We start from the raw sequence: 95,661 nt of genomic DNA on the forward strand, positions 1-95,661 counted from the left end.
GCGCGGACGCGCGGTCAGGTGTCGGCGAGGAAGGCCAGCGCGCGGGGCCAGAGCGCCGTGGCGGCGTCCGGGGCGTACTCGGTCAGGGCCGGGTCGGTGAACAGGTGACCCACGCCGGGGTAGCGGAACACCGTCAGGTCGGCGCCGGCGGCGGTCATCGCCCGTTGCCACTCGTCGATTTCGTCCGGCGCGTCGTACGGGTCCGGGTCGGCGACGTGCAACTGCACCGGCAACCCGGGCCGCACGACGTCCGGCGCACCGCCGGTGCCGTGCAGCAGGAGGAGGGCGGCGGCGTCGGGGCGTTCGGCGAGCAGCGCCCCGGCCACCCCCGCGCCCATCGAGAAGCCGGCGAGGACCGTCTGCGGCGGCAGGTCGCGCAGCGCGGCGCGGGCCCGGTCGAGCACCAGCTCGTGGCCGATCTTGTCGAGCAGCGCGAAGCCGTCCTCGACGGTGTCGGCGGCGGGCACGCCGTACAGGTCGGGGGTCGTGACCTGGTGCCCGGCGGCGCGCAACCGGTCGGCGGCGGCGCGGACGGCGGGCCGCAGCCCGTACACGGAGTGGAACAGCACGACGTGGCGCATCCGGTCATCCTGCCGCCGCCGGGCCGCCGACCGGCGGGGACACGCGGGGGTGGGCTCAGACCAGCGCCGCCAGCCGGGCGATCAGGGCCGACGGCGGTGGCATCGCGGCGATCTCCTGGCTGACCTGCACGGCGACGGTCCGCAGGGTCTCGTCGGTGAGGAGCCGGGTCAGCGTGCGCGCGGTGATGTCGGCCGGGCGGGACGCGAGACCCGCGCCCCGGCGAGCCACCAGCTCCGCGTTGTGCCGCCGGTCCCCCGGACCGACGGTCGCCAGTTGCGGCAGGCCGGCGGCGAGGGCGCCGAGCGCGCTGCCCGCGCCCCCGTGATGAACCAGCGCCGCGCTCGCCGGCAACGCCTCGTCGAGCGGGATCCAGTCGACGACCCGGACGTTGGCCGGCAACGGACCGGCCGCCGTACGCCGGTCGGGGCGGACCAGCACGATCTCGGCGTCCACGTCGGGCGCGGCCGCGACCACGGCGGGCATCGGGCCCCGGTCGCCGGGGCCGGTCAGCGTGCTGCGGGTGACCAGGATCCGGGGCCGCTCGGCGGGCTCCCGCAGCCAGTCCGGCAGCTCACCGCCGCCCACGTAGGAGGTGTGGCGCAGCGGCCAGCCGTCCTGGGTCGCGACGCTGGGTGGCGCCACGGCGAGGGCGGCGGCCGGGGCGGGCAGCTCGGACAGGCCGTGCCGGCGCAGCGCGGCGCCGAGCCGGACGACGGTGGCGGCGACCAGCTCCCGGCCGTCGAAGAGGCTGTTCTCCTGGCGTACGGCGGGCACGCCCAGCCGTGCGGCGGCGACCGCCCCAGCGACCGCGAACGGCTCGTGCAGCACCAGGTCCGGTCGCCACTGCGTAGCCAGCGTGACGACCGGGTCGGTGAGCTGGTCGTTGAGCGCGCCGAAGAGCAGCCCCGCGCCCCGGGTGTCGGCGGTGCCGGCCATCTCGGCACGGGCGATCAGCGGATGGCGGAGGAAGACCCGCCGGGCGATCCGGCCGAAGTCGAAGCCCGGCGCGATGTCGTGCACGGCCAGTCCGGCGTCGGCGGCGGCCAGGGCGCCGCCGCCGGTGGCCAGCAGCACGTCGTGGCCGGCGTCGCGCAGCGCGACCGCCAGCGGCACCAGGGGGAAGGCGTGCCCGACCAGCGGAGCGGAGACCACCAGCACACGCATGGCGTCGATCCTAGGTCGACACCGGCCGACCCGTTGTCCCGCTGACCGGACGGGGTCAGCTGGCCCGTCGCTGGTCGACGATACGGCGCATCTTGCCCATCGACCGCTCCAGCGCGTCCGGGGCGAGCACGTCCACAGTGACGCTCACCCCGATCGTGTTCTTCACCAGCTCCACCAGGGCGGCACCTGCCCGCTCGGCGGCGTCCACGGCCACGTCGGCGCGTCGCTCAACCCGTACGGTGAGGGTGTCCAGCCGGCCCTGCCGGTCCAGGACGCACTGAAAGTGCGGCGAGAGCTGGGGCGTCCGCAGGATCAGCTCCTCGATCTGGGTGGGGAAGACGTTCACCCCCCGCACGATCATCATGTCGTCCGTCCGGCCGGTGATCTTCTCGATCCGGCGCATGGGGCGCGCGGTGCCGGGCAACAGCCGGGTGAGGTCGCGGGTGCGGTAGCGCACGACCGGCATCGCCTGTTTGGTCAGCGAGGTGAGCACCAGTTCGCCCTGCTCGCCGTCGGGCAGCACCGCGCCGGTGACCGGGTCGATGATCTCCGGGTAGAAGTGGTCCTCCCAGAGGTGCAACCCGTCCTTGGTCTCGACGCACTCGGTGGCCACGCCGGGGCCCATCACCTCGGAGAGCCCGTAGATGTCCAGCGCGTGGATGTCCAGGCGCTGCTCCATCTCACGGCGCATGTCCTCGGTCCACGGCTCCGCGCCGAAGATGCCGACCCGCAGCGAGGTGCTGCGCGGGTCGACGCCCTGACGCCGCATCTCGTCGACGATGGCGAGCATGTAACTGGGCGTCACCATGATGATCTCGGGCTCGAAGTCGCGGATCAGCATGACCTGCCGTTCGGTCATGCCACCGGAGACCGGGATGACCGTGCACCCCAACTCCTCGGCGCCGTAGTGGGCGCCGAGGCCGCCGGTGAAGAGCCCGTAGCCGTACGCGACGTGCACCCGGTCGCCGGGTCGTCCGCCGGAGGCGCGGATGGACCGGGCCATCAGCCGGGCCCAGGTGCGCAGGTCGTCGCGGGTGTAGCCGACCACGGTGGGTCGGCCGGTGGTGCCGGAGGACGCGTGCAGTCGGGCCACCTGCTCCCGGGGTACGGCGAACATGCCGAACGGGTAGTTGTCGCGCAGCTCCGCCTTGCCGGTGAACGGGAAACGGGCCAGGTCGGCGAGGTCCCGGCAGTCGTCGGGGTGCGCTCCGACGGCGTCGAAGGCCCGGCGGTAGTGCGGCACGTTGTCGTACGCGTGCCGCAGCGACCAGCGCAGTCGCTCGCGTTGCAGGGCGCGCAGCTCGTCGACGTCGGCGCGCTCGATCGGCTCCAACTCCTGGAGTGCCGGGGTGCGGTCCTGCATCGCGTGCCTCCCTTGGTGCGGCGATCCCGGGTACCGTACGCCCGCCGTCGTCAGCCTGACCGGGCGGTCAGCGGACGGCCGGCAGCCGGTGCAGGGCGTCGACCAGTGGGGCCAGCTCGGGGGTGGCGTGCGCCTCGGCGAGCGCGTCGGTGAGTACCCGGTCGTGGGTGGGTCGGGCGCGGGCGAGCAGCTCGGACCCGGCCGGGGTCAGCTCGGTGTAGATGCCGCGCCGGTCGTCGGCGCAGAGGATGCGGGTCAACAGTCCGCGCTGCTCCAGCCGGGTGACGAGGCGGGTGGTGGCGCTTCCGGAGAGCGCGGCGGCGCGGGCGAGTTGGCTCATCCGCATGTGCCAGCCGTCCTGCCGCGAGAGCGCGTCGAGCACCGTGTACTCGACGACGGACAGCTCGTGGCCGGCCTGCAGCGCCCGTTCCAGGGACGCCTCGATGAGCCCGTGCAGGGCGGCGAGGGTGCGCCAGCCCTGGGCGCGGATCTCGACCGCGTCATCGGCGATGCCCATCTCGGCCTCCTCGATGTGATCTGACCTGGAGCCCAGGCTACCACGCTTGCGCTTATATAGAGCGTGTGCAAGCATCTCGTTGTTAACGCGTGTAGTTGCACACGCTGCACATCCGACCCCTCCCCGATGGGATGACCATGTCCGCACGCCAACAGTCCCTGCCGCCCGGCCTGATCGCGCTGGCCATCGGCGCCTTCGGTATCGGCCTCACCGAATTCGTGATCATGGGATTGCTGCCCGAGGTGGCCGCCGACTTCGCGGTCACCGAGCCGGTCGCCGGCTGGCTGATCTCCGGCTACGCGCTCAGCGTGGCCGTCGGCGGAGTCGCCCTCACCGCGGCGGTCACCCGACTGCCCCGTAAGCCCGTACTGCTCGGCCTGATGGTGCTCTTCATCGTCGGCAATCTCCTCTCCGCCCTCGCGGGGAACTATTCGGTGATGATGGCCGGTCGCGTCGTCGCCGCGCTCTGCCACGGCGCGTTCTTCGGCATCGGCGCCGTGGTGGCCGCCGGCCTGGTCGCGCCGGCCCGTCGCGCCGGCGCCATCGCCATGATGTTCGCCGGACTGACCATCGCGAACGTGCTCGGCGTACCCTTCGGCACCTTCCTCGGGCAGCACTTCGGCTGGCGCTCCACGTTCTGGGCGATCACCGCCATCGGCGTGGTCGCCCTGATCGGGTTGGCCGTGCTCATCCCGGCCCGCGACACCGCCGACGCCAACCGCCCCGCCGGCGGCCTGCGCGGCGAGCTGGGAGCCTTCACCCACACCCAGGTCTGGCTGTCGCTGGTGATCACCGTCCTCGGCTTCGGCGGGATGTTCGGCGCGTTCACCTACATCGCCTACACCCTCACCGAGGTCAGCGGCTTCGCCAGCGGCACGGTGCCGTGGCTGCTCGTCCTCTTCGGGGTGGGCCTCTTCGCCGGCAACCTGCTCGGTGGCCGGGCGGCCGACCGGTCGCTGTCGCGCACGCTGGTCACCGTCCTGGCGGCGCTCACCGTGGTCCTCGTCGGCTTCGCGCTGACCGCGACGAGCCCGACCCTGACCATCGTCGCGCTGGTGCTGATGGGTGGGTTCGGCTTCGCCACCGTCCCGCCGCTGCAGATGCGGATCATGCACTACGCCCGCCAGGCACCGACCCTGGCGTCCGGCGCGAACATCGCCGCGTTCAACCTCGGCAACGCGCTGGGCGCCTGGATCGGCGGGGTGACCATCGCCGCCGGGTTCGGCTACACCTCGCCGATCTGGGCCGGCGCCGCGCTCACCCTGGCCGGGCTGCTGGTCCTCGTCGGGGCGCTGCGGCTGGCTCGGCGGAGCGAGCCGGCACCGACGGCCGACACGGAGGTGGCGGAGACGGCGGCCTGACCGCCGGGACGACGACGCCGGGTCGGGCGGTTGCCTGACCCGGCGTCACCTCGATCATCGCCCTGCCATCTTCTCGCAGTTGCAAAAGATGTGCAACAAGGTCTGGACAACACTCCGGTGCTGTAACTAGCCTTTTTCTTATGAGTCCTTACATCACCGATCCCTGGGCATGGCAGGAGAGCTGGGACCGCCAGCAGGAGGCGTACCTGCCGGACCGGGAACACCGCTTCACCGCCATGCTCGACACCGTCGACGCGGTCGTCGACGGTCGACCGCCGCGCGTGCTCGACCTGGCGGGTGGCACCGGGACCATCTCGCTGCGCACGCTGGCCCGCTTCCCCGACGCCGAGGTGACCCTGGTCGACCTCGATCCGGCGCTGCTCGCCATCGCCCGCGCCTCGCTCGGCGGACGCGCCACGATCGTCACCGCCGACCTCGGCGCCCCCGACTGGCACGCCGCGCTCCCCCATCGCGACTACGACGCCGTCCTCACCGCCACCGCCCTGCACTGGCTGCCGGCCGACCGGCTCGGGCAGCTCTACGCCGAACTGCGCGACGTGCTGCGCCCGGGCGGCGTCCTCGTCAACGCCGACCACATGCCCGAGGACGCGCTGCCGGCGCTGACCAAGCGACTCCTGGATCGGGCACGTGACCGGCGCGAAGCCCGCTACGCCGCCGGCTCGACGCTGTCCTGGTCGGACTGGTGGGCCCGCGCCGGCGCCGACCCGGCGCTCGCCCCGCTGGTCGCCCAGCGGCAGACGATCTATCCGAGTGGGCACAGCCCCGAGTGGACCCCGCCGGTCTCCTGGCACCTGACCGCCCTCACGGCGGCCGGCTTCGACCAGGTCGGCACCCTCTGGCGAGGCGGCGCGGACGCCGCCGTCGCGGCCGTACGCTGAGGCTGACACGCGCGGCCGCCGGCGTCCGTGAGCCGTACGCGGACACCGCCGGCGGCGGCAGTACGCTGAGAACCCGTGGCAGAGCCGCTGGACCCGCGCACCGACCCAGACGTCGACCTCCGGGTGCCCGCCGACCGGGGTGAGCTGACCGCGCACCCCGCGGCGATCGTCGCCGCCATCGCGGCGGGCGGCGTGCTCGGCGCGCTGGGCCGGGCCGGGCTGCAACACCTCGCTCCGCACGCGTCGACCGGCTTCCCGTGGGCGACGTTCGCCGTCAACACGTCCGGCTGTCTGCTGATCGGCGTGCTGATGGCGGTGCTCGGGCACCTCGGCGGCGGGCACCCCCTCGCGCGCCCGTTCCTCGGGGTCGGGATTCTCGGCGGCTTCACCACGTTCTCCACCTACGCGGTCGACATCCAGCAGGCGCTGGTCGCGGGCGCCGCGGGCACCGCGCTGGCCTACCTGGCCGCGACGCTGCTCGGGGCGCTCGTCGCGGTCGCGCTGGGTGACGCCGTCACCGCCCGACTGCTGAGCGGCGCGGCGGCCCGATGACCGTCCTGCTGATCGCCCTGGGCGCGGCCGTCGGCGCTCCCCTGCGCTACCTCACCGACCGGGCCGTGCAGTCCCGGCACACCTCGGCGTTCCCCTGGGGCACGTTGACCGTCAACGTGGTGGGCTCGCTGCTGCTCGGCGCTCTCGTCGGCGTACCGGCGGGTCCGGCGGTCAGCGCTCTCGTCGGCACCGGATTCTGTGGGGCCCTCACCACCTACTCGACGTTCAGCTACGAGACGCTGCGGCTGGCCAGGGGCGGTCGCCGGCTGTTCGCGCTGGCCAACGTGGCGGGCTGCGTCGCCGCCGGGCTCACCGCGGCCAGCGCCGGCTACGCCCTGGCCCACGCCCTGACGGCCTGACCCGCAAGGAAGGGCCCGTTACTAACGCTATGCGTTAGTAACGGGCCCTTCCTTGCAAACACCCAGCACACCCCCGGGCCAGGAGCGCGACGGCGAGTACCCCGAGGGTATATACGCGAGGTATACCCTCGGTGTAGTCTCCTGGGCATGAGCGTGCCACTGACCCTGCTCGGTCTCCTCGAACGAGAACCCAGCCACGGCTACGACCTGAAGCGCGACTACGACGCCTTCTTCGGCCGGGGCAAGCCACTGCCGTTCGGCCAGGTCTACTCGACCCTCAGCCGGCTCGCCCGGGACGGAAAGGTGGTGATCAGCGACGTCGCACCCGGCGCGGGGCCCGACCGCAAGCGCTACATCATCACCGACGTCGGCGCGACCGAGGTCGAGCAGTGGTTGACCCAGCCCGTCGACCCGGAGCCGCACCTACAGACGGTGCTCTTCGCCAAGGTCGTCCTCGCGCTGATGCTGGACCGGCCGGCCGCCGACTACCTCGACACCCAGCGCAGGGCGCACCTGCACCGGATGCGCGAGCTGACCGAGATCAAGCGCGCCGGCAACCTGGTCGACGCGCTCCTGGCCGACCACGGCCTCTACCACCTGGAGGCCGACCTCCGGTGGATCGAGATGACCGGCGCCCGACTGGACGCCCTGCGCAAGGAGGTGCGGCCATGAGCGTCGTCATCGAAGCCCGTAACGTGACGTTCGCCTTCGGACAGACGCCCGCCCTTCGGGGTGCAACCATCAGCGTCGACACCGGCGAGATCGTCGCGATCATGGGGCCCAGCGGCTCGGGCAAGTCCACCCTGCTGCACTGCCTGGCCGGCATCCTGGTGCCCGACTCCGGCGAGATCCTTTTCGACGGGGCACGCGTCGACGCCATGGACGAAAGCCGGCGCAGCGGTCTGCGCCGGGACCGGTTCGGCTTCGTGTTCCAGTTCGGTCAACTCGTCCCCGAGCTGACCGCCGTGGAGAACGTCGCGCTGCCGTTGCTGCTCGACGGCGTACACCGCAAGCAGGCGCTGCCGAAGGCGAGCGCCTGGTTCACGCGCCTCGGCCTGGACGGCCTGGAGCAGCGCCGCTCCGGCGAGCTCTCCGGCGGGCAGGCGCAACGCGTCGCCCTGGCCCGCGGCCTGGTCGCCGAGCCGCAGGTGCTCTTCGCCGACGAGCCGACCGGCGCGCTCGACTCGCTCACCGGCGAACAGGTGATGGACCTGCTGGTCAGCTCCGCCCGCGAGCAGGGCACCACAGTCATCCTGGTGACCCACGAGGCGCGGATCGCCGCGTACGCCGATCGCGAGGTCATGGTCCGCGACGGGCGCGTGAACGCGCCGGAACGGATCGCCTCATGATCCGCTTCGGCCTCCGCCTCGCCGTGGCCGGTGGCCGGGAGGCACTCACCCGCCTGCTCGTCATCGCCGCCGCCGTCGCGATCGGCAGCGGGCTGCTGCTCACCACCCTGGCCGGGGTCAACGCCGTCAACGCCCAGCTCACCCGGTACGCCTCGATGTATCCCAACGCCTCGGCCGGCGACGTCGACCCGCTGTGGTGGTCGACCCGTCAGGACTACTTCCGTGGCAAGCAGATCATCCGCATCGACGTCGCCGCGACCGGCTCGACGTCGCCCACCCCGGTCGGCGTCCCGACCGTCCCCGGCTCCGGGGAGTTCTACGCCTCGCCCGCGTTCCGCGATCTGCTGGCCGCCCACCCGGCCGCCGAACTGGGCGACCGCTACCCGGGGCGTAACCTCGGCACGGTGGGTCCGGCCGCGCTGACCTCGCCGGACACCCTGCTCATCATCGTGGGCGGCACCCCCGACCAGGTCGCCGCTCTGCCCGCCGCCAAGCAGGTCACCAGCGTCGGCGACACCCCCGCCCTCCCCGAGACCACGGTGGACCTCATCCTGGGCGTGATCGCCGGCGGGTTGCTGTTCCCGGTGCTGATCTTCATCGGCACCGCCACCCGGCTCAGCGCCGCCCGCCGGGAGCAGCGCTTCGCCGCGATGCGCCTGGTCGGCGCGACGCCCCGGCAGATCTCGACGGTCGCCGCCGTGGAGGCGACCGCCGCCGCCCTCGCCGGCACCGCCGTCGGCTTCGGTCTGTTCTACGCCTTCCGCGACCCGCTCGCGGGCATCCCGTTCACCGGCATGCCGTTCTTCCCCAGCGACATGTCCCTGGGCGTGCTGAACATCCTGCTGGTGGCGCTCGGCGTCCCGGCCGGCGCGGCGCTGGCGGCCCAGATCTCGCTGCGCCGGGTCCGGATCTCGCCGCTGGGCGTCACCCGACGGGTCACTCCCCGCGCCCCACGCGCGTACCGGCTGATCCCGATGGTGCTCGGCGTCGCCGTGCTGCTCTTCGCCCTCGGCTTCAAGCCCGCGACGTCCGACGGCCAGACCGCGGTGTTCCTGCCCGGCCTGCTGCTCATCATGGCCGGCCTGGTCCTCGCCGGTCCCTGGCTGACGATGGTCGGCGCGCGGGTGATGGCCCGGTACGCCAACCGTCCCGCCACGCTCATCGCCGCGCGACGTCTCGCCGACAACCCGAAGGCCGGGTTCCGGGCGATCAGCGGCATCATGCTCGCGCTGTTCGTGACGAGCGTGGCCGTCGGCGTGATCACCACGATCGTCGCCAACCGTGGTCCGGCGCCGGTGGGCTCGACCGACGCGGGCACGGTGAACACCGTCTTCGACGAGAAGGCGCAGTCGGTGCCCGACACGCTCTTCGCCGACCTGCACGCGATCAGCGGTGTGCGGTCGGCGACCGCCATCCGGGAGAACCCGGCGCCCACCGGCTCCGGCGAGGTCGGGGTGATCGCGTGCGCCGACCTCCCGAGCGCGTACGGCCGGTGCGCCGAAGGCGCGAGCGTCATCGAGGTGCCGATGGGCCTCAGCCGCTGGCGGGAGTCGGCATCGCCCGCGACGGTCTGGCCCGCCGCCTCGCTCACCCTCGACGACCTCCAACGGCTACCGGTGTTGTCGGTGGTCGTCGGCACGGACGGGTCCGCCACCGCCATCGAGGGCGTCCGCACCGTGCTGGAGGTCGCCTTCCCGACCTTCTGGGTGGGGCCGAACGTGCCCGGCGACTTCGAGTCGGACTTCGCCGACACGCTGCGCGGCTGGGAACAACTGGCCAACGTGATCATCGTGGCCAGCCTCGCGCTCGGCGGGTGCAGCCTCGCGGTCAGTGTGATCGGCGGTCTCACCGAACGCCGTCGACCGTTCAGCCTGCTACGCCTCAGCGGCGCCCCGGTACGGGTCCTGCGCCGGGTGGTGGCGCTGGAGAGCGCCGTACCGATGCTCGCCGTCGCCGCCGTCGCCATCGGGATGGGACTGCTCGCCGGGCACCTGTTCCTGCGGGCGCAGATGCACTACACGCTCGTCGCGCCGCCGCCGCGCTTCGCTCTGATCGTCGTCGTCGGCCTGGCTGCCTGCCTGGGCGTCATCGCCTCGACCATGCCGCTGTTGGAACGCGTCACCGGCCCGGAGACGGCCCGCAGCGAGTGAGCGTCAGGACCCGGTGGCCACCGCGATCGCCCCGTGCCCGTGGTGGTGGTGATGGTGGTGGCCAACCGGGTCGTCGGGGTGGTCGTGCGGTTGCTGCGGGCGGCCCACCTTGTCGGCGAAGCCGGGCATCAGGACCCGGTAGGCGCAGGTGTCGCAGTTCATCCGGATGTCCCCGCCCAGCGCCTCGTCGTAACGTTCGCGCACCAGGTCGGCGAGGGCGTCGCAGTCGCCGATCACGTCGGCGACGCGGACGTCCAGGTTGGGGTGGGCGGCGGCGAACTCGGCCGACTGGGCGACGATCCGGTCGGGCAGCACCCCGGCGAACAGGAAGTACGGCGCGACGACGATCCGCCGCGCGCCGAGCCGGCGCAGCCGTTCCAGCACCGCCGGCACGGACGGTTCGGCGAGGGAGATGAACCCGGGCTCGACGCCCGCGTACCCGCGCCCCTCCCAGAGCAGCCGGGCGACCTTGGCGACCTCGGCGTTGGCGTCCGGGTCGGTGGAGCCGCGCCCGATGAGCGCCACCCAGGTACCGGCCCGGTCGGCGTCCGCCGACGTGGTGCCCGCCAAGGCGGCGTCGATGCGCTCCTCGAGGGCCGTGTGCAGCAACGGGTGAGGGCCGAGCGGACGCCCGTAGCGGTACGTCAACCCGGGGTGCCGCTGCTGTTCACGGGCCATCGCGGCCGGGATGTCGCCCTTGCCGTGCCCGGCGCCGGTGAGCACCAGCGGCAGCGCGACCAGGTTCCGGTGACCGCGCCCGACGAGCGTGCCGACCGCGTCGGTGAGCGGCGGACGGGACAGCTCGATGAAACCGCCCTCCACGTCGCCGATCTCACCCCGACGGCGGACCCGCTCGACGAGCGCGGCGAACTGGTCGACCCCGGCCGCGCTGCGCGTGCCGTGCCCGACGATGACCAACCCGGTCATGACCTCTCCTCGCTGTAGAGCAGGGCATTGAGGGCGGCGGCGGCGACCGCCGAGCCGCCCTTCTCGCCCACGTTGGACACCCCGGGCAGGCCGCTGGCCCGCAGCGCCGCCTTCGATTCGGCCGCGCCCACGAAGCCGACCGGCAGGCCGACGACCAGCGCCGGGGCGGCGTCCAGGGTGAGTAGTTCGACGAGCGCGGTCGGCGCGCAGCCGACCACCCAGACCGCGCCGGGGCCGACCCGGTCCAGGGCGATCCGCACGGCCGCCGCCGAGCGGGTGATGCCGGCCGCGCGGCCCAGCTCGGCGGCGGCCGGCTCGGCGACCGGGCAGACGAGTTCCAGTCCGGCCCGGGTGATGCCGGCGGCGACCATCGCCACGTCCGTCACCACGGGTGCGCCCGCGCGCAGCGCGGCCAGCCCCGCCTCCAGGGCCACCTCGTCGCAGACCAGCTCGTCGACGTACGCGAGGTCGGCGCTGGCGTGCACCACCCGCTCGGTAACCGCCCGGGTCAGTGGTGGCAGGTGCGACAGGTCGACGCGCTCGCGCAGGATGCGGTACGACTCGACCTCGATGGGATGCACCGTCCGGCTCATCGGGCTCCTTCCCAGGGCTCGGTCACGCGGATCGCGTCGACCGGGCAGATCTCCAGGCACTCCAGGCAGCCGGTGCACCGGTCGGCGCGTACCGTGAGGCCGCCGGCGACCGGCCTGATCGCGTGCGTGGGGCAGGTCAGCAGGCACGCGCCGCAGCCCTGGCAGGCGTCGATGGTCACGAGCGCCACCGGTACCCCCGGGGTGTGACCATCCGCCCGGCGACCAGCCGGGTGTCGCTGTTGCCCACCACCACCACGCTGTACATGTCGACGATGGCCGCGTCGAGCGTGGCCACCGTCGCGAGGTGCACCCGCTCGCCGGGGCGGCTGGCGTTGCGCACCACCCCGACCGGGGTGTCCGGCGGCCGGTGCGCGGCGAGGATGCCGAGCGCCTTGCCGAGCTGCCAGTCGCGGGCGCGGCTGCGCGGGTTGTAGAACACCGTCACGAAGTCACCCTCGGCGGCGGCGCTCACCCGCCGCTCGATGACCTCCCACGGAGTGTGCAGATCGGACAGACTGACGTAGGCGTGGTCGTGCCCGAGTGGCGCGCCGAGCAGCGCCCCGGCGGCGAGGGCGGCGGTCACCCCGGGCACGCCCACCACGTCGATCCGCTCGTCGGCGTACTCCAGGGCGGGGCTCGCCATCGCGTACACCCCGGCGTCGCCGGACCCGATGAGCGCGACCGCGCGGCCGGCGGCGGCCTCGGCCACGGCGGCCCTGGCCCGCGCCTCCTCCGCGCCGAGCGAGCTGGCGAGCACCCGGGTGCCCGGCCGCAGCACGTCGCGGACCTGGTCGACGTACTGGTCCAGGCCCACCACCACGGCCGCGCGGCGCAGCTCCGCCACCGCCCGGGGAGCGCGCAGGTCGGCCGCGCCCGGCCCGAGACCGACGACGGCGAGCCGGCCGCGCGGCGCGTGCCGCGCCACCGCCACGGTCGCCATCGCCGACGCGGTCTTGCCCACCAGCAGCGTCGCGTCGCCGGCCCGGCCGTCCGCGCCGAGCAGGGCCGCGGCCTCCGCGACGCTCGGCGTGCCGACCGCCGCCCGGACCACCTCGCTGGGGTGCGGCACGTCGACCGCGGCGAGGCGCGTCGCGGGCCAGGTCACCAGGGGTACGCCGAGCGCGTCGGCGGTGCTGCGGATGCCCGCCTCGTCAGCCTTGATGTCGGCGCTGGCCAGGCAGCTCAGGCTCGCCGGGTCGACGCCGGCCTCGGCCAGCACCCGGTGCAGCAGTTCGGCCACCTCGGCGGCCGGTACGCCCCGACTCGCCCCGACACCGGCGACCAGCGACGGCGGTCGCAGCACGGCGGTCCGCGCGTCGATCGGCACCACCCGATCGGTGACCAGCAGTCGGTAGTGACCGCCGGTCGCCTTCTCGTCGGCCGCGCTGCCGGTGACGCCCTCGTCGAACGCGCCTTCGACGAACGCGCCTTCGACGAACGCGCCTTCAACGGCCACGCCTTCGACGGACGTGGCCCCGGGGTGGCCGGCATGGCCGGCGCCGGCCTCGGGCTGGACGACGCGCACGTTCGGTGGCAGGGCGGGTAGCGGCCAGGCGGCGTCGGCGACCAGCTCGACCGGCTCACCGTCCAGGATGGCCCGGGACACCGCGGCGACCGCGCCCCGCACGGGCCAGCCGAGGGTGTCCAGCCCGGGCAGCCCGACCGCGTCGGTGGCGGTGGTGACCACCGGTTGGGCGTCCAGTAGCGCGCCGACCCGCTCGGCGAGGTCGTTGCCGCCGCCGGCGTGACCGCCCAGCAGCGCCACCGAGTGCCGGGCCGCCTCGTCGACGACCACCACGGCCGGGTCGGTGCGCTTGTCGCCGAGCAGCGGCGCGAGGACGCGTACCACCGCGCCGGTGGCCAGGAACGCGACCACCGCGTCACATTCCGCCCAGGCGGCGCGTAGCGCGTCGGCGACGCCGTCGCCCTCGACCAGCCGGGCGTGCGGCCAGGCGGCGGCCAGGATGTCGGCGTGCCGCCGACCGGCGGCGGTGGCCGCCACCAGGCCGATCCGCGCCGGAGTGTTGTCGTTCACGGGCGCTCCCCGGTGAGGACGACCACCGGGTTGGTGGCCGCGAGACGGATCGACCCGCCGGGCAGGTCGGCGAGGCGGGCGGCGGCGAGCTGGCTGCCCTCGACCCGGTAGCCGGCGGCGCGCAGCAGCGCCACCGCCGGCGCGACGCGATCCAGCGCGGCCAGGGTGAGCACGATCCGCTCGGGGCGGCGGGCCACCACGGCGGCGAGGACGTCGACGCCGCCGCCACCCACGAAGACCGCGTCCGGTTCGGGCAGACCATCAAGCGCCGTCGGGGCACGCCCGACGACGATCCGGACGTCGACGGCGTGCGTGGCGGCGTTCTCCCGAATCGTCGCGGCGGACGCCGGGTCCTGCTCGACGGCGAGCACGGCCGCGCCGAGTAGCGCGCACTCGATGCCGACCGAGCCGCTGCCCGCGCCGACGTCCCAGACGAGGCGACCCAGCCGGGGGCGCAGCCGCGCGACGACCAGGGCACGCACCTCCGACTTGGTGATCATCGAGTCGCGGTGGGCGTACCGGCTCTCCGGCAGCGCCCAGCCGCCGACCGGCGCGGCGGCCGGCTGGTTGTCGACGCGCATCCCACCGACCGCGACGGGTTCGGGAGCTGGCGCGGGCACGGCCCGCGCGGGCGCAGACACGGGCACGGCTGGCTCGGACACGGCGGGCACGGGCACGGCGGGCACGGGCACGGCGGGCACGGGCACGGCGGGCTCGGACACGGCGACGCTGAGCAGGACGTGTGGGTCGGGCCAGGTGCCGGCGGCGGCTTGCGCAGGGCTCATCTCCCGCACCCGTTCGGCGTCGGTGCCGAGGTTCTCGGCGACCAGCAGGCGTCGGGACCAGCCGACGAGGCCGGCGCCCACTTCGGCGGCCCCGGCCCCCGGCGCGGTGAGGACCGCGACCAGCGGCAGCGCCCGGCAGGCGTTCAGCGCCGGTCGGAGGTCGCGGCCGTGCGCGGTCACCACGGCCGCGCCGTCCCAGGACAGTCCGGCGCGGGCGAACGCGGCGGCCACACTGGACACCGCCGGCACCACCCGCAGCGGCAGCCCGGCCGCGCGCAGCCGCCGGACGATCCCGAACAGGCCGGGATCGCCGCTGGCCAGCACGACGGCCGGCACCCGGGCGTCGACGGCGTCGGCCAACCGGCGCAGGGCCGGGGCGAGCGGTCCGAGGACGATGGTCTGCGCGCTCCCCGGTACGGGCACCGCGGCCAGGTGCCGGGCCGCCCCGACCACCAGTCCCGCGCCGGCCAGCGCGGAGGCGAGGGCGGGATGCGGCGGCGCCCCGGCGGCGTCGAGCCCGACCACGGTCACCAGCGCGTCCGGGGATGCCACCGTCGCCGTCGCTTCGCTTGAGGTCACTCCGCCCACCAGCGCGTCCGGGGCGCTCATCGCGGCCACCGGCCGGACGAGGCGACGACCCGCGCGCCGGCGAAGTCGACCATCGCCACGTCCACGGTGACCGTCGGCCCGGCGAAGCGTCGTAGCACCGCCTGGACCCGTTGGCAGAGCAGGTCCCCGGCCGCACCGAGCAGGCCGGCCGCCTCCCACAGCTCGTACGCGTGCCGCCCGGTGTTGGCCTCGGTCACGGCGGCGACGAGCGCCGGATCGCCACCGGCGTCGGCGGTCACCGCGCCGAGCAGGGACAGGTCCACCGTGGAGCGGGTGTAGTGGGTCATCAGAATGCCGGCGGCGAGCTTGGCGAGCTTGCCGGCCATGCCGACGAAGACCACGCCGGTCATCGCGTCCTCGACGGCGGCGCTCACCGCCGCGCCGGTGAAGTCGCCCACCTCGACGAAGCACACCTCGGGCAGGTCGGGCAGCAGCGCGCGGGCGGCCCGCTCGGTACGCCCACCGGTGCACAGCACCACGGTCCGCTCGCCCTGGGCGGCCATGACGTGCACGGCCTGCACCACGCTGGCCCGCCAGGAGGCGGTGGAGAAGGGCCGGACGATTCCGGTGGTGCCGAGGATCGAGATGCCGCCGAGGATGCCGAGCCGCCGGTTGGTGGTCTTGCGGGCCATGATCTCGCCCCGGGGCACGCTGATGACCACGCGCACACCGACCTCGGTGAGGTCGACGACCTCGGCCACCGCCTCGCCGATCATCCGGCGGGGCGTGTCGTTGATGGCCGGTCCGCCGACGGCGAGCCCGAGGCCGGGTTTGGTGACGGTGCCGACGCCGGTGCCGCCGGCCAACCGCAGCCCAGGGGCGTCCGTGTAGTCCACGGTGGCGGTCAGCTCGGCGCCGTGGGTGACGTCCGGGTCGTCCCCGGCGTCCTTGACCACGACCGCCTCGGCGCGCACCGGTGGGCTGCCGGTCACCTCGCAGCGTTCCACCGGGAAGCGCACCCGTCGCCCGGCGGGCAGGCCGATCTCCACCTCAGGTTGGATTTCGCCGGTGACCAGGGCGGTGACCGCCGCCTTGGCCGCCGCGGTCGCGCACGCGCCGGTGGTCCAGCCGGTCCGTAGCGCGGTGGGCCGGACCTTCGCCGTACGCGGCAGGTCCGGCTCGCGCAGCGGCGGTTCGGCGTACGTCATGGGGTTTCTGTCTCTCCGGCGCGGGCGCGGCGCAGCTCGGCGCGGGCGGCCGGTTCGGCGCGACGGAAGGTGTGGAAGTGCCCCGGGTGGTAGAGGTGCGAGCGGGTGCCCGTCGCGGCGAGGGCCGGGCCGACCAGGAACAAGGTGTGTTTCCACAGCTTGTGCCGCTTGACGGTGGCCTCCAGGGTGCCGACCGTGCAGCGCACGACCAGCTCGTCGGGCCAGGTGGCCTGGTACGCCACGACGGCCGGAGTGTCCGCCGGGTAGCCGCCGGCCAGCAGTTCGGCCTGCACCTGCCCGGAGCGGGCGGCGGAGAGGAACAGCGCCATGGTGGTGCCGTGCCGGGCGAAGTCGCGGACCCGCTCGCCGGGCGGCATGGGGGTCTTGCCGCCTTCGAGGCGGGTGAGGATCACCGACTGGGCGACCTCGGGCACGGTCAGTTCCCGCCCGACGATCGCGGCCACGGCGGTGAACGACGACACCCCGGGGACGATCTCGACGGCCAGGTCGAGCGCCCGGCACAGGTCCAGTTGCTCCTGCACCGCGCCCCAGAGGGCCGGGTCGCCGGAGTGGATGCGCGCCACGGTCAGCCCCTGCGCGGCGGCCCGCTCGTAGAGCGGCAACACCCCCTCGATGGGCAGTTGCGACGAGTCGACGACCTTCGCGTCGGGGCGGGCGTGGTCGAGCACGTCGGCGTGCACCAGGCTGGCCGCCCAGATCACGACGTCCGCCGTGGCGATCACGCGGGCGGCCCGCAGGGTCAGCAGGTCCGCCGCGCCCGGGCCGGCGCCGACGAACCACACCTTGCCGTCGCTGGTCACAGTTTTCCTCCTCGGTACGCGCGCCGGGCGGGGACCAGCAGCGTGGACAGGTACGGCAGGTCGGGCCCGGCGTCGTCGACCGGGCCGATCCGTTCGCCGGGCAGGCCCAGGGCGCGCCCGAGCACCGCGTCGGGAAGGCGGTCCTGCCGGCGTAACTCGGCCAGCAGCTCGGGGTGCCGTCGCCAGCCCTTGTAGACGACCACGGTGCCCGGCCCGGCGAGGGCGTCGGCGAACGGCGCGAGGCCGGCGGTGGCCGGCAGCAGCGTGAGCGGTTCGCGTCCCTCCACGAGCGGGGTGCCGCTGCGCGCGGCCAGCTCCTGCATGGCGGTGACGCCGGGCACCGTCGCCACCCGCACGGCGGGGCGCAGGGCCCGCACGCTCTGCGCCAGGTAGCCGAAGGTGGAGTAGACGTTGGGGTCGCCGATGGTGGCGAAGGCCAGCGATCGCGCGCCCGCGTCGATCGCCTCGACGACCGTCCCGGCGGCCTCGTCCCAGGCCGCCGTGCGGCGGGCGGTCACCCCACCTCGATCGTCGAGGGCGAACGGCAGCCGGCGCAGCCGGTCCGCCGCGACGTAGGCCCGGACGGTCGCCTCGGCCCGTCCGGCGTCCGCGCCCGGCGGCGTCGGACCGGTCGTCGCGCTGGTCTCGGCCCGGTCCGCCATCACGGGTACGAAGACCACGTCGGCCTCGCGCAGGACCCGCACCGCCTTGACGGTGAGCAGTTCCGGGTCGCCCGGTCCGACGCCGACGCCGGTCAGCGTGGCGGTCATCGGGCCGCCTCGACCAGCCGGCGGGCCGCCGCGGGGTGCCCGGCCCAGTGGGTGTGCAGGTAGGAGGCGTGCACCCGACCGTCGACGAAGCCGTGCTCGGTGTCGTTCCAACGCCACGCCGGCGCCTTGCCGTGTCCGGGGTCGGTGGTGGTGCGGTGGAACTCGTGGCCGCGTACCGGCTCGCCCGTCCGGGCCACCGGTGAGTCGGTGACGGCGACGGCCTCGCGGTAGCCGAGGGTGAGCCGGCCGGTCATCTGGGCGGTCAGGTCCAGCCGCCCGCACATGGGTACGCCGTCCAGGGACCGCCCGAGGTAGAGCAGCCCGGCGCACTCGGCCACGATCGGCCCGTCGAAGTCGGCCAGCTCGGCGCGGAGCGTGCCGTTGCCCGCGAGGGCCTCGGCGTACGCCTCGGGGAAGCCGCCGCCGATGACCACCGCCCGGGTGCCGCTGGGCAGCGCCGGGTCGCGCAGCGGGTCGACGGTGACGATGTCCGCGCCGGCAGCCGTGAGGAGTTCGGCGGTCTCGGCGTACGAGAAGGTGAAGGCCGGACCACCGGCGAGCGCGACCCGTGGCCGCCCGACGCCGGCCGGCCCGCCGACGGCCTGGACCGGGTCCCAGGCCGGGGCGGTCAGCGGCCCGGCGCTGCGGGCCAGGTCGAGGACGGCGTCGAGGTCGACGGTGGCCTCGACCAGTTCGGCGAGCGCGGTGACGATGGCGAGCGATTCGGGGGCCCGTTCGGCGACCGGTACCAGCCCGAGGTGCCGGGCCGGCGCGGCGACCTCGGCGGCGCGGGTGACGGCCCCGAGCACCGGTACGCCCACCTCGGCGAGGGCGTCGCGCAGCAGCGTCTCGTGGCGGGGCGAGCCGACCCGGTTGAGGATCACGCCGCCGACCCGCACGGCGGGGTCGAACGCGGCCATGCCGAGGGTCAGCGCCGCGGCGGAGCGGCCCTGCGCGGTGGTGTCCAGCACCAGCAGCACGGGCGCGTCGACGAGCCGGGCGACGTGTGCCGTGGAGGCGAAGTCGCGCCGGCCCACCGCGCCGTCGTGCAGGCCCATGACGCCCTCCACCACGGCGATGTCGGCGGGCGTGGGGACGCTCGCGCCGTGCCGCAGCAGGCCGGCGATCCGCTCGGCCCCGACCAGGAACGGGTCGAGGTTGCGACCGGGCCGGCCGGCGGCGAGGGCGTGGTAGCCGGGGTCGATGTAGTCCGGGCCGACCTTGTGCGGGCTGACCGCGAGGCCGCGTCGACGCAGCGCGGCGAGCAGCCCGGTGGCGACCGTCGTCTTGCCGTGGCCGCTGGCCGGCGCGGCGACCACCACCCGGGGCAGCGACAACGGTTCGGCGGGGGCGATCACCACTCGATGCCCTTCTGGCCCTTCTGACCGGCGTCCATCGGGTGCTTGACCTTGGTCAGCTCGGCGACCAGGTCGGCGGCGGCGACCAGGCGCGGGTCGGCGTCGCGACCGGTGATGACGACGTGCTGGAAGCCGGGCCGGTCGGCGAGGGTGGCGACCACCTCGTCGACGTCCACCCAGCCCCACTTCATCGGGTAGGTGAACTCGTCCAGCACGTACAGCCCGTAACGCTCGGCGGCCAGGTCCCGCTGGATCTGCCGCCACCCCTCCAGGGCGTCGGCGGCGTGGTCGGCCTCGCCGCCGCGCTGGATCCAGGACCAGCCCTCACCCATCTTGTGCCAGGCGACCGGCGCGCCCTGGCCGGTACGCTCGTGCACCTCGCCGAGCGCCCGGAAGGCGTTCTCCTCCCCGACCCGCCACTTGGCGCTCTTGACGAACTGGAAGACTCCGATCGGCAGGCCGGCCGTCCAGGCCCGCAGCGCCAGCCCGAAGGCGGCCGTCGACTTCCCCTTCATCTGTCCGGTGTGGACGACGAGCAGCGGCCGATTCCGCCGCTGCCGCGTCGTCAACCCGTCCGCGGGCACGTGACTCGGCTGTCCCTGCGGCATCAGAGTTCCCCCCTCATCGTCAAGCCCCGCGCGCCCTCCGCGCCCCGCGCGCCCTCCGCGCCCCGCGCGCCTTCCGCGCCCCGCGCGCCTTCCGCGCCCCGCGCGCCTTCCGCGATCTTGCAGTTTCTGTTGCTCATATGCGTATCTCGTCCTTTTATGTCGCGACAGAAACTGCAAGATCGCGGGGGGCGGGGTGGGTCAGGGCGTGCAGGGGATGCAGGGGGGCGTTGAGTTGGGTGGCCAGGCGGCGGGCCAGGTGCAGGCGGATCGGGCCGGATTCGCAGTCGACGACCACGCAGGGGGCACCCGTCGCCGCGAGGATTGCCGCCGCTCCTGCCGCCCGGTCGAGCGGGCGGGTTCCGGCGGTGGCGCGGCCGTCGGTGACCACCAGGACCAGGGGGCGGCGCTTCGGGTCGCGCAGGCGCTCCACCCGCAGCAGTTCCGCGGCGGCCAGCAGACCCTCGGCCAGTGGTGTCCGCCCGCCGGTGGGCAACTCGGCCAGACGGGTCGAGGCGGCCAGCACCGACGAGGTCGCCGGCAGCACGGTGCGCGCGCCGGCTCCCCGGAAGGCGATCACCGCGACCTTGTCCCGCCGCTGGTACGCGTCGGTGAGCAGGGCGAGCACCGCGTCCTTCACGGTGACCATCCGCTGCCGGGCGCCCATCGAACCGCTGGCGTCCACCACGAACAGCACCAGGTTGCCCTCGCGCCCCTCCCGGACCGCCTCGCGGACGTCGTCCGGACGCAGGCGCAGCGGGCCCGCCAGTCGCCCCCGAGTCGCCTGGTGGGGTGCGGCGGCGCGGATGGTGGCCGGCAGGTGCAGCGCGCCGACCCCACCGTTCGGCACCCGGGCCCCGGTGGTGCGGCCCCTCCCGGTCCGGGCCCGCGACCGCCGGCCCGGCACCCCGTCACCGACGCCGGGCGCGGTCAGCAGCCGGGCTCGCAGACCACCCCGGGGTACGGCCACCCGTCCGCCCTCGCGCTCCCGGTCGTTCCCGGTGCCGCTGGGCTCACCCTCCTCGGCCCGCCGACGGCGACCGCCCCGACCGTTCACCCCCGAGAAGTCCCCGTCCGCGCCGACGTCGGCGGCGTGCGGCTCCGGGCCGTCGGCCCTCCCGGAGTCGCCGTCGCCGGAATCGTGCCCGCCGCTGCCCGACTCCCCACCGTCCACGTCGGTGGGACCGCGGGCGTTGTCGTCGGAGCCACGACCGTCGGGGCCGTTCCCATCGTGACGATGTTCCCCGGTGTCGCCGTCCACGCCGGAGGAGCCGCCCAGGTCGCCGGCACTGCCGCCGGGGCCGCCCCCACCGCCACCATCGGGACCGTCGGGGCGCGGGCCGGCGGAGCCGCCGTCGTCCGGGCGGCCGTCGTCGTCCGGGTCGTCGGGGTGGTTGTCCTGGGCCCGTTGCAGCGCCTCGTCGAGGCGCTTCTCGTCCAGCCCCGGCGTGTCGAACGGGTCGCGGCGACGGCGGTGCGGCAGGGCGAGTCGGGCCGCCACCCGCACGTCGTCGCTGGTGACCCGGTCCCGGTCGTGCCAGGCGGCGTGGGCGAGGGCGGTACGCGCGGTGACGATGTCGGCGCGCATCCCGTCCACGTCGAACGCCGCGCACACCTCGGCGATCTGCCGCAGCGCGGCGTCCGGCAGGCGTACCCCGGGAAGCCGGCGGCGGGCGGCGGCCACCTGGGCGGCGATCTCGGCGTCGGCGTCGGCCCAGCGGGCGGCGAACCCGGCCGGGTCGGCGTCGGCGGCGAGCCGCCGGCGGACGACCTCCACCCGGATCTCCGGGTCCCGGCTGGCGTTCACCTCGACGGTCAGCCCGAACCGGTCGAGCAGCTGCGGGCGCAGCTCCCCCTCCTCCGGGTTCATGGTGCCGACCAGCAGGAACCGGGCCGCGTGGCTGACCGAGACGCCCTCGCGCTCGACGTGGCTGCGGCCCATCGCCGCCGCGTCCAGCAGCAGGTCGACGAGGTGGTCGTGCAGCAGGTTGACCTCGTCCACGTAGAGCACGCCCCGGTGGGCGGCGGCGAGCAGGCCCGGTTCGAAGGCGCGTACGCCCTCGCCGAGGGCCTTCTCCAGGTCCAGCGACCCGACCACCCGGTCCTCGGCCGCTCCGACGGGCAGTTCGACGAGGCGCGCCGGCCCGGTCTCGACGGCCGCCCCGACCGGGTGCGGCCCGTCCGGGCAGCCCGGGTCGGGTTCGGCCGGATCACACCCGAAGCGGCAGCCGGCGACCCGGCGCACCGGGGGCAGCAGCGCGGCGAGGGCGCGTACGGCGGTGGACTTGGCGGTGCCCTTCTCGCCCCGCACGAGGACCCCACCGATCGCCGGGGACACGGCGTTGAGCAGCAACGCCAGCCGCATGTCGGCCATGCCGAGCACGGCGCTGAGCGGGTAGGTCGTGGTCATGCCCGGTCCTCCAGGTCGCCCTCGCTGGCCAGGTAGGTGTCGCGCAGGCGGTCCAGGGTGGCCGGCTCGGGCTTGGCCCACAGCCCCCGGTCGGCGGCCTCCAATAGCCGCTCGGTGATGCCGCGTAGCGCCCACGGGTTGGACTTCTCCAGGAACTCGCGGGTGGTGTCGTCGAACAGGTACGCGGCGGCCAGGTGCTCGTACATCCAGTCGTCCACCACACCGGCGGTGGCGTCGTAGCCGAACAGGTAGTCCACGGTGGCGGCCAGCTCGAACGCGCCCTTGTAGCCGTGCCGGCGCATCGCGGCGATCCACTTCGGGTTGACCACCCGGGCCCGGAACACCCGCCGGGTCTCCTCGCCCAGCGTGCGGGTCCGCACGTCGTGCGGCATCGCCGAGTCGCCCACGTACGCGGCCGGGGACGTGCCGGTGAGGTGGCGGACCATCGCCACCATCCCGCCGTGATACTGGAAGTAGTCGTCGGAGTCGACGATGTCGTGCTCGCGGGTGTCCTGGTTCTTCACCGCGACCGCGATCCGCGCGAAGGAGCGTTCCATGTCGGCGCGCGCCTCCCGCCCGTCCAGGCCCCGGCCGTACGCGTAGCCACCCCACACCGCGTACACCTCGGCCAGGTCGGCGTCGCTGCGCCAGGTCCGGGCGTCGATCAGCGGCAACAGGCCCGCGCCGTACGCCCCGGGTTTGGAGCCGAAGATCCGGGCGGTGGCCCGCCGCTCGTCACCGTGCTCGGCGAGGTCGGCGGCCACGTGGGCGCGCAGGTAGTTCTCCTCGGCCGGCTCGTTCAGGGCGGCGACCTGCCGGACGGCGTCGTCGAGCAGCGCCACCACGTGCGGGAACGCGTCGCGGAAGAACCCGGAGATCCGTACGGTGACGTCGACGCGGGGCCGACCCAGCTCGGCGGTCGGCACCACCTCGACGCCGGTGACCCGCCGGGACCGCTCGTCCCACACCGGCCGGCAGCCGATAAGCGCGAGCACCTCGGCGATGTCGTCGCCCTGCGTCCGCATGGCGCTGGTGCCCCACACGGTCAACCCCACCGAGCGGGGGTACGCGCCGGTGTCGGCGAGGTGCCGGGCCAGCAGCGAGTCGGCCAGGGCCACGCCGACGTCCCAGGCGTTGCGGCTGGGGATGGCCTTCGGGTCGACGGAGTAGAAGTTCCGGCCGGTGGGCAACACGTTGACCAGGCCCCGGGTGGGTGAGCCGGACGGGCCGGGCGGCACGAACCGGCCGTCGAGCGCACCGAGGGTGTTGGTCAGCTCGTCGGTGGTGCGAACCAGCCGGGGCACCAACTCGGTGGCGGCGAAGCGCAGCACCTCGGCGGCGTCCGGGATCGGCTGGCCGGTCACCTCGGCGACGACCGCCTCGGCCGTGTCGGCGGTCCAGCCCAGGGTCTCCATGCCGACGACCAGCCGCCGGGCGAGGGTTTCGATCAGGTCGATGGCATCGGCGGCGGTGCCGGCCGGCCCGTCCACCGCGTCGGTCAACGCGGCCGGCAGGGCGATCCGCTGGCCCGGCGTGGCAAGCAGTTCCTGTTCGTCGAGGCCGTACGCGGTGGCGAGGGCCTGCCGCAGGCCGGGCAGGGCCTGGACGCCACCCCAGATCTGCGGGGCGCGCAGCACCGCGAGGACCAGGTTGACCCGCGGCTCGCCGGTGGGCGCGTCGGCGAGGATGTGCAGGCCGTCGCGGATCTGCACGTCCTTGACCTCGCACAGGTAGCCGTCGAGGTGCAGCACGAAGTCGTCGAAGTCGTCCGCGTCGGGCATCGCCTCGGTGTGCAGGTCGTGGTGCAGCTCGGAGGCGCGGACCAGGTCCCAGATCTGCGCCCGCACGGTCGGCACCTTCGCCGGGTCGAGCGCCTGCACGGTGGCGTACTCGTCCAGCAGTTGCTCCAGTTTGGCCAGGTCGCCGTAGGTCTCGGCGCGGGCCATCGGCGGCACCAGGTGGTCGATGACCACGGCGTGCGCCCGCCGCTTGGCCTGGGTGCCCTCGCCTGGGTCGTTGACGATGAACGGGTACACCAGCGGCAGGTCCGCGAGGACCGCGTCGGGCGCGCAGCCGGCGGCCAGGCCGAGGCCCTTGCCGGGCAGCCACTCCAGGGTGCCGTGCTTGCCCAGGTGCACCACGGCGTCCGCGCCGAAGCCGCCGTCGGAGACCGGCGCGGCGAGCCAGCGGTACGCGGCCAGGTAGTGGTGGCTCGGCGGCAGGTCCGGGTCGTGGTAGATGGCGATCGGGTTCTCCCCGAAACCACGCGGCGGCTGGATCAGCAGCGCCACGTTGCCGAAGCGCAGCCCGGCCAGCACGACGTCCCCGCCGTCGGTGTACAGCTCGCCGGGCGGCTCGCCCCAGTGTTGCCGCATCCGCTCGCGCAGCTCGACCGGGACCGCCTCGAACCAGCGCCGGTACGTCTGCCCCGGTATCCGCGCCTCGGCGGCGGCCAACTGATCCGGGGTGAGCCACTCCACGTCGTGCCCGCCGGCGGCGATCAGCGCGTGGATCAGCGCGTCACCGTCCGTGGGCGGCGGCGTGCCGCCGAGGTCGTAGCCCGCCTCGGCGAGCGCGGCGAACAGCCGGACCGCCGAGGCCGGGGTGTCCAGCCCGACGGCGTTGCCGACCCGCGAGTGCTTGGTGGGGTACGAGCTGAGCACCACGGCGATCCGCTTGTCGGCGTTCGGCACGTACCGCAGCCGGGCGTGCCGCACCGCGATCCCGGCGACGCGGGCGGCCCGCTCGGGGTCGGCGGCGTACACCGAAAGACCGTCGGCGTCGACCTGCTTGAACGAGAACGGCACGGTGACGATCCGGCCGTCGAACTCGGGGATGGCCACCTGCATCGCCGCGTCCAACGGGGACAGTCCGGCGTCGCTGGCGGCCCACTGCTCGCGCGTGCTGGTGAGGCAGAGCGCCTGGATGACCGGCACGTCCAGGGCGGCGAGCGCGCCGACGTCCCAGGCGTCCTCGTCGCCGCCGGAGGAGGCGTCGGCGGCGACCGCGCCGCCGGCCGCGAGGACGGTGACCAGCAGCGCGTCGCAGCGGGCGAAGAGCCCGAGGGGGCCGGCGCCGGCCGTCAGCCCGCGCAGCGAGCCGCAGAAGATCGGCAGGGGGTTGCCGCCGGCCGCGCGGACCGCCTCGGCCAGCACGTCGACGAACGCGGTGTTGCCGGCCAGGGCGTGCGCCCGGTAGAAGACGATTCCGATGGTGGGCCGACCCGGTTCGGTGGGGTGCTCGCCGTGCACGCCGTACGCCGGGGTCGGCGCGGGCGGTGCGAACCCCTCCCCGGTGAGCAGGACCGTGTCGGAGAGGAACCGGGCCAACTCCCCCAGGTTGTCCGGGCCACCCTCGACCAGGTACGCGAGGGCCTGGGCGACCACCCCGGACGGCACCGTGGAGACCGCCATCAGCTCCGCGTCCGGCAGCGCCTCGCCGCCAAGGACGACCGTGGGCACGCCGCTGGCGAGCACGGCGGCGAGGCCGTCCGGCCACGCCTGCCGACCGCCGAGCAGGCGTACGACGGCGAGGTCGACCCCGTCGAGCAGGGCGGGCACCTCGTCGGCCGCCACCCGGGCAGGGTTGGCGAGCCGGTAGTCGGCGTCGCTGGCGCGGGCGGCCAGCAGGTCGGTGTCGGCGGTGGAGAGCAGCAGAATGCGCACGGCAGGCTCCGGACGGTAACGTCGGCGCGCTCGCGGAAGCGGTTCGGCGACGACGTGCGGGTGGGCGCGGGGTTCAGCGGGCACCGCGACCCGGACCGCTCACCGGCACGGGGCCGGCGGCGACGGGTGGCGTGGCGCGGAACTCAGCGGGAAACGACGCCCAAGCGAGCGGATGCCGGCGCGGTTGTGCGGCCGGGTCGGGGCGCGGCGGTGCGACCGCCGCTCGGGGTACGACGGTGCTCGTGGGTGCGCAAGACGCCATGCGTCATCGGGTCCTCCTCGGGTGTCCACGCCCTGGGGTACGTCCCGACGGCCGAAGTATCCTGGCTTCCGGATCGACGCTCTCCCCCGGCCTTCCAACCGCAGACACACGGCCGTGACTCGCGAGGGGGGATCACTCCCCGGTGACAGTGGCGGGACCGCGTCGGATTCGCACCGACTTCCTTCACTGCCGTCAGGCCGCGAATGCTGCCACACCCTCGCGCCGCCGGTCAACGCGGACCCCGGTGCCGCCCGGTCACGAGCACCACATTGACCTGCGAAGATATCGGGGCGAGTCACTCATGGTTGAAGCGACGCGGCCGGCGAGTCAACGACAGCCAGCCGAGGAAACGCGCGTGCATCAGGGCAAGGTCGGGGCGACCGCCGAGACCGTACAAGTCGTGGATGGCCTCGTTCATGCAGGACGTAAGGTAGAGGGCCAGCGCCAGCGAGTGACCGTAGAACTCGGCGACGAGATCGAGTTGGGCGCGGGAGCATGGCCATGCTGCGGCACAGTTGCGGCACAACCAGGCGGGGCGCATGGGCAGGTGGGGGCGGGACCGCAGACTCACACCACGACCCTGCTCACCACAACCGCAGCGATCCATCACGGCGGGTGAATCCTCGATGGATAACTTTCATCCGCCCTCTGGATGTCCTCCCGGCATGCCATCCCACTACTGGATAAGCTGGCCCTCGGCCCTTGTAGCAGGAAGGAAGCCAGCCGTGAGCGTCCGCACAACTGCCACGCTTACCACTGACGACCTGCTGTGGGACACCACTGACATGCTCGACGCCCTGGCCGCTCGTAACATCGCTCAGGTATTCCGCCTCGTCCAGCGAGCCACCCGCGCCAGCCAGACCACTCTCGGCGTCGCCACCGGCCTCAGCCAGGCTCAGATCAGCGAGATCACCAGCGGTGCCCGCCGGGTCAGCAGCATCGATGTCCTCACCCGCATCTGCACCGGCCTGTCCATGCCCCGCCACGCACGAATGACGCTTCTCCTCGGCGAACGCGAGCCGGCCCCGGACCTCGCCGGACACCAGCTCAGCACGGCCGTACGGAACCAATGCGCTGATGTCAGCGCGATCTATTCCAGCCGATCAGATTTTATGGCGGAGCTGCCCCCGCAAGCCCTTTTCGACCATGCCACGGACATCCGAGCGGCCGGGCTGTCACTGAACCTCATCTGTCAGCAGTACGGCGACAATCGCCTCCTGAGACTCCTCGCCGCCGGCACCCGCCTCCGCTGCCTGTTCCTTGACCCGGCCGGCGAGGCGATCAGGCGGCAGGAGCGGGAGGACGACTATCCAGATGGGCACCTCAGCGCGCTCACCGAACTCAACATCCAGAACTTGGCCCGCCGCATTCGTGACCGGCTCCCGGCGGATGCCCGGGACAACCTCACCATCGGCGTCTACGACGAATCCATCCGCGCCAACGTCCTTCTGATCGATGGTCGACTCTGCGTTGTCCAGCACTACCTACCGCAGATGCGCGGTGTCGACTGCCCGACGCTGGTCATCGAGCGCAGCGCCAGCCCCAGCCCTTCCGGCCTCTACCCGATATTCGACGAGATGTTCAACTCGCTGTGGGAGCGCAGCCGCCAGCTATGACCGGCTACGCGCACCTCCTCCCTCTCGCACAGGAGGCCGTCGACCTGGCCCACGACCTGATGCGCAGGCTCCAGCCCGGTGCGCTGACCTTCAAGGGTGACCGCGACATGGCCTCGGACGTGGATTACGCCATCGAGCGAGCGGTCCGCGAGCATCTGGCCGCCAAGGCGCCTGACATCGGTTTCCTCGGTGAGGAGTACGGCAGCAGCGGCGACACCAGCGCGCTGACCTGGGCACTCGATCCAGTCGACGGCACCGTCAACTTCATCCACGGCTCGCCCCTGTGCGCGATCTCTCTCGGCCTCATCCACCGCACACACGCCGTCCTCGGTGTCATCGACCTTCCGTTCCTCGGCACCCGCTACCACGCCGTGCAGGGGCACGGCGCCTATGCCGACAACCGGCGCATCCGCGCCAGCCAGGTCACCGATCTGCGGGACGCCGTCGTCGCCATCGGCGACTATGCGGTCGGTGCCGAGGCCAGCCGGAAGAACACCGAGCGACTCGCCATCACCGAGCAGCTCACCCGACACGTCCAACGGATACGCATGCACGGGTCAGCCGCAATCGACCTCGCCTGGTTGGCGCACGGCCGGATCGACGCGTTCGTCATGCTCAACAACAACCCGTGGGACACCGTCGCGGGCGTCGTCATCGCCAGGGAGGCTGGCGCGCTGGTGGTCGACATTGACGGCACGCCCCACCACGTGAACGCTGGCGCCACGATCGGCGGCGGTGAGCTGATCCTTCCACCCGTCCTCACGCTCATCCAGCGATCACTCGCGCAGGCGAAACCCGCTTGAGCCCGGTTACGGCCTGACCGGCTCAGCGGGCGTGGCGTTCCGGGTGGGCCCGATTCCACACCCGCATCCGCTCCGGGTAGCCGGTGCGGGCCGCCTCGTACAGCGGCACCGCGTGTTTGCGGGCGATGTCGCCCGCCGCCCGGGGTGTGCCGGTGCGGCGACGGATCCACTCACCGTCGTAGGCGATCGCGACCACGGTGGTGTCGGTGGCGGTCGTCTCCGGTTCCAGGTAGAACTCCACCCCTCGCCGGCTGGCGACGAACGCCTCCAGCGCGGCGAGGTCGTCCCGGGTGGCCTCACGGTCCAGCTTCGTCGGGGTCGCCTCGCCGCCGCGAGACCGCCGGTTGAACCAGCCCATGCCCAGCCCCTCTCCTTCGACGCCACTCCCAGTTCAGCACCGATTCCTGGCAATAGGCTGCACGGCGGGTGGGAGAAATCTGACTCCGCTGGGGCGGAACCCGACGGGCGCGGGCGGTGTCATCAGTGCGAGTCCGACCGGAGGTACCCCTGGACGACGACGTGCTCGTCACCCGCGCCCGAGCCGGTGACCTGGAGGCGTACGACCTCCTGGTCGCCCGGCACACCGCGTCCGCGTACCGGACGGCGGTGCTGCTCGGCGCGGGTTCGGACTCCGAGGACGTCGTCCAGGAGGCGTTCGTGAAGGGCTACCGCAAGCTGTCGCGCTACCGGGGAGAGTCGTCCTTCCGCTCCTGGTTGCTCGCGATCGTCGCCAACGAGACCCGCAACCTGCACCGGTCCCGCACGCGCCGGGAGGGCCTGGTCCTGCGGGCGGCGGCGAACCCCCCGCCCGAGGTCGCCGAGGATGACGCCGTTGACGCCGTCCTGGCCGGCGAGCGGCGGGCCGCGCTGGTGGCGGCCCTGCGGCAACTGCCGGTACGCGACCGCGAGGTGATCGTCTGCCGGTTCTTCCTCGATCTCGGCGAGCAGGAGACGGGCGTCATGCTGGGCTGGCCCCGGGGAACGGTGAAGTCGCGTACCTCACGGGCACTGGCGAAGCTGCGCGCCCTGCTCGCCGACGAGGAGGTGCGTCATGGATGACCTCGCCCGGGACGGCCTAGAGGCGGAGCTGCGTGACCTCGGCGTCTGGTTGGACACGCCCGCCACGCCGGACGTGACCGCACGGGTGCGCGACCGGCTCGTCGGGGACGTACGCGGGCGACGTCGGTGGCGCTCCCTGGCCGCGGCGGCGCTCGTTGCCCTGCTGGTCGCGGCGCTGCCGCCGACGCGTGCGGCCGTCGCCGACGCGGTCGGCGAGGTGCTGCGCTTCGCCGGCGTCGGCATCGTCACGTCGTCCACGCCGTCGCCGCCCGAGGACGAGCCGTCGCCCCTGCCGTCGCTGCGGATGGTGGGGCTCGACGAGGCACGGCGGGCGGTCCGCTTCCCGATCCGGGTGCCGGCCGCGCTCGGGCCGCCGGAGCGGGTGTCGGTCGCCGACCCCGACGGCACCGGCGCGTACCGGGTCGCGACGCTGCTGTACGAGGGCGGCGGGGTGCGTCTCGACGCGTTCGACGGTCGTCTCGACCTGACCTTCCACAAGCGGACCAGCCGGCCGGGTGCGGAGTGGACGCAGGTCGACGGTGACTTCGCCGTCTGGGTCGACGGTCCGCACGTGCTGTCCTACGTCGACCGGTCGGGGCAGATCCGCCGGGAGACCGCACGACTCGCCGCGTCGACCCTGATCTGGGAGCAGGCCGGCGTGACCTACCGGCTGGAGGGCGCGCGCAGCATGGCCGAGGCGCTCGAGATCGCCGGCTCGCTCCCCTAGGAACCCGCCCGGCCCGACCGGTGTCTCTCTGGTACGGGACACGTCCTTGTGGGAGGGAGCGAGATGATCACTTGGGGCAGGTTTCTGCTGGGGTCGGTTCTGGTGCTGGCGGGCTGCGGCACGGCCGGTGACGGGCCGGCGACGACTGCCGGCGGTCCAACCACTGCGGCGGTCGGCTGCGCGTCGCGGGTCGAGACGGGGTCGCTGCCCGACTGGGCGGACGAGGGGTTCCACGGGGACACCCGCATGCCGCACGTCTTCGGCGCACGGGGTGAGATCGTGGCGGTGCTGTTCGGCCACCCGCTGGCGCAGGTCCGACCGGACGCGTCGAGCAACAAGATCCTCTGGGTGGCCCGGCCCGCCACGACCTCGCCGCCCCCGGGCGCGTCGACCACCCTGAAGATCATCGCCACGTTGGACGGCACCGACACGCGAGTGACCCACGAGGTCGCCGGCGGGCCAGCGCCGTCGATCATCGACATGCCGCGAGCGGGGTGCTGGCATCTCGACCTGAGCTGGGGCGGGCGCGCCGACACGATGGATCTCGTCTACGCCGAGCGGAAGCCGTGACGACGAGGAACAACCCCTCCCGCCATATCCAACATATACCGCATGGGGGGACTTGCGGCAAGGCCCCCGCTGTGCCGCAGAATGGCCCGTCCAAGGCCATGACCTGCGCAAACGGGAGCCATGAAGATGAACGTGTCGTCGGCGGCGGCCAGTGTGTTCGACCTCCCCGAGAACCTCGCCGCCAAGGCCGACCCGGCGCTCGTCGCCCGGGACGAGCAGCACTTCGCCGTGATCGCGGCGAGCCTTCAGCGGTCGATCGCCGACCTGTCCGACCGCCTGGACGCCGAGCGCCGGGCACCGGCGGGCAAGGGTCGGCAGGCGGTCGTCCGGGACGAGGAGGTCCGGCGGCTGACCGCCCGCCTGCGTGCGCTGCGCCGTTTCGGTCTGGATCTGTGTCTCGGTCGCATGGTCCACGCGGACGACCCCGAGCCCGTCTATATCGGACGGTTCGGCCTCAGCGACGGCGATGGCCGCCGGCTGCTGCTCGACTGGCGTTCACCGGCCGCCGCGCCGTTCTTCGGAGCGACCCACGCCAACCCGATGGGCCTCGCGAGCCGACGCCGGTATCGCTGGACCCTCGGCCGGATCAGCGACTACTGGGACGAGGTGTTCACCCCGGACGGGTTCGAGGGGCACGCCGCGCTGGACGACCAGTCGGCGTTCATCGCCAGCCTCGGCGGCAACCGCTCCGCCCGGATGCGCGACGTGCTCGGCACCATCCAGGCCGACCAGGACGCCATCATCCGGGCCGGATCACGCGGCGCGCTCGTCGTCGACGGCGGTCCGGGCACGGGCAAGACCGTCGTCGCCCTGCACCGCACCGCGTACCTGCTCTACTCCGACCCGCGCCTGCGGCAGGGGCGCGGCGGGGTGCTGTTCGTCGGGCCGCACCAGCCCTACCTGGCGTACGTCGCCGACGTCCTGCCCAGCCTCGGCGAGGAGGACGTGCAGACCTGCACCCTGCGGGACCTGGTACCGCAGGGCGCCTCGGCCGCCGCCGAGAGCGACCCGGAGGTGGACCGCCTCAAGTCCTCGCTCGGCCTGGTACGGGCGATCGACGCGGCCGTCCGCTTCTACGAGGAGCCGCCGACGACGGCGCTGACCGTCGCGGCCGGCGACACCGACATCCGGCTGAGCGCCGACGACTGGGCCCAGGCGTTCGAGGCGCCCGGATCGGGCACCCCGCACAACGAGGCCCGCGACGAGATCTGGGACGAACTGCTGAGCATCCTGCTCGGCAGGTACGACGGCGACGAACCCGAGGACCTCGTCCGCGCGTCGCTGCGGCGCGACGCGGAAATCCGTACCACGGTCAACCGCGCCTGGCCGCTGCTCGACGCGGCCGACATCGTCGCGGACCTGTGGTCGGTGCCCGCCTATCTGCGCAGGTGCGCCCCCTGGCTCGGTCCCGACGACGTCCGCCGGCTCCAGCGCGCCGACGCCCGCGCGTGGACGGTGTCCGACCTGCCGCTGCTGGACGCGGCACGACAGCGGCTCGGCGATGCGGAGGCGTCAGGGCGTACCCGCCGCCGCGACGCCACGATCGCCGCCGAACGGGAACGCATGGCGACGGTGGTCGACGAGCTGATCGAGGCGCACGCCTACGACGACGGCGAGGGCGTGCTGTCGAGCCTGCGCCAACTGGACCTGCAGGACGCGCTTGTCGACGAGGCCGTGCTGCCGGGCGTCGCCGCGGATCTGCTGGCCGGCCCGTTCGCGCACATCGTGGTGGACGAGGCGCAGGAGCTGACCGACGCGCAGTGGCAGATGCTGCTGTCGCGGTGCCCGTCGCGCAGCTTCACGATCGTCGGGGACCGGGCCCAGGCCCGGCACGGATTCACCGGGTCGTGGCGCGAACGGCTCGCCCGCGTCGGGCTCAACGAGGTGACCCTGACCTCGTTGACCGTCAACTACCGGACGCCCCGGGAGGTCATGGCGCAGGCCGAACCGGTCATCCGGGCCGTACTCCCGGACGCGAACGTGCCGACCTCGATCCGCGGCAACGGGATCCCCGTCACCCACGGATCGGTGCGCGACCGGGACGCGATCGTCGACGGCTGGCTCGCGGAGCACGCCGAGGGAATCGCCTGCGTCATCGGCGACCCCACGTTCCGGCCGGCGACGAGTCGCGTCCGGTCGCTGAGTCCGGAACTGTCCAAGGGGCTGGAGTTCGACCTGGTCGTCCTCGTCGATCCGGAGGCGTTCGGTGAGGGCGTCCAGGGGGCGGTCGACAGGTACGTCGCGATGACGCGCGCGACCCAGCGGCTCGTCGTGCTCACCGATTAGGCTGCCGGACGTGCCAAACGACGTGCGGGAGGCGGCGGCGCACAACAACGCGCAATGGTGCGACGTGGTGTGCGCCAGCCACGGCCTGGTCGGCCGGATCGACGCCGACGCGTGGTCGGTGCCCCGCCGCTCCCCGCCCTGGTATCCGGACGCGGTCACCCTGCGCCCCGGCGTCGACCCCGAGGCGCTGCTCGCGCGGATCGACGCCGGGGCCGGCGCGTCGGTGAAGGACAGCTTCGCCGACCTCGACCTCGCGGCGTACGGGTTCCGGGTCCTCTTCGACGCGCAGTGGATCCACCGCCCGCCGACCGATCCGCCGACCGGCGTGCCGCTCGACCGGGTCACCACGGCGCGGGGGCTCGCGGAGTGGGCGAGCGCGCACGGCGGTGGGGAGCTGTTCCGCCCGGCGCTGCTGGCCGACCCGGGCATCCGGGTGCTGGCCCGGCACGACGGGCGGGGCGCTGTCGTGGGTGGGGCGGTGGTCAGCGGCGACGATCCGTCGGGCGTCTCCAACCTGTTCAGCACCAGCGACGATCCGGACGAGATCTGGCTGGCGATCTCCGCCACCCTGCCCGACGTACCCCTGGTCGGCTACGAGTCCGCGCCCGACCTGCCCCCGGCCCGCCGAGCCGGCTTCCACCCCGCGGGCCTCCTGCGCATCTGGCTCCGTTGATCATGAAGTTATTGCCACGACACGCCGACATCGATGGCAACAACTTCATGATCAACGCCGGCGGGACGGGGGTGGGGGACGGCGTCAGCCCAGGCGGGTCAGGTCCTCCGGGGTCAGGTCCAGGGACGCGGCGGCTATGTTCTCCTCGAGGTGTGCGGGGTCGCTGGTGCCGGGGATGGCGAGGACGTGCGGGCCCTGGTGCAGGGTCCAGGCCAGGCGTACCTGCGAAGGGGTGACGCCGTGGTCGCGGGCGACCGCCTCGACGGCCGCGCCCGGCGCGGCGGTCGCTCCCGCCTCCCGGGAGGTTCCGGCCAGCGCGAAGAACGGCACGTAGGCGACTCCCCGCTCGCCGCAGGCCCGGACGAAGGCGTCCTGTTCCCGGTAGGCGTCCAAGCCGTAGTTGTTCTGCACGCAGACCACCGGCGCGATGCCGGCCACCTCGTCCAGCTGCTCGGGCCGGACGTTGGACAGCCCGAGGTGCCGGATCAGCCCGGCGTCGCGCAGCTCGGCCAGGGCGCCGAACCGCTCGGCCAGCGGCACCGCCCCCGGCCCCCGGCCGAGCCGTAGGTTCACCACGTCGAGCTGGTCGCGGCCGAGACGACGCAGGTTCTCCTCGACCTGCGCGCGCAACTGCGCGGGGGTGAACGCCTCGGTGAACCCGTCCACCGGGTCGTAGCCGAAGCCGACCTTGGTGGCGATCACCAGATCCTCGGGGTACGGGGCGAGGGCCGCCCGGATCAGCTCGGTGGCGTACCGGGCGGGACCGGTGCCCACCCGCAGGGTCCCGCCGGGCGAGACGTAGAACGCGGCCGTGTCGAGGTGGTTGACGCCCAGCTCGACGGCGCGGCGCAGCAGCGCGATCGCGCGCTCGCGGTCGGGGTTCGCGGTGATCCGCATCGAGCCGAAGCCCATCCGGCGCACCGTGCGGTCGCCCAGGGTCCAGGTGCCCGCCGCGGCGGCGGTGATCTCGTCGATTGGCATCGGGCGACCGTAGCCAGCACGGGCGCGCGGCGCACTCGGCCGCGCGCCCGATACCGGCACGCCCTGATCCGGGCTAGTTTTGTTGTGCTGCCGACGACCGCTCCCGCTCGGCGGCGCGCGGCGGGCGCAGCGCCGGCACCAGCGCCAACGTCGGCAGGAGCAGCAGCGGCACCACCAGCAGCGCCCGCAGGACGCCGACGTGGTCGCCGAGCAGCCCCAGCAGCGGCGGGCCACCCAGGAAGGCCGTGTAGCCGATCACGGCGACGACGCTGACCCGTACCGCCGCGTGCGCCTCCTCGTCGGCCGCCGCGCTCATGCCGACGGGGAAGCCGAGTGACGCGCCGATCCCCCACAGCGCGACGCCGACGATGGCCACCGGTCCCGAGCCGGCCAACACGGCCAGCGTCGCGCCGGCGGCGGCGAGCAGGACGGTGCCGGTGAGGACCGGCACCCGCCCCCAGCGGTCCAGCGCGACCGTGCCGGCGGTGCGACCGAGGGTCATGCCGACGACGAACACTCCGAAGACCGCCGCGCCGGCCGCCTCGCTCAAGTCCCGGCCGTCCACGAACGCGACCGCCAGCCAGTCGTTGGCGCTGCCCTCGGTGAAGGCCGCCACCAGCACGAACAGCCCGATCAGCAGGGTGCGCGGCTCGCGCCAGGCGGCGAGCTGGGCCCGCCGACGACCGGCCGGGGTGGTGTCCGTCGGCCCGTTGGCCGCGTCCACGGCGGGCTGGGGCAGGTACGCCCGGGACGCGAAGACGGTGCCGACCAGGACCACCACGGCCACCACGGCGAGGTGCGCGCCCACCGGCACGTCCAGGCGGGCCGCGCCGGCGCCGACGCCCGCGCCGGCCACCGACCCGAGGCTCCAGGCCGCGTGGAAACGGGGCATGACGGTACGCCCCAACCGACGCTCCACGGCCGCGCCCTCGACGTTCATCGCCACGTCACACGCGCCGGAGCCGTAGCCGAAGGCGACCATCCCCAGCGCGACGACGGCGGCCGACCCGGCGACCGTCGCGCCCAACCCGGCCACGATCAGGCCCACCGCGACCAGCACGGTGGCGAGGGTCACCGTGCGGGCCGAGCCGAGGCGCTGGGCGAGCAGCCCGGACGTCGGCATGGCGAGCAGCGCGCCGACGCTCAACGCGAGCAACAGCAGCCCGAGGCGGCCGGCGGACAGATCCAGCGCCTCCCGGACGGCCGGCACCCGGGAGAACCAGCTACCGACGGCCAGGCCGTTCAGGGTGAAGGTCAGGGCGACGCCGTTGCGGGCGAGCACGATGGCCCGCGTCGGCGCGGCGGCGTCCGGGGCGACGGCGGGACTGGTGGGGGCACTCAAGGGGGTGGTCCTCTTCCTGGGGGGTGATCTCCTGGCACGATCGCACACCTGAGAGCGCTACCACCACAAGCGGGCCCCGCCCCTTACCGCAGGCCCGCAGCTCGGGGGATGATGGCTGGCAGGCGCACGCCCGCCGGGGGCGGGCGTCGTCGGGGAGGACACGATGACGGCAGCGGCACCGCGCCCAGCCACCCTGGAGGACGTCGCCCGGGCCGCCGGAGTGTCCCGGTCCACCGCCTCGCGGGTGATCGCCGGCACCGGGTTCGCCTCGCCGGCCGCCCGGGCACGGGTGGTGACGGCCGCCGACCAGCTCGGCTACGTGCCCAACCCGGCCGCGCGCGCACTGGTCCGCGGCGGCGGCGTACGGCTGGTGGTGGCCGCCCTGGGCACCAGCGCGGCCGTGCTGGACGACCCGTACGTGGACCGCGTGGTCGGCTCGGCCGCCCGGGTGTGCGCGCCGGCCGGCGTCGGGGTGGCCCTGCACTGGCTGCCGCTGGGTGACCCGCGCGGCCTCGACCAGCTCGCCGCCGACCGCAGCGTGTGCGGGGTCGTGCTGGTCAACACCACCGAGGACCTGCTGGCGGCCGTACCCCGGGCGCTGCACGGCCGGATCGCCTCGATCGGCATCGGCTCGGCCACAGTGCCGTCGTTCGACGTCGACAACACCACCGGCGCGGGCGCGGTGTTACGCCACCTGTACGGCACGGGCCGCCGCCGGATCGCCATGGTGACCGGTCCACGGTGGCTGCCGTGCGCGCAGCGGCCGGTGCGGGCGTACCGGCACCTGATGCGCGAGGCCGGCCTGCCGGAGCGGGTCGTGCGGGGGGACTTCACGGCGGCGCGGGGCCGGGAGGCGGCCGGCGAGGCGCTGCGGCGCTGGCCGGACGTCGACGCGATCTACGCGATCAGCGACGAGACGGCCCTGGGCGTGATCGCGGAGCTGCGCGAGGACGGCGTCCGGGTGCCCGGTGACGTCGCGGTGGCCGGCTTCGACGACATCCCGCTGGCCGGCATGACCGCGCCGGCGCTGACCACCGCGAGCCACCCCGTGGGCCGGATCGCCGCCGCGGCGGCCGCCGCCGTGCTGGCCGGTCGCCCGGGAGCGCCGGTGACGCTCTTCCCGTCCGACCTGGTGGCCCGGGACAGCGCCTGAGCGGCCGCCCGGTTAACCGGCGGCCGGCCGGGTAACCGCCTCGCACCTCTCGTCGACCGCGAGGAGTTGGTGGCCCGTGTCCGACCCCGTGCCGCCGAGCCGGGCGCCCGCGCAGGGTCACCGGCACGGCCGGTTGACCACCCGCCCACACCCGCCGGTGGTGACCGGGCCGAGCGGCATCGTGCCGCTGCCCGGCGGTGACGGTGGTCGGCCCGCGATGGCGTACGTGCCGGAGCCGGCCGCCGACGGGGCCGCGTACCGGCTGGTGGTGCTCCTGCACGGGGCGGGTGGTTCCGCGCGGCACGGACTGGACCTGCTGCTCGCGGAGGCGGACGCGCAGCACCTGCTGCTGATCGCCCCGCAGTCGTCGGCGACCAGTTGGGACCTGATCGCCGGTGGCCTCGGGGTGGACGTCGGGCACATCGACGCGTTGCTGGCCAGCGCGTTCGACGGCTACCCCGTACAGGGTGTGACGCTCGGCGGTTTCTCCGACGGAGCCTCGTACGCGCTCTCGCTGGGCCTGGCCAACGGCGACCTGGTCGACGCGGTGCTGGCCTTCTCCCCCGGCTTCGCCGCGCCGCCGGTCGTCCGTGGGCGACCACGGATCTTCGTCTCGCACGGGGTGGACGACCCGGTGCTGCCCGTCGACGTGTGCAGCCGCCGATTCGTGCCGCACCTGCGCGGAATCGGCTACGACGTCACCTACGAGGAGTTCACCGGCGGCCATGAGCTGCCCGCGGAGATCCGGGCGAGGGCCACCGGGTGGCTCACCGGGTGACCCTCGGTGTCGGTCAGACGGCGGGTAGGCCGAGGGCCGCGTCCACGCGGGCCAGGACGGCGACGTCGTCGTCGGGATGCACGCCCCGCAGCAGGTCGATCGCCGTCGCCCGGACCTGGCCGATGATCATGGCGAGGGGGAGGGTCTGGGTCGACCCGAAGAGCTGCCCCGCGGTACGGACGGCCGCCAGCGCCGCCTCGTCCGCCCGCAGGGCGTGCCGGTCGGCGACCTCCTCCTGCCCGTCCAGGTCGGCGGCGAGCGCCGCGCCGGCCTCCCGGACCGCCTCCACCAGGCAGCGCAGCGCGTCGCCCAGCTCGGGCGGGGTGGAGGTCCCGAGTCGACTGAGCGTCACGCCCGCGCGGGCCAGCACCCGGACGTTGCGGACCACGTAGTCGATCTGCCGGACCGACTCGTCCACCGACCGCAACCGGCCGATGTGTCGGCGTCGGCGCACGTTGAGCCGCAGCGCCTCGCCGGCGGCCAGCACGCCGTCCCGCAGCCCGTCGACCCGGGCGTCCATGCCCCGGGCGCGCGCCAGGGCGGCCACCGCCGCCGGCTCGTCGCGCCCGTCCAGCGCGTCGGCGATCCCGCCCAGCAGGCCGGCCAGCTCGTCGAACGTGCGCCGCACCTCGACGACGAGCGGCGCGAGCGGGTGCCGGGCGTCGACGAGCAGGCTGACGGCGAGCGCCACCGCGCCGCCGATCAGCGCGTCGACGAAGCGGAACGGCACCAGCGACCCGTCCGGCGGCGCGACCACCACCAGGTAGAGCGCGGAGACGGCGGCCTGTACGAGGGTGACGCCGGTGGCCCCGAAGGCGACCGCGAGCAGGACGGTGAGCAGGATGACCGTGCAGACCGTCCAGGTGCTGCCGGGGCCCAGCGCCTGCACGACCAGGTCCGCGACGAGCACCCCGGCGGCCACCCCGAGCACGACCTCGACGGCCCGCCGGATGCGCTGCCCACGGGCCTGACCGAGGACGATCAGCGCGGCGGCCGGCGCGAAGAACGGCTGCGGATGCCCGAGCAGGCGGGTGGCGAGCAGCCAGGCCACGGTCGCCGCGACGGTCGCCTCCAGCACCGGCCGCCACCCCTGCCGCAACCGGTGGCCGGCGACCCGCAGGCCCGCGAACCACGCCATCGGCACCTCCCACCGGTCGACCGACGCGTTGTGCGGCCGTCAGCGATCACCGGCGTCCGCCGGCTCGCCCTCCGCGATCGTCCACCATCGGCCGGCGGAGCCGCCGACCGGGCCGCCCGTCGGCCGCCGTCGCGTCCGGCGCGCGATCACCGGCTCCGGTCACCTCCCGGTCAGGGCGCGCAGCAGCGTACGGACGGCGTCCGCGAGATCGGCGCGGCTGTCCGGGGTGCCGGGGGTCGGGGCGGTGAGCGCTCCCGCGCCGACCAGCCGGTCGAAGAGGAGCCCGTCGACGTACGCGACGAACTGGTCGCCCTGCCGGTCCGGGTCGGTGGCGCCGGCGCGGGTCAGCAGATCGCGGGACTGGGCCCGGATGCCGATGCCGTGTCGCAGGATGCCGCGTAGTTCGGGGCGGTGCACCGCCTCCAGCAGGCAGGCGTAGCGGGTCAGGGTACGGCTGCGTCCGACGCCCAGCCAGCGGTCGAGCACCTCGGCCACCCCGGCGGCGAGCTGGTCGAGGTCGTCGCCGTCCAGGCGGGGGCCCGCCTGCGGGGCGGGCGGCTCGGTCGGCAGGTCGTACGCGGCCAGGTCGGCCCGGTCACGCTCGACGAGGCGCCGCACCACCGCCTCGATCAGCGCCTGGCGGGTGCGCAGGTACGCCGAGGTGGTGCCGGGCGGCAGCTCGGCGCGGGCGTCGACGGCCCGGTGGGTGAGCGCCCGCATGCCGCCGTCGGCGATCAGCTCGATGGCCGCGTCGGTCAACAGCGCGATCCGGTGGGCGCGGGCGTTCAACGGGGTTCCTCCTCTGCGCGGTGCGCAGGTAGTATCCCCCTTCTACAGGTGTAGAAGGGTGGACGACATGGACGAGCCACACGCGGTGGTGGTCGGCGGCGGCATCGGGGGGCTGAGCGCGGCGCTCGCCCTGCACCGGCGTGACTGGCGGGTCACCGTCCTGGAACGCGCCCCCGAACTGCGCGAGGTGGGCGCTGGGTTGAGCCTGATGGCCAACGCGCTACGCGCCCTGGACGCCCTCGGCCTCAGCTCTGCCCTGCGGTCCAACGCACACGCCGAGGCCCCCGGCGGGGTCCGCGACCGGCGGGGCCGGTGGCTGTCCCGCATGGACGCGGCAGAGATGGTCCGACAGCTTGGCACCAGCGCGCTCGGCGTCCACCGGGCCACCCTGCACCGCATCCTGCGCGAGGCGCTGCCCGCGTCGTCGCTGCACACCGGGGCCGAGGTCGAGCACGTCGACTCCGACTCCGACCACGCGACGGTGCGCTACCGCGGGCCCGACGGCCCGCGAACCCTCCACGCCGACCTGGTGGTCGGTGCCGACGGCCTGCGCAGCCGGCTGCGCGCCCAGCTCTGGCCGAAGATTCCCGCCCCGGTGTACGCGGGCTCGACGGCCTGGCGGGCCGCCATCGCGTTCCCGGAGCCGATCCCGACGGCGATCACCTGGGGCCCGGCCGCCGAGTTCGGCATGGTGCCGATCGGCGACGGCTGGCTCTACTGGTACGCGGCCCGCAACGCCCCGCCCGGCGGCCACGCCCCGGACGAGCTGGCGGCGGTTCGGGAGCACTTCGGCACGTGGCACGACCCCATCCCCGCGCTGCTGGCGGCCACCCCACCCAAAGTGGTTCTCCGCAACGACATCCACCACCTGGCCACGGCGCTGCCGTCCTACGTGCGGGGACGGGTGGCGCTGCTCGGCGACGCGGCCCACGCGATGACGCCGAACCTCGGGCAGGGCGCCGGCCAGGCCATCGAGGACGCGGTGGTGCTCGGCGCGGCCTGCGCCGGGGGCGCGCAGGGGTTGCCGGCCGCCCTGGCGGCGTACGACGAACAGCGTCGCCCCCGCACCCAGGCCATCGCCCGCGCGTCCCTGCGCGCCGGGCGGTACGGCCAGCAACTGCGGAACCCTCTCGCCCTCGCGGCCCGTACCGCCGCGCTGCGCCTCGTCCCGGCCAGCGTCACGCTGCGGAGCATGACCTGGTGCGTCGACTGGCGGCCGCCGCAGGGCTGAGTCGCCCGCCATTCCGGCCGGCGGCGCAAAGCTTCAGTCTATTCTTCGGGGCCGCTCTCCGCCTCGGCCAAATACGACAGTGCGCCGGTACAATCGGCGACTACCTTGTGACCAATCGCTGACTGCTCGTGGTGAATTGGATCACACACACTGAGCGCATGAACAGGAGCGTCAACCGCGGTAGGGCACTCCGCGTCGCGGTGTGCCTCCTTCTTCTCGGCGCGTTGAGCGGCTGCATGCAACTCAACATGGGGCTCACCGTGAACGCCGACGACACGGTCGACGGGCAGTTGCTGCTGACCGCCCAGAAGTCGGTGCTGAGCTCCCAGAACAAGAACATCCCGGCCGCGTTCGCCGAGCTGCGGAAGAACATTCCGGCGCTGCCTCCCGGCGAGGAGACCGGCTACGAGGACAGCAAGCTCTTCGGCGCACAGATCAATTATCGCAAGGCGCCGCTGGCCGGCTTCGACAGCGAGAGCGTCAAACTGGTCCGGGACGGCGAATTCTACCGTTTCACGTTACCGCTGGATCCGAAGAAATACGGCGGGAAAGCCGCCCAGCAGAATCCGCAACAGCAGCAGGCCTTCCTCAAGCTGATGTCGTTCGAGATCTCGGTGACCTTTCCCGGACGGGTGATCGACACCAATGGCACCGTCAACGGTCGATCGGTCACCTGGAAGGTCGACGCCAACCAGGACAAGCCGATGGAACTGCGCGCCGTCGCCGAGGCGCCGCCGCGCCCCTCGGCCTCGCCGGCAGCCGCCGACACCGACTCGGGTGGTTTCCCGTGGCTGCTGGTCGTCGGCGGCGTGCTCCTGCTGCTCGTCCTCACCGCTGTGGCCGTACTCCTGTTGCGTCGCCGTCGCTCGACGGCGCCGGCGGCAGCCGGTCCGACCGCGACCGACCCGACCGCGCCCGGCCCGACCCCGCCGGGGCCGCCCGCCGGCGCGCCCGGGCCCGGCTGACGCATCCGGTGGCCGGCCTCCGCCGGCCGCGTCCCCGCTCCGGCCGCCCCGCGACGGCGGCGACCGGCGTCGGTGCTCCCCGCGCGGGAGCGCCGGCCTCACCACCACCACATCCCGGTCGCACCACTGCAGAAAAGGGGGGATCGCCGTGAACGATCTCTTCACCTGGGCAGCCCTGGGCAGTCTCGCCGGAGCGAGCGCCGCCACCCTGCTGGCCACCAACGTCATCGGCGGGTTGATCGGTCCGAGCGGCGACAAGCTGCGCAAGTGGATCGCCATCGCCATCGCCCTGCTGCTGTCCTACCTCTCGGCGGTGTTCGCCGACGAGGTCGGCGGCGAGAAGTGGGTCATCGCGTTCTTCAACGCGCTGGTCATCTTCTCCGCCGCGCTCGGCGTCAACCAGTTCCCGCCCGGCAACCGCCAGGCGACACCCACCCAACTCGCGAGCGGTCGCGAGCCCCGCGTCTTCCGCTCCTGGGTCTGAGGGGGGTGACGACATGATCTTCGGAATCCTCAGCGCGGTGATCCAGATGGCTGCCGGCGCGGTCCTCGGCCTCCTGGCCGGCGGGCCGATCGGCCTGCTCGTCGGGGCCGTCGTGGGCCTGCTGGTCGGGGCCGTGTTCGGCTGGGCGGTCACCTCCGCCGGGGTGTACGCCCCGGACGCCCGCGGCATCGTCCTCTTCGTCGTCGACCACACGTGGAGCCTGCTCAACACGGTGGTCGGGGCCGTCTACCTGGTCGTGCACCTCGTCTTCGGGCACTCGTTGGACCGGCCCACGTCGGCCGCCAGCGGCCGGGTCTGCGTGGTGCAGGGGGTCTCCCCGCGCTACGCCACCACCATCGGCACCGTCTGCGCGGGCTCCAACTCCGGCATCCAACGCCACGAGGACGTGCACATCTTCCAGGCGCGACTGCTCGGACCGCTGTACATCCCGCTGGTGCTGGCGAACTACGCGCTCTTCACCATCGCGCCGATCTGGCTGATCTACCACGACCACACCAACGCGCCGATCAACCGGTTCACCCGCTACTTCGAGATCGGCGTCTACCCGCACGTGTGGAACGAGGCCATCGCGTACCGCATCCAGGGGACGCCGCCGCGATGACCGTTGACGGGCGCGGACCGATCGAGACGGCCACCGCCGAGCTGGTCGAATGGCTGACCGGCGCGGCGGGGGAACCCGTCCCGATCGGTCCACCCCGCGCGGGCGGCGACGCCGACGGGCTGACCCTGTGGCCCCTCGAACTGCGCCCGGCCCAGCAGACCCGCTCCAGCGGCGCGGTCCGCGAACCGTACCGGTTCACGGTCCGCTACCTGCTCAGCGTGGCCGGTCCGGCCGGGCTCGCCGTGCTGGACCGGGTGCTCGCCGCCACGACCCGGGACGGCCGCTACCCGGTGGTGCTGGAGGCCGGAGCGGCGGCGCTGTGGCACGCGCTGGACGCCGCGCCCCGCCCGGCGCTGCTGATCGACGTACCGGCTCAGGTGGACCACCCGACACCGGCCGCGCCCCCGGTCCTGCAGCCGCTGCGGCTGCGTCAGGTCACGGTGCGCGCGCTCGCCGGCCGGGTCGTCGGCCCGCAGGACCAGCCCCTCGCCGCCATGCGCGTCGAGGTGCCCGGCACGGCGTCCACGACCCGCACCGGGCCCGACGGCCGGTTCCTGATCGCCGGGGTCCCGCACGACCCCGAACACCCTCATCCGGTACGACTGCGACTGAGCGGTCGCGGGCTCGTGCTCACCGCCGACGTGGACGCGGACGACGACGACGACATCGTCATCGTCTGCGCGCCACCGACCCACTGACGCCCGCCCCACACAGGAGGACCGATGCCCAGCTACTTCTCCCCCGGCATCTACGTCGAGGAGGTCCCCAGCGGCGCCCGACCGATCGGACCGGTGAGCACCAGCATCGCCGCGTTCGTCGGCGTCGCCCCGAACCGCGACGCCCACCTGGGCAAGGCCGTACCGGTCAACAACTGGACCGAGTTCCTACGGCTCTTCGCCGACGGCGACCAGGTCGAGAGCACCCCCCTCGCGCGGGCCGTCTTCGGTTTCCTGGACAACGGGGGCGCGCGCTGCTGGGTGGTCAACGTCGGCGACGGCGGCGCGATCACCGGCGCCGGCAAGCAACGCGGCGGCCTGCAACTGCTGGAGGCCGTCGACGAGATCTCCATCATCGCCGCTCCGGGCTTCTCCGACCCGGTGTCCCACGACGCGCTGATCAGCATGGCCGAGCGGACCCGCACCATGGTGGCGATCTGCGACCCGGCCCCGGACATCGACGACATCTCCGCGCTGACCCGGGTCGCCACCCCGTCCTCCGGCAAGCCGCCGAAACCCGCCGAGGGTGCGGGCCCTGCCGCTGGTCCGGGCGGCGGGGAGGGACCGCCGGCGTACCGGCCCCGGCAGTCCGAGTTCGCCGCGTTCTACTACCCGTACCTGCAGGTCCGTGACCCGATCACCGGCGAGCTGGAACTGACCCCGCCGAGCGGGCACCTGGCCGGCATCTGGGCCCGCACCGACGCCCTGCGCGGCGTGCACAAGGCGCCGGCCAACGAACCCGTCCGGGGCGCAGTCGACCTCGGCTACCGGGTCACCCGCCCCGAGCACGACGTGCTCAACCCCAAGGGCGTCAACGTGATCCGCTACTTCGCCGGCGAGGGCATCCGCGTCTGGGGCGCCCGTACGCTCGCCGCCGAGGCCAGCGAGTGGCGCTACCTCAACGTCCGGCGGCTCAGCATCGCCATCGAACAGGCCATCGCCAACGGCACCCGGTGGATGGTCTTCGAACCGAACGACTTCACCCTCTGGCGCTCGATCCGGCGCGACATCGGGGCGTTCCTCACCCGGGTGTGGCGCGACGGCGCGCTGCTGGGGCGCAGCCCCGAGGAGGCGTTCTTCGTCAAGTGCGACGAGGAGACCAACCCGCCGGACGTCCGCGACGCCGGCATGGTGATCGCCCACATCGGCATCGCCGTCGTCAAGCCCGCCGAATTCGTGGTGTTCAAGCTCAGCCAGTGGGCCGGCGGCACCGAGACCGAGACGATCGGAGGCTGACATGGCCACCCCCGCCACCCCGCAGCCCGGCGCGCCCGTCGACCCGTACCGGGCCTACAACTTCCGGCTGCTCATCAACGGCGTCACCAACGGCCACTTCACCGAGATGAGCGGACTGGAGGTGAACATCCCCGGGCAGCCGTACCGGGAGCACGGCCCCGGACCGACGCGGATGGTCCCCGGCCAGGCCGAGTACGAGCCGGTGACACTGCACTTCGGCCTCACCGCGTCCCGTGAGCTGTGGGACTGGGTGAACGCCACCGCCAAGGGCACCCTCAACCGCCGCAACGTGTCGGTGGTGCTGCTCGACGCGGCGGGCACCGCCGAGGTGCTGCGCTGGAACCTGATCGACGCGTGGCCCACCCGGTGGCGCGGAGCGCACCTCAACACGGTGAGCCACGAGATCGCCATCGCGTCGCTGACGCTGCGCTACGAGGGCCTCGAACTGGAGGCCGGCGGTGCCGCCGCGCCGACGCCCGCGTAGCTGGCTGGCCGGTCGCCTCCGCTCGGTGGCCGGCGCGGTGCAGCGCCTCGCCGGACGCGTCGACACCCCGACCGCCGAGCCGGAACGTCCGGCGGACCCGCCGCGTCGTCTCGGCGAGCCGCCGCAGCACTGGGTGGACCTGGTCGCCGCGCACGCCCCCGGCCTGCTCCGTGAGCTGGACCTCGACGTCGACCAGGCCGCGCCGACGCGGGACGAGACCCCGCCGGGCGCGGCGCCAACGCGGCGGCCGGACCGCTCGGGCGACCCGGGCGACCCGGCGTTCCGACCGGTCGCCGGTCGGACCGACCGGCCGGTGGCGGGCCGGACCGACCGGCCGACCGCCGCCCAGGGTCGATTCGGCGACCCGCGCCCGCGCGCCCGTCCGGGCGGCGCTGAGGATCACGTCCACCGTGGTCCCGAGTCGGGCGGTCCCCGACCCGCGGACGGCGGGTCCGAACGACGGCTTTCGATCATTCGACCAGCGATCCCGGACGGCTCGACGTCGTCGAGCGGGACGGCCCGCTCCGAAGGCTCCGCGTCGGCGAACGGGCGGGACAGCGCGGCGAGCGTCGGCAGGCCGTTCCGCGCGCCCGGTGTCGCCCACCCCGGGGAGGCGGTCGCGACCCCCGGCGCCGCGTCACATCTGCCCCCCACGCCTGGGCCACCCGGCGAAAGGGTGGAAGGTTTCGGCACCTCCGAAAGGGCTCTCTCTCGACGATCCGCTCTGGACGCCACGACATCGCGGCACGGACGCGGCGGCGGGAGGGAGGGCGGACCGTCCTGGCCCGCTCTGCCGGACGAGCCGGCCGGGCCGGCCCGGCTCGGAGAGCACCCCACCGAGGGGCACGCCCGGCCCCACGCCGGCCACCATCTCGAACAGCACAGCGACCGGCCCCCCGAGCACCAGCTCCCTGGACGCTCCCGGCAGTCGCCCGAGCACCGCGCGAGCCGGCTTCCTGCCCCGCAACCAACGGGCCGGTACGGGGAGCCGGAGAGACCCGACCAGCACGACGCACCACGCCACGGCCAGCACCCCCGGCCGAACCGCGACCAGCGCGTCGACAACCCGTACGCCGGTGTGCGGCGCGGCGGCGAGGTCGGGCGGTGGGACGCCCGGCCGGGGTACGAGACGGGCACCGTCGAGGTCGACAGCGTCGGACACTGGCCGGTGAGCACGCCGTTCCCGTCGGTGGCCGTCGGGCCCGGCGTGGACCCGTGGCCGGCGCTACCGGATGACGGACCGCTGTGGACGGTGCCCGGCGCGGCGCTCGACGCGGGCCACGAGCGCCGGCTCGACCGGGAGCAGGCGGGCGGCTGATGGAACGTGTGGCCTTCCTCATCGACTCCACCGGGGAGCGGGTGGACTGCCTGCTCAACCCGGAGACCGTGCAGGTGACCCGGCTCGCCGGCGTACGCCATCGGGGTGCGGGCGGCGCGCAGCTCACCGGTTCCGGTCTGGCCGACGACCCGCTGGTCTTCACCGGCGGTGGCCGTACGGAGTTGGTGCTGGATCTGCTCTTCGACGTCGACTTCGTCCAGGCGCAGGTGCGCCCCACCGACGTACGGATGCTGACCCGACCGTTGTGGATGCTGGCGGAGAACTCGGACGTCGAGCACGGCTGGCTGCGTCCGCCGCTGGTCCGGCTGGTCTGGGGCAAGACGTGGAACGTGCCGGGCGTGATCGTGGCGGTGGCCGAGCGGTTCGACGCGTTCACCGGTACCGGCTCGCCCCGGCGCTCCTGGCTGCGACTGAAGTTGGTCCGGACCGCCGAGAGCGCGGACCAGGCGCAGGCCGGCTTCGCCGAGGAGCTTGCCGTGGCGAGTACGCCGGTGGCCGCGCCGGGCAGCGCCGTGGTCGCGGCCGGCGACGGGGCCACCGAGCCGGGCCACGCCGGGGTCCGTTTCGACCTGCTGGCCAACGACGCGCTCGGCTCGCCGCTGCGGTGGCGGCTGCTGGCTGAACACAACCGGATCACCGACCCGCTCGCGGTGCCGGCCGGTACGACCCTGGCGGTGCCCCCCGTCGGCTCGGGCGGCTCCGCGCCGGAGTCGACGCTCGGCGCGATGGCACGGGCCGAGGGGTCGTTCGTGGACGCCTCGATCGCCGCCGCCGCGAGTTGGGCCGCCTCGATCGCCGCCTCGACCGGGGCCGGCCCGACCGGAACGGCCGCCGCGAGCGGGACCGCGTCGACCGGCGGCGCACCAGTCGCGGGGGGTACGCCGTGACCAGCGTCGCGCCCCGGGCGCTGACCGTTCTGCTCGACGGCGTCGAGCTGAACGCCGTGGCCCGCCAGCGGATCCGCTCGCTGCGGGTGGCCGCCCGGCTCGACCAGCCGACCCAGGCCGAGCTGGTGCTCGCGACCGCGGCCGGCACCGCGGCGCTCGACCCGGCCGTGCGCACCGGCTCGACCCTCGTCGTACGGCTCGCCGACCACACCGACGCGCTGTTCGTCGGGGAGGTGACCTGCGTGGAGGTCGAGTACGCCGCTGATGGCGCGGTCGTGCTGCGGCTGCGGGCGTACGACGCGCTGCACCGGCTGCGCAAGCGGCAGGACCTGCGGGTCTTCACCTCGGTGACGGCGGCGGAGCTGGCCCGGGACCTGTGCGGCGGGGTGGGGCTGACCGTGGCGGCCGAGGACGACGGCCCGCGGCTGGAACGGTTGGTCCAGCACCGGCACAGTGACCTGGAGCTGCTCTGCGAGGTCGCCGGGCGGGCCGGGCTGCACCTGGCCGCCGACGGCGACGGCGTACGACTGGTGACCCTCGCCGGCTACGGTGAGCCGGTCCCGCTGACCCTCGGCGCGGGTGTGCACGCCCTGCGGTTGTCCACGAACGCCGACCAGGCCAGCGGCGCGAGCGTCGCGTTGGGGTGGCACCCGCAGCGGGCGGAGCCGATCAGCCAGCGGGCCGACGAGGCGCGCTGCGGTCGGCCGTCCGGTGACCGTCCGGACCCGGCCGACGTGGGGGCCGACGGGGTCCGCACCGCCGTCGACCAGCCGGGACGCAGCGACGACGAGGTGGCCGCGCTGGCTCAGGCGCGGCTGGACCTGCGCGCTGCCGCCCTGTCCACCGCCGAGGGGGTGGCCGAGGGTGATCCGGCGCTGCGGCCGGGCCGGCGGATCGACCTGGCCGGGGTGCCCGACCCTCTCGCGGGGGCGTACATGCTGACCGAGGTGGTGCACACCGTGGACGGCGAGGGGTACCTCACCCGGTTCTCGACCGTGCCGCCGGTCGTGGCGCCGACGGCGGTCGCCGGCGCGGTCGTCACCCTCGGCACCGTGACCGACGTGGCCGACCCGGACGGGTTGGGCCGGGTACGGCTGACCCTGCCCGCGTACGGGGATCTGGACGCCGGTTGGCTCGGCGTGCTCTGCCCGGGTGCGGGACGTGGCAAGGGTCTGGTGGCGCTCCCCGATCCGGACGACACCGTGCTGGTGGTGCTGCCCGGCGGCGAGCCGGCCTCGGGCATCGTGCTGGGTTCGCTGTTCGGGGCCGTCGAGCCGTACGACGCGGGCATCGACGACGGTCGGGCCCGGCGCTGGACGCTGCGCACAGCCGGCGGACAGTCGATCGTCGTGGACGACGTCCAGCGCAGCCTGCGGCTCGGCACCGAGGGCGGCAGTTGGCTGGAGCTCACCCCCGACCTGGCCACCCTGCACGCGGCGACCGACCTGGTGATCTCCGCACCGGGCCGGGCCATGGTGGTCCGCGCCCGCAGCGTGGACTTCCTGCACGCCGAGGCGACCGAGGACCCGACCACCGCGGCGCGGCAGGCCCGTTCGCTCGCCCGCGCCCACCACGAAGGAGGCGGCTGATGCGTTGGATCCACCGCGACTCGGTGATCGCCTGTGACCACGACGGCCGGGTCGAGAACCAACCGTCGCAGCGGTGGGTGACCGTCACCGCCGTGCCGGTGCTGGTGGACGACGACCCGGAGGGACGGAAGATCGTCGCCTGCCCGAACTACGGACCGACCATCAAACCGTGCGCGAAGACGCTGACCGTCCGCGTCGGCTACAGCGACTGGCTCCGCGTCGACGGACGCCGGGTGGTGCTCTCGCACCTGGAGGGGTTCACCGACGGCACACCGCCGGACGCGATCCACCACACCGTCCGCGACCCCCGACAGCGCTTCCTGGGGGCGGACCGGTGAGGGCGTTCCGCTTCGTCGGGGCCGGCTTCGACGCCGGCCGGGGCGGCGGGTTGGCGCTCACCGCGGCCGGCGGGCTGGCCATGACCGAGGGCGACGAGAGCGTACGCCAGGCGCTGTTCCTGCTCTTGTCGACGACGCCCGGCGAGCGGCTGATGCGGCCCGGGTACGGCTCCCGGCTGCACCGGCTGATCTTCGCGCCCAACGACGACACCACGGCCGGGCTGGCGATCCACTACGTGCGGCAGGCCATCGCCCGCTGGGAGCCCCGGGTCGAGGTCATCGACGTCGACGCCGGGCCCGACGTGGACGACGCGTGGCGGCTGGTGATCCGGCTGGACTACCGGGTGCGGGCCAGCCTGACGCCCGGTCAGTTGGTGTTCTCCGTGGATCTGCTCCCCGCCGACGACGAACCGGGAGAATCGTCATGACGCTGCCCGTGCCGCACCTGGACGACCGAGGTTTCCTCGACCTCGTCACCGAGGCCCGCGAGCGGATCCGCCAGTCCTGCCCCGGCTGGACCGACCTGTCGGCGCACGACCCCGGCATGGCGCTGGTGGAGGCGTTCGCGCACCTGACCGAGGTGATGATCTATCGGCTGAACCAGTTGCCGGAGAAGGCGTACGTGCAGTTCCTGAACCTGCTCGGGGTGGCGCGGCACGCGCCCACCGCGGCCTGGGCGGACGTGGTGTTCAGCCGGGCCGGCGTCGACACCTCGGCGGTGCGGATCCCGGCCGGGCTGCGGGTCGCGGCGGCGCGTGGCGCCGACCCCCGGCCCGTCGTGTTCGTCACGACCGAGCCGGCGACGCTGCCGGCCGGCGAGTCCTCGGTGACCGTCCGGATGCACCACTGCGAGCCGGTGGACGCGGAGCTGCTGGGTCTCGGCACCGGCCAGCCGGGGCAGGTGCTGCGCGCGGCCCGCGCTCCCCTGGCCCACACCGCCGAGCCGCTGGACCTGCTGCTCGGCGTGGAGGTGCCGACCGGCTCGGTGGAGCTGGGGGCGGCGGCCCGCGAGCACGAGGGCCACACGTTCGAGATCTGGCAACCGGTGGACAGCTTCGCCGGGCTCGGCCCGCAGGCCAAGGCGTACCTGGTGGACCGCTGCTCGGGCACCGTCACCTTCGCCCCGGCCCTGGACCTGCGGCCGTCCGCCGACGGCACCGCCGGGCCGACGCCGGTGGCCGCCGTGCCCCCGGCCGGGCGGCAGGTCCGCCTCTGGTACCGGGCCGGCGGCGGTCCGGCCGGCAATGTCGCCGCCGGCACGCTGACCACCCTGCGCGATCCACTGCCCGGGGTACGCGTCGACAACCCCACCCGGGCGGCCGGCGGCCGGGAGATGGAGGCGTTGGAGTCGGTGCTGCTGCGCGGCCCGTACGAGTTCTTCGCCCAGCAGCGCGCGGTCACCGCCCGCGACTTCGAGGTCCTGGCCACCAGCTCGGGCGCGGTAGCGCGGGCCCGCGCGTTCACCCGCTCGGCCGTCTACAGCTTCGCCCGCCCGGGTGAGGTCGAGGTGGTGTTGGTGCCGTACGTGCCACCGGCGGCCCGACCGGGCGGCCGGCTGCCGGTGGCGGTGCTGCGCGAGTACGAGGTGCCCGAGGCCCGCCGCCGCGTCGAGGCGGACCTGGAACAGCGCCGGATGGTCGGTATCCGCTCGCGGGCGAGCTGGGCCCGGTTCAAGGCGGTGTCGGTGCGGGCCCGCGTGGTGGTGCGGCGGGAGGAGGACGTGGACGCGGTCCGGCGGCGCATCCACGACCGGCTGCACCAGACGCTCAGCCCGCTGCCCACCGCGCTCAACCCGAGCGGGTGGCCGTTCGGTGAGCCGCTGCGGGCGTCCAACGTGTACCGGCTGTTGGAGCAGGCCGAGCCGGGCGTGCGGTACGTCGAGTCGGTGCGGTTCGTGGTCGACGAGGCGCCCGACGCCAACGTCCGCGCCCTCGCCGTCGACGCGTACCAGCCGCGCACCTGGTACGCCGGGCGTGGCCCGGTGCTGTTCCGCTCCAGCAACGCGGGCTCGGGCTGGGAGCCGGCCGGCCGGTTCGACGACGACGAGACGGTGCTGCGGGTCGCGCCCGCCCCCGCCCCGGTGCGGCCCGGCATCGTGGCGCGTCCCGGCTCGGTGGCCGTGGTGACAGTGCGCGAGTCGGGCGGCTCCCGGGTACGACTGAGCACCGACCTGGGTGAGACGTGGTCGCTGCTGACCGACCTGGACTCGCGGATCTCCGACGTGGCGTGGCTGGACCGCGACGGCGCGGGAGCGCTGCTGGTCGCGACCGACACCGGGCTGTACGAGGTGTCGCTGCTGCCCGGCGCGGTGCCGTTGCAGATCCTCGTCGACCCTTCCGACGCCGACCGGGGCTTCTACGCGGTCCGCGCCTTCGTCTCCGAGCGCGGCGCGCCGGGCGTGGCGGTCGCGGCGCAGGCCAGCTTCGGGGTGTACCTGTCGACGGCCGGCGGCCGGCCGGGCAGCTTCACGCACGTCGGGCTCTCCAACGTGGACAACCGGGTCCTCGCGGTGCAGTACGACGGCCCGGCCACCCTGCTGTGGAGCGGCGCGGGCGAGCCGGACCCGAAGAAGCCCGGTCAGGGCTGTCACCGCACCCGGCTGTTCGAGTCCGACGTCAAATGGCAGTCGGTGCAGGCCGGCTGGATCGGCGGCACCTGCCGGGATCTGGCGTTCGCCGGCCAGCAGGCGGTGGCCGCCACGCAGAGCGGCGGGGTGCTGCGGCTGGACACCCTGGCCGCCCAGCCGCAGTGGCAACCGGTCTCGGTCAACTGCGGGCTGCCGTTGCGCGACCGGACCCGGTTCGTGCCGGTCGACGCCGTCGCCGTGAGCGGCCCTGCCGCGGCGGCCGTCGGCACGGGCGGTCCGGCGGCCTCCGGCGCGGGCGGTCCGGCGGCGGACCGGCTGGTGCTGGCCTGCGGCGAGCGCGGCGTCTACCGCAGCGCCGACACGGTCACCTGGACCGCCAGCGCCAACCAGGCCACCGCCGACGTGGTGACCGTCCCGGACACGTGGCTGCTCTGCTCCGGCGAGCACGACATCGAGGTGGTGCGCCAGGATGCGACGCTCGGCGATTGAGCGGCTGCTGCCCGCCGCGTACCAGCGGGCATGCGTGCCGGGCAGCGTGCTCTGGGCGCTGCTGGACGTGATGGAGGGACTGCACGCCCCGGACGAGGCGATCCTCGCCGAGGTGGACGCCCTGTTCGACCCGTACCGGGCCCCCGAGGACATGGTCGTACGCCTGACCCGCTGGGTGGCGATGGACCACGTGGTGGCGTCGCACCGACCGGACGCGCCGCTGCCCCTGCCGGTCGGGCGGCTACGGGACCTGGTGGCCCACGGCGCGCTGCTGGCGCGGTGGCGCGGCACCCCGTACGGGATGCGACGGGCCCTGGAGGTGGCGACCGGGGTGAGCGGCTTCGCCATCGACGAACCCGACGAGAGGCCCTTTCACATCGTGGTGCGGGTGCCGGCGGACGCCGCCGACCACCTCGCCGTGATCACCCGCATCGTCGAGGCGGAGAAGCCGGCGGCGACCACCGCCGAGGTCGTCCTCGCCGCCTCGCCACCATCGGATCAGCCGACCGCGGCACCGTCCGCTTAAGGAGCCTTCATGACCACCGAATGGGCCGTCGTCGGCGCCGCGTCGCAGTTCACCCTGGACGCCGCCAACCACGGCGAGCTGACGTTCACCGTCTCCAACCCGGGCCTCGCGCCGGACACCGTCGTCTTCGACGTGGCGCCCGGCGAGGGCAGCCAGCGGGCCTGGTTCACCGTCACCGAGCCGCAGCGGGTGGTGCCCGGTCAGGGTTCGGTCTCGTTCCTGGTCCGCCTCGCGGTGCCGGCCGGCACCGCGCCCCGCCGCTACGACATGACCGGGTTCGCGTACTCGGCGAACACCGCGCCGGAGGAGAGTTCGCGCTCCAGCGGCCGGGTGACGTACGAGGTCCGGGCGGTCGCCGCGCCGAAGCGGACGCCGTGGCCGTGGATCGCCGCCGCCGCGGCGCTGGTGCTCGTGGTCGCCGGGGTGGTCGGCTACCTGCTGACCCGCTCCGACGGCCCACCGACGCCGGGCACGCCACGGGTCGTGACGCTGGAGGCGGAGAGCCTGGTCGACGGGGCAAAGGTGGAGTCCCCGGCGAAGACCGCGGCGGGCATCGACGCGCAGCCGAACTGCTGCGACATCACCTGGTCGGACGACGCGCAACTGTTCTTCACGGGCCTGGCGCCCGGTGACCGGGTGAACGTCACCGTCGAACTGCCGGCCGACGCCCTCTGGCGTTTCTCCACCACGCGCACCACGAGCTTCGACTACGCCAACACCATCTGGCAGATCGACGGCGTGCAGCTCGGCAGCACCTTCTTCGGCTTCAGCCCGACGGTGATCCGGCAGGACTTCACCGACGTGGGCACCGTCCGGTTGGCGGCGGGCCGGCACACGCTCACCCTGGTCGCCGTCGGCAAGACGCAGGGCTTCGACAGGTACTTCGCGGGCGTGGACCAGATCCGCTTCACCGAGGTGCCCGGGGCGGTCGCGCGGCGATGAGCGGTCGGCAGAAGGTCGTCCTGGTGACGCTGGCGGTGCTGCTGGTGGCGTTCTTCGCGCTCGCCGTCGGCGTCGGCGGCGGCGAGCAGGGCCGCGCGAGCGATCGGCCGGGAATCGTGCAGCGGCTGGGCCGGCTGGCCGGGGCGAGCAGCACGATCGACCCGACGACCGTGCAGGCCGACTGCGACCGTACCGGCGACGTGCTCACCTTCGTCGGCGGCTGCGCGGTGCGGGTCGCCGACCCGGGCGAGCTGCGGACGTTGGTGCTGCGCAGTGGCCGCACGTTCGTGGTGAACGCCCCGGCGCCCGGGGACGCCGACCTCACCGTGCGGTCGGAGGTCGAACCGGACGACGGTGGCGAGGCGGTCGCCCGGATCGCCGTCGACAGCGCGACCACGGTGCTGCTGGGCTGCCCGGGAGGTGTGGGATGCACGGTCACCGTCGCCGCCGGGTGACAGGTCCACCCACCGGCCCGAGCCGGGCGCTCCCCGACCGTACGGAGGCCCGCCATGGGTGACCTGCGTAAGCCGTTCCTGCTGCTCGCGCTGGTCGCGATCACGCTGGTGGTCCTCGTCGAGGTGGGATCGTCGCTGCTCACCGGTGGCGGCGACGCCACCGGCGCGCTGCTGGTCGGCGCGGCGGACCTCGGCGTGGAGGTGGACGCGGCCGGAGTCAGCGAACCGTCCGGACGGGGCACCAGCTACCTGGCGCTGATCGACGCGGTGGCGCTCTGGACCACTGGCCTGTTCTGCCTGAGCCTGGTGGTGCCGGAGCGGGTGCAGGGCCGGATCCAGGGCGTCGCGACGCTGATCTTCTCGATCCTGCTCATCCTGGGCTCGCTGATCCTGCTGATCATCGCGTTCGTGGAGCTGATAATCATGGTGTCGCTGTTCCTGGCCGTGCCGTTCGGCACCCTGGCGTACCTGGCGCTGTGGGGCTTCTTCCCGGTCGGCGACGCGGCGGTGCTGCTCGGCCTGGCGCTGCTGCTCAAGCTGGTCTGGGCGGGGCTGTTGGTGCTGGCCCAGCCCCGGTTTCTGCAGAACAAGGGCCTCGTCCTGATAATCATCACCACCCTGCTGTGCACCGTCGTGCTGGAATTCCTGCACAATCTGGTGCCGGTGATCCTGGTGAGCATCCTCGACGACATCGGCGCGATCGTCTTCGCCATCATCGCCATCATCTGGGGGCTGGTGCTGCTGATCGGCTCGATCCCGGCGATAGTCAAGGCCATCCGCGTCACCGCCGCCGCCGTCCCCGCCGCCCTACCCGGTCGATCATGAAGTTGTTGTCACCACGCCCGGCGTGTCGGGACAACAACTTCATCATCGACGCGCGCTGGCGAGGGTGGCGCATTGGGCTGGGGACAGGGTGCCGTCGGCGATCCACACCTGGTAGCTGCCGTGGCGGGTGGTGGCGGCGGGGACCTCCGCCGGTTGGTCGAAGGCGAAGGCCACGCAGACGCCGGGATACATCGCGGTCCGCGCGAACCACCGGTCACCGGGGCCGAGGCCCGCGAAGACCAGGGTGTACGCGCCACCGCCCGGCCCGGTGCCGGCCAGCGCCAGCCACGGGGTGGCGCTGCCGTTGATCGCCTCCTCCCCCGTCGCCTCGGCGGTGAACACCGTCGCCTCGCCCCCGGCGGCGACCGCCCGCCAGAAGAAGCCGCCGTAGCCGGCCCCGCCGGGACGACCGTTGGTGGCCGGACTGCCCAGGCGCACGGACCTGTCGGGCGGCGCGGTGAGCGCGGAGTCCAGGTCGAGCCGCCAGACGTCCGGCGTCACCGCCGACGCGGCCAGCTGACGCCGCTCGGCGAGCAGCACCCGTCCGCGCGGGTCGCGCCACTGGAGCTGATGGGCCAGCCGGTCCGCCGAGCGCCGCGTCCAGCCGGTGTGGACAATCCGCCCGTGGTCCTCGCGCCACGTGTAGCCGACGTCGCGCACGTAGGTACGCCCGCCCCACAGGTTGACGCCGTCGACGTCCTGCACCGCGAGGGAGGCTCCCAGGTGCCACACATGGTCGGCGGGGAGCGCGTCGGTGACCACCGTGCCGCCGAGGGTGCGCACGGGGTGCAGGTACGGCCGGGGGCCGTGCCGCGCGTCCAACGCGGGGTCGACGACGTACCGGGCCACCTCGGTCACGCCGACCAACAGCCGAGCCGGTTCCTCGGCGACCGGAGCGGCGTCGGTGGCGGGATCGGTGGTCACGGCAGCTCCGGCCGGACGGCGGCCGGCTCGCGGCTGCCGACCTCGGCGGCGAAGGCGCGGCCGACGTCCGTGGGGACCGGCATCCGGCTGGCGACGGCGTGCAGGGCCGCCAGGGTGTAGCCGGCGAGGATGGGCACGGCCACCGGTGTGACCAGGACGGCGAGCAGCCCCGCCAACGCCGTCACGCCCGTGAGGGCGGCCCACCGGGTGGGCGCGTCGAGGCAGGCGCGGGCGCTGGACCGGGCCGCGACCCGCCACCGCCCGCCCCCGTTCCGGCCCGCCTCGACGACGACCAGCCCGGCGTACCCGGCCAGAGCGGCCGCGACCAGAGCGGTCACCGCCAGCGCCGGCGGGCCACCGGGCACCCGCCCGGCGGTCAGCGCCGCCAGGTCGGCGGCGAGCAGCCCGAGCACGCAGAGCGCGAGCAGGCTGACCGGCACGCCGGGCAGCACCGAGCGGCCGAACCGGCGCAGGCTCGTCCGCGCCGACGGCCAACCGCCGGTACGCGTCCAGTCGCGCACCGCCGCGCTGGCCGTACCGGCCGCCCCGGCGGCGGTGAGCAGCGGCGCCGCCGCGAGGGTCAACAGGATGCCGAGCAGCGCCAGGTCCGCGGCGTCGCGGGCGACGTCCCGCCAGTCCCGCCGCTCGGCGTCGTCGACGGGTTCAGCCCTTGATGCCACTGGTGTTGATCCCCTCGACGAGCATCCGTTGGAACGCGACGAAGAACAGGAAGACCGGCAGCAGCGACAGCACCGACATGGCGAACATCGGCCCGACCGCGCTCTGACTCGTCGAGTCGATGAAGAGGGTCAGCGCCACCGGCACGGTGTAGTCCTTCAGTTGGGACAGGAAGACCAGTTGGCGGAAGAAGTCGTTCCAGGTCCAGATGAACGAGAAGATCGCGGTGGTGACCAGCGCGGGTCGGCTCAGCGGCAGGATGATGTGCCGGAAGATCCCGTACGGGCCGGCGCCGTCGATCCGCGCCGCCTCGTCCAGCTCCCGTGGGACGCCGCGCATGAACTGCACCATGAGGAACACGAAGAACGCCTCGGTGGCCAGGAACTGCGGGATGAGCAGCGGCAGGTAGGGCCACTCGCCACCCACCAGACCGAGGGTGCGGAACAGGATGTACTGCGGCACGATCAGCACGTGCTGGGGCAGCAGCAGCGTACCGATCATGACGGCGAACCAGAGGCCACGCAGCCGGAACCTCAGGCGGGCGAAGGCGTACGCGGCCAGCAGGCAGGAGAGCCCGTTGCCGATGACGGTGAGCAGGCTGACCAGCGCGCTGTTGAGGAAGAACCGGCCGAATCCGACGTCGAAGTTGGACCAGCCGGCGGTGTAGTTGCCCGGGGTGAACCGCTCCGGCAGCAGCCCGACGTTGTTGACGATCTCCTCCTGGGACTTCACGGAGGTGCCGACCATCCAGATCAGCGGGTAGAGCACCACGGCCACGATCACCACCAGGATCAGCAGCCGCAGCACGGGCCGGCCGCCGGGGCGTCGTCCCGCTCCGGGCAGCGCCGCCGCCGTCGGAGTCGCCATCACCGGTCCTCCCCGTCGGAGTAGTGCACCCAGAACCGCCCGGTGCTGAAGAAGATCGCGGTGAGCACCGCGATGGCGAGCAGGAACACCCAGGCCATCGCCGAGGCGTAGCCCATCTCCAGGTCGGTGAAGCCGGTGATGTAGAGGTTCAGCGTGTACATGAGGGTCGAGTCGACCGGGCCGCCGGTGCCGTTGCTGAGCACGAACGCGGCGGTGAAGCCCTGGAAGCCGTTGATCGTCTCCAGCACCAGGTTGAAGAAGATGACCGGGGAGAGCATCGGCAGGGTGACGGCGCGGAACTGCCGGAACCGACCGGCGCCGTCGACGGACGCGGCCTCGTACAGCTCGGTGGGCACCTGTTTCAGCCCGGCCAGGAAGATCACCATCGGGGCGCCGAACTGCCAGATGGCCAGCACCATGAGCGTCTGCAGGGCCCAGTCCGGGTCGTTGACCCAGGGCCTGCCCTCGATGCCGAAGAGGCTCAGCAGCGAGTTGAACGCACCATCGCGGTTGAACATGTTGACCCAGACGATGGCCAGCGCCACGCTGCCGCCGAGCAGCGACGGCAGGTAGAACAGGCCGCGGAACAGGCCGACGCCGCGCCACGCGCGGTTGAGCAGCAGCGCCACGCCGAGGGCCGCGGCCAGTTTCAGGGGTACGGCGACCAGCGCGAAGGTCAGGGTGACCCGCACGGCGTGCCAGTACGACGGGTCGGCCGTGAACATCCGCTCGTAGTTGGCCAGCCCCACCCACCGGGCCTCGGAGAACGGGGTGAGGATGTCGTAGTTGGTGAAGCTCAGGTAGAGCGACAGCAGCATGGGGACCGCCGTGACACCCATCAGGCCGATGAGCCACGGCGACAGGAAGACGTACCCCGCCAGACCCTCGCGGTGCCGGATGCCGCCGGACCCACGCCGGGTGGGGTGGGTCCGGACGGATCCGGGGCCGGGTCGGGTCGGGTCGGGCGCCGTGGTCAACGCCACGATCGGCTCCTCTCCTCGCCTCGTGGGGCGGGTCAGGCGATGGCGCCCTTGCACGCCTCGATGAACTGGGCGGCGGCCTGCGCGGGGGTGGCCCGGCCGTACTGGGCGCTCTCGGCGGCCTTGACCAGCTCGGACTTGACCGTGCTGTGTCCCTTGATCGGCACCTGTGGCGACTCGCCGAACTTCTGGGTCAGCTCCGCCTCGACGGCGATCGACTGCTTCATCGCGGGGTCGGTGGTGCCGTCGCTGACGACCTGACGCAGGTCCAGGTTGGACGGCAGGCCCCGGTCGGTGCCGAGCAGGGTGACGGCCTCCCGGTCGTTGACCAGGAAGTTGATCACATCGACCGCGACGTCCCTGTTCTTGCTGCCCTTGAACACCGACCAGTACATCGAGGCCCGGGCCCACTGCGCGCTCGGATCGCCGGGGTAGGCGATCACTCCCAGCTCGTCCTTGGTGTTCTTCTTCAGGTCCGGCATCTGGTTGGCCCAGACCCAGGACGTCGCGGACTTGCCGGTGACCACCAACTGCTTGGTGACGTCGCTGGAGTTGCCCTCGTGGATGACGTCGGCGGTCGGGGTGGCCTTACGGTCCCGCGCGCCCTTCCAGAGGTCGAACCAGGCGGTCACGTCCTCGGCGGTGAAGCCCAGATCCTTGCCCTGGTAGAGGTCCTTGCCCTGCTGGCGCAGCCAGACCCAGAACGCCTTGTAGTCGGCGCTCGGATCCTGGGTGCCGGGAACCCCCGTCCTGGCGGACACTCCCTCGGCCCAGGCGATGTGCTGCTCCCAGCTCATCCCGGTGGTCGGTTCGGGCAGGTTGTGCTTCGCCAGCAGCGTCTTGTTGTAGACCAGACCCTGCGTGTTCTCCCCGGCGGCCAGGCCGGCGAGCTTGCCGTCGACGACGCCGTACTGCCACAGGCTCTTGGGGAACGTGGCGGTGTCCAGCTTGCCGGACTTCTGGTACGAGGTGAGGTCGAGCGTGGTGTTGCGAGCCGCGTACTCGGCGAGGTAGTTGTCGTCGATCTGGAACAGGTCGGGCGGGTTGCCACCGGCGGTGAGCGTGGCGAGCTTGTCGAAGTAGCCCTGGTTGGCCTGCCAGGTCTTCTCGAAGGTCACGTTGGGATGCTTCTTTGTGTAGAGGGCGAGGGCGTCCTCGGTCAGCTTGGCCCGGGCGTCACCGCCCCACCAGAAGATCGAGAGCTTGACGGGGGCGTTGGGGTCGGCGGCGTCGTCGTCGCCGCACGCGGCGGCGCCGAACAGCAGCGGCGCGGCGACCGTCGCGGCGAGCAGGCCGCGCAGCAGCCGCCGCCGGGGCAGCGGGGTGGCGGGCGGACGCCCGACGGGCGTGCCGGTGGTGGGGGACGTTGCGGGGTGCATGTGCGCTCACTCCTCGGCTTTAGGAGGCGACGGCATCACCCGAGGCCGCGGTCGGGATGCCCGGACCCGCAGGGCAGTGCGGGTCCGGGCCTTAGGGCGCGGCCAGGGGACGTGCCGGCCGGGCATGCGGACCCGGCCCGGTCGAGTCGCGGATGACCAGGTCGGTCTGGAGCATTACCTGTGCGGTGGTACGCCGGACGCCGACCGCCGTGCCGGTACCGGGCCCCCGCGCGCCGCGCGGTGACTCGATGTCCTGTTGCAGCAGCATGTCGACGGCCGTCCGGCCGGCGGCCCCGGTGGGTGTGGCCACCGTCGTCAGTTTGGGTCGGGTGAGCCGGCTCAGGGCGATGTCGTCGACCCCGACGACGCTCACCTGCTGCGGCACCCGGACCCCGAGCGCGTCCAGCCCTTCGATGAGGCCGATCGCCATCAGGTCGTTGTAGGCGAGCACGGCGGTGACGCCGCTGTGCCGCACCTGCTCGGCCACGGCGGAGCCGCCGGTCTCGGTGGGAGCGTTGGGGCCGAGCACGGTCAGTTCCCCGCCACCGGCCCGGACGGCCGTGGTGGCGGCACGCCGCATCTCCCGGTTGGTCCACGAGCTGCGCGGCCCGCCGAGCAGGGCGATGTCGCGGTGACCGAGACCGATCAGGTGCTCGACGGCTGCCCGGGCGCCCTGCCCGACGTCCATCAGCACGCAGGCCAGGCCGGTCACCTGACGGTTCACCACGACCAGCGGCACCTCGCGGCTGAGCTGTTCGATCAGGCTGTTGCTCATCCGGGGGCTGCACAGCAGCACCCCGTCGACCTGCTTGGCGAGGGCGTGGACCAACTCCTCCTCGGCGGTCGGGTCCTCGTTGGTGTCGGCCACGAAGACGTGGTAGTCGCGGTGGCGTGCCTGGCTCTCCGCCGCCTTGATCAGCGGTGGGAAGAACGGGTTCGCGATGTCGGCGATGATCAGCCCGATGTTGTGCGTACGCCCGGTGATGAGGGCGCGGGCGGCCCGGTTCGGCCGGTAGCCCAGGTCCTCCGCGCAGGCCAGCACCCGGACCCGGGTCTCGGGGTTGACGAGGTGCGGGGCGGAGAAGGTGCGGGACACGGTGGAGATGTGCACCCCGGAGGCGCGGGCGACGTCCCGGATGGTGACTGGCACGGCGGCCCCTTCGTCCGAGTGCGGCGGTGGTCACGCGGGTGCCGCCAATTAATGCAAACGGTTGCTCCACTGTCAACGGTCAATGTTTGCAGCTTTGTTGCATCGAGACGCCCAGTGGTGGCCTTCAACCCCGCAAAAACCCACAATTGCCGCCGGTTGTGCCGCTGTCGTTGACGCCATCACATTGATCGTGGTTACTTCACTGCAAACCTTTGCAGGGGTCATCCGGAGGGCGATCGCATGTCACCGAGATCCGGCGGGCGGGTCCGCTACGCCATCGTGGGCACCGGCGCGCGAGCGGAGATGTTCGTCCGGGCCCTGGTGCTCGACCACCCGGACTCCGCCGAGCTGGTCGCCTTCGCCGACGTCAACCAGACCCGGATGGACGCGCACAACCGCTGGCTGGGCGAGCTGGGACACCGGCCGGTGCCCACGTACCCCGCCGGCGGATTCGCCTCCATGCTGGACGCCGAACGCGTCGACGTCGTCCTGGTGACCAGCGTGGACGTCACCCACGACGAGTACGTGGTGGCCGCGCTGCGCGCCGGCCGGGACGTCGTCACCGAGAAGCCGATGACCGTGGACGCCGCCCGCTGCCGGCGCATCCTGGAGGCCGTGGCCGAGACCGGCGGCAGCGTTGCGGTCGCCTTCAACTACCGCTACAACCCGCTGCACGAGCAGGTCCGCCGGCTGCTCGCCGAGGGCGCGGTCGGCGAGATCGGCTCGGTGCACTTCGAGTGGCTGCTCGACGTGCGCCACGGGGCCGACTACTTCCGCCGCTGGCACCGCGACAAGGCCACCTCCGGCGGCCTGCTGGTGCACAAGGCCAGCCACCACTTCGACCTGGTCAACTGGTGGCTGGCCGCCACCCCGGTCGAGGTGTACGCGGCCGGTCGACTCTTCTTCTACGGCGAGAGCGGCCGCCGGCACGGCTACGCCCGCGACTACGACCGGGCGTACCGCTCCCCCGCCGCGGTTGACGACCCGTTCGCGCTGCGGCTCGACGCGCACCCCCGACTGCGCGAGCTGTACCTCGACGCCGAGGCCGAGGACGGCTACCAGCGCGACCGCAACGTCTTCGCCCCCGGAGTGAGCATTGAGGACGACATGGCGGTGCTGGCCCGCTACTCCACCGGCGCGACAATGACCTACCACCTCACCGCGTACGCCCCCTGGGAGGGCTACCGGGTGATGGTGAACGGCAGCCGGGGACGCCTCGAACTGGAGGTGACCGAGAACGACTACGTCGACCGGGGCACCGCCGGCGCCGTCAAGGGCGCGGCCCTGCACGGCGTCGAGGCGCCGACCGAGGGGGGCGACGCGACGCTCACGGTGCGCCCGTTCTGGGAACCGCCCCGACGGATCCTCATCGAGGGTCGTACCCGCCAGGGGCACGGCGGCGCGGACGCCCGGATGACGGCGGTGCTCCTGGGCGGTCAGCCTGATCCGTTGGGCCGCGCCGCGACGGCCGAGGACGGCGCGCTGGCCCTGCTCACCGGCCTGGCCGCCAACCGGTCCCTGGAGACCGGGCGAGCCGTGCGCGTCGCTGACCTGCTCACCACCCGCTGAGAAGCAGAACGAGGAGCCCCGTGCCGACGTCCGACCACACCGACCTGCTCCTGCCGGCCGAGCCGGGCCAGCGCGCGCTGGCCCGGGAGCTGTACGCCCTCGCGGCGCGGCAACCGATCATCTCGCCGCACGGGCACGTCGACCCGGCCCTGCTCGCCGAGGACCAGCCCTTCCCCGACCCGGCGCGGCTGCTCATCGTGCCCGACCACTACCTGACGAGGATGCTGCTCAGTCAGGGCGTACCCCCGGGCGACCTGGGGGTCCCCACCCGCGACGGCAGCCCGGTCGAGGCCGACGGGCGGGTGATCTGGCGGCGCTTCGCCGCACACTGGCACCTGTTCCGGGGCACCCCGTCGCGGCTCTGGCTGGAACAGACCCTCCGTACCGTCTTCGGGGCGCACACCCCGCTGCGTCCCGACACCGCCGACGCCCTCTACGACGAGATCGCCGCGCGGCTCGCCGAGCCGGAGTTCCGGCCCCGGGCGCTGTTCGAGCGCTTCGGGATCGAGGTCCTCGCCACCACCGAGTCACCGCTGGACGACCTCGCGGCGCACGCCAAGCTCGCCGCCGACGGCTGGGGTGGGCCGGGCGGTCGGGTGGTCACCACCTTCCGCCCGGACGACGTGGTGGACATGGAGTTCGACGGCTGGTCGGCCAACGTGGCGCGGCTCGGCGCGCTGGCCGGCGAGGACACCGGCACGTACCCCGGCTATCTGGCCGCGCTGCGGGCCCGCCGGGCCGCGTTCGTCGCGGCCGGGGCGACCTCGTCGGACCACGGGCACCCCACCGCGCGCACCCTGGACCTGAGCCCGGCGCAGGCCGCCCGCCTCTACGACCGTGGGCTGCGCGGCGCGGCGGACGCCGCCGACGCGGAGGCGTTCCGGGCGCACATGCTGATGGAGTTCGCCCGGATGTCCCTCGACGACGGACTGGTGATGCAGCTGCACCCCGGCGCGGTGCGCAACCACAACCGCTGGCTGTACGAGCGGCACGGCCGGGACGTCGGCGGCGACGTGCCGCAGGCCACCGAGTACGTGCACGCGCTCGCCCCGCTGCTGTCCCGCTACGGCAACGACCCCCGGCTGACGGTGGTGCTCTACACCCTCGACGAGGACACCTTCACCCGCGAGCTGGCGCCCCTGGCCGGCGGGTACGCCGCGCTGCTGCTCGGAGCGCCCTGGTGGTTCCTGGACTCCCCCGAGGCGCTGCGGCGGTTCCGGGAGACGGTCACCGAGAGCGCCGGCTTCTACAACACGACCGGGTTCGTCGACGACACCCGGGCGTTCTGCTCCATTCCGGTACGCCACGACGTGGCCCGCCGGGTCGACGCCGGCTTCCTGGCCCGGCTGGTCGCCGAGCACCGGCTCGCGATGGACGAGGCCGCCGAGACGATCGTCGACCTGGCGTACCGGCTACCCAAACGGGTCTTCCACTTCGAAGGGTCGAGCCAGTGACCACCACCATCACCTCCGTCGAGGTGCACGACGTCCGCTTCCCCACCGCCGCCCGGGGCGACGGGTCCGACGCCATCAACCGGGGCGACTACTCGGCGACGTACGTCGAGCTGGGCACCGACTCCGGGCCGGTGGGCGCGGGGTTCACCTTCACCAACGGCCGGGGCAACGAGATCACCTGCGCGGCGGTGCGGGCGCTGGCCCACCACGTCGAGGGTCGTACGGTCGAAGAGATCGCCGCCGAGCCGGTGGCGTTCTGGCGCTCGCTCAGCGCGGACGTGCAGTTGCGCTGGCTGGGCCCCGAGAAGGGCGTCATCCACATGGCGACCGGGGCGCTCGTCAACGCCGTGTGGGACCTGCGGGCCAGGATCGCCGGCAAGCCGATGTGGCGGTTCCTGGCCGAGCTGCCCACCGACGACCTCGTCGCCAGCGTCGACTTCCACCACATCAGCGACGCGCTGACGCCCGACGAGGCGGCGGCCATCCTCGACAAGGGACGCGACGGCCTGGCCGACCGGTTGGCGACGCTGGAACGGGACGGTTTTCCTTCGTACACCACCTCGGTCGGCTGGCTCGGCTACCCCGACGACAAGGTGCGGGCGCTGACCCGGCAGGCGTACGACGACGGCTGGCGGGCCATGAAGATGAAGGTTGGCGGCCCGCTCGCCGACGACCTGCGCCGGGCCCGGATCATCCGCGCCGAGATCGGCCCGGACGCGCTGTTGATGATGGACGCCAACCAGGTCTGGGACGTCGACGAGGCGATCACCGCGATGACCGCCCTCGCGGAGGTGGACCCGTACTGGATCGAGGAGCCGACGCACGCCGACGACATCCTCGGGCACGCCCGGATCAACCGCGCCGTCGCCGAGCTGACCGACGGCCGGTGCCGGGTGGCCACGGGTGAGGTCGCCGCCAACCGCGTCATCTTCAAGCAGTTGCTCCAGGCCGACGCGATCGGCGTGATGCAGGTCGACGCGTGCCGGGTCGGCGGCGTCGACGAGGTGCTGGCCGAGCTGCTGTTGGCGGCCAAGTTCGGGGTGCCGGTCTGCCCGCACGCGGGCGGCGTCGGCCTCTGCGAGTACGTCCAGCACCTGGCGATCTTCGACTACCTGCGGGTGGGCACGAGCCTCGACGGTCGGATGATCGAGTACGTCGACCACCTGCACGAACACTTCGTCGACCCGGTACGCACCCGCGGCGGCCGGTACCTGCTCCCGGAGCGCCCCGGTTACAGCGCCACCATGAGACAGTCGTCGATCGCGGAGTACCGGTTCCCGGACGGTCCGGCATGGCGGTGACCGTCGGCGCGTCCCGCCTCGGCCTGGGGGTGCTGCGCCACCTGCCCGTCGACTCCCGCCCCCTCGTGCGGCCGGGCACCGTGCCGACGGGCGTCGTACACCTGGGGTTGGGGGCCTTTCACCGCGCGCACCAGGCGGTCTACACCGAGGCGGCGGTCGGCGCGGCCGGCGGCGACTGGGGCATCGTGGCCGTCGCCCCGCGCAGCGCCGCCGTGGTCGACGCGCTCGCCGCCCAGGACAACCTGTTCAGCGTGAGCGCCCTGTCCGCCGCCGACGCCACCACCCGGGTGGTGGGCGCGCTGAGCGGCGTACGGCACGCGCCGAGCGATCCGGACGCCGTGGTGGCGTTGCTCGCCGACCCGGCGGTCCGCGTCGTGACGCTCACCGTCACCGAGAAGGCGTACCAGCTCGACCCGGTGACCGGCCGGTTGTCGCCGGACTCCGCGCTCGCCGCGGACCTCGCCGGTCATCGGCCCCCGGCCACCGTGCCGGGTCTGCTGCTGCGCGGGCTGGCGGCCCGCGCCGCCGCGGACGCCGGACCGGTCGCCCTGGTGAGCTGCGACAACCTGCCGGCCAACGGCCGACGGCTGCGCGGCCTGGTCGACCAGGCGATCGCGCGGGCCGCCGGGACGCCGGCCGGGTTCGTCGACTGGGTGGCCGCCAACGTGACGTGCCCGGGGACCATGGTGGACCGCATCGTGCCGGCCAGCACCCCGGAGACCATCGACACGGCCCGTCGGGCGCTCGGCGTCACCGACCTGGCCGCGGTGGCCGCCGAGCCGTACGCGCAGTGGGTCATCGAGGACGACTTCCCCGGCGGACGGCCGGGCTGGGAACACGCCGGGGCGGTGCTGACCGACGACGCCGGGCCGTGGGAGCGGTTGAAGCTGCGCGCCCTCAACGGTGTGCACTCGGCCGTGGCGTACCTCGGCGCGCTGGCCGGGCGGGAGACCATCGCGGACGCCCTGGAGATCCCGCACCTGGCCGACGTGCTGCGCCGGCTGATCGCCGAGGACGTCGCGGCCAGCTTCACACCGCCGGACGGGGTGCGGGTCGTCGACTACGGCGAACAGGTCCTGGCCCGGTTCGGCAACCCGGCGATCCGGCACCGCACCCTCCAGGTCGCCACCGACGGGTCGCAGAAGCTGCCGCAACGCATCCTGCAGACCATCGCCGACCTGCGCGCGTCCGGACGGTCCGCGCGCTGGGGCGCGCTGGTCGTGGCGTCCTGGTTGCGCTTCGCGCTGGGGTACGCCGACGACGGCCGCCCGCTGCCGTTGCAGGACCCGCTCGCGGGGCCGATCCGGGCCGCCCTGGACGCCGGCGCGCAGAGCCCGGCCGGCGCGGTCGACGCCGTCTTCGCGCTGCGCGAGGTGATCCCGGCCGAGGTCGCCGAGGACGACGAGGTACGCGCCCAGGTGACCGCCTGGCTCACCGCGCTCGGACGACACGGCGTCGAGGCGACCCTGGCCGGCGTCCGGTGAGCCGGGCGGCCCCGGCCGGGAGGGCGGCGCTACCGGCGGTGGCGCTATCGGTCGGTGTCGCGTGAACGGGTCGGTGCCGCCGACGACGGTGGCGGTGATCGGGGCGAACGGGCACGGTCACTGGCACCGGCGGGTGATCGCCCCGCTGCACGCCGACGGCCGCCTGCGACTCGTCGCCCTGGTCGACGTCGCACCGGTGCGCGACGAGCGGGAGGCGCCCGTGCCGCCCGGCGTCGGCGTGTTCACCGACCACCCGACGATGCTCGCCGCCACCCGCCCGGAGGTGGTGGTGATCTGCACTCCGCCGCACACCCACCTGCCGATCGCCCGCGACGCCGTCGCGGCCGGCGCGGACCTGCTGCTGGAGAAGCCGCCGGTGCTGTCGCTGGCCGAGCATCACGAGCTGACCGACGCGCTCGCGGCGGCCGGCCGGGTGGCGCAGGTCGGCTTTCAGGCGCTCGGTTCGGCGGCGCTGACCGCGCTGACCGACGCGGTGGCCGCAGGCCGGTTGGGCACGGTCACCGGCATCTCCGCCGTCGCCGCCTGGCAACGGCCGGACGCCTACTACGCCCGCTCCCCGTGGGCCGGTCGACGAAGCGTGGACGGCCGGCCGGTGCTGGACGGCGCGCTCGTCAACCCACTCGCGCACGCGGTAATGCAGTGCCTCGCGGTCGCCGAGGCGCTGGGAGGGGCGCCACCGTGGCCGGCGGCGATCGAGGTGGAGCGCTACCGGGTCCGGCCGATCGAGGTGGAGGACACGGCGGTGCTGCGCGTCCGTCTCCGCGCCGGCCCACCCGTGCTGGCGGCGGTCACGCTGGCCTCCGCCGAGTTCGTGGCCGGCGAGCTGGTGGTGACCGGCAAGAGCGGCCCGGCGTCGCTGGAGTACCCGACCGACCGGCTGCGCCTGCCCGGCGACGCGGTGACCCGCCGCGTCCCCGGTCGACGGGGCCTGCTGGAGAACCTGCTCGCCCACCGGATCGACCCGGTCGGGGTGCCGCTGATCGCGCCGCTGGCCCGTACCGCGCCGTTCACCGCCCTGCTGGACGCGCTGCGGGCCGCCCCCGAGCCCCGACTGCTCGACGGGGAGCTGGTCGACGGGGTGGGCGACGGAGACCAGCGCGTCCGTCACCTGCGCGGCGTGGCCGACGTGCTGCGCGCCTCGGCCGAACGCGGGGCGCTGCCGAGCGAGTGGGGCGTGCCCTGGGCGACTGCCCCGTATCGCACCGAACTCGCGGAATAGCACCTCCGGACCCGACACGACGCCATCGGACACCTCAGCAGAACGGAGCGAAGCGATGCGCAAACCCCTCATCGGCGTACTGGTGGTCGCCCTGCTGCTCGTCGCCGCACCGGCCGCCGCCCACCCCGACGTTCCGCCCACCGACCGGCTGTCCTGGTCGGCCCGCCACCTCGGTCGGCAGGCCTTGCCCGAGCGCGACGGCTGGGCGGCCGAGGGCGACGGCACCACCGGCGGCTCGGCGGCCACCGCCGAACGGACCCGGGTGGTGCACAGCCGGGCCGAGCTGGTCGACGCGCTCGGCGGTGACAACGCCACCAACGCCACCGATGCCACGCCGAAGCTCATCTACGTGGACGGTGCCGTCGACGGCTTCGAAGCACCCGACGGTACGGCGCTGAGCTGCGCCGACCTGGCCGACCCGACGTACCGGCTGGACGCCTACCTGGCCGCGTACGACCCGGCGGTGTGGGGTCGGGTGGCCCCCGCCGGGCCGCTGGAGGAGGCCCGGGTGCGGTCGGTGGCGAACCAGACCCGCCAGACCCAGATCAACGTGGGCCCCAACACGACGATCGTCGGGCTGCGCGGGGCCCGGCTGACCGGCCTCACCCTCATGATCGACCGGGCGTCGAACGTCATCGTGCGAAACCTGACCTTCGTGGACGCCCGGGACTGCTTCCCCGCCTGGTCGCCGACCGACGGCGAGACCGGCAACTGGAACAGCCAGTACGACCAGATCTCGGTACGTCGCAGCGAGCACGTCTGGGTCGACCACGACACGTTCACCGACGGCGACAACCCGGACAGCGCCCAGCCCAGCTACTTCGGGCGGCCCTACCAGGTGCACGACGGGTCGTTGGACGTCACCCACACCGCCAGCGGAGTCACCGCCACCTGGAACCGGTTCATCGGGCGGGACAAGCTGATGCTGATCGGCTCGTCCAACACTGTCGGGCCGGACGTGGGCCGGCTCAAGGTCACCCTGCACCACAACCTCTTCGACGGCGTCCTGCAACGACTGCCCCGGGTGCGCTTCGGTCAGGTCGACGTCTACAACAACCACTACCGGCTCGGCGGGGACGGCTTCCAGTACGCCCTCGGCGTCGGGGTCCAGTCGGCGATGTACGCGGAGAACAACTTCTTCACCCTGGATCCGGCGGTCGACCCGGCCGACCTGCTCTACGACTGGGGTGGCACCGGGCTGACCGAGCGGGGCTCCTGGGTGCGCCAGGGCACCGGCCGGGCCCGGCCGGTCGACCTGCTGGCCGCGTACAACGCGGTCCACGATCCCGACCTGGCCGCCGACGCGGGCTGGACGCCCACCCTGCGTCGTGATCCCGTGCTACCGACGCCGCTGGTCCCTCTCGTGGTGAATCCCCTGGCCGGGGCCGACCGGTTGCCGATCTGACGGCTCGACCCGCCGGAGTTCGTGGTCGGGTCGACGACGTAAGGGCTCATCGATGTGGTGAAGATCGGCTATAAGTGACGCATGGACTTCCCGCCGCACCTGGGCAGCATGCCGATGCACGCGATCACCGAGATCCACGGCGAACCGGGCCTGCTGGAGCGCTTCCGGCTGGAGATCCAACAGTTCGACGACGCCGCCCGCGAGCGGTTGACCGCCGCGCTCGACCTGGCCGCCGAGTTGCACCGTGACGACCGGCGCGTCCGCGAGCCGTACCTGAACCACCTGCTGCGGGTGGCGATCCGACTGATGCACCACTACCAGGTGCGCGACGTGGACGTGATCGTCGCCGGCCTGCTGCACGACGCGGTCGAGGACCACCCGGTCGAGCTGGCCGGCGACGGCGCCGGCACCGACCCGACCGGGGCCGCGCTGGCCGCGCTCGCCGTGCGGTTCGGGACGCGTGTCGCGACGCTCGTCGCCGCCGTCACCAACCCGGTGTACGACCCCGAGCGGGACCGCAACACGCAGTACCGGGAGCACCTGGCGGTCAGCCTGGACCGCGAGCCCTGGGCCCGGGTGATCAAGGTGTCGGACTTCACCGACAACGGCGTCGGCGTGATCCACACGGTCGGGCCGAAGGTCGTCTCGTCGGCCCGTAAGTACCGGCCGCTGGTGCCGCTCTTCCGGGATCTGATCGGCCGGCCGGACACGCCGTTGTCGGCGGGGGTCAAGCGGCACATCTTCGGTCAGCTCGATCTTGCCGAGGAGCGGTTCAGCGCCATCCTGGACCAGCCCGCGCACGCCAACTGACCTGCCGTCGCGTCACCCGACCGGGTTCTGTGACAAGTTCTCGGATCTGCGCCGCAGCCTGCGGAATTACGGTGGTTTTGCGTCAGTTGGGAGGCAAAGGTCCTCTCGGTCGAATCTCTGACGCGACCCCCGTCGAGAGGATTCGGACCATGCGCGACCTTTCTCGTCGCGATCTGCTCAGGGCGACGGCCGTCGGCGCCGGAGCGATCGCCCTGCCCGGCGTGATGGCTGGCAGTTCGGCGGTGGCGGCGGACGGCCCACCCGTCGGCGACACCTACCCGCCCGCGACGTTGACCGGCCGGATCGTCCGCCCCCAGAGCCCCGACTACGCGGAGGCGAGCATCGGCTGGGACGAGCTGTTCGTGCGCTACCCGCTGGTCATCGTCTTCGCTCAGGAGACCCAGGACGTCGTCAACGCCCTCACCTGGGCTCGGCAGCACGACGTGGCGCTGCGGGTACGCAGCGGCCGGCACAGCCTGGAAGGTTGGTCGAACGTCGACAACGGCCTCGTCATCGACGTCAGCGAGCTGAAGGACGTCCACATCGACACCGCCACGCGCACGGCGAAGCTCGGCGCGGGGCTCAACCAGTCGGAAGCGATCACCGCGCTCGGGGAGTACGACCTCGCGGCGACGACCGGAACGGAGGGGACCGTCGGCCTGTCCGGCGCGACCCTCGGTGGCGGCTTCGGGTTCCTCACCCGCTACCTCGGCATGGCCTGCGACAACCTGATCGGGGCGGAGATCGTCGTCGCGGCGGGCGCCAACGGCGCCAGGGTGCTCGAGGTGGACCCGTGGAACCACGCGGACCTGCTCTGGGCGCTGCGCGGCGCCGGAAACGGCAACTTCGGGATCGTCACCTCCCTGACCTACCAGGTAGCCCCGCTGGAGAGCGTGGCGTACCTGCAGGCGACCTGGTCGGGCCTCGACGACCTGCACGACGTCTTCGACACCTGGCAGCGCGTCGCGCCGTTCGCCGACCCCCGCCTCGGCAGCCAGGTCGAGATCCACCCGACCGAGATCCTGGTGTTCGGGGTGCTCGCCGAGGGATCGGAGGCGGAGGTGAGAAGGCTGCTGGAACCGCTGCTCTCCATCGGCAACCCCGAGGTCAGCGTGCAGATCGGCGGTTGGAGCGAGACGTACGCCGGATTCCAGGTCCCGAACGACGAAGAGCCGGCGAAGTGGAAGTTCTTCTCCCAGTTCACCAGGGAACCCTTCCCGACAAGGGCGATCAGCATCGTCCGCGAGTTCATGGAGAAGGCGCCGTCGCCGGACAGCAACTTCTTCACCCAGGCGTTCGGCCGGGGCGCCCAACGGCAGGAGCCCTTCGGCGGCTCGGCGTTCCCGCACCGTGACGCGCTCTTCTACTCCGAGCCCGGCGCTGGTTGGGGCACCCGCGGCGAGCCGGACAGCGGCGACGCCATCACCCCGATCGCGCAGACCTGGATCGCCGAGTTCAGCCAGGCGCTGCGACCCTACGTGGACGGCGCGTACGTCAATGTGCCGAACATCGGCATGGCGGAGTGGGAGGAGGCCTACTGGGGGCGCAACTTCCCGCGACTGCGCAAAGTCAAGGCGAAGTACGACCCGCACAACGTCTTCCAGTACGAGCAGAGCATCCCGCCCGCGACCCACTGACCCGGCTGACCAGCGGCCCGCCCGCCCGCCAACCGACGCCCCTACCCCACCCCCTCGCGCGTCCCTTGCTCTGCTTCAACGGAGGCAACACTGACGGCGTCTCAGTGTTGCGCGGGTTGAAGCAGAGCAGAGGGCGCGCAGGAGACCCGTGGCCGCCGCCCACGGGCGGCCGGGCTGACTGAGCGGACTGTTGGCGGGGGCAGACCGACGGCCGGGCAGGAGCCAGACAGGTAGCGGCCAGGCCAGACAGGTAGCGGCCAGGCGGGACACGCGCGGGCGCGTTGTCGGTATGGGTGGTGCGGTTGCTCAGGGATACGGGACCGCGGCGCCGGAGCGGCCAGCCTGCACCAGACGCTCCAGCCAGGGTGTCGGAGCGACGCCCAACTCCCGGCCCAGGTCGGCGCGGAACAGCTCGAACCGTCGCACCGCCTCGTTGATGTTGCTTTCGGCCAGGTGCACCGCGATCAGCGCGCGGGTGGCGCTCTCCCGCAGCGGCTCCAGGTGCACGGCGGTCAACGCCACCTGCACCGCCTCACTGAAGCGTCCCTGGGCGGTGAGGCGTTCGGCGAGAGCTTCCAGCGCGTACAGCCGGGTCTGGCGCAGCCGTTCCCGCTCCGTCAGAACCCAGTCGTCGTACCAGCCAGGCAACAGCTCGCCGGTCGCCAACGCCGGCACGGTGCCCACGGGTGAGCCGCCGGCCAGCAGGACGGCCGCCGCCGTACTCAGGGCGGCCACGTCACTCGTGACGTCGGCGGCCAGGGCCAGCCCGTCGTCCTCCTCGACCAAGGGCTCGGGCGTCACCCGGTGCAGCCGCCACAGCATCGTGCGCAGGTTGGCCCGCGCCCGATCCTCGTGGGAGGCGGGCCAGAGCGTCCCAGCAGCCTCCGAGCGGGCACACCGCTGGCGTACGCCGAGGTAGGCGAGCAGCCGCCGGGCCCCCTGCGGCACCACCACGGACCGGCCGTCGCGTTCCAGCGCGAAGCCGCCGAGCAGCCGCAACGCGTACCGACTCGGTCGCACCGCCCCGGTCTCCGGCGCCCCGGAGCGCAGGTCGTACCTCGCCTCGTGAACTGCCATCCGCGCGCCCTTCGTGCCCGATCGCCCCGTGGGATTCTCACGGTCGGGTGTGGAGGGTCGGTACGCCAGCGCAGTGTCGTCACACCGACCCGGCGAACGGCGCGGATCAACCGTTCGCCGGAGTCGTCGCCGGCCGTTCAGCGCAGCTTGCTCAGCGTCTGGGCGTACCCGGTCCACTCGGCGGCGTCGCCGGCCTCGGCGCGTACCCCGGCCTCCTTCATGATGCCGAGCACCCGCTCGGCCGGCGCCTCGGCGAGCTTGCCCAGCGTGCTGATCCCGGCGCGGGCCAGCGCGGCGCGGGCCTTGGTCGGCACCCCGGCGAGCATCGCGATGTCGGCGTCCGCGACGTTCTCCAGCCCCGCGTCGACGCCGAGGGCCGCGGAGACCGCCGACTGGGCCCCGACGGTGGTCCGGACCATGACGGCCTCGCGCTCGCTGACCTCGGCGATCATCGCGTCCAGGCTCGGGTAGCTGCTGTCGGCCGGCAGCACCTTGAGCACGTCGCGGATGCTCCGGCCATCGGCCACCTCGTCCTCGCCGAAGAAGCGGATGAACTCGACCACCTTCACCTCGCGCGGGAAGCGCTGCCGCACGTCACCGTGCTCGACGGCGTAGCGGGCGACCTGGGCGGCGCCGCGCACCTTCGGACCGACCACCACGTCCACGCCGAGGGTCTCCACGGCGGGCAGCACGATCGTGCCGGCCTTGGTCTGCCAGATGCTGACCTTCTTGTCCATGAACATCGTGGTGCCCATGTACTTGCCGAAGTCCAACGCGCCGATGTAGTTGGGGATCTGCTCGAAGGTGTACGGGCCGGGCACGATCTTGTTCTCGTGCACCGTCGAGTGCAGCCGGTTGATCTCGGCGCGGATCTCGTCGAGCAGCCGGCGCAGGCTCACCCGCATCGCCGCCATGCAGGTGAACGCCTTGGCCAGGTCGGTGCCGAGGTGGTCCAGGTCGTGCTCGATGCGGTGGAAGCGCTCGTTGAAGCCCTGCTCCCCCGGTGTCTGGCCGGCCTGCACGACGTCCTCGCCGTCCACCCAGTCGGTGTGCGCGAACGTGCGGGCGAACGGTGGTGGGGCGCAGCCCGGCTCCACCGCCGGGAACGACTCGGCGTAGCTGAACACCCGCTTCGCGGTGCCGACGTTCTCGTAGATCCAGGAGGAGACCAGCACGCTGGCGTCCGAGGCCGGGATGCCGTTCCTGGTGAACGCCTCGTACAGCTCGGTGACGGTCACCCCGTCGTAGTTGATCTCGTTCGCCATCGTGGTGTCCCTCTCAGAGCTGGTCGTACACGCCGCGGTGCCGGCGCTGCTGGAAGGTGCGGAAGGTCCGGGCGACGGCCGGGCGCAGCGGCTCGGCCGTCCCGTCGTCGTCGAGGTCGACGTGGTCACGGCGAATGCCGAAGGTGTTGATCTCCACCCCGAGCGGGCAGATCCTCGTCAGGGTGTTCATCAGCCGCTCGTACTGCTCCAGGGTCAACGTCACCCCGTCGGGCAGCTCGACCCGGAACTCGTACGGATCGGTCCGGCCGGTCCGCACGTAGGAGAGCGCCACCACGGCGACCAGGCCGGCGTGGGTGGGGCGCAGCGCGGTCCGCGCGCCGACCGCCTTGATCTCCGCCGTGCCGCCGCCGAGTCCCACCGTGTACCAGCGGAACCCGGTGGCCCGGCGCTCGCTCAGGTTCACCCCGGCCTGCGGCAGGCCGATGACGCCGCACACCAGCAGCACCCGGTTGCCCGTCTCGACGAGCGGAAGCACGGCGGCGAGGTGCTGGTCGCGCAGCAGCCCCACCAGCCGGGCCAGCCGGTCGGCGGCGGCCGGTTGGCCGGCGATCAGCGCGGACGCCAGCGCGGCCGGCAGTTCGATGGTCTCCACCAGCTCGTCGGGGAGGCGGTTCAGCGCGGCCACCACGGGCACCGGGTCGCGTACCGCGGGTAGGCCGGCGGCGGCGAGGACCGCGTCGACCGGCTGCCCGGCGGGTCGGGTCGGCACGGCCGCCCACCGGGTGCGGGCCGCGGCGTCGGTCAACGGCGACCACGCCGTCTCCCCGGCAGCCACCCAGGCCGTGCGTGCCGCGGCCAGACCGGCCAGCAGCAGGGCGTTGCCACCCGGGTCGCCCGGCGCGTGGAACTGCGCCTCGACCGGCGCGTCGACGCCCACCGGGGCGGTCAGCGGCGCGGTCACCGCGAGCCCCCGGGTGGGCAGGTGCGACAGGTACATCACGGTGGTGCTGACCCGGTGCGTCGTCGGCAACCCGCAGACCCGCCACAGCCAGGCCAGCTCGCCGTCGGCCGAGACGGTCGGCACGCCGGCGGCGCGGGCGGCGACGATGAGCGCCTCGGCGGTCCGGTCGGCGGTCACCGTCCGGCCGGTGTCCAGCACCCGGTTACGCAGGTCGGTGGCCTGCGCCGGGGTCGGCCAACTCACGTCGACGCCGAGACCCAACTCGTAGCGGCTCCCACCGGCGTCGTCCTGGGCGCGGCTGACCTGCCACACGATCGTCGAGCCGAGCGCCCGGCACACCCGCCCCGCACGGTCCAGGGCGGTCGCCAGCGGCGGCGCGATGCCGTGCGAGCTGTCGAAGGTGTACGACTGACGCAGGCTCGCCCGCAGCGCCGTGACCTCGGCGAGGCGGCTGGCCGGCAACGCCCGACCGGCGTGGACGGTGTTGTTCGGCGGGGTGTTGGCGGGCAACACCAGGCGGTCGCGGCGCAGTTGGGCGAGGAAGTTGGTGCGGTGCTGCGGGTCGCCGACGGCGACCAGCCGGACCGCCACCGCGAACTGGTCGTCGTCCTCGCGCAGCGTGAAGCGCGCCCCGCCGGGCAGGTCGGCGAAGAGGCCCGTGTTCGGGTCGGTGTCCGCGCCGGGGCCGTTGAGCAGCCGGCGTACCGCGCCCGGGGTGGGCAGCAGGAACCGCCGGTACAGCCCGAGCCGGTGGGCGTACGCGTCGTCCGGCTCGCGGGCCGGTGGGGGCAGGCGTCGGGCGTACACCTCGCCGTTTGTCGGCTCGTGCACCAGCTCGTCGACGAAGCGGGCCACCCCGACGTCCGCGCCGATCCGGTCCAGCGCGTCGCGCCGGGCGTGCGCCAGGGTCCGGTACGCGTGCACCTCCCGGGCCGCCCGACGCAGCCGGTGCTTCTCGTACGACACCAGGTAGAGCAGGCGACCCAGGTTGCCCTCGACCACGGCCAGCTCGACGAGGGCGGGGAGCGCGGTGCCGGTAAGCGCCAAGGCGGCCGTGCCCTCGACGGCCCGCTCGGCCGACACGGCGACCGCGAACGGCGCGACCAGCGGCTCGTCGGCGGTGTCCGGCACGTACGCCGGCACCGACGCGCCCTCGGCGGACCAGGGCGCGAACACCACCGGCGGCAGTACCCGCTGCCCCGCGCCGCCCGGGTCGACGGTGACCGTCACCCGGACGGTCTCCTCGGCCAGGTCGCGGCGCAGCACGACGGTGAGCAGCGGATGCCGGCTGGTCCAGTCCACGGCGGCGGCACCGGTGGTGGCGAGCGGCACCACGACCCGCCGGACGGTTCCCGGATAGGGGCCCTCCAACTGGTCGATCAGGTTGCGCTCGACGGACGGGTCGACGCCGTCCACGGGTACCCGGATGTCGGTCATCGCGCCCCCGCTCAGACGATCCGGAACGGCCGGGGGTCGTCCCGGTCGACGTAGACGGGCACCTGGTTGGCGGCGAGCACCGCGTTGTCGCCGACCGGCAGCCGCTGCACCCCGTCGCCGGTGGGCGCGCTGCCGGTCACCACCACCGCCGAGTCGGCCGGGAAGCGGACCAGCCGCAGGTTGCGCACGTCGGCGACGCCCGGCTCGTTCATCAGCGTCCAGATCACCTCGGCGGCCCGGACCGGCTCGCCGAAGGGCAGTTCGTCGACGTACCGGCGTAGCCGGGCGTGCAGCCGGGCGCGCAGCTCGGTGGCGGCCGTGGAGGCGTTGATCGTCTCCTTCGAGCCGGTGGGCAGCGGCAGGCCCCGGATCACCAGGTCCGCCTCGACGCCGATGCCGACCTCGTCGGCCCGGTCCACCGAGGCGAAGATGCCCACCGGGCGCAGGTCCTCGATGACCGACTCGACGGCGGCGTGCAGCCCGTCCGGCCCGTCCCAGATGGCGGCGGCGGTCGGCGCGACGAGCACCGTGACGTAGTACGGGTTGCCCAGGTCGCGTTCGGTGCTGAAGACCCGCTCGATGAAGTTGAAGTTTCCGAAGATGGACTGGTTGAGGTCCAGTCCGCCCCGGCCGTCGAAGACCTGCACCTGGCGTACGCCGGGCACGGTGGCCACCGCGAGGCCGATCGCCTCGGCCGTCCAGATGGAGCGGGGCGCGGCCAGCAGCAGTTGCCGGTAGCGGGCGTCGGAGACCTGCTGTTCGCCGCCGGTGAGCGCGACGGTGTGGGTGATCTCGACCAGCTCCTTGCCGGCGGCCTGCTCGGCGTCGTCCAGGTCGGCCAGCAGGGTGTCGGCGCGGTTCCAGCGGTCGATCTTCTGCTGCGGCTGGGTGGGGTCGAGGTTGTGCGCGGGGCCGGGATAGAAGGCGGCGACGGCCGGTTCGCGCTCACCGACGGCGGCGGAGAGCACCACTGTCTCGTCCAGGGCCACGTGGTGCCCGCCGGCTGTGGACAGTCGGGCGCCCCGGGGCAGCGTGAGCTGTGGGTGGCCGGTCGGCAGCGCGGCCTTGAGCTTGAGCTTCACCGTCCCCCGGGCCGGCAGGTACGGCCGGGGTATGCCGAGTTCCTCGCCGAGGCGGGTCAGCGCGTCGGCGGTCGCGGACACCACGAAGGAGTTGTCGTAGACCGCGCCGAGCGCGGCCCACATCCGGGCGTCCTCCAGGGCGGCGAGTTCGAGGACCTTGCGCAGCACCGCGCCGCTGGTCAGGTCGACGTCCTCGCCGAAGAGCAGCCGGGCGGTGGCCAGCTTCTCGGCGAGCAGCCGGGCGAAGGACTTGGGCACGAAGCCGGTCTCGACGATGCCGAAGCCCGTCGAGCCGGTGGCCCGCAGCGCGGCGGCGTCGACGGCGAGGACGTCGGCCAGCTCGGCCGGGAGGGTCGGGTCAGACACTTGGCAGCTCCCCGAGGCGCACCGAGAGCCGGTCGTCGGTGATGGTTTCGAACTGGACCTGGACCTGGAGGGTGCGCGAGGCGCGCAGCGCGGCGGCCGACGCGTCGTCGGCACGGCCCGCGCCGAGCCGGCCGTCGTCGAGGTTCACGTCGACGATCTTGCGGACCCGCGGATCGCGGTCGAGCAGGGTGATGATGCCGATGCGGACCTGCTCGCGGATGAGGTTCGGCTCGATCTGCTCGGCGAGGGCGTTGAGCCCGTCGAAGCCGAACGTCGCGTCGAAGACGTTCGAGCCGCGCAGCGTGGTCAGCGCCACCGCGAGGCTCTGGGCCACGTTGCCGGTGCCCTCGACCAGCGCCCACGTCCGGCCGTTCGGTCCGTCGTCGAAGACGATGTCCCGGGCCAGGTCGACGCCGGGCATGGTGGGTTCGAAGGCGAGGCCCCAGCCGAGGTAGCGGCGCTGGGCGGCCTGCCGTTCGCGCTCGGTGCGGTCCACCTCAGGCCGCCTTCAGCTTGCTCTGCCCGGCGCTGGCGGACAGTCCGGGGCTGGAGCCGTCGGTGGCGCCGCTGAGCGAGTCCAGCGCCACCCCGGCCCCGCCGACCGTGAGCTTGCCGGCCGCCCCGGTCGCGGACGTCACCGTGCTGCACTGCTTGGTGGAGTTGCTGGTGGTGATGGTGCAGCCGGCCACCGACTTGCCGTTGACGCCGTCGAGGCGGACCACCGGCTTGTGGTCGACGGTCAGCTTGCCCTGCCCGGTCGGAGAGACCTTCCCCTGGTTGGGGCAGTGCACGTCGCTCGACGTGGTGAGCACGAATGCCATGTCGCTCTCCTCAGTGGACGTTCATCGCGTTGCTGACCTGGACGTCGACGTCGTCGGCGGCGATGCTGACCGTGCCGCCGCTGATGTTCACCGCGCCGTTGCCGGCGTCCAGGTCGATCTGGGTGGCGGTGATGGTGATCGAGCCGTCCTGCTTCATCACGATCGAGGACCCGCCGGCGGCGTGCTCGATGGTGATGCTGTCGGCCTCGTCGGCGCGCGCCGGGCGCTGGCCGCGACCCTTGAGCTGGGCCCGACCCACCCGCACGGTCAGCTCGCCCAGCTCGATGACCCGGTTGCCGTCGCCGTCGGTGAGGTCGTGCGCCACCTTGCCGTCGTGGTCGGCGGGGGTTGCCGTGTCGGCGATGGATGAGCGGCTGCTGTCGGCCACCCCGACCGGCAGGGACAGCCACCAGTCCCCCGGCTCGGAAACCGGGGCGTGCCCGGTGGGCCAGAGCGCGCCCACCTCGACCGGGTCGTCCGGTGCGCCGTTGCGGTAGGCCAGCGCCACCCGGGTGCCCGGGTAGCGGGGCAGGATCAGCCCGCACCCGCCCCAGGCGAATGGGGTCAGGTAGGTCACCCCGGGCAGCGGAGCGGGTTGCTGCCGGCGTACCGGCAGGCGGCGGGAGCCGTTGGGGCGGCCGTCCGGGCGAACGAGGCCCTCCCACACCGTCTCGGTCTGGGCGGGCGGCTCGACCGCGCCGCTGGCTTTGGTGGCGACCGCGCGTACCTCGCCGATCTCCAGGCCGCGCGTCTCACCCCGGGCCGCGCGGGCGGCCCGGCGCACCGCCTCGGCGGCGGCCACCCCGGGTGACGACGCCGGGCCGGCCGGCTCGGCCGTCCCCACACCGGACGCGTCGCTCCAGGTGTCCCACGCCTGGGCGCTCGACGCGACCTCCACGCCCTGCACCACCGTGACGAAACCGGCGGTACGCGACAGCGTGTGCCGGGCGGCGCTGAGGTAGAGCAGCTTCGACCCCGCGCCCAGTTCCCCGGTCGACGGGGCGAACGGCGCGGCGAACGAGCCGAGCAGCGCCGCGCCGACGCTGCCCAGCGTGGTGGCCTCGTCGGTGGGGGGCGGATCGAAGCGCACCAGGTCGCCGGGCTTCAGGTCGGGGCGGCCCTTGAGGGTCAGCGTCCACGCCCGGCGGCGCGGCGCGGCGGTGCCGCCGGTCTCGGTGGCCGCGTACGGGTCGGTGTCCTGGGTGCCGTTCTCGGTGCAGGCCAGCAGACCGGTGGCGAGGGTCAGCGGCTTCGGCTCGCCCTCCGGGTACGGGATGGGACGCTTGCCGACGTGCACGGTGCCGTCGCGGATCAGCAGCATCCCCCGCCCGTACGCGTTGAGGGACTGCTGCAAGGCGCCGCCGAGACGTTCCAGGGCGGCGCGGTAGAGCAGCCCCGCCCCGAAGGCGACCCGCTCGTCGCCGGCCGCCTCGGTCGCGCCGCGGGTCATCGTGCCGTCCGGGTTGGCGCCCCATCCGGTCACGTCCACCCGGGTCCGCTCGCCGATGGCGCGGATCGCGGCGGTGAACGTGGCCGCCTCGAACCGTTCGGCGACCCGCTGCCCGAGCCGGGCGTACGCCTGCTCGACGAGGGTCAGCTCGGTGTCGTACGTCCGCTCGCCGGTGAGCCGGCGCACCTTCGTGACCCGCAGGACGGCGACCAGCGCCTGGGTCAGCTCGGCCGGGGTCGGGCCGGCGTTCACGCCGACCAGGTTGGTGAAGAACGCGCCGACGGAGGTGTTGGCGTCGCGCCAGTACAGGTGCAGCTTCGCCACCAGCGGCGGTTGCCCCTCGGCGGTGCGCAGCGCGGCGAAGTGTTCGTCGACGAGCCCCTGCACGGTGACCGTGTACGCGCCGGGGCCCAGCCCGTCGGGCAGCGCGGCGTCGATGGCCGCGTAGTAGTCGGCGCTGGACAGGGTGAGCGCGGCGTCCGGGCTGATGCCGGTCGGGGTCTCCCGGTGGAAGGTGATGGTCCAGCCGGCGTCGTTGCCGACGGCGCCCTGGCGTACCTGGCCGGTCTGGAACGGCGTGAGCGTCACCGCAGCACCCTCCGCATCTTCTTGTCGAGCAGGTAGCGGTAGCGCAGCCGGGCGGGACCGAGGTCGGACTCGACGCGCTGCGCGGGCGGCCGGCGACGCCAGACGAACTCGTTGATCGGTGGTGGCCCGAACTGGTCCACCGCCCGGTCGGCGGGCCGCCAGGCCACGGTCAGGTACGAGCCGTAGTCGCCGGAGCCGCGGACCGTCCCGGCGTGCAGCAGCCAGGCCAGCACCAGCACCTCGACGGCGACCGGGGTGACGCCGGGGGCGGTGGGTGTGCCCGCGTCGGGGCAGACCCGGCGCAGGCCGGTGGCGAGCGGCACCGAGCCGAGGATGCGGGTGCCCTGGCGGACGACGAGACGCAGCGGCACCCGCCCGACCAGCGCCGGTGGCCGGGACGTGGCCGTCGGCGCGGGTCGGGGCGCGAGGTCGTCGGCGGAGCTGCTCACCACGGCGAGCGGATCGGTGGACAGCCACTGTCGGGCCAGGCCGGTGGGCAGGATCAGCACCGCGTGCACGCCCGCGCCCAACTCGACGCGGTGCGGCAGGCCGGCGGTGAGGCTCTGCCGCACCTCGGTGAACCCGTCGGGCACCTCGATCGGTGTCTCCGGCAGCAGGTAGCGGTCGATCGGGAATGGTGGCATCAGTTGCCCAACCCGTCGGCGAGCGCGCCGACTCCGATGCTGGCCACGTCGAGCAGCTTGCCGAGCAGGCTGGGACGGGGCACGTGGACGAGGGTGATGGTGGTGTCCAGGACGTCGCGGCGGGCGGCCGAGGCGTTGAAGGTCAGCGACTGCACCTGCATGTCGGTGCGGATGGTCATGGAGGTGACCAGGATCAGCCCGCCGAACTTCCCGCCGGAGTACGCCGCCAGGGCGGTGCCGCGTTTGCTCGCCTCGGCCATCGTCTCCAGGGCGAACTTCCAGGCGTAGCGTTCCGCGCCGACGAGCACCCCGGTGAGCGTGATGGTGTCGTCGTGGGTGGCCACGATGGCCTTGTGGGCGGTGGAGCCGATCGGCGGCAGGTGGTACGTCTGCGCCAGGGAGATGGCGGTGACCGCCCACAGGGGGATCGGCAGCACGCCGTCGCTGATGATCGCCGACGGCACCGTGCCGTACCGCATGAAGCTGCTGGTGATCGCCATGCTCAGCGTCCTCCGGTGGGTGGCAGCGGCACCGGCGTGCCGGTGGGTTCGACGGCCAGGCCGAGGTCGCGCAGGGCCTGGGTGATCTCGCGGACCTCGCCCGCGGCGCTGGTGACCCGCAGCCGCAGCCGGCGCTCGGCCAGGGCGGCGCTGATCCGGGCGGGCCGGGTGGACGCGGAGCCGCGCCGGTTGATCCGGTCGATCTCGGCGGCGGCGTCCTCCATTCGGGAGATCGCGTCGAGGATGCGCGGATCGGGGGTGAAGCCGGGGTCGTCGCGCTGGAGGCGGGCGATCGCCTCGCGGAAGTCGGCGGCGTCGCGGCGCAGGTTGACCACGAGGTTGTCGGTGAGCGCGCTGACCCCGCTGACGCTGGCGGCCCGGTGCGACTTGTCGTCGACGAGCCACACCCAGCCGTCGTGGCCGATGCCGACGAGGTCGGTGCCGGCGACCTTGACGTTGGCGTCCGGTCCCTTGAGGAACAGCTCGATGCTGCTCAGCGAGAACGCCGCGCTGTACTCGCCGAGGACGCCCCGGCCGTAGGTGACCATGTCGTGGCGCAGGTAGGCGCGGAAGCCGGGGCCGTCGTCGGCGCGTCCACCGCCGTCGCGGAAGCGCCGCCAGAGGGTGGCCAGCGCCTCCGGATTGTGCACGGCGAGCTGCTGGGTGAGCCAGACGTCGCCGCCGGCCACGACCGCCCGCAGGTCCGGATCGCCGATGCGGGCGAGGGCGTCGGCGAGCCGGGCGTCACTCATCTGCAGGCCGCGCGAGCGCGCCCGACCCAGGTCGTCGATGGCGGTGCGCAGCCGGGCCAGCTCGTCGGGGGTGAGCCGGCCGCCGAGGCGGGTCTGGAGGTCGGCGACGGCGGTCCGTTTGCCGGCCTCACTCTCGGCGGCGACAGCGCGCCACAGCGCGGCCGGTTCCAGCTCGGCGGCCCGGCGCAGCGCCGCCTGCCGGTCCGCCGGCATGGCCCGGAACGCGTCACCGACGATCGCGGCCGGCTCGACGTGCCGGCCGGCGGCCCCGCCGCCGCCGTCGAACTCCCGCAGCAGCGAGTCGGCGTACGCGCCCGCGTCGTCGGCCAGCCGCAGCGGCGCGTCACCGACGATGCCCTCGCGGGGTCGGCTCAGCTCGCGCATCTCGGTGCTGAGCTGGTCGAAGTACTCGCCGAGGGTCGCCACCCGCACCCCCTCGGGCAGGGTGCCGCCCTCCAGCACGTGGTCGAGGATCGCGGCGATGTTGTCCCGCAGCACGGCGATGCGTTCCAGCCGGTTGAGCGCGTTGCCCAGGTGCAGGTCGCCGACGTCGTCGACGATGCGGCGGATGAGGTGTTCCAGTAGCCGCCGGGAGCGCACCTCGCCGGCCTCGCTGTGCTCGGCGATGGTCCGCATGAAGCGCCGCAGCCGGGGGTTCGCGTCGGCGGCGGCGTGCACGGCGGCGGCGTCGAGGAACCGGCCGGCGCGGAACCGGCGGGGCCCGGTCACGGCCGCACCACCGGCACGCGCGGGCCGGCGGCGGCACCGCCGGGCTGCGAGTCGAGCACCATGAGGATGAACCGGGCGCCCTCCGGGCCGCCGACGGCGCCGCTGAGCATCGCCTCGCGCTCCACGTAGGCGAGGATCGGCTCCATCAGCTTCTGCACGACGCGTTCCAGCACCTCGTTGAGCAGGATCTCGGTGAGGAACCCCTGGAGCAGGTCGCGGGACGCGGCCTCGACGATCTGTCGGGTGACCCGGCGTACCACGTACCCCCGGGCGGCGCGCAGCCCCGCGCGGACGCCGAAGCGCAGCGCGACCCGGCCGCCGCGCACGGCCGCGCCGCCGATGGTGCCGGCCTCCGGGATCAGCGACATCGCCAACCCGAGGTACGCGGCGAACAGCTCGACCTCGATCTCGGTGCGGGTGAGCACCAGCTCCGGGTCCAGCATCGAGGAGTAGAGGCGCTCGCGTTGGTGGGCGTGTGCCACGTCGACGGCGGCGACGGCGACCCCGACCACGAAGCCCAGCGGCGGGCAGAGCAGCGACAGCGCGATGATCCCCACCATGACGGCGAAGGCGCTCAGCGCCTCCCGGCCCAGCTCGGTGCTGAACAGGCTGTCGACGCCGGTGGTGTAGTAGGGGTTGCCGCCGAAGAACTCGCCGAGCTGCTGGTGGGTGACGAGGTGGATGCCCTGCAACGCGTAGCGTCCGCCGGGGATCGTGGCCGACGGGATGTGTTCGCTGATCCGGCTGGACCGGAAGGCGAAGTGCGCGTCGGTGCGGGCGCGGCCGAGCATCTCGGTGTTGTGGCGTCGCATGTCCTGCAACACCCGCCACAGCTCGTCGCGGATCGCCGACCGGTTGCCGGCGAAGCGGGCCAGCACGTCGGGCAGGTCGCTGATCTGCTTGACCAGCGGGTCGACGCCCTCGGCCTCGCCGCGCTGGATGACCAGCGCCTGTTCGATCTCGCCGAGGGTCCAGAGCACCGCGTGCGAGTCGCGGATGCGGGTGACGCCGTCGCGTTCGACGATCTCGCCGGCCGCGCCGGGGCTGGTCAGGGCCGCCTCGGTGGCGAGGAACGCGCTCGAGATGGCGCGGGCGGCCCCGTACCAGGCGGTGGACGGGTTCAGCATGCTCAGCGTGGCGACGGCGCCGCCGCCGAGGTCGGTGTGCTCTTGCGTCCACCGGGCGGCCTCGTGGCGGCGCAGCCGCTCGCGCAGCCCCTGCAACTCGGCGTAGTCGGTGAGCTGGGAGACGATCAACCGCTCGAAGATCGGCGCGTACGCCTCGAAGCGGGCGATCCGCGCCTCGATACCGTTCCGCGAGCTGAGCAGGAGTTGCACCAGCATGGCCTGGCTGCCGACGACGAACAGCTCACCCACCGCGGCGTTCACGGCCGGGCTGAGCGCCTGCGCGAAGTGCAGGTTCCAGGACGCGGACGTGTCGATCCAGCCGCCCTGGATCCGCGCGAAGTGCTCGGGCTGGCGGTAGCGGCGCATGACGAGTTGGGCGAGATGGTCGAGGCGGGGCACGACGCCGGCCAGGTGACGCAGGAACTGCACGGCCGGCGAGGCGACCGGTCGGAAGTCCAGCGGGCCGAGTCGCCCGCTGCCCTCGGGCACCGGCCGGGTGAACGCCTCCCGCTCGGCCGAGCCGACGAGCAGGCTGATCGCGGCGGCCCGGCCGCGCAGCACGGCGGCGGCCTGGAGGCAGAAGTTCGCCGGGTAACGGCACGGCTCGCCCATCTGCAACCGGAACGCGATGTCGTCCATCAGTCGGCGCAGCTCGTCGCCGTCCGGGCCGAGCGCGGCCAGCTCCGGCTCCTCGTTGAACGACGCGCAGGCGGGCATCGTGGAGTGCCCCGCCCCGACGGCGGGGAACCGCCGCCCCTCTACGCCCGGCGGTGCGCTGGGGCTGCTCGGGTCGAAGACGAAACCGCCCCGCCGGGCGGCGGTGCCACCGTCGCCGGTGCCCCCGGCCCCGCCACCGGGACCGCTACCCGTGCCGAGGCCGCCCGAACCGGTTCCGCCCGGTCCACCGCCACCCGGGCCGCTGCCCGCTCCGCCGCCGGCTCCGTTCCCCGTGCCGACTCCGGTGCCCGTGCCGGCCCCGCCGCCGGACGGCGCGTTCGGATCGGGCGGGGCGGCCGGGCGCTGCTCGACGCTGATCGGCAACAGGTTGGCCGTGCCGGTGAAGTGCAGCGTGGCGTCGGTCTCCTCGGTGCTGACCAGCAACAGGGAGACGCCGCCGATGTCGACCACCACCAGGCTGGTCGGCGTGGCCCCGCCCACCGACGCGAGGATCGCGTCGACCCGCCGCGTCACCTCGGCGTCGACGGCCCGCTCGATCTGCGCCTGGTACTCCTCGACGCTGGTGGTCTCGCCGCGCGGCGAGGCGATCCGCAGCCGCCGCCGGATGTCGCCGCTCAACTCCTCGTCCACCATGGCGACCAGGGCGCTGCGGTCGGCGACCGGCCGCCGCTGCACCGTCCCGGGTTGCGGGCTGGGCACCCGCGCCTCGACCTCGAAGTGGGGTTGCGGGGTGGCCCGGAACACCGTCTCGCCGAACTGCTCGAAGGTCAGGACCGACAGTGGAGTGGTGGTCACCATGATCGCCCAGACCGGGCGGCCGTCCACGTCGATGACCCGGGCGATGATCCCCTGCGGGGCGCCCGACGGGAGGCCGCCGTGCTGGCGTACCGCCTCGCGGGCCAGCTCGGCGAAGTGACCGGCCAGGTAGGCGGCCGGGCGCAGCAGCCACTGGTAGGTCACCCGCGGCGGCTCGGGGCCGTCCACCGGCACCTCGGCGGCGCCCCCACCGGCGTCGTAGGACGGCACCCGGTACACGGCGAGCAGGTGGCGCATCCGCTGCGGGTCGAACAGCTCGGTGGCCGGTTCGCTCAGCGGCAGGGGCACCCCGGGCGGCAGGCCCGGGTCGAGCCGCGCGGCGGCGACGACCTCGTCGACGCGCCGGCGCAGCCGGGCCTCGAAGGCACGCCGCTCGTCCGGCGTCACGTGCTCCCGGGCCGCGCCGGTCCAGCGGAACTCCGGCGCGTCGGTGCGTACCTCCAGGTAGCCGCCGTGTGGCGCGACCGCCTCCTGGCGGGAGCGTTCCAGGGCGCGGGCCAGGGCGGCGGCGAGCGCGTCGGTGACGGCCTCCGGCCGCTCGGTCACCGACCGCGCGTCCAGCCGGATCCGCACCGGCACGTGCACCGAGATGGCCACCGTCAGAACCGCCCGTCCAGGTGCTCGGCGAGGCGGGCCAGCGCGAGGTCCGCGAGCGCGTCGGCGTCGAACGCGCCGCCGGCCGCGACCACCTCGATCTCCACCGGGAAGTGGTACGCGATGACGGCGCGATCGTCCTCGGTCACCTGCTCGGCCTCGGCCTCGCTGCCGGCCGCCGGCAACACCAGCTCGCCCGCGTGCACCAGGGCCAGCCCGGTACGGGTGACCCGGGCGGCGCGGCCAGCTCCGGTCGCCATCTGTTACCTCCGGTTGATCCTGGTGCGGTTACGGCAGGACGGACGGGTCGCCGGTCTTCGGGTCGACCGAGGCCGCCAGGCTGAAGCCGCTGAACGTCGCGGCCGGCGCGCCGGAGATGGTGGCGGTGGTCGGGGTGGCGCTGGTGATCAGGCAGTCCTGCAACACGAAGGACGAGAACGCCCAGTCGTCGCCGGTGTGCTCCAGCAGCGCGATGTCGAACAGCTCGCCGTCGAGGGCCAGTTTGGTGAGCCGGCCGGCGACGTCCCCGATCGCCTTGACGGTCATCGTGAAATTCATCGACACGGGCGCGTGGATGGCGCCCATGTGGGTCACCTCGCACGAGTGCAGCGCCTCGACGTTGAGCGAGAAGGACGGGCTGAACGAGTCGATCGGGCTGATCAACACCGTCTCGGTGCCCTTGGTGTACTGCACCGCGAGGCGGGTCTTCCACTCCATGGTCTGGTTCCTCCGGTCAGAACTTGGCCACGAGCGTGACCAGCAGGCGGCTCACGGCCGGGCCGTAGGTGACGGTGACGACGAGGTCGACGGTGCGGTCGGCCCGGGCGGTGGTGACGATCGACGTGTCGGTGGCGGTACGGGCGACCTCGGGGATGGTGAGGATGTCCAGCACGGGGATCTCGATGCGGTAGTCGTCGATCACGGCCTGCCGCTTGAGCGGGCCGAGGATGCCGTCCACCTGGGTCTTGAGCAGGGTCATGCCCGGCTTGGTGATGCGGGCGTCGCCGACCAGGCCGATGAGTCCGGCGCGGAGCATGAACTCGATCTGATCGAGGGTGCGTACCAGGTCGACGTGCAGCAGGCTCGCGTCGGTGGTGAAGAGCCGCCCGTCGGCGAAGTGCAGGCTCTCGCCGGTGATCAACGTGGGGTCGATGATCGGGGTGAGGTTGGCCTCGGAGAGGCCCTTGATCTCGGCCGGGCTGTACTGCTTGGCCACCGGGATGGCCACCCCGCGGATCTTCTTCAGCACGATGCTGTGGTGCACCGGCAGCCCGGCCACGGCGGCCATGGCGGCGGTGGCCGCGTCGCCGTCCGCGCCCCGGGCGGCGATCATCAGCATCCGGCTGGTGCTGCTCTTGAGCGGGTTCGCGGCGGTGGTGATGTCGGTGACGTAGGTGGGGCTCTTCTCCGTCGCCGGGTTGACCATGGCGAAGCCGATGCGGCGTTGGCCGGCAGCGGACATCGTCTCCACGTGCGCCTTGAGCGCGTGCAGCCCGGTGGGCGCGCCCGCGCCGGCAGGGTTGCCGACGGTCGACTCGTTGGCCAGCGACACCATGGTCACGTCGTCGGCGGCCTCCAGACCGCTGAGCGCGGCGGCGTAGTCGTCGCCGGCGACCTTGACGCCGTACACCTTGGCCGGGCGCGGGTCCTGCAGGAACGCCAGTTCGAGCGAGTTGTAGAGGGCGTTGCGGACCACGTTGCCGGCCTGTCGGCGGGCGAAGTTGGTCACCGCGTCGTCGAGGGTCTCGATCCGGACCGGGGTGTTGGCCGGGGCGGACCCACCGTCGGCCGTGGACGGCGTCTTGCCCACCACGGCGATGACGCCCGGCGAACGCTGGGCCAGCGGCGCCGGGGGCGGCACGATCCGGACCTCGATGAACGGGAATGCTGCTGTCGGTGCCACGGGTCCTCCCGGACGAAGTTGCTGCTGGTCTGATCTCAGGTCGGGACGGCGGCGAGCCCGATGCCGCTGCGGGCGAGCCACTGGCCGGCACGGGCGAACCGGTCGGCCCGCTTCTGCGCGGCGGTGCCGGTGTCACCGCCGGGCCAGCCGTCGTCGTCGAACGTCTCGACGGGCACCACCCACACGGCGACCACCCGGTGTCGCCGCCGGACGTCCTCCGGCGCGGGCACGTCCAGCCCCAGCTCCTCGGCGCGGGCACGGACCAGCCGCGTCTCGACGAGCAGGTCGGCCAGGGAGAAACCCTGGTCGCGGACCAGCACGGCGGCGGCGAACGGCAGCGGGCGGGGTGTGGGTGGGGTGGCCGGCGGCGCGGCGTAGCGCAGCCGCACGGTCGCGCCGGCGGCCTGCCCGCGCATCCGGTCCACCAGGTCACCGGCGTTCGCCGCGCCGACACCGGCGAGCAGCCGGTCCAGGTGCGCGTCGGTGAAGGCGGCGGGCTGGTGCAGGCCCGCCCGCAGCCGGGCCACCAGTCGGGTACGGCGCTCGGTCTCCAGCAGCGTCGGATCGGCCGGCAACGCGCCCAGGTCGGCGATGATCTGCGGGTCGACGTCGAAGGCCGGCGTCGCCACGTCGAGGTCCTCGACCCGGTCCCGGGCGGCGCTCGTGCGCACCACGAGGCTCCCCCGCCAGAGCGCGTCGATGCGCAGCGCCGACCCGCCGAGTCCGTGCAGACGCACGCGCAGCTCGGTACGGGCCGTGCCACCCTCGCCCAGCCACTCCCCCTCGGCGAGGGTCACCGGCGCGGCGGCGAAGCCGAGGGTCAGCTCGTCGAAGACGGCCGCGTACGGGGGCGCGACGGGCATCGCCTCGGTGTCGTACGCGGCCTCGACCAGGTGGGCCAGCGAGGCGTCGTCGAAGAGCGCGGCGCGGGTGCCCGGGTCGGCCAACCGCACCAGCACACCGTCGACGAAGTCCACCGCTGCGGCCTCCCCGCTGCCCACGCCGGCGCACACCGCCCGGTCCGGCACGAGGATCGCGAAAGGGCCGTCACCCGAGCGTCACCGCCACCGTCACCGCACCGGTCACCGGCCGAACTGTCGGCAGCCCGACCGGTGACCGATCGCGACCTCAGGGGCGCAGGACCACGCGCAGCGGGTGCGGGGCGGTGCTGGCGAGGTCGTCGAGCACGGCCCTCAGCAGCGCGTGCTGGCCGGGCGGCTCGTCGGCGAGGAGCTGACCGGCGTCGGTGACCAGCAGGGCCAGCGGGCCGGCGTCCAGCCGGTCCCGGAGCACGTCGGCGAGGGCGTCCCAAGTGTCGCCCAGGTACGCCGGCAGGGCCAGCGCCTCGGCCAGCGCGGCGAAGAGCGCGGGTCGGGTGCGGGCCGCCGCCCCGGCCAGTACCACCGCGCCAACCTGCTCAGCGTCGTCCATGCGGGTGCCTCCTGGACCGGCTGGCCACCGGGTCGGTCAGAGCCGGTAGAAGTCGGTGTAGTGGTTGGGCGAGAACCAGGTGACGCCCGTGCTGCGGTTCACCACGATCCGGTACGCGTCGCGGGCCGCGCCCTGGGTGCGGGGGTACACGTCGTACTCGTAGTAGGTGGCGTTCGTGGGCAGTTGACCCTCGTAGTTGTAGAACCGGCCACCGGCGAAGTTGGACAGCCCGCCACTCCAGGAGTACCAGCCGCGGCTGGTCGGGAAGCCCTTGGCGGACCAGCCGGAACGTGCGGTGCGCGCGTCCGCGCAGCGGCTGATGGTGCAGGAGCTGTAGACCGCCGCCGACGCGGAGTCCGTCAGCCGTGGGGTGAGCACGGACGGGCCGACCAGCGCGGCGGCGACCAGGGCGAGGAGCAGGGCGAGGGTGGCGGTACGCCGGCGGATCGCGCCGAGCGCGGCAAGCGGGGACACGAGGGTGGACACAGGCTGCCTCCAGACCATCCGATCCATCGATCCACGTGAGTGGCGGGTCGCGCTCAGTCTGGCCGTTGCCCGCGGTCGGCGACAGTCCCGCCGGCCCAACTGCTCCACAATGCCCGGTGAACCGCGGGCAACCGGCATTGTGTCGCACATCGGCGCGGCGGCGGGCATTTCGGTCATCCGTTGTTAACGTGAGCTGCGGGCGCGCGGACCCGTAACCGTGAAGGGGTGCCATGACGGACGCTCCCGAGCAGGAACCGAGGCCCGCGGATCTGTGGCGGCAGCGGGTCGTCCGCGCGCTGAGGATCACCCGGAACGGCAGCGTGCGCGGCTGGCGGTGGTGGGCGCGCACGTGGGACCGGCTGGTGGCCGCGCTCCAGGACGAGGCCCCCGTCGGCGTCGGCGCCGGCCCGTCTCCGCCCGGCCCGCTGGTCGAGCAGCGCGACGCGCCCCGGCTGATCGCGGTGCCCGCGCAGGGGTACGTCTACTCGTTCTACGTCCGCGCCACCTTCGCCTGGTCGTCACCGGCGAGCCTGCGGGCCGAGGTGCTGAACTGGTACGTGGGGTACTTCCAGCCGAACGCCGTCCAGCGACTGACCCGGCTCGCCGCCGATGCCGCCCGGGACCTGCCCCCGCACCGGGCCGCCGACCTGGAGGTGGCGTTGCAGCGGGCGCTCGCCGAGGACCCGGAGTGGTCCTACCGGCGCGGGGACGTCCTCGTGACCTGCCGACCCGACGCCGCCGTACGCCTCGACGAGCGGATGATGCCGGCGCTACGACCCCACGTCGACGCGATGGTGCGGATGGAGTACCAGTTCGACGAGCAGATGCGCCGGGCGACGTACGCCGAGGAGTTGAGCCGGCGGTGGGCGACGATCCTCGGCGACCGCCTCGACGAGGACGCGGACCAGGAGATGGCGGACGCCCGCGAGCACCTGCTCGCCGCCCAGCGGGAGGCCGCGCGCTGGATCGGCGACCTTCTTCACCACCGGGTCACCAAAACTTGATCGCGACTGGTTAGCATCCTCCCGTCCTTCCACCAGGGAAGGCACGGGGGAGGAACGCACGATGCAACTTGAACGCAACTGGAAGCCGTACGCGAAGGGCCCGGCGCTGCTGGTCCTCGCCGTCGTCCTGCTGTTCTCGCCGGAACTGCTGGCGATGATGAACCAGGAGTTCACCTTCGGCAACTGGGTCGGGTACGCGATGGCGGCGCTGGCCCTGATCGGCGGCCTCGGCGCGGTGCGGGAGAGCCGCGAGGCGTTCGCCGTCCGCATCGGTGAGCAGGGCATCACCTGGACCAAGGGACCGAACACCACCGAGTTCGGGTGGTCGGAGGTGACCCGGGTGGCGATCGAGAAGAAGCCGAACGCCGGCAAGCTGGAGAAGCCGAGCATGCTCACCGTCTGGGTGGCCGACCAGACGCAGCGCGCGGTGCCGCCCGACGTCGAGCTGACCGGCCTGCGCGGCTACCGCGTCGCCGACCTGCGGAACACCCGGCAGTCGCGCGACGAGGTCGCGGCCGCGCTGCGCCAGTACGGCGGGGACCGCTACCCCACGCCGGCCGCCTGAGTCTCGGAGCCATCAATGTCGACAATGCCCACTCCCGCGCCCGTGCCACCCCCTGCCCTGCGGCCACCCGCCGACGGGGAGTGCCAGTTCTGCGGCAGTCACCCCGCCGCGCGGGTCTCGTTCCAGTCGATGACGAGCATCGTGATCCTGTACGTCGTCTCCTCCCAACGCGGCTGGATGTGCCGCGCCTGCGGCCTCTCGCTGTACCGCCACCACACCAACAAGACCCTGCTGGCCGGCTGGTGGGGAATCGGCATCATCGGCATTCCGATCTTCCTCGGCTTCGACCGCTTCCGGTTGCGGCGCATCCTGCGGCTCGCCCCGCCCCAGCCGACGCCGGGCGTCGCGGCGCACCTGCCCGCGCCCCTCGACCCCGGCAAGCCGGTCATCCAACGCCCCGGCGCGATCGTGAGCCTCATCCTGCTGACCCTGTTCCTCCTGATCGCCGCCTGCGGCGCCCTAGCCTTCGCCACAACCCCCTGACGCGGCTTTTCATGATCACTTGATGGTGACCAGTTGTCAGAGGTGCCGGAGAACTGGTCACCATCAAGTGATCGTCAGGATGGGCGGCGGCTGGCCAGGATCGCCAGGGTCTGCTGACGGACCTCGGCGGGGTTCGCCAGCAGGCGACGGTGGGTGAAGCGGACGACGAGGATTCCCGTGGTTGCCAGCAGGGCGTCGCGGCGGAGGTCGATCTCGCGTTCGGCCGGGTCACCGTGGCTGTTGGCACCGTCCAGCTCGACGTTGACCCGCTCGGCCTCGGCGAGCATGTCAAGGTAGATGGTCCGACCGCCGACTCGCACCGGTGCCTGGCGGACGAACGCCGGCATGCCCGCCCCCGTGAACACGTGATCGTGGCCCAGATCTCCAGCGGGCTACGGCAGCCGGCGGCGAGCCGGTCCACCAGGCCACGCAGCGCCGCGCGGTCGGTCAACCGGGGCTCCTCGGCCAGGGCGGCGACGAGTCGCTGTGACGTGGTGAGCCGGTCATTGACGGCGCGGATGACCGGGCCGGGGCGGTCGCCCGGTGGCGGCAGCGGCCAACAGTCCACCAGGGTCCGGTCGAGTCGCGTCACGGGGAACCCACCTCGTACCACCGCCTGCGGCGGTTCGGCCGCGAATCCCGTGCGGTGTCGGAGAATCAACCCGGGCCGGCCACGCAGACCCGAGCCGATCGGTACGTCCACGTACACCGGCTCGCCGGATGGCTGGCGGCGCAGGCCCCACACGTCGAGCGCGGTCAGCCGGCAGAGCGCACCCCGACCGTCGGCGTACGCGAGAGCCGCCCGCCGCGCCACTTCGGGTTCGACGCGGGCCAGGAGCGGTTCCGCGGTGCTCGTCCGGGAGAGCAGGGTGGCGTCCAGGTAGACCCCGGGCAGCGCCCGGACCAGCCGACCAGCCCGGCACGCGGCCTGAACCGTCCACTCGGGTGCCGCCCGCACCATCTCCCGCCAGGTGCACACCCCACCACCGGAAGCCACGAGCGCGCACAGTCGCGAGTCCATGGGCCGAACCTGCCGTACCGCGCCCCGGCACACCGGCCGCGCGGGTGCCCCTGTGGACAGCGCGCACTCCTGTGGACGACGTCCCAGACCGCGCCTCGATGTGGTAGGCGGGACCTGTCAAACGCGCTCGTCACCTGGCGAGTGCACGGGGAGACCGGCACGCCGGAAACCCAGCGCCCTTCGGGAGTCACGGTCCGCCTTGTACGCGGCGCCGAGCACGAGGTTGATCGCGACCCGGTTGGCAATGTCGTCAAAGTCATCGATACGGAAGGCCCGGAACAGCTGAATGCCGTCGGTGGGCCCGTTCCGGACCTCGATCCGCCCATCCACGTCGAAGTAACTGGACGCGGTGACGGACTCCTTGTCGAAGACGTCGTTCGGGCCGGCCACCACCGGCTTGTCCACGACATCGGTCAGCTCGTGCGGGGCCGCGATGAACTGCTCCAGCCGGGCCGAAGCTCGCCGCGCCCCCGCAGCATCATCCGACTCGAACACCCACACCCAGATCTTGCGAGGGTGTGCGTTCCAGCAGATGAGTTCGGGCCCGGAGAAGTTTCCGTCAACGTCGCACGTCACGAGTGCGTCCGGAAAACGCTGCCGCAGGTCTGCCACACGGGTGGCGAGACCGCCCGCGTAGGCGGCGTGTTCCGAGATGTCCCACGCCACCTACGGCTCCCGCATCCAGGTCTTCGGGTCGGTCACGAAGACGCCCTTGCCCTGGTGCCGCCGGATGACCCGCAGCGCTTCCAAGCGGACGTAGACCATCTGAATGGTGGACGAGCTGACATCGAAGCGGTCGGACATGTCAGCGATCGAGGGCAACTTGTCCCCCGGCTTGACCTTCCCGCTGCGCAGGTCCCCGATGATCTCTTCCGAGATCCGGATGTAGTCCGGTGTCTGTGGCATGGCACTCCTCGCGTGGCACGCCAATTTGATCACGACACGCACTGGCCAGACAACTAAGCGTTGCGGCTGACCACTTAGGCATATATGTTTAAGTGCGAGCCGGTCCTCGCGTGGCAACGAGTGCGGCTCATCCCCTCGGTCGGGGGGGGGGGGGGGGCCCCCCCCCCCCCCCCCCACGCCGACGCACCGAAGGCCAGGCTGAGGGGGTATAGAGCAAGCAAC

At 73.5% G+C, this 95,661-nt stretch carries 91 protein-coding genes, 1 pseudogene and 1 riboswitch; of the genes and pseudogenes, 44 read left to right on the top strand and 48 right to left on the bottom strand.

Annotated features, from left to right (window positions below; genetic code table 11):
- Positions 1 to 14: 14 nt before the first annotated feature.
- The 4 genes from AB0J36_RS07525 to AB0J36_RS07540 form a co-directional block, all read right to left on the bottom strand.
- A complete protein-coding gene (locus AB0J36_RS07525; RefSeq protein ID WP_357118389.1) occupies positions 15 to 581 on the bottom strand; it encodes a dienelactone hydrolase family protein in 567 nt (188 codons plus the stop codon).
- A gap of 55 nt (positions 582 to 636) precedes the next feature.
- Positions 637 to 1,746, bottom strand: coding sequence for a nucleotide disphospho-sugar-binding domain-containing protein (locus tag AB0J36_RS07530; protein WP_357169966.1), 1,110 nt, complete (start codon positions 1,744 to 1,746; stop codon positions 637 to 639).
- A gap of 55 nt (positions 1,747 to 1,801) precedes the next feature.
- The gene (gene paaK, locus AB0J36_RS07535) at positions 1,802 to 3,109 is read right to left on the bottom strand and encodes a phenylacetate--CoA ligase PaaK (RefSeq protein WP_363660279.1); all 1,308 of its coding nucleotides are present in this window, start codon (positions 3,107 to 3,109) and stop codon (positions 1,802 to 1,804) included.
- 67 nt (positions 3,110 to 3,176) lie between these two features.
- Positions 3,177 to 3,626 (bottom strand): MarR family transcriptional regulator, encoded by a 450-nt coding sequence (locus AB0J36_RS07540; protein ID WP_357118380.1) that lies wholly within the window; start codon positions 3,624 to 3,626, stop codon positions 3,177 to 3,179.
- A 137-nt stretch (positions 3,627 to 3,763) separates the two neighbouring features.
- Here AB0J36_RS07540 and AB0J36_RS07545 point away from each other — a divergent pair, with 137 nt between their 5' ends.
- The 7 genes from AB0J36_RS07545 (at position 3,764) to AB0J36_RS07575 (ending at position 10,296) form a co-directional block, all read left to right on the top strand.
- On the top strand, positions 3,764 to 4,987 hold the full coding sequence (locus tag AB0J36_RS07545) for an MFS transporter (protein WP_363660280.1): 1,224 nt from the start codon (positions 3,764 to 3,766) through the stop codon (positions 4,985 to 4,987).
- Positions 4,988 to 5,127: 140 nt separating this feature from the next.
- The gene (locus AB0J36_RS07550) at positions 5,128 to 5,886 is read left to right on the top strand and encodes a class I SAM-dependent methyltransferase (RefSeq protein ID WP_363660281.1); all 759 of its coding nucleotides are present in this window, start codon (positions 5,128 to 5,130) and stop codon (positions 5,884 to 5,886) included.
- Positions 5,887 to 5,961: 75 nt separating this feature from the next.
- Entirely contained in the window at positions 5,962 to 6,438 is a 477-nt protein-coding gene (locus AB0J36_RS07555) for a CrcB family protein (RefSeq protein WP_357118370.1), read from the top strand.
- Entirely contained in the window at positions 6,435 to 6,797 is a 363-nt protein-coding gene (crcB, locus tag AB0J36_RS07560) for a fluoride efflux transporter CrcB (protein ID WP_363660282.1), read from the top strand. The genes AB0J36_RS07555 and crcB overlap by 4 nt, the downstream gene beginning before the upstream one ends.
- A gap of 147 nt (positions 6,798 to 6,944) precedes the next feature.
- The gene (locus AB0J36_RS07565; protein ID WP_357118364.1) at positions 6,945 to 7,469 is read left to right on the top strand and encodes a PadR family transcriptional regulator; all 525 of its coding nucleotides are present in this window, start codon (positions 6,945 to 6,947) and stop codon (positions 7,467 to 7,469) included.
- Positions 7,466 to 8,146, top strand: a complete 681-nt coding sequence (locus AB0J36_RS07570; protein ID WP_357118361.1) for an ABC transporter ATP-binding protein — start codon at positions 7,466 to 7,468, stop codon at positions 8,144 to 8,146. The genes AB0J36_RS07565 and AB0J36_RS07570 overlap by 4 nt, the downstream gene beginning before the upstream one ends.
- Positions 8,143 to 10,296: an FtsX-like permease family protein gene (locus AB0J36_RS07575; RefSeq protein WP_357169950.1), complete on the top strand. Its 2,154-nt coding sequence runs from the start codon at positions 8,143 to 8,145 to the stop codon at positions 10,294 to 10,296. Before AB0J36_RS07570 ends, AB0J36_RS07575 begins: the two co-directional genes overlap by 4 nt.
- 33 nt (positions 10,297 to 10,329) lie before the next feature.
- Here AB0J36_RS07575 and AB0J36_RS07580 read toward each other — a convergent pair.
- The 13 genes and pseudogenes from AB0J36_RS07580 to AB0J36_RS07640 form a co-directional block, all read right to left on the bottom strand.
- Positions 10,330 to 11,223, bottom strand: a pseudogene (locus AB0J36_RS07580) (sirohydrochlorin chelatase); the annotation flags it as partial.
- Positions 11,220 to 11,816, bottom strand: a complete 597-nt coding sequence (locus tag AB0J36_RS07585) for a precorrin-8X methylmutase (protein ID WP_357169947.1) — start codon at positions 11,814 to 11,816, stop codon at positions 11,220 to 11,222. The pseudogene AB0J36_RS07580 and the gene AB0J36_RS07585, both read right to left, overlap by 4 nt.
- Positions 11,813 to 12,004, bottom strand: a complete 192-nt coding sequence (locus AB0J36_RS07590; RefSeq protein WP_357169944.1) for a 4Fe-4S binding protein — start codon at positions 12,002 to 12,004, stop codon at positions 11,813 to 11,815. The genes AB0J36_RS07585 and AB0J36_RS07590 overlap by 4 nt, the downstream gene beginning before the upstream one ends.
- Positions 11,992 to 13,851, bottom strand: a complete 1,860-nt coding sequence (gene cobJ / locus AB0J36_RS07595) for a precorrin-3B C(17)-methyltransferase (protein WP_357169941.1) — start codon at positions 13,849 to 13,851, stop codon at positions 11,992 to 11,994. The genes AB0J36_RS07590 and cobJ overlap by 13 nt, the downstream gene beginning before the upstream one ends.
- Entirely contained in the window at positions 13,848 to 15,245 is a 1,398-nt protein-coding gene (gene cbiE / locus AB0J36_RS07600) for a precorrin-6y C5,15-methyltransferase (decarboxylating) subunit CbiE (protein ID WP_357169938.1), read from the bottom strand. The genes cobJ and cbiE overlap by 4 nt, the downstream gene beginning before the upstream one ends.
- Complete coding sequence (locus AB0J36_RS07605) at positions 15,242 to 16,393, bottom strand: cobalt-precorrin-5B (C(1))-methyltransferase (protein ID WP_357169935.1); 1,152 nt, start codon at positions 16,391 to 16,393, stop codon at positions 15,242 to 15,244. Before AB0J36_RS07605 ends, cbiE begins: the two co-directional genes overlap by 4 nt.
- Positions 16,390 to 17,214 (bottom strand): precorrin-4 C(11)-methyltransferase, encoded by an 825-nt coding sequence (cobM, locus tag AB0J36_RS07610; RefSeq protein WP_357169932.1) that lies wholly within the window; start codon positions 17,212 to 17,214, stop codon positions 16,390 to 16,392. Before cobM ends, AB0J36_RS07605 begins: the two co-directional genes overlap by 4 nt.
- Positions 17,211 to 17,984, bottom strand: coding sequence for a precorrin-2 C(20)-methyltransferase (gene cobI / locus AB0J36_RS07615; protein ID WP_357169929.1), 774 nt, complete (start codon positions 17,982 to 17,984; stop codon positions 17,211 to 17,213). Before cobI ends, cobM begins: the two co-directional genes overlap by 4 nt.
- Positions 17,981 to 19,339, bottom strand: a complete 1,359-nt coding sequence (locus AB0J36_RS07620; RefSeq protein WP_357399036.1) for a cobyrinate a,c-diamide synthase — start codon at positions 19,337 to 19,339, stop codon at positions 17,981 to 17,983. Before AB0J36_RS07620 ends, cobI begins: the two co-directional genes overlap by 4 nt.
- A complete protein-coding gene (cobO, locus tag AB0J36_RS07625; protein ID WP_357118340.1) occupies positions 19,339 to 19,950 on the bottom strand; it encodes a cob(I)yrinic acid a,c-diamide adenosyltransferase in 612 nt (203 codons plus the stop codon). The genes AB0J36_RS07620 and cobO overlap by 1 nt, the downstream gene beginning before the upstream one ends.
- A 154-nt stretch (positions 19,951 to 20,104) precedes the next feature.
- Positions 20,105 to 22,357, bottom strand: a complete 2,253-nt coding sequence (locus tag AB0J36_RS07630) for a VWA domain-containing protein (protein ID WP_357397854.1) — start codon at positions 22,355 to 22,357, stop codon at positions 20,105 to 20,107.
- Entirely contained in the window at positions 22,354 to 26,022 is a 3,669-nt protein-coding gene (gene cobN, locus AB0J36_RS07635) for a cobaltochelatase subunit CobN (RefSeq protein WP_363660283.1), read from the bottom strand. Before cobN ends, AB0J36_RS07630 begins: the two co-directional genes overlap by 4 nt.
- Before the next feature lie 316 nt (positions 26,023 to 26,338).
- Positions 26,339 to 26,468: riboswitch (cobalamin riboswitch) on the bottom strand.
- Positions 26,469 to 26,579: 111 nt separating this feature from the next.
- Positions 26,580 to 26,702 (bottom strand): hypothetical protein, encoded by a 123-nt coding sequence (locus tag AB0J36_RS07640; protein WP_357118330.1) that lies wholly within the window; start codon positions 26,700 to 26,702, stop codon positions 26,580 to 26,582.
- A gap of 307 nt (positions 26,703 to 27,009) precedes the next feature.
- Between AB0J36_RS07640 and AB0J36_RS07645 the strand changes: the two genes are divergently transcribed.
- Together AB0J36_RS07645 and AB0J36_RS07650 are read left to right on the top strand one after the other, a co-directional pair.
- Positions 27,010 to 27,900 carry a DUF5919 domain-containing protein gene (locus AB0J36_RS07645; protein ID WP_357169917.1) on the top strand — a complete coding sequence of 297 codons (891 nt, stop codon included), beginning with the start codon at positions 27,010 to 27,012 and terminating at the stop codon, positions 27,898 to 27,900.
- Entirely contained in the window at positions 27,897 to 28,703 is an 807-nt protein-coding gene (locus tag AB0J36_RS07650; protein WP_357169914.1) for an inositol monophosphatase family protein, read from the top strand. The genes AB0J36_RS07645 and AB0J36_RS07650 overlap by 4 nt, the downstream gene beginning before the upstream one ends.
- 22 nt (positions 28,704 to 28,725) lie before the next feature.
- Here AB0J36_RS07650 and AB0J36_RS07655 read toward each other — a convergent pair whose 3' ends face one another.
- Positions 28,726 to 29,061 carry a hypothetical protein gene (locus AB0J36_RS07655; RefSeq protein ID WP_357118321.1) on the bottom strand — a complete coding sequence of 112 codons (336 nt, stop codon included), beginning with the start codon at positions 29,059 to 29,061 and terminating at the stop codon, positions 28,726 to 28,728.
- A 125-nt stretch (positions 29,062 to 29,186) separates the two neighbouring features.
- Between AB0J36_RS07655 and AB0J36_RS07660 the strand changes: the two genes are divergently transcribed.
- The 5 genes from AB0J36_RS07660 to AB0J36_RS07680 all read left to right on the top strand — a co-directional run bounded on the left by AB0J36_RS07660 (position 29,187) and on the right by AB0J36_RS07680 (position 34,018).
- Positions 29,187 to 29,762, top strand: coding sequence for an RNA polymerase sigma factor (locus AB0J36_RS07660; RefSeq protein ID WP_357169911.1), 576 nt, complete (start codon positions 29,187 to 29,189; stop codon positions 29,760 to 29,762).
- The gene (locus AB0J36_RS07665) at positions 29,755 to 30,489 is read left to right on the top strand and encodes a hypothetical protein (RefSeq protein ID WP_357169908.1); all 735 of its coding nucleotides are present in this window, start codon (positions 29,755 to 29,757) and stop codon (positions 30,487 to 30,489) included. The genes AB0J36_RS07660 and AB0J36_RS07665 overlap by 8 nt, the downstream gene beginning before the upstream one ends.
- 63 nt (positions 30,490 to 30,552) lie before the next feature.
- Entirely contained in the window at positions 30,553 to 31,059 is a 507-nt protein-coding gene (locus tag AB0J36_RS07670; protein WP_357169905.1) for a hypothetical protein, read from the top strand.
- 126 nt (positions 31,060 to 31,185) lie between these two features.
- On the top strand, positions 31,186 to 33,345 hold the full coding sequence (gene helR / locus AB0J36_RS07675; RefSeq protein ID WP_357170565.1) for an RNA polymerase recycling motor ATPase HelR: 2,160 nt from the start codon (positions 31,186 to 31,188) through the stop codon (positions 33,343 to 33,345).
- A 10-nt stretch (positions 33,346 to 33,355) separates the two neighbouring features.
- The gene (locus tag AB0J36_RS07680; protein ID WP_357169901.1) at positions 33,356 to 34,018 is read left to right on the top strand and encodes a hypothetical protein; all 663 of its coding nucleotides are present in this window, start codon (positions 33,356 to 33,358) and stop codon (positions 34,016 to 34,018) included.
- An 84-nt stretch (positions 34,019 to 34,102) separates the two neighbouring features.
- On the opposite strand, the gene AB0J36_RS07685 is transcribed toward AB0J36_RS07680, so the two are convergent.
- Both AB0J36_RS07685 and AB0J36_RS07690 read right to left on the bottom strand, forming a co-directional pair.
- Complete coding sequence (locus AB0J36_RS07685; RefSeq protein ID WP_357169898.1) at positions 34,103 to 34,999, bottom strand: aldo/keto reductase; 897 nt, start codon at positions 34,997 to 34,999, stop codon at positions 34,103 to 34,105.
- Between the two features lie 73 nt (positions 35,000 to 35,072).
- Positions 35,073 to 36,341 carry an MFS transporter gene (locus AB0J36_RS07690; RefSeq protein WP_363660285.1) on the bottom strand — a complete coding sequence of 423 codons (1,269 nt, stop codon included), beginning with the start codon at positions 36,339 to 36,341 and terminating at the stop codon, positions 35,073 to 35,075.
- A 163-nt stretch (positions 36,342 to 36,504) separates the two neighbouring features.
- Here AB0J36_RS07690 and AB0J36_RS07695 point away from each other — a divergent pair, with 163 nt between their 5' ends.
- Together AB0J36_RS07695 and AB0J36_RS07700 are read left to right on the top strand one after the other, a co-directional pair.
- Positions 36,505 to 37,494: a LacI family DNA-binding transcriptional regulator gene (locus AB0J36_RS07695; protein ID WP_357169892.1), complete on the top strand. Its 990-nt coding sequence runs from the start codon at positions 36,505 to 36,507 to the stop codon at positions 37,492 to 37,494.
- 76 nt (positions 37,495 to 37,570) lie between these two features.
- Complete coding sequence (locus AB0J36_RS07700; RefSeq protein ID WP_357397870.1) at positions 37,571 to 38,272, top strand: phospholipase; 702 nt, start codon at positions 37,571 to 37,573, stop codon at positions 38,270 to 38,272.
- A gap of 13 nt (positions 38,273 to 38,285) precedes the next feature.
- On the opposite strand, the gene AB0J36_RS07705 is transcribed toward AB0J36_RS07700, so the two are convergent.
- Together AB0J36_RS07705 and AB0J36_RS07710 are read right to left on the bottom strand one after the other, a co-directional pair.
- A complete protein-coding gene (locus AB0J36_RS07705; protein ID WP_357169887.1) occupies positions 38,286 to 39,410 on the bottom strand; it encodes an FUSC family protein in 1,125 nt (374 codons plus the stop codon).
- Positions 39,411 to 39,569: 159 nt separating this feature from the next.
- A complete protein-coding gene (locus tag AB0J36_RS07710; protein WP_357118290.1) occupies positions 39,570 to 40,199 on the bottom strand; it encodes a TetR/AcrR family transcriptional regulator in 630 nt (209 codons plus the stop codon).
- A gap of 67 nt (positions 40,200 to 40,266) precedes the next feature.
- Between AB0J36_RS07710 and AB0J36_RS07715 the strand changes: the two genes are divergently transcribed.
- The 17 genes from AB0J36_RS07715 (at position 40,267) to AB0J36_RS07795 (ending at position 55,914) form a co-directional block, all read left to right on the top strand.
- Positions 40,267 to 41,430, top strand: coding sequence for an FAD-dependent oxidoreductase (locus tag AB0J36_RS07715; protein ID WP_363660286.1), 1,164 nt, complete (start codon positions 40,267 to 40,269; stop codon positions 41,428 to 41,430).
- Between the two features lie 158 nt (positions 41,431 to 41,588).
- Complete coding sequence (locus AB0J36_RS07720) at positions 41,589 to 42,395, top strand: DUF3153 domain-containing protein (protein ID WP_363660287.1); 807 nt, start codon at positions 41,589 to 41,591, stop codon at positions 42,393 to 42,395.
- Between the two features lie 148 nt (positions 42,396 to 42,543).
- Positions 42,544 to 42,879: a hypothetical protein gene (locus AB0J36_RS07725; RefSeq protein ID WP_357118280.1), complete on the top strand. Its 336-nt coding sequence runs from the start codon at positions 42,544 to 42,546 to the stop codon at positions 42,877 to 42,879.
- A gap of 13 nt (positions 42,880 to 42,892) precedes the next feature.
- Positions 42,893 to 43,501: a glycine zipper family protein gene (locus AB0J36_RS07730; RefSeq protein ID WP_357118277.1), complete on the top strand. Its 609-nt coding sequence runs from the start codon at positions 42,893 to 42,895 to the stop codon at positions 43,499 to 43,501.
- On the top strand, positions 43,498 to 44,199 hold the full coding sequence (locus AB0J36_RS07735; protein ID WP_363660288.1) for a carboxypeptidase-like regulatory domain-containing protein: 702 nt from the start codon (positions 43,498 to 43,500) through the stop codon (positions 44,197 to 44,199). The genes AB0J36_RS07730 and AB0J36_RS07735 overlap by 4 nt, the downstream gene beginning before the upstream one ends.
- Before the next feature lie 24 nt (positions 44,200 to 44,223).
- Positions 44,224 to 45,453, top strand: a complete 1,230-nt coding sequence (locus AB0J36_RS07740) for a phage tail sheath subtilisin-like domain-containing protein (protein WP_357118271.1) — start codon at positions 44,224 to 44,226, stop codon at positions 45,451 to 45,453.
- A 1-nt stretch (position 45,454) separates the two neighbouring features.
- Positions 45,455 to 45,937 (top strand): phage tail protein, encoded by a 483-nt coding sequence (locus tag AB0J36_RS07745; protein ID WP_355051208.1) that lies wholly within the window; start codon positions 45,455 to 45,457, stop codon positions 45,935 to 45,937.
- Positions 45,912 to 47,255: a hypothetical protein gene (locus AB0J36_RS07750; protein ID WP_363660289.1), complete on the top strand. Its 1,344-nt coding sequence runs from the start codon at positions 45,912 to 45,914 to the stop codon at positions 47,253 to 47,255. The genes AB0J36_RS07745 and AB0J36_RS07750 overlap by 26 nt, the downstream gene beginning before the upstream one ends.
- Complete coding sequence (locus AB0J36_RS07755; RefSeq protein WP_363660290.1) at positions 47,255 to 48,163, top strand: hypothetical protein; 909 nt, start codon at positions 47,255 to 47,257, stop codon at positions 48,161 to 48,163. Before AB0J36_RS07750 ends, AB0J36_RS07755 begins: the two co-directional genes overlap by 1 nt.
- Positions 48,160 to 49,752 carry a contractile injection system protein, VgrG/Pvc8 family gene (locus AB0J36_RS07760; protein WP_363660291.1) on the top strand — a complete coding sequence of 531 codons (1,593 nt, stop codon included), beginning with the start codon at positions 48,160 to 48,162 and terminating at the stop codon, positions 49,750 to 49,752. Before AB0J36_RS07755 ends, AB0J36_RS07760 begins: the two co-directional genes overlap by 4 nt.
- Positions 49,752 to 50,090 carry a hypothetical protein gene (locus AB0J36_RS07765; protein WP_357118257.1) on the top strand — a complete coding sequence of 113 codons (339 nt, stop codon included), beginning with the start codon at positions 49,752 to 49,754 and terminating at the stop codon, positions 50,088 to 50,090. The genes AB0J36_RS07760 and AB0J36_RS07765 overlap by 1 nt, the downstream gene beginning before the upstream one ends.
- Entirely contained in the window at positions 50,087 to 50,518 is a 432-nt protein-coding gene (locus AB0J36_RS07770; RefSeq protein ID WP_355051213.1) for a GPW/gp25 family protein, read from the top strand. Before AB0J36_RS07765 ends, AB0J36_RS07770 begins: the two co-directional genes overlap by 4 nt.
- Positions 50,515 to 53,166 carry a putative baseplate assembly protein gene (locus AB0J36_RS07775; protein WP_357397879.1) on the top strand — a complete coding sequence of 884 codons (2,652 nt, stop codon included), beginning with the start codon at positions 50,515 to 50,517 and terminating at the stop codon, positions 53,164 to 53,166. Before AB0J36_RS07770 ends, AB0J36_RS07775 begins: the two co-directional genes overlap by 4 nt.
- A complete protein-coding gene (locus AB0J36_RS07780) occupies positions 53,147 to 53,692 on the top strand; it encodes a phage tail protein (RefSeq protein WP_357118251.1) in 546 nt (181 codons plus the stop codon). Before AB0J36_RS07775 ends, AB0J36_RS07780 begins: the two co-directional genes overlap by 20 nt.
- Before the next feature lie 9 nt (positions 53,693 to 53,701).
- On the top strand, positions 53,702 to 54,634 hold the full coding sequence (locus AB0J36_RS07785; protein ID WP_357118248.1) for a hypothetical protein: 933 nt from the start codon (positions 53,702 to 53,704) through the stop codon (positions 54,632 to 54,634).
- The gene (locus tag AB0J36_RS07790; RefSeq protein WP_357118244.1) at positions 54,631 to 55,089 is read left to right on the top strand and encodes a hypothetical protein; all 459 of its coding nucleotides are present in this window, start codon (positions 54,631 to 54,633) and stop codon (positions 55,087 to 55,089) included. Before AB0J36_RS07785 ends, AB0J36_RS07790 begins: the two co-directional genes overlap by 4 nt.
- Positions 55,090 to 55,143: 54 nt before the next feature.
- Positions 55,144 to 55,914, top strand: a complete 771-nt coding sequence (locus AB0J36_RS07795) for a hypothetical protein (RefSeq protein ID WP_363660292.1) — start codon at positions 55,144 to 55,146, stop codon at positions 55,912 to 55,914.
- 42 nt (positions 55,915 to 55,956) lie between these two features.
- Here AB0J36_RS07795 and AB0J36_RS07800 read toward each other — a convergent pair whose 3' ends face one another.
- The 6 genes from AB0J36_RS07800 to AB0J36_RS07825 all read right to left on the bottom strand — a co-directional run bounded on the left by AB0J36_RS07800 (position 55,957) and on the right by AB0J36_RS07825 (position 61,892).
- Positions 55,957 to 56,838, bottom strand: coding sequence for a PmoA family protein (locus tag AB0J36_RS07800; RefSeq protein WP_363660293.1), 882 nt, complete (start codon positions 56,836 to 56,838; stop codon positions 55,957 to 55,959).
- On the bottom strand, positions 56,835 to 57,518 hold the full coding sequence (locus tag AB0J36_RS07805; RefSeq protein ID WP_363660294.1) for a hypothetical protein: 684 nt from the start codon (positions 57,516 to 57,518) through the stop codon (positions 56,835 to 56,837). Before AB0J36_RS07805 ends, AB0J36_RS07800 begins: the two co-directional genes overlap by 4 nt.
- Positions 57,502 to 58,383, bottom strand: a complete 882-nt coding sequence (locus AB0J36_RS07810; RefSeq protein WP_357118232.1) for a carbohydrate ABC transporter permease — start codon at positions 58,381 to 58,383, stop codon at positions 57,502 to 57,504. Before AB0J36_RS07810 ends, AB0J36_RS07805 begins: the two co-directional genes overlap by 17 nt.
- A complete protein-coding gene (locus AB0J36_RS07815; RefSeq protein ID WP_357118229.1) occupies positions 58,383 to 59,366 on the bottom strand; it encodes a sugar ABC transporter permease in 984 nt (327 codons plus the stop codon). Before AB0J36_RS07815 ends, AB0J36_RS07810 begins: the two co-directional genes overlap by 1 nt.
- Positions 59,367 to 59,398: 32 nt before the next feature.
- Positions 59,399 to 60,742: an extracellular solute-binding protein gene (locus AB0J36_RS07820; RefSeq protein WP_357169852.1), complete on the bottom strand. Its 1,344-nt coding sequence runs from the start codon at positions 60,740 to 60,742 to the stop codon at positions 59,399 to 59,401.
- A 91-nt stretch (positions 60,743 to 60,833) separates the two neighbouring features.
- Complete coding sequence (locus AB0J36_RS07825) at positions 60,834 to 61,892, bottom strand: LacI family DNA-binding transcriptional regulator (RefSeq protein WP_357118223.1); 1,059 nt, start codon at positions 61,890 to 61,892, stop codon at positions 60,834 to 60,836.
- Positions 61,893 to 62,132: 240 nt separating this feature from the next.
- Here AB0J36_RS07825 and AB0J36_RS07830 point away from each other — a divergent pair, with 240 nt between their 5' ends.
- From AB0J36_RS07830 to AB0J36_RS07865, 8 genes are all read left to right on the top strand, one after another.
- The gene (locus tag AB0J36_RS07830) at positions 62,133 to 63,461 is read left to right on the top strand and encodes a Gfo/Idh/MocA family oxidoreductase (RefSeq protein WP_357169849.1); all 1,329 of its coding nucleotides are present in this window, start codon (positions 62,133 to 62,135) and stop codon (positions 63,459 to 63,461) included.
- Between the two features lie 20 nt (positions 63,462 to 63,481).
- Complete coding sequence (uxaC, locus tag AB0J36_RS07835; protein ID WP_357169846.1) at positions 63,482 to 64,915, top strand: glucuronate isomerase; 1,434 nt, start codon at positions 63,482 to 63,484, stop codon at positions 64,913 to 64,915.
- Positions 64,912 to 66,216 carry an enolase C-terminal domain-like protein gene (locus AB0J36_RS07840; protein ID WP_363660295.1) on the top strand — a complete coding sequence of 435 codons (1,305 nt, stop codon included), beginning with the start codon at positions 64,912 to 64,914 and terminating at the stop codon, positions 66,214 to 66,216. Before uxaC ends, AB0J36_RS07840 begins: the two co-directional genes overlap by 4 nt.
- Positions 66,207 to 67,700, top strand: coding sequence for a mannitol dehydrogenase family protein (locus AB0J36_RS07845; RefSeq protein ID WP_357169840.1), 1,494 nt, complete (start codon positions 66,207 to 66,209; stop codon positions 67,698 to 67,700). Before AB0J36_RS07840 ends, AB0J36_RS07845 begins: the two co-directional genes overlap by 10 nt.
- A gap of 61 nt (positions 67,701 to 67,761) precedes the next feature.
- Positions 67,762 to 68,940, top strand: a complete 1,179-nt coding sequence (locus tag AB0J36_RS07850; protein WP_363660296.1) for a Gfo/Idh/MocA family oxidoreductase — start codon at positions 67,762 to 67,764, stop codon at positions 68,938 to 68,940.
- Between the two features lie 55 nt (positions 68,941 to 68,995).
- On the top strand, positions 68,996 to 70,345 hold the full coding sequence (locus tag AB0J36_RS07855; protein WP_363660297.1) for a pectate lyase: 1,350 nt from the start codon (positions 68,996 to 68,998) through the stop codon (positions 70,343 to 70,345).
- Between the two features lie 81 nt (positions 70,346 to 70,426).
- Positions 70,427 to 71,155 (top strand): HD domain-containing protein, encoded by a 729-nt coding sequence (locus tag AB0J36_RS07860; RefSeq protein ID WP_357169831.1) that lies wholly within the window; start codon positions 70,427 to 70,429, stop codon positions 71,153 to 71,155.
- A 149-nt stretch (positions 71,156 to 71,304) separates the two neighbouring features.
- Positions 71,305 to 72,792 (top strand): FAD-binding protein, encoded by a 1,488-nt coding sequence (locus AB0J36_RS07865; protein ID WP_357169828.1) that lies wholly within the window; start codon positions 71,305 to 71,307, stop codon positions 72,790 to 72,792.
- Positions 72,793 to 73,098: 306 nt separating this feature from the next.
- Here AB0J36_RS07865 and AB0J36_RS07870 read toward each other — a convergent pair whose 3' ends face one another.
- From AB0J36_RS07870 to AB0J36_RS07950, 17 genes are all read right to left on the bottom strand, one after another.
- Positions 73,099 to 73,869: a BTAD domain-containing putative transcriptional regulator gene (locus AB0J36_RS07870; RefSeq protein WP_357169825.1), complete on the bottom strand. Its 771-nt coding sequence runs from the start codon at positions 73,867 to 73,869 to the stop codon at positions 73,099 to 73,101.
- A 137-nt stretch (positions 73,870 to 74,006) separates the two neighbouring features.
- Complete coding sequence (locus AB0J36_RS07875) at positions 74,007 to 75,134, bottom strand: hypothetical protein (RefSeq protein ID WP_363660298.1); 1,128 nt, start codon at positions 75,132 to 75,134, stop codon at positions 74,007 to 74,009.
- Between the two features lie 13 nt (positions 75,135 to 75,147).
- Positions 75,148 to 77,493: a hypothetical protein gene (locus AB0J36_RS07880; protein WP_363660299.1), complete on the bottom strand. Its 2,346-nt coding sequence runs from the start codon at positions 77,491 to 77,493 to the stop codon at positions 75,148 to 75,150.
- A gap of 11 nt (positions 77,494 to 77,504) precedes the next feature.
- Positions 77,505 to 78,941, bottom strand: coding sequence for a baseplate J/gp47 family protein (locus tag AB0J36_RS07885; RefSeq protein WP_357118189.1), 1,437 nt, complete (start codon positions 78,939 to 78,941; stop codon positions 77,505 to 77,507).
- Positions 78,934 to 79,437, bottom strand: coding sequence for a hypothetical protein (locus AB0J36_RS07890; protein WP_363660300.1), 504 nt, complete (start codon positions 79,435 to 79,437; stop codon positions 78,934 to 78,936). The genes AB0J36_RS07885 and AB0J36_RS07890 overlap by 8 nt, the downstream gene beginning before the upstream one ends.
- A 1-nt stretch (position 79,438) precedes the next feature.
- Positions 79,439 to 79,762, bottom strand: coding sequence for a hypothetical protein (locus tag AB0J36_RS07895; protein WP_363660301.1), 324 nt, complete (start codon positions 79,760 to 79,762; stop codon positions 79,439 to 79,441).
- 10 nt (positions 79,763 to 79,772) lie between these two features.
- Entirely contained in the window at positions 79,773 to 81,800 is a 2,028-nt protein-coding gene (locus AB0J36_RS07900; RefSeq protein WP_363660302.1) for a hypothetical protein, read from the bottom strand.
- Positions 81,797 to 82,444 carry a hypothetical protein gene (locus tag AB0J36_RS07905; RefSeq protein WP_363660303.1) on the bottom strand — a complete coding sequence of 216 codons (648 nt, stop codon included), beginning with the start codon at positions 82,442 to 82,444 and terminating at the stop codon, positions 81,797 to 81,799. Before AB0J36_RS07905 ends, AB0J36_RS07900 begins: the two co-directional genes overlap by 4 nt.
- Positions 82,444 to 82,944 (bottom strand): hypothetical protein, encoded by a 501-nt coding sequence (locus AB0J36_RS07910; protein ID WP_053659787.1) that lies wholly within the window; start codon positions 82,942 to 82,944, stop codon positions 82,444 to 82,446. Before AB0J36_RS07910 ends, AB0J36_RS07905 begins: the two co-directional genes overlap by 1 nt.
- Before the next feature lie 2 nt (positions 82,945 to 82,946).
- Entirely contained in the window at positions 82,947 to 84,425 is a 1,479-nt protein-coding gene (locus AB0J36_RS07915) for a hypothetical protein (protein ID WP_363660304.1), read from the bottom strand.
- Positions 84,422 to 87,643, bottom strand: a complete 3,222-nt coding sequence (locus tag AB0J36_RS07920; RefSeq protein ID WP_363660305.1) for a hypothetical protein — start codon at positions 87,641 to 87,643, stop codon at positions 84,422 to 84,424. Before AB0J36_RS07920 ends, AB0J36_RS07915 begins: the two co-directional genes overlap by 4 nt.
- 2 nt (positions 87,644 to 87,645) lie before the next feature.
- Complete coding sequence (locus AB0J36_RS07925; RefSeq protein ID WP_357169801.1) at positions 87,646 to 87,900, bottom strand: hypothetical protein; 255 nt, start codon at positions 87,898 to 87,900, stop codon at positions 87,646 to 87,648.
- A 28-nt stretch (positions 87,901 to 87,928) separates the two neighbouring features.
- Positions 87,929 to 88,357, bottom strand: a complete 429-nt coding sequence (locus tag AB0J36_RS07930) for a hypothetical protein (protein ID WP_355051244.1) — start codon at positions 88,355 to 88,357, stop codon at positions 87,929 to 87,931.
- A gap of 16 nt (positions 88,358 to 88,373) precedes the next feature.
- The gene (locus tag AB0J36_RS07935; protein ID WP_357118171.1) at positions 88,374 to 89,543 is read right to left on the bottom strand and encodes a hypothetical protein; all 1,170 of its coding nucleotides are present in this window, start codon (positions 89,541 to 89,543) and stop codon (positions 88,374 to 88,376) included.
- Between the two features lie 35 nt (positions 89,544 to 89,578).
- Positions 89,579 to 90,544: a hypothetical protein gene (locus AB0J36_RS07940; protein WP_357118168.1), complete on the bottom strand. Its 966-nt coding sequence runs from the start codon at positions 90,542 to 90,544 to the stop codon at positions 89,579 to 89,581.
- A 127-nt stretch (positions 90,545 to 90,671) separates the two neighbouring features.
- On the bottom strand, positions 90,672 to 90,974 hold the full coding sequence (locus AB0J36_RS07945; RefSeq protein WP_357118165.1) for a barstar family protein: 303 nt from the start codon (positions 90,972 to 90,974) through the stop codon (positions 90,672 to 90,674).
- A 36-nt stretch (positions 90,975 to 91,010) separates the two neighbouring features.
- Positions 91,011 to 91,460 (bottom strand): ribonuclease domain-containing protein, encoded by a 450-nt coding sequence (locus AB0J36_RS07950; protein WP_363660306.1) that lies wholly within the window; start codon positions 91,458 to 91,460, stop codon positions 91,011 to 91,013.
- 230 nt (positions 91,461 to 91,690) lie between these two features.
- Between AB0J36_RS07950 and AB0J36_RS07955 the strand changes: the two genes are divergently transcribed.
- The 3 genes from AB0J36_RS07955 (at position 91,691) to AB0J36_RS07965 (ending at position 93,512) form a co-directional block, all read left to right on the top strand.
- Positions 91,691 to 92,464 carry a hypothetical protein gene (locus AB0J36_RS07955; RefSeq protein WP_363660307.1) on the top strand — a complete coding sequence of 258 codons (774 nt, stop codon included), beginning with the start codon at positions 91,691 to 91,693 and terminating at the stop codon, positions 92,462 to 92,464.
- A 61-nt stretch (positions 92,465 to 92,525) separates the two neighbouring features.
- Positions 92,526 to 93,029, top strand: coding sequence for a hypothetical protein (locus AB0J36_RS07960; protein ID WP_357118156.1), 504 nt, complete (start codon positions 92,526 to 92,528; stop codon positions 93,027 to 93,029).
- Between the two features lie 15 nt (positions 93,030 to 93,044).
- On the top strand, positions 93,045 to 93,512 hold the full coding sequence (locus AB0J36_RS07965) for a hypothetical protein (RefSeq protein ID WP_357118153.1): 468 nt from the start codon (positions 93,045 to 93,047) through the stop codon (positions 93,510 to 93,512).
- 74 nt (positions 93,513 to 93,586) lie between these two features.
- Here AB0J36_RS07965 and AB0J36_RS07970 read toward each other — a convergent pair whose 3' ends face one another.
- From AB0J36_RS07970 to AB0J36_RS07980, 3 genes are all read right to left on the bottom strand, one after another.
- The gene (locus AB0J36_RS07970) at positions 93,587 to 93,859 is read right to left on the bottom strand and encodes a DUF559 domain-containing protein (RefSeq protein ID WP_363660308.1); all 273 of its coding nucleotides are present in this window, start codon (positions 93,857 to 93,859) and stop codon (positions 93,587 to 93,589) included.
- A 791-nt stretch (positions 93,860 to 94,650) separates the two neighbouring features.
- Positions 94,651 to 95,199 carry a hypothetical protein gene (locus AB0J36_RS07975; RefSeq protein ID WP_357169789.1) on the bottom strand — a complete coding sequence of 183 codons (549 nt, stop codon included), beginning with the start codon at positions 95,197 to 95,199 and terminating at the stop codon, positions 94,651 to 94,653.
- Entirely contained in the window at positions 95,200 to 95,439 is a 240-nt protein-coding gene (locus AB0J36_RS07980) for a winged helix-turn-helix domain-containing protein (RefSeq protein WP_357118144.1), read from the bottom strand.
- Positions 95,440 to 95,661 lie beyond the last annotated feature (222 nt).

This window comes from Micromonospora sp. NPDC049662 (assembly GCF_040675055.1).
Classification (GTDB): Bacteria; Actinomycetota; Actinomycetes; order Mycobacteriales; family Micromonosporaceae; genus Micromonospora.

Excerpts from the sequence above, each read along its gene's own strand:
- AB0J36_RS07525 (WP_357118389.1), bottom strand. The coding sequence starts at position 581 with ATGCGCCACGTCGTGCTGTTCCACTCCGTGTACGGGCTGCGGCCCGCC.
- AB0J36_RS07530 (WP_357169966.1), bottom strand. The coding sequence starts at position 1,746 with ATGCGTGTGCTGGTGGTCTCCGCTCCGCTGGTCGGGCACGCCTTCCCC.
- paaK (WP_363660279.1), bottom strand. The coding sequence starts at position 3,109 with ATGCAGGACCGCACCCCGGCACTCCAGGAGTTGGAGCCGATCGAGCGC.
- AB0J36_RS07540 (WP_357118380.1), bottom strand. The coding sequence starts at position 3,626 with ATGGGCATCGCCGATGACGCGGTCGAGATCCGCGCCCAGGGCTGGCGC.
- AB0J36_RS07545 (WP_363660280.1), top strand. The coding sequence starts at position 3,764 with ATGTCCGCACGCCAACAGTCCCTGCCGCCCGGCCTGATCGCGCTGGCC.
- AB0J36_RS07550 (WP_363660281.1), top strand. The coding sequence starts at position 5,128 with ATGAGTCCTTACATCACCGATCCCTGGGCATGGCAGGAGAGCTGGGAC.
- crcB (WP_363660282.1), top strand. The coding sequence starts at position 6,435 with ATGACCGTCCTGCTGATCGCCCTGGGCGCGGCCGTCGGCGCTCCCCTG.
- AB0J36_RS07565 (WP_357118364.1), top strand. The coding sequence starts at position 6,945 with ATGAGCGTGCCACTGACCCTGCTCGGTCTCCTCGAACGAGAACCCAGC.
- AB0J36_RS07570 (WP_357118361.1), top strand. The coding sequence starts at position 7,466 with ATGAGCGTCGTCATCGAAGCCCGTAACGTGACGTTCGCCTTCGGACAG.
- AB0J36_RS07575 (WP_357169950.1), top strand. The coding sequence starts at position 8,143 with ATGATCCGCTTCGGCCTCCGCCTCGCCGTGGCCGGTGGCCGGGAGGCA.
- AB0J36_RS07585 (WP_357169947.1), bottom strand. The coding sequence starts at position 11,816 with ATGAGCCGGACGGTGCATCCCATCGAGGTCGAGTCGTACCGCATCCTG.
- cbiE (WP_357169938.1), bottom strand. The coding sequence starts at position 15,245 with ATGAGCGCCCCGGACGCGCTGGTGGGCGGAGTGACCTCAAGCGAAGCG.
- AB0J36_RS07605 (WP_357169935.1), bottom strand. The coding sequence starts at position 16,393 with ATGACGTACGCCGAACCGCCGCTGCGCGAGCCGGACCTGCCGCGTACG.
- cobI (WP_357169929.1), bottom strand. The coding sequence starts at position 17,984 with ATGACCGCCACGCTGACCGGCGTCGGCGTCGGACCGGGCGACCCGGAA.
- cobO (WP_357118340.1), bottom strand. The coding sequence starts at position 19,950 with ATGCCGCAGGGACAGCCGAGTCACGTGCCCGCGGACGGGTTGACGACG.
- AB0J36_RS07630 (WP_357397854.1), bottom strand. The coding sequence starts at position 22,357 with ATGACCACGACCTACCCGCTCAGCGCCGTGCTCGGCATGGCCGACATG.
- AB0J36_RS07640 (WP_357118330.1), bottom strand. The coding sequence starts at position 26,702 with ATGAACGAGGCCATCCACGACTTGTACGGTCTCGGCGGTCGCCCCGAC.
- AB0J36_RS07650 (WP_357169914.1), top strand. The coding sequence starts at position 27,897 with ATGACCGGCTACGCGCACCTCCTCCCTCTCGCACAGGAGGCCGTCGAC.
- AB0J36_RS07655 (WP_357118321.1), bottom strand. The coding sequence starts at position 29,061 with ATGGGCTGGTTCAACCGGCGGTCTCGCGGCGGCGAGGCGACCCCGACG.
- AB0J36_RS07665 (WP_357169908.1), top strand. The coding sequence starts at position 29,755 with ATGGATGACCTCGCCCGGGACGGCCTAGAGGCGGAGCTGCGTGACCTC.
- AB0J36_RS07670 (WP_357169905.1), top strand. The coding sequence starts at position 30,553 with ATGATCACTTGGGGCAGGTTTCTGCTGGGGTCGGTTCTGGTGCTGGCG.
- helR (WP_357170565.1), top strand. The coding sequence starts at position 31,186 with ATGAACGTGTCGTCGGCGGCGGCCAGTGTGTTCGACCTCCCCGAGAAC.
- AB0J36_RS07685 (WP_357169898.1), bottom strand. The coding sequence starts at position 34,999 with ATGCCAATCGACGAGATCACCGCCGCCGCGGCGGGCACCTGGACCCTG.
- AB0J36_RS07695 (WP_357169892.1), top strand. The coding sequence starts at position 36,505 with ATGACGGCAGCGGCACCGCGCCCAGCCACCCTGGAGGACGTCGCCCGG.
- AB0J36_RS07705 (WP_357169887.1), bottom strand. The coding sequence starts at position 39,410 with ATGGCGTGGTTCGCGGGCCTGCGGGTCGCCGGCCACCGGTTGCGGCAG.
- AB0J36_RS07715 (WP_363660286.1), top strand. The coding sequence starts at position 40,267 with ATGGACGAGCCACACGCGGTGGTGGTCGGCGGCGGCATCGGGGGGCTG.
- AB0J36_RS07720 (WP_363660287.1), top strand. The coding sequence starts at position 41,589 with ATGAACAGGAGCGTCAACCGCGGTAGGGCACTCCGCGTCGCGGTGTGC.
- AB0J36_RS07730 (WP_357118277.1), top strand. The coding sequence starts at position 42,893 with ATGATCTTCGGAATCCTCAGCGCGGTGATCCAGATGGCTGCCGGCGCG.
- AB0J36_RS07735 (WP_363660288.1), top strand. The coding sequence starts at position 43,498 with ATGACCGTTGACGGGCGCGGACCGATCGAGACGGCCACCGCCGAGCTG.
- AB0J36_RS07740 (WP_357118271.1), top strand. The coding sequence starts at position 44,224 with ATGCCCAGCTACTTCTCCCCCGGCATCTACGTCGAGGAGGTCCCCAGC.
- AB0J36_RS07745 (WP_355051208.1), top strand. The coding sequence starts at position 45,455 with ATGGCCACCCCCGCCACCCCGCAGCCCGGCGCGCCCGTCGACCCGTAC.
- AB0J36_RS07755 (WP_363660290.1), top strand. The coding sequence starts at position 47,255 with ATGGAACGTGTGGCCTTCCTCATCGACTCCACCGGGGAGCGGGTGGAC.
- AB0J36_RS07765 (WP_357118257.1), top strand. The coding sequence starts at position 49,752 with ATGCGTTGGATCCACCGCGACTCGGTGATCGCCTGTGACCACGACGGC.
- AB0J36_RS07775 (WP_357397879.1), top strand. The coding sequence starts at position 50,515 with ATGACGCTGCCCGTGCCGCACCTGGACGACCGAGGTTTCCTCGACCTC.
- AB0J36_RS07780 (WP_357118251.1), top strand. The coding sequence starts at position 53,147 with ATGCGACGCTCGGCGATTGAGCGGCTGCTGCCCGCCGCGTACCAGCGG.
- AB0J36_RS07785 (WP_357118248.1), top strand. The coding sequence starts at position 53,702 with ATGACCACCGAATGGGCCGTCGTCGGCGCCGCGTCGCAGTTCACCCTG.
- AB0J36_RS07790 (WP_357118244.1), top strand. The coding sequence starts at position 54,631 with ATGAGCGGTCGGCAGAAGGTCGTCCTGGTGACGCTGGCGGTGCTGCTG.
- AB0J36_RS07795 (WP_363660292.1), top strand. The coding sequence starts at position 55,144 with ATGGGTGACCTGCGTAAGCCGTTCCTGCTGCTCGCGCTGGTCGCGATC.
- AB0J36_RS07810 (WP_357118232.1), bottom strand. The coding sequence starts at position 58,383 with ATGGCGACTCCGACGGCGGCGGCGCTGCCCGGAGCGGGACGACGCCCC.
- AB0J36_RS07820 (WP_357169852.1), bottom strand. The coding sequence starts at position 60,742 with ATGCACCCCGCAACGTCCCCCACCACCGGCACGCCCGTCGGGCGTCCG.
- AB0J36_RS07830 (WP_357169849.1), top strand. The coding sequence starts at position 62,133 with ATGTCACCGAGATCCGGCGGGCGGGTCCGCTACGCCATCGTGGGCACC.
- AB0J36_RS07845 (WP_357169840.1), top strand. The coding sequence starts at position 66,207 with ATGGCGGTGACCGTCGGCGCGTCCCGCCTCGGCCTGGGGGTGCTGCGC.
- AB0J36_RS07855 (WP_363660297.1), top strand. The coding sequence starts at position 68,996 with ATGCGCAAACCCCTCATCGGCGTACTGGTGGTCGCCCTGCTGCTCGTC.
- AB0J36_RS07860 (WP_357169831.1), top strand. The coding sequence starts at position 70,427 with ATGGACTTCCCGCCGCACCTGGGCAGCATGCCGATGCACGCGATCACC.
- AB0J36_RS07865 (WP_357169828.1), top strand. The coding sequence starts at position 71,305 with ATGCGCGACCTTTCTCGTCGCGATCTGCTCAGGGCGACGGCCGTCGGC.
- AB0J36_RS07870 (WP_357169825.1), bottom strand. The coding sequence starts at position 73,869 with ATGGCAGTTCACGAGGCGAGGTACGACCTGCGCTCCGGGGCGCCGGAG.
- AB0J36_RS07875 (WP_363660298.1), bottom strand. The coding sequence starts at position 75,134 with ATGGCGAACGAGATCAACTACGACGGGGTGACCGTCACCGAGCTGTAC.
- AB0J36_RS07880 (WP_363660299.1), bottom strand. The coding sequence starts at position 77,493 with ATGACCGACATCCGGGTACCCGTGGACGGCGTCGACCCGTCCGTCGAG.
- AB0J36_RS07895 (WP_363660301.1), bottom strand. The coding sequence starts at position 79,762 with ATGGCATTCGTGCTCACCACGTCGAGCGACGTGCACTGCCCCAACCAG.
- AB0J36_RS07905 (WP_363660303.1), bottom strand. The coding sequence starts at position 82,444 with ATGCCACCATTCCCGATCGACCGCTACCTGCTGCCGGAGACACCGATC.
- AB0J36_RS07910 (WP_053659787.1), bottom strand. The coding sequence starts at position 82,944 with ATGGCGATCACCAGCAGCTTCATGCGGTACGGCACGGTGCCGTCGGCG.
- AB0J36_RS07925 (WP_357169801.1), bottom strand. The coding sequence starts at position 87,900 with ATGGCGACCGGAGCTGGCCGCGCCGCCCGGGTCACCCGTACCGGGCTG.
- AB0J36_RS07930 (WP_355051244.1), bottom strand. The coding sequence starts at position 88,357 with ATGGAGTGGAAGACCCGCCTCGCGGTGCAGTACACCAAGGGCACCGAG.
- AB0J36_RS07945 (WP_357118165.1), bottom strand. The coding sequence starts at position 90,974 with ATGGACGACGCTGAGCAGGTTGGCGCGGTGGTACTGGCCGGGGCGGCG.
- AB0J36_RS07955 (WP_363660307.1), top strand. The coding sequence starts at position 91,691 with ATGACGGACGCTCCCGAGCAGGAACCGAGGCCCGCGGATCTGTGGCGG.
- AB0J36_RS07960 (WP_357118156.1), top strand. The coding sequence starts at position 92,526 with ATGCAACTTGAACGCAACTGGAAGCCGTACGCGAAGGGCCCGGCGCTG.
- AB0J36_RS07965 (WP_357118153.1), top strand. The coding sequence starts at position 93,045 with ATGTCGACAATGCCCACTCCCGCGCCCGTGCCACCCCCTGCCCTGCGG.
- AB0J36_RS07970 (WP_363660308.1), bottom strand. The coding sequence starts at position 93,859 with ATGCCGGCGTTCGTCCGCCAGGCACCGGTGCGAGTCGGCGGTCGGACC.
- AB0J36_RS07980 (WP_357118144.1), bottom strand. The coding sequence starts at position 95,439 with ATGCCACAGACACCGGACTACATCCGGATCTCGGAAGAGATCATCGGG.